Origin of the sequence: Paenibacillus pasadenensis (assembly GCF_002864175.1) — a bacterium.
Taxonomy (GTDB): domain Bacteria; phylum Bacillota; class Bacilli; order Paenibacillales; family Paenibacillaceae; genus Paenibacillus_O; species Paenibacillus_O pasadenensis.
In genome coordinates this window covers 2,547,531-2,661,121 of sequence record NZ_NFEZ01000004.1, presented here as the reverse complement: position 1 = coordinate 2,661,121, position 113,591 = coordinate 2,547,531, and the positions used below count along the sequence as shown (strand labels likewise).

Sequence of the window (113,591 nt, the reverse complement as noted above, 5' to 3'; positions counted from 1 at the left end):
TCTTCCGAAGCGACAGGCTTTACGGTTCCATTCGAATTGGCGTCGCATGACAGCAACACCTGAAGCAGCGCAAGCGCAGCCAGTCCCAGCTTTCCTTTGCTCCGACTCGCGACCTTCACCTGCTGCAGCCCCTTTCAAGGAAGAATGGACAGAGATCTGCCTTTATTATCCGAGCCCTTTCGGCCCGCAACAACATCCATCTCTTGTTTTCGTTACCCGTTCTTTACCTGAAAGCGATTCCTCGCCGGAACGGGAAAAAGCGCCCGATCGCTCAGGCGCTTGCAGAATAGGCTCCGAATCAAGGAAGCATGCTGCTTCCCATCAAATACTTGTCGACCTCGCGAGCCGCCTCGCGCCCCTCGTTGATCGCCCAGACGACAAGGCTCTGGCCGCGGCGCATATCCCCGGCGGCGAACACCTTGTCGACGCTCGTCCGGTATTCGCCGTAGCGGGCTTTGACGTTCGTGCGGCGGTCCTGCTCGACCTCGAACGCCTGCACAAGCGTGTTCTCCGGCCCTTCGAAGCCGACCGCGATGAACACGAGATCCGCCGGCCAGACCTTTTCCGTGCCGGGAATCTCTTTGTAGATCTTGCGGCCGGTCTCGTCGACGATCCGTTCGATCTGGACGGTGTGGAGCTCCTTGAGCTGGCCGTTCTCGTCGCCGACGAACTTCTTGGTCAGGACGGAGAACGCGCGCGGGTCTTCGCCGTACAGCGCCTTCGCTTCTTCGTGGGCATAGTCCAGCGTGTACACGTTCGGGAACTGCGGCCACGGATTCGTGATCGAATCGCGCTGCAGCGGGGCCTTGGCATGCGTGCCGAACTGCGTGACCGACTTGCAGCCGTGGCGCAGAGCCGTCGCGACGCAGTCCGTGCCGGTATCGCCGCCGCCGATGACGATGACGTCCTTGTCCTTGGCGGAGATGTAGTTGCCGTCCTCCAGGCCGGAGTCGAGGTAGCTCTTGATCGTGCCGTTCAGGTAGTCCATCGCCATATGCACGCCGTTCAGATCGGAGCCTTCGATGTCGACGCCGCGGGCTTTCGTCGCGCCGCCGCACAGGACGATCGCGTCGAAGCCTGCCAGCAGCTCCTCGGCCGCGATATCCTTGCCGATCTCCGTATTCGTCACGAAGTCGACGCCCTCGGCTTCGAGCAGGTCGACTCGCCGCTGCACGATCCCCTTGTCGAGCTTCATCGTCGGGATGCCGTACGTCAGCAAGCCGCCGATGCGGTCCGCGCGCTCGTACACCGTCACCGTGTGGCCGGCCTTGTTGAGCTGCGCGGCGCAAGCCATGCCGGCAGGTCCGGAGCCGACGACGGCGACCTTTTTGCCCGTGCGGAGCTGAGGCGGCTGCGGTACGACCCAGCCCTCGTCGAAGCCGCGGTCGATGATTGCCTGCTCGATCGTCTTGATCGTGACGGCATCGCCGATGAGGCCGACCGTGCACGAGCCCTCGCATGGCGCCGGACAGACGCGTCCGGTGAATTCCGGGAAATTGTTCGTCTTGTGCAGGCGCTCCAGCGCCTCGCGCCACAAGCCGCGATAGATGAGGTTGTTCCACTCGGGAATCAGGTTGTTGACCGGGCAGCCCGACGCCCCTCCGGCCAGCTCCATGCCCGTATGGCAATACGGGGTGCCGCAGTCCATGCAGCGGGAGCCTTGCGTCCGAAGCTGATCGTCCGGCAAATGCTTGTGGAACTCGTCCCAATCCTTGATTCTTTCCAGCGGACTGCGGTCTGCCGGCAGCTCGCGTTTATATTCCATGAACCCAGTTGGTGTCGACATCTTTCCCCATTCCTCCATCCTTTAGGTCCCGCTCCGTCTCTCTGTCACCGTTCTTCGGATGCAAGACCCGATGCGTCGCTACATAATATTGCATTCCAGCGCATACTTTGTACAACATCGTAGCATTGTTTCACAACTTAGCATAATGGAGTATGCGTACAATCATTTGCACTTTGTCGCATAACAGCGGCATAGAGATTACGAATTGCGCGCAGGCGCTGTTCGAATATACGTTTGGAAGGCGTAGGTCTCGCCTGCCGGTCCTTTTTCGAGACCGGCCGCGGAATCCGCGAGCTCCCACTCGCCGTCCGGCAGCTCAGGGAAGTAAGCGTCGCCGCCTCCGTAGGAGCGGTCGATCTCCGTCAGCAGCAGACGGTCCGCGCGGCCGAGCAGCAGACGGTAGATCTGCTCGCCGCCGATGACCATCAGCTCCTGCTCGCCGGCGACGGCTTGCAGCGCCTCCTCCGGCGTCCGGAACAGCTCCACGCCATCCGGTGCCTCGCCGCCGCCGCGGGTCAGCAGCAGATTGCGCCTGCCCTTCAGCGGACGGCTGCCGAACGACTCGAACGTCTTGCGTCCCATCAGCACCGGCTTGCCCATCGTCTGCTCCTTGAAAAAGCGCATGTCCTCCGGCAGCTTCCACGGCAGGTCGTTGCCGCGCCCGATCAGCCGATCGCGGTCCATGCACGCGATCATCGTGATCCTCATACCGACACCTCGGCCTTGATCGTCGGATGATGCTCGTAGCCGACGATCTCGAAGTCCTCGTAGCGGTAGTCGAAGATGCTCGCCGGCTTGCGCTTCAGCACGAGCTGCGGCAGCGGATGCGGCTCGCGCGTCAGCTGCAGCTTGACCTGCTCGAGATGATTCGCATAAATATGCACGTCGCCTCCGGAATAAATGAGCTCTCCGGGCTCCAGATCGCATTGCTGCGCGATCATATGCGTCAGCATCGCATACTGGGCGATGTTGAACGGCAAGCCGAGGAACGTGTCCGAGGAGCGCATCGTGAACATGCAGTTCAGCTTGCCTCCGCTGACCTGGAACTGGAACACGAAATGGCAAGGCGGCAGCTTCATGCCGTCGACTTCGCCGACGTTCCAGGCGCTCACCATATGGCGGCGCGAGTCCGGATTCGTGCGAATCGACTCGACGACCGCAGCGATCTGGTCATGGACGCGGCCGTCCTTGCCTTCCCATGCGCGCCACTGCGAGCCGTACACCGGGCCGAGATCTCCGTTCTCGTCCGCCCATTCGTTCCAGATGCGGACGCCGTTCTCCTGCAGGTACTTCACGTTCGTCTCGCCGCTCAGAAACCAGAGCAGCTCGTGGATGATCGATTTGACATGTACCCGCTTCGTCGTGACGAGCGGAAAGCCCTTGGACAAGTCGAACCGCAGCTGCCGACCGAATACGGCGATCGTGCCGGTTCCCGTTCGATCGGAACGCTCCGTCCCGTTGTCCAGGATATCCTGCAGCAGCTCCAAATAATTTTTCATCGGTTACCCCCTAGCTCAGGACCGGCCGAACGGCCTGATGCCCCTCTATCTCGCGAACCTTTCTGTTAGTTTACCATCTTAAAGGCTCGTTTGTCTCTTATTTGTCTCTTCGTGCGGAACAAAATCAGCGGGACTCGGAATGCCGGAACCGGAATCCGAATCCGGCATTCGAATCCACAGCCGCTTCGCGGAGCGGGGACTCGTTCCGATCTCCCTGAAGCCCAGATTCCTTTGAATGTACTCTTCCGAAGCGGAAGGAATCCGGCCTTCAAGGGAACCGCTGACGCTTCTCCACGAGCCCCCGTCCGTCTTCGCTTTTTGGTTTCACTTCGCCTACGGCTCGCTTGAATGATTTACGCAAGCAAATCCGTTGCTCGCACATTGAGGACCGAAAGCTGCATCCGCATCGCGTAGCGCAGAACGGAAACTGCTATCGCTTTGCCGAATGGAAACTGAAACCGGCATCCGCTTCGCGGAGCGGGGGCTCGTTCCGATCTCCCTGAAGCCCAGATTCCTTTGAATGTACTCTTCCGAAGCGGAAGGAATCCGACCTTCAAGGGAACCGCTGACGCTTCTCCACGAGCCCCCGTCCGTCTTCGCTCTTTGGTTTCGCTCTTTAAGTTCGCTCGGTGCCTTCGCTCATCACCACTAGGCCCGTCACCAATAAAATCAGTTAGATGCTAATGCCGAACCCACCCTCGCTCCGCTTCGTAGTGACTCGTTCCGATCTCGATGCCCCCAGGATTTCTTTTATCGCATTTTCCAGAACCTTCGAAAGCTTCAATAACGAGCTGGAAAAACTGCAACCCGAATAAATCGGGTTAGAGTTTCTCGCAAGCCCGTATTTCAGACTCTAACCCGATTAAATCGGGTTACAACTGCTCGAACACCCGTCTTTCAAGCTCCAACCCGAATAAATCGGCTTACAGTTACTCACATGCCCGTCTTTTAGGCTGTAACCCGAACAAATCGGGTTACAGCCGCTTGCAAGCCCGTCTTTTAGACTCTAACCGATACGCCTGCCTGCCGGAGTTACTTGAATTGACCTCACAGCTCCGACCGCTTCGGCCTACGCTTGACCGAGTTACTCGGTTTTTCCGTGCAACTCCTTCTGGTTCCGCCCCTGCTTGCTCCAGTTACACGGTTTTTCCGCGCAACTCCGCCGGTTCGGCTCCCGCTTGGGTCAAGTCCATAATTGTGTGTAAAAACACTTCTCGGTAGAAAATGGAATCGGGTTTAAAGGCTGTCCGTCGCTTCCGTCATGGTGGTGCTGGTTTCCTGCTCCTCCGAGCCGGCGCCCTGAGTGGCTTTCTGCTTCTTCCACGCCTTGAAGTCCGTCATGTCCATGTACGGCTTCTTCGTCATCCAGTACTCGTTCTCTTCCATGAGCATGGCTCCGATGAGGCGAAGGACGGAAGCGCGATTGGGAAAGATGCGGATGACCGTCTCGCGCCTGCGGATCTCCCCGTTCAGGCGCTCCATGCCGTTGGAGGTGCGCAGCCGCACGCGGTAGGCCTCCGGGAAGGCCAGCACCGCGACGGCGTCCTCGAACCCGTCCTCCAGTATTTTCATCGCTTTGGGTGCTGTCTCGGCATACGCCTCAAGCGTCTGTTCGAGATAGGAACGAGCCGTCTTCATGTCGGGCGCATCGAAGATCGATCGGACGCGACTCTTGATTTCGCTTTGGAGCGCTTTGGGCGCTGCGTTCAGCACGTTCTTGATGAAGTGCGTCTGGCACCGCTGCCACGAGACCCCTTGAAACTCCTTCTCGATGGCCTTGACCAGCCCGCCATGGTAGTCGCTCGTGACGAGCTCTACGCCGTGCAGGCCGCGCTCTTTCAGCCAGCGGAAGTAGGCGCCCCAGCTCTCCTCCGACTCGGTGTCGTCGACGCGCAGGCCCAGAATCTCACGCCGGCCTTGCTCGTTCACGCCGTAGCCCACCAGAACGCCTCGAGAACAGATGCGGCCTTCTTCACGGACCTTCACGTAGATCGCATCGATGGTGATGAAGGGGAAGGCGTGGTCGGCCAGAGAGCGGTTGTTCCAGTCGTGGACAGCCGGGTCCAGCTGCTTGCACAGGTGGCTGACTGTTGACTTGGAGAACTGGGTTCCGCACAGCTCCTCGGTGATTTTGGTCACCTTGCGCGTCGACACGCCGTTGATGACCATTTCCATGAGCGAGAGCACCAGCGCTTGCTCGCTGCGCTGATACCGGGCGAAAAGCTCGGTGGAAAAGGAGCCGTCCCGAAACCGGGGGACGCGCAAGGTGACGCTGCCCGCGCGGGTAATGACGTCGCGCTCGTAGCTGCCGTTGCGATAGCCCTTGCGCTCGCTGGTGCGCTCGTATGTCTGCGCCGCCAGCTGATCCGTCGCCTGGGCTGTCAGCACCTGATTCAGCACCGTCTCCAGCAAGCGGGCCACTCCCGCGTCCCGATCGGTTCCGATAAACAGCTGGTGCAAAATGTCCTGATCTACGGTAATCTGGTATGGAGTCATGTGTAGGCACTCTCCTTGGAATGTTGGTCTCGACAACTTCCATTCTAACCGAGAGTCCTACCATGGCTTTCCTTTTTATGGTCAGGAGCATTTTACACAATTATATGGACTTAACTTCCCGCTTGCCCGAGTTACTCGGTTTTTCCGCGCAACTCCGACCGCTTCGGCTCCTGCTTGACCGAGTTACTCGGTTTTTCCGCGCAACTCCGGCCGGTTCGGCACCTGCTTGCTCGAGTTACTCGGTTTTTCCGTGCAACTCCTTCTGGTTCCGCCCCTGCTTGCTCGAGTTACTCGGTTTTTCCGCGCAACTCCGACCGGTTGATCCTCCATTCGTCGAGACGAGGGAGTCAAACGTTCTTTGGAACGAGCGAACGATTTCGATATGCGCCTAAGTCGTTTCAGCCTGGGTCTTTTCCAGCAAGTTGAGAGCTGCTTTCTGACTCTTTCCGCAGCGCCCGTTCATGCTGCCGAGTGCCGAGCGAGCTGCCGTCTCCCGAGTATGCGGGAGAGGCGAAGCTGATGGACAAGGCGAAGCGGAGCGAGACGATGCCTTTCGAAGAAGCGGCAGCGGTCCTCTTGGAAGACGGATGGCCTCCGAATAGGAGGTCGGGCAATCCGGGCATCCGGCTTCCAGTGGAATCGGAGAAAGGCTCGGCTCGCGCAGCGGTTCGCCTGTCCCTGGCCCGCTTTCCAGCTCCCGGTTGAGAAAGGCTCGGCTCGCGCAGCGGTTCGCCTGTCCCTAGCCCGCTTTCCGGCTCCCGGTTGAGAAAGGCTCGGCTCGCACAGCGATGCGCCTGTCCCTAGCCCGCTTTCCGACTCCCGGTCGAGAAAGGCTCGGCTCGCACAGCGATGCGCCTATCCCTGGCCCGCTTTCCGGCTCCCGGTCGAGAAAGGCTCGGATCGCGCAGCGGTTCGCCTGTCCAAAAGCCCCCCTTCTCTGGACGGAGAACGAATGGCACGGCTCGCTGAGCCGCTAGACGGCCCATAAAAAAAGCCGGCCCCAGAAAGGGCCGGCCTGAAAAGCGCGATCTTACTTGACAAACGTATGGATCGGATGGCCGAGCGCGACTTCCGCCGCGTCCAGCGTGATCTCGCCAAGCGTCGGATGCGCGTGGATTGTCAGCGCGATGTCCTCGAGCGTAGCGCCCATCTCGATCGCGAGGCCGAGCTCGGAAATCATGTTGGACGCTTCGATGCCCGCGATGTGGGCGCCGAGCACGAGGCCGCTGTCCTTGTCGGCGACAAGCTTCACGAAGCCTTCCGCAGCGTTGAGGGAAAGGGCGCGGCCGTTGGCGGCAAACGGGAATTTGCCGACTTTGACGTTGTAGCCTTTTTCCTTCGCTTCCTTCTCGGTCAGGCCGACGCTGGCGCACTCCGGATCGGAGAAGCAGACGGCCGGCATGCACTTGTAGTCCACCTTGCTCGGCTGTCCGGCGATGACTTCAGCTGCGACGCGGCCTTCGTACATCGCCTTGTGGGCGAGCGCAGGTCCCGGCACGATGTCGCCGATCGCGAAGATGTGCGGGATGCTCGTGCGTCCTTCGTCGTTCACTTCGACGAGTCCGCGGTCCGTCATCTTGATGTTGATCAGGTCGAGGCCAAGCTCTCCGTCCGTATTCGGACGGCGTCCGACCGTGACGAGCAGGTAATCTGCCGTCACCGACTGCTCCTTGCCGTCGACCGTGTACGTCACCGTGACGTCCTTGTCGGTCTGCTCGGCGCTCTTCGCTTGAGCGTTCGTGATGATTTCAGCGCCTTTGGCCTTGAGCTTCTTCGCTACGAGCTGGGACATATCCTTGTCGAAGCCGGCCAGGATGGAGTCGAGGCCTTCGATGATCGTCACCTTCGTGCCGAACTTGCTGTACATCTGGCTCAGCTCGACGCCGATGTAGCCGCCGCCGATGACGGCCAGGCTCTTCGGAATCTCAGGCAGGGAAAGCGCGCCCGTGGAGGAGACGATGCGTCCGCCGAACGGGAATGCCTTCAGCTCGATCGGGCGGGAGCCCGTCGCGATGATGCAGTTCTTGAAGCGGTAGCGCGGAGCTTCCTGATCGTTGAAGACACGCGCTTCGTTTTCGTTGATGAACATCACTTCGCCGGCGAAGTATTGCACCTTGTTGGCTTTGAGCAGGCTGGCTACGCCGCCCGTCAGCTTTTTCACGACTCCGCCCTTGAAGTCCTGGATCTTGCTCCAGTCGACCTTGACGTCGCCTGCCGTGATGCCGATCGCTTCGGCATGGCTGACGGTGTCATATTGATGGGAAGCGGAGATAAGGGCTTTGGAAGGAATGCAGCCGACGTTCAGGCACACGCCGCCGACATGTTCCTTCTCCACGCAAAGCACGCTTTGGCCAAGCTGGGCTGCGCGAATCGCAGCCACATATCCGCCGGGACCGGCGCCGATGACCAGAGTATCGATATCGAGAGATGCGTCTCCTACTACCATGAGCTTATACCTCCATGATTAGCAGCTGCGGGTCGGCCAGAAGCTGCTTGATGTAGTTCAGGAAATTCTGAGCCGTCGCGCCGTCGATGAGACGGTGGTCGAAGCTCAGCGACAGGGCCATGACGGAAGCGGCGACGATCTCGCCGTTCTTGACGACCGGCTTGTCGGCGATGCGACCGACGCCGAGGATCGCCACTTCAGGGAAGTTGATGATCGGCGTGAAGAACATGCCGCCGGCGGAGCCGATGTTGGTGATGGAGATCGTGCTGCCCTTGAGCTCGGCGCCCGACAGCTTGCCTTCGCGTCCGCGAGCGGCGAGATCGCTGATGGAGCTGGCGATGTTCCAGACGTTCTTGCGGTCCGCATGCTCGATGACCGGCACGATGAGGCCGTTGTCGGTATCGGTGGCGATGCCGATGTTGTAGTACTTGCGAAGCACGATTTCCTGCGCTTCCTCGTCGAGCATCGAGTTCATGATCGGGAACTCGCGCACGGCGGCGACGAGCGCCTTGACGATGAACGGCAGGTACGTCAGCTTGACGCCCTTCTTCTCGGCGACCGGCTTCGCTTTCTTGCGCAGCTCGACGAGCGCGGTCACGTCCACTTCGTCCATCAGCGTCACGTGAGGAGCGGTGTAAGCCGATTTCGACATCGCGTTGGAAATGATCTTGCGGATGCCCTTGAACGGCAGGCGCTCTTCCGGACGGTCTCCGCCCTGGCTGGCGACCGGAGCGGACTTGGCTTCGCCCGCGCCTTTCGCTGCGACGGCGGCATTGTCTGAAGCGGATGCCGCCGGAGCGGACGCGCCGCCTGCGGCTGCCTTCTCGATGTCTTCGCGGGTGATGCGGCCGTTCTTGCCGCTGCCTTGCACGGACGCGATGTCCACGCCCTTCTCGCGGGAGAACTTGCGCACGCTAGGCGTCGCGAGAACCTGGCCTTTGGAGGCCGGAGCGGTAGCAGGAGCGGATGCCGCAGCTGGAGCCGCGTCTTTCGCCGTCACTTCGGCGTCGGCCTTGACTGCGCCCGGAGCGACGTTCAACGCCTCGTCCTTGGCGACTTCCTTGGAGCTGTCCTCGCTCGGAGCGGCGCCTTCAGGCAGATCGCCTTCGGCGTCGATGACCGCCACGACGTCGCCGACATGGCACACCTGGCCGTCCTTGGCGCGGATTTCAAGAACGGTGCCGTTGACCGGGCAAGGAACCTCGACGACAGCCTTGTCGTTCTGTACTTCCATGATGATGTCGTCGTCGGTCACCTTGTCGCCGACGTTGATGTGGATCTTGATGATTTCGCCTTCGTGAAGGCCTTCGCCCAGCTCTGGGAACCGGTATTCAAACTTAGCCACGAGGTGAACCTCCTTTTGCATCTGTAGCTGAACCGACCGGGAGCGGACAAGCTGCGGCCCGGAGGAGCGCGCAGCCCGCCGCGGCGGCTGCAAGGGTGTGAGACGTTGACGCAAGTTCCATCGGGAACGGAATTAGAATTCGAGAACTTTCTTGACGTTGGCGACGACGCGCGCCGGAGACGGCAGCCACTGATCCTCGATCTGGGCGAACGGATAGACCGTATCCGGTCCCGCGACGCGAAGCACCGGCGCCTCCAGGTGAAGGATCGCTTTTTCGTTGATCTGGGCGATGATCTCGGCCGCCGCGCCGGATGTCTTCTGGGCTTCCTGCACGACGATCGCGCGGTTCGTCTTCTTGATGGACTCGACGATCGTGTCGATGTCCAGCGGCATGAGCGTGCGGATGTCGATGACCTCGACGCTGACGCCCTCTTTCTCCAGCTCTTCGGCGGCCTTGACGGACGTATGGACCATCATGCCGTAGGTCACGATCGTGACGTCGGAGCCTTCGCGGACGACGTTGGCCTTGCCGAGCTCGACCGTGTACTCTTCTTCCGGCACTTCGGCGCGGAAGGCGCGGTACAGGTTGAGGTGCTCCATGAAGAAGACCGGATCGTTGTCGCGGATCGCCGCGATCATGAGGCCTTTGGCGTCATACGGATTGGAAGGAATGACGACCTTGATGCCCGGCGTCTGCAGCGCCAGTCCCTCGAGCGAGTCGGTATGCAGCTCGGCTGCCTTGACGCCGCCGCCGAACGGGGTGCGGAAGACGATCGGCGAGTTGTAGCGGCCGCCGGAGCGATAGCGCATGCGCGCCGCCTGGATGAACATCTGGTCCATCGCCTCGTAGATGAAGCCGACGAACTGGATCTCGGCGATCGGACGGAAGCCCTGGATGCCGAGGCCGACCGCCATGCCGGCGATCGCGGATTCCGCCAGCGGCGTATCGAAGACGCGCTCCTCGCCGAATTCCTTCTGCAGCCCTTCGGTGACGCGGAATACGCCGCCGGTATGTCCGACGTCCTCTCCGAAGAGCATTACGTTCTCATCCCGCTTCAGCTCGGTGCGAAGAGCGTCGCGGATTGCTTCCAACATGTTCATTTGAGCCATGATTAACAGGTTCCTCCTTAGGGGGAGCGGCGAGCGCCGCCCCGGACTCATCGGTCGCTTGGGTTCGGATCAGAAATCGGCTTTTTGCTCTTCCAGGTGGGCGGGCGTATGCTCGAACATCGTGTCGATCAAGCCGCCGACCGTCATCTTCTCGGTCGCTTCCGCTTTCTTGATGGCTTCGTTGACGGCGGCTTTCGCCTCGTCCTTCACGCGGGCCGTATCCTCTTCCGTCCAAAGACCTTTCTTCTCCAGGAACTTGCCGAAGCGGATGATCGGATCCTTGAGCGACCATTCGCCTTCCTCGTCCTTCGTGCGGTACTTGGTCGTGTCGTCCGCCATGGAGTGGGGACGGAACCGGTAGGTGAGCAGCTCGAGCAGCGTCGCGCCTTCGCCGTTGCGGCCGCGCTCAGCCGCTTCGGAGACGGCTTTGTACACCGCGAGCACGTCCATGCCGTCGACCTGCACGCCCTTGATGCCGGCGGCGAGCGCCTTGTGGGCGATCGACTGGGCGGCCGTCTGCTTCTCGTACGGGGTCGTGATGGCATAGCGGTTGTTCTGGACCGTGTAAATGACCGGCAGCTTGTAGACGCCGGCGAAGTTCAGGCCCTCGTAGAAATCGCCCTCGGAGGAGCCGCCGTCGCCCGTGTACGTGATGGCGACGCGCTTCTCGCCGCGCTTCTTGAACGCCATCGCGACGCCGGTCGCGTGCAGGATCTGCGCGCCGATGATGATCTGCGGCATCAGGACGTGCACGTCCTCCGGAATCTGGCCGCCGTGCTGGTGGCCGCGGGAGTACAGGAACGCCTGGTACATCGGCAGGCCGTGCCAGACGAGCTGCGGCATGTCGCGGTAGCCCGGGCAGATGAAGTCGTCCTTGTTCAGCGCGAACTCGCTGCCGATCATCGACGCTTCCTGGCCGGATACCGGCGCGTAGAAGCCGAGACGGCCTTGGCGGCCGAGGTTGACGGCGCGCTCGTCCCAGGTGCGGGTGAACACCATGCGGTACATCAGTTCCTTCAGCTGGTCGTCGCTGAGGTCCGGCATGAGGTCGGGATTGACGACTTCGCCTTCGGGGGAAAGAATCGTAAGCGGCGTTACGTCCTCGCTATGCACTTCGTAAGAATGCTTGTTCAGCAGCTTGCTCATCAGAGAGGTTCACCTCGATTTGTTATTTGAAACTTGCCTGCTTCTGTTATAGAATTATTATAAACCTGTTGCGTTGAAACGGTCAAAGCAAAAAAGGAAAAAACGTTGTTTTTTCATTACTTTCACGGGTTTTTATCGGTTTGTGTATGTGCAACAGCTTATCGGAACATATATAACAAGATAGTACAAGAGCGGTTACATTGGAGGGATCCCGTCCGTATCGACCTGCGCGGAACGGACATCTCCTTATTGTTTACCCCGACCTACGCCGTCCCATGCAGCCAAGGAGGAAGAGAGCGATGTCAGACGACATTTATTTGAAAAGAACGATCCTCAAGGAAACGGTTCCGAGCCGCCACCTCGAGGAAGGCTCGCGCGAGCTGCGCGTCTACCTCCCGCCCGGCTACAACGAGGTGCTCAGCTATCCGGTCGTCTACGGGCAGGACGGCGAGGACCTGTTCAACTTCGGTCGCGCGGCCACGCTGGCCAACCGGCTCATTATCGACGGCGAGCTGGAGCCGTTCATCCTCGTCGGCGTCGACGTCGACAAGAAGAAACGGACGAGCGAATACGCTCCGGACGGAGCCCGGCACGAGGCGTACGCTCGCTTTTTCGCCGAGGAGATGCTTCCCTACATCGAAGATAAATACCCCGTTCGGAGAGAACGCCGCGAGCGGCTGCTGATCGGCGACTCGCTCGGCGGCACCGTATCGCTCCATCTCGCGCTGCGCTACCCGGAGCTGTGGAACCGCGTCCTTTCCTTGTCGGGCGCTTTTTATCCCGCTTCCCAAGCGATCGCGGCGAGGCAGGGCGATCTGTCCTGGCTGCAGCTCTATCTGTATGTCGGCCTCCAGGAGACCGACTACGAGACGGACACGGGCGTCTACGACTTCGTCAAGCTGAACCGCGAGATGGACGCCCTGCTCGCCGACCGCGGCGCCGACATCCATTATGTCGAGAAGGACGGCAAGCATCAATGGGGATCGTGGCAGCGCGAGATCCCGGACGGCCTGAAGCATTTCCTGGACTAAAGCCCCAGCCTCGGAGCTGAAACGAAAAGCGGGACGAAAGCCGAATGGTTCGGCTATCGTCCCGCTTTTTTTGCCGCAGCTTGATCTAGGCTGAAAACTCGCGCTCGATCCTGTCGAGCAGCGCCTCGCAGCCCGCGGCGACGAGCCTCCTTGTCTGCTCGAAGTCTCCCGTATAATACGGATCGGGCACGCCGTCGAGCTCCTCGTCCGGCAGCAGCTCCATGAAGCGGAGCAGCTTGCCCTGCGGCACGATGCCCCCGGCTCGGATCAGCTCCCGCACGTCGCGCTCGTTGGCGCGGTCCATGACGACGATATAGTCGGCCCGCTCGAGATCGTCGCGGTCGACGAGCCGCGCCCGCATCCCTTCATAAGAGATGCCCGCGCGGTCGAGCTCGCGGCGCGTCCCTTCATGCGGAACGGCTCCGAGATGCCAGTCGCCCGTTCCGGCGCTGTCCACCACGACCGCCTGCTCCAGTCCGCGCCGCGCGGCCAGATGGCGCAGCACCGCCTCCGCCATCGGCGAGCGGCAGATGTTGCCCAAGCAGACGAACACGACGTTCACCTTGCTCGCCATCAGAACATCCCTCCTTCCCTGCGGTCGGCCGACGCCGTCCGCAGCGACCGGCGGGGCAGCCGCCATTTGAAGATGACGGACAGCATCCGCATGACGATGATGAGCCCGAACAGCACGAGCAGCATCGCTGTCCCTTTGAACCATCCCAGCCCGATCGCCGCTCCGCCGAGAATCGCCCAGACGGCATAGATCTCGTCCCGCAGCACGAGCGGCTTGCGCCCGGCCAGCAGGTCGCGGATGATGCCGCCGCCGATGCCGGTCAGCGTCGCGGCCACAAGCACGGCGCTGAGCGGATGCTTCATCTCCGTGGCGTAGAGCGCCCCCTGGATGGCGAAGGCCGACAGCCCGATCGCGTCGAACAGCGCCTCCGCCTTGCGCCAGTGCTGGATCCAGCTGACCGGCAGCAGGAAGATGATCGTCATCGAGGCGAGCGCGATCTTGATGAGCAGCCCCTGCGTCCAGAGCGTCGTCACCGGGATGCCGATGAGCAGATTGCGGATGACGCCGCCTCCGAACGCCGTGACCAGCCCCAGCACGAACACGCCGAGGATGTCGTACTCCTCCTCCATGGCGACGATCGCGCCGCTGACCGCGAAGGCGATCGTGCCGATGATGCTGAATACCGCGAAAATCTCTGTGTACAAGTCGATTACGCCCCCGTATCTATGATGCCGCAACTATCCTACCTATAATAGCCGGGGGAGGGCTATCCCGCAACCGGATTGCGGCTGCACGTTCCCCGCGCTATAATGGGCCGCAGTACATACAGGAAGGAATGAGCCTATGCCGCAGCAGCTGCAGCGGGTCGCCATCGTAACGGGCGGCAGCCTCGGACCGTGGACGGCCGGCCTGCTTCGACCCGGCGACTATATCATCGGCGCCGACGCGGGAGCGCTGTTCCTCATCCGCTCGGGCATCCGGCCGGATTTGTCGCTCGGGGATTTCGACTCCGTGCAGGAGGACGAGCTGGCCGAAATCGAGGCGGGGAGCGCCGAGCTGGCCTCGTTCGATCCGATCGACAAAAACTATACCGACACCGAGCTCGCCCTGAGGCGCGCGCTCGACCTCGATCCGGCGTCCATCCTGATCGTCGGCGCGCTCGGCAGCCGCTTCGACCATTCGCTCGCCAACGTGCATCTGCTTCGGCTCGCGGCGGAGCGCGGCGTCGAGACGACGATCGAGGACGAGACGAACCGCATCCGCCTGATGCGCGGAGGACAGTCGCTGCATCTGCAACGCAGCCGCTTCCCCCATGTCTCGCTGCTGCCGCTCGGCGAGACGGCCTCCGGCATCACTTTGGAAGGATTCCGCTATCCGCTGCGCGAAGCCGAGCTGCGCATCGGGCAGTCGCTCGGCATCAGCAACGCGCTGGACGGCCAGACGGGCAGAGTGTCGCTGCGCCAAGGCTGGCTGCTCGTCATGGAGACATCCGGCTGAACCGATCGCCAGCGCATCCGATCACTCGTCGCCGCCCGGCGTCTCGATCTGCAGCCCGGGCACATGCTTGCGCGACATCCGATGCCTCGCCTTGCGGTTCTCCTTGCTGTCGAACACGATGTCCATATCGTAATCCGCGCCCGGATAGAGGCTGTCCCTGCCAATATAGAGGGACAGCCTTTTGCGGTTGAACGTCCTTTTTTCCTGCTTCACCTGCACGACCACCTCCCCTCTCGCATCCGCTTCCCGGTACACGATCCCCGTCCGCTTGAGCGGATGGATCCACACGCAATCCCCGACCGTGAATTCCTTGGGCTTCGGAGCAGGCTTGGAGCCGCGCAGCGGCTCCGGCTCGCGCGCATTGCCGCCCGCCTTCGGCGCATGGAGGTCCGATCCGGCAGCAGGCGTCCCCTGCACGGCGTCCGGCTGCCCGCCTCGCTCTGGCCGGCGCTCCTCGCGAGACGCCGACGGCTTGCGGCCGTTGTCCGCCTGGGATTGTGGACGCTCCCCTCCGGACGCCGCCGCATCCGGCCGAGCTCCGCCGCGCTTCAGCTCCTCCGCCCTCGCGAGCAGGCTTTCCGGCAAGCCGTACCGCCTCGCGATCGACAGCGCATAGCTGTCTCCCGCCTCGCCCGGCTCGAGCCGGTACAGCGGCCGCAGCGTCTCGGCGTCGAACGCCATCCGCGCGTTCATGCAGCGCGGCGTCCGCGAAGCGTAGGCCTTGATTTCGTTGAAATGAGTCGTTACGGCGACCTTCGTCCCTCTCGCTCCCAGCTCCTCAAGCACCGCGACCGACAGCGCGATGCCTTCCTCCGGATCGGTGCCGGCGGCGAGCTCGTCGAGCAGGACGAGCGTGGAGCTTCCTGCCGCCGCGAGGATCTCGGCCAGGATGGCCAGATGCGACGAGAACGTGCTGAGCGACTGCTCGATGCTTTGCCCGTCTCCGACGTCGGCGAGAATGTCGTCGAACCGCCCGAACTCGCTGCCTTCCTCCGCCGGCAGGAGCAGCCCCGCCTGCGCCATGAGCGCGAACAGGCCGATCGTCTTCAGCGCGAGCGTCTTGCCGCCGGTATTCGGTCCGGTGATGCAAAGCTGGTCCCAGCCGCCGCCGAGCTCCGCGTCGATCGGCACCGCCTGCGCTCCGAGCTTCGGATGGCGTCCGCCGCGCAGCCGGACGATCGGCTCGGACCGCAGCCGCGGCCGAGTGCCGTCATAGGAGCGGGACAGCTTGCCGCGCGCAAGAATGAAGTCGAACAGCGCCATCGCCTCCAGATTGACCGTCAGCGGCTCGGCATGGCTTTCGGCCATCGACGACAGCACGGAGAGGATGCGCGTGCGCTCCCGCTCCTCCTCCTGCTTCCACATCGCCAGCTCCGCCTGCAGGTCGGCGACGTCTGACGGCTCGATGAACAGCGTCTGTCCGCTCGCCGATTCGTCCCACACCGTTCCCGGCACGAGCCGGCGCTGATCCCTGCGGACCGAAAGCACGAAACGGTCGCCCCTGCGGCTGACGATCGCGTCCTGCAGGCTGCTCTTGTACTTGACGAGAGCCGCGTCGAGCTTGCGGCGGATGCGGTCCTCGGCTACTTGGGCGCTGCGGCGGATCCGCGACAGCTCGGGCGAAGCATGGTCGAGCAGCCAGCCGCCGCGGATGCAGCGGTCGATCTCCTCCTTGAGGACGGGACAGTCGCGCATCGAGTCGGCATAACCCGACAGCCGCGGAGCGAGCTCGCGCTTGGCGGCCATGTACCGCTTCATCTGCGCGATGGAGCCGAGCCAGGACGACAGGCCGGACAGCTCCTTTTCGTCATAGATCCGTCCCTTGCCGAGCAGCGCCAGGAACGAGCCGATGCCCTCCATCGCAGACAGCGGCACGCTGGAGCCGGCGCGCAGCAGCGCGTCGGCCTCCGCCGTCTCCTCCTGCCACGCTTCCGCCTGACGGAGCGAAGCCGTCGGGACATGCCGCTCCGCCAGCCGGCGGCCAGGCTCGGATACGGCGAGGTCAAGCAATTGTTGCTGAATGAAGCTATAGTCAAGGCGCATCATCGATGCGTGGTTCATAGGAATTGGCCTCCTCGAAGCAAAAATAGGGACATTCGATGGGTAAAACGGACTTCCGAAGGTTGGACAAGCCGATTCCGTCCGCCTCATCCTCTCGCCGGAACGCAAAAAAGACAGGAACGGAACGCAGAAGCGCTCCATTCCTGTCTCGCAGCGGATGGCCGTCCGCGCGCCGCCCGCTGAAAGAAGCAGGCGGCGGAATCGGACGGAATATCCGTCTATGGTCAGGGAGGATCCTTCGGTTCAGAGCTCGATCATGGACCGCTTCGAAAAAGCCTGCGGAAAGACGGCGCTTGCGCCGGCAGGCAAATCGAAGGCAGTCCTATGAAATTACGAGATCTGAACACCCTGGGTCATCAATAGCTCCCCTTTTCGGAAAAGTGGACAAAAGTCGATCGGAATCGGCCTTCCCTTATCCTACCCAGGTTCTCGGGCAAAAGTCAACCTTTGCTCCCCAGGCACTATTTTGGTACTAAAACGTTCTGCGCGGCTCGGTTGGAGGTATAATGAAGGCGAGGAAACCTTATCCCGAGGAGGAATGCCCAGGATGAAGGAACGCCTGCTGCGCCCGTATCTGGCCGCCAAGGCGCCGCTGTACGGCGCGGCGCTGCTGGCCATCGCGCTCGGCAACATCGTCCAGTCGCTGTACCCTCGCGTGCTCGGCGAATTCACCGACCGGCTGCAGCAGGAGGCGCTGACGCCGGTGCTGATCAGCCGCTCCGCGCTGATGCTCGCCGGCATCGCCCTGCTCTACAGCTCGCTCGCCGGCTCCGGCCAATACCTCATCATGAGGCTTGGACGAAACTTCGAGCGGCTGACGCGCAAGAGGCTGTTCAAGCAGTTCACGCGCCTCAGCGAGGCGTATTATGCCAAGCACGGCGTCGGCAGCATGCTCAGCTACGTGCTGAACGACGTCAAGTCGGTGCGGGAGGCGATCTCCGCCGGCTTCAACCAGACGGCCAACGCCGTCATCCTGCTCGGCAGCGCCGTCGTCATGATGGCGCTGTCGGGCTTGCCGCTCGGGCTCGTCGCGGTCTGCGTCTCTCCGCTGCTGCTCATCCCCCCGATCGTCGTCTACTTCGGCCCGCGCATCCGCGAGCGCTCGCGGCACGCCCAAGAGGAGCTCGCCGCCATGACCGAATCCGCGGAGGAGCAGATCGGCGGCATGCGCGTCACGCAGAAGTTCGCCGTGGAGCCGATGATGGAAGCCCGCTTCGGCGCCCGCGTCGACGGCGTCTACGGCAGCCAGCTGAAGCTCGTGCGGCTGAGCTCGCTGTTCCAGGCGCTGCTGCCGTTCCTCGGCTCCGCGTCGCTCGTCGTGACGCTCGCCGCTGGCGGCTACCATGCGCTCTCCGGCGGCATCACCGTCGGCATGTACGTCTCGCTGACGCTGTACGTGCGGCTCATGATCAATCCGCTCCAGCAGATCGGCAACGTCATCAACACGATGCAGCGCTCGCGCGCCAGCCTCGAGCGCATCCAGGAGCTGCTCGCGAGCCGGCCGGACATCGAGGATTCGCCGCAGGCCGTCGAGCTGCCGCAGCGGGCGGACATCGCCGTCCGCGGCCTGACGTACCGCTATCCCGGCTCCTCGCGGCCGGCGCTCGACCGCGTCGACCTCGACATCCGGCACGGCCGCACGACGGCTCTCATCGGGCGTACCGGCAGCGGCAAGACGACGCTCGCCAAGCTGCTGCTGCGCATGATGGAGCCTCCCGCAGGCGCGATCCGGATCGGCGAGGCCGACATCCGGGACGTGACGCTGCGCTCGCTGCGCGGCTCGATCGCCTACGTGCCGCAGGACGGGTTCCTGTTCAGCACGACGCTCGGGGACAATATCGCCTTTTCCAAGCGGGACGCCACCGAGTCCGAAATCGAGAGCGCTTCCCGCCAGGCGATGATCTACGAGCAGGCGCGGCAGTTCAAGGAAGGCTTCGGCACGCGGCTCGGCGAGCGCGGCGTGACGCTGTCGGGCGGGCAGCGCCAGCGCGCCAGCCTGGCGAGAGGACTCGTCAAGGAAGCGCCGCTGCTCATCCTCGACGACAGCGTGAGCGCCGTCGACGCGGAGACGGAATCGGCCATCGTGTCGAGCATCCGCCGCGTGCGCGCAGGCCGGACGACGCTCGTCATCGCCCATCGCATCAGCGCGATCCAGCATGCCGACGAGATCGTCGTGCTGGACGAAGGTCGCGTCGTCCAGCGCGGCACGCATGAGCAGCTGCTGCGCGAAGACGGCTGGTATGCCGAGCTGGCGTCGCTGCAGAAAGGAGGAATGGACCATGGCGGACAAGGCGCCTGAGCCGGACGCGGAGGAGCGCAGGCAGGAGCGCAGGCAGGACCGGCAGGATTCCCCGCCTGCCTCCGGCTCCGCGCCGGATGGAGCCGAGCGGACCGCCTGGCGCGGCCTGCTCTCCTATGCGAAGCCGTACCGCAAGACGTTCGCCGGCGTCGTCGCCTGCACCGTCATCGCGATCTCCGCGGATCTGCTGCAGCCGTTCCTCGTGAAAATCGCGATCGACGACCATCTGATGGGCGGCAGCGGCGAGCTCGGCCCCGTCCTGCTGCTGGCCGGGCTGTACCTGGCGCTGTCGCTGCTCGCCCTCGCCTTCAGCTACTGGCAGAGCCTGCTCGTCCAGCGGGCCGGGCAAGGCATCGTCTCCAAGCTGCGCAAGGATCTGTTCCGCCATCTGTCGCGCCTTTCGCCGTCCTTTTACGACCGCATGTCCAGCGGCAGCCTCGTCACGCATATGTCGGGCGATACGGAGACGGTAAGCCAGTTTTTCACGCAGGTATGCCTCAGCCTGTTCCGCGACGGGCTGACGCTCGTCTTCATCCTGTTCCTCATGTTCCAGCTCGATCCAGTGCTGGCCGGCTACAGCCTGCTGCTGCTGCCGCTGATCGCGCTGATCGCGGCCGGATTCCGCGGCTACATGCGCCGGACGTACCAGCAGTCGCGCACCCGGCTGTCGCGGCTCATCGCCTTCACGGCGGAGAATCTGAGCGGCATGAACCTCGTGCAGGCGTTCCGCCAGGAGCGCGAGCAGCAGCGGCAGTTCGAGGAGCGCAACGGCTCGTATTACGAGGCCAACCTGCGGGAGATCCGCACGAACGTGCTGTTCAACCGCTCGTTCGACCTGCTCGGCAACCTGTCGGTCGCTTTCGTCACCTGGCTCGGCGGTCGGGCCGTCTACGGGGAAGGGCTTGAGTTCGGCGTCCTGTACGCGTTCATCACGTACATCCGCCAGTTTTTCCAGCCGATCAACTCGATCACCCAGCAGTGGAACACGCTGCAGGCCGCCTCCGTCTCGATGGACCGCATCTGGAAGCTGTTCCAGACCCGCTCGGCGCTGCCGGAAGACGCATCCGCGGACGCCGCCGAGCTCGAGCGGATCGGTCCCGGAGCGGTGCGCTTCCAGGACGTCGAGTTCGGCTACGATCCGCAGCAGCCCGTGCTGCGGGGCGTCAGCCTCGACGTCGCCCCCGGCGAGACGATCGGCATCGTCGGCACGACCGGAGCCGGCAAGAGCTCGCTCATCAGCCTGCTCTGCCGCTTCTATGACGTGCAGCGAGGCTCCGTTTCGATCGACGGCGTCGACGTGCGCCATATCCCGCTCGCGCGCCTGCAGCGCATCGTCGGGCTCGTGCAGCAGGAGCCGTATCTGTTCTCCGGATCGATTCTCGACAACGTGCGCTTGTTCGATCCGTCGATTTCCGAGGAGGAGGCGCGCGAGGCATGCCGCTTCGTCGGCGCCGACCGCCTCATCCGACGGCTGCCGGACGGCTACGGGACGATGCTGAGCGAAAAAGGCAGCGGCCTGTCGGCCGGAGAGCGCCAGCTGATCAGCTTCGCCCGCATCGTCGTCTTCCGCCCGTCGATCCTCATTCTCGACGAAGCGACGGCGAACCTCGACTCCAGCACCGAGCAGATGGTGCAGCGGGCGCTCGCCGCCGTCTCCGCAGGACGGACGACGCTCGTCATCGCGCATCGGCTGTCGACGATCATGAACGCCGACCGCATCCTCGTCATGCGCAGCGGCAGCATCGTCGAGTCCGGCTCGCATGGCGAGCTGCTCGGCAAAGGCGGCTACTACGCGCGCCTGTACCGCCATTCGCAAGGCCAGCCGGACTCCGGCCGGCAGCCGGCCGGCTGATTCTCCTCGGGACCGCCGCGCCTACAGGCGGCAAGCGAGGGTCCGAACCGGCTGCCGGGCCTAAGCCCGCCCTATCGGCGGAAGGCCGCATTATCCGGACCGGCCGCCTGCAAGCTGCGTCCATGCAAAGAGCCCATCCGCCGGCTGCGGATGGGCTCTTTGCCTATTCAACTCCAGCGCGGAACGGCCGCGGGCGCATGGGGCGCCGCCTACTCCGGCTTCGCCGATCCTCCGAGCCGTCTCGTCAAGCCGGTCTCGGCGAACGCCATTCCTGCCGGCAAGCCGTAGTCGCGCATCAGGTCGATGTCATGCGAGAGATGGGTCAGCAGCAGCTCGCCGGGACGCAGCTCCCGCTGCAGCTCGATCGCCTCCTTCACGTCGTAGACGGAGCGCGTCTCGTACGGATGAGGCTCCTCGTAGAAATTCGTGCCGAGGATGACGAGCCGGCAGCCGCGAAGCGGAGCCTTCATGCCGTCGTCGAGGCCGATCGCATCGGAGCAGTACGCCCAGCTTGTTGCCGTCTCCTCCTGGTCGAAGCGGTAGGCGTAGGAATAGCCGTTGTAGCCGTGATGGACGCGCCAGCAGCGGATCGTCCAGCTGCCGAGGCGCAGCGGCTCGTCGCAAGGCATGAAGTCGATCCAGCGCTCCAGCCACGGAAAGCGGTCGAGGATCGTCAGGATGACCTCTGCCGGTGCGTAGGCCGTGCCTTTTCGGCCCTCGTAGCGGCAGGCGTCCGCCCACTCGACGAGCCCGCCGATGTGATCGAAATGCGCGTGCGTGATCAGAATGCGGCGCACCGAGCGAAGTCCGGCGGCCTCCATCTGCCGTCCCCAATCGGGACCGCAGTCGATCAGCGTCGCTCCTCCGTCCGCATCGAGTCCGTCCAGCAGCAGCGACGAGCGCAGCCGGCGGTTGAAGCCCGTCTCGCGGGCCTCCTTGCAGACCGTGCAGCTGCAATAAACGCGCGGCACGCCCATCGAGTCGCTCGTGCCGAGAAAACGGAGCTCGAGCGGGCCCGGAGCCCCGGCTTCGGTCGCGCCCATCGCTACAGCGGGAGCAGGGCGACGCGCTCTTGCCGCTTCAGCCCCGCCACCATGTCGTACCACTCCGCCGGCTTGGCCTCGATCGCCGAATAGTAGGTCTCGAGGAACTGCGCCGCCAGCGCGCCGGAGATGCCGTCCAGCTCCTCGTCCTTCGGAAGGAAGCCGAGGTCGAGGCCGCTCACCGCCCCGCCCTGCAGATCCCAGGAAGGATGCACGTAGTCGAGCTCCAGCCGCTTGTAGCCGATATGGGACAGCACCTCGCGGCGCACGATCGGATTCATCGGATCGGCTCCGCCAAAGCCATGCTCCGTGCGGTACGGATCGTAGATCTCCGCGAACATGCCGATCGGCTCCGTGCCGGATTCGGCCGCCAGGCGGGCGAGCTCCTTTTCCCGGCTGCGCAGCAGGAACCGTCCGACGCCGAGGCCGGGACGGCCGATGATCGTGAAATCGGTCATCGCGACGCGCAGCTGAGGATAATAGCGGTATTCGGTCGCGCCTACGGCCTCCCCGTCATGCAGGGCGACGCAGACGTGGATGCCCGGATCCTGAAGCGGCTCCGCCCACAGCTCGTAGGCGAGCACCTCCTCCGGCGGGAACACGTCCTGCAGCAGGCGGTGCAGCTTGGGGAAGTTCTCGTCCTCGATCGACGTGATGCGGTAGTAGTCCATGTCATCGCTCTCCTTGTTCGTCAAGTTCGTCTTCATCTGCGGGAATAGAACGGATTGCGCCATTCCATCATCGCGGCATAGCCGCATGATTCCTCGTCGTCCAAATAATTCGCGGCGACGCCGGCCGGCGTCCGCCCGCAGCGCAGCAGGAAGCTCATCACCGGATCCTGCAGCTCTCCGCGCAGGACGGCGTCGACATAGGCTTCGGCGCTCATCTCCGCCGCATGGCGGTGATAGCCCGGCAGGCGGCCGCCGCCGAGCAGCCGCTCCAGGCCGAGATGGACGACCGTCTCGCACATCGTCTGCATGAGCCATCGGCCGATGCCGCTCTTGCGGTACTCCGGCACGACGCAGATGTCGACGACATACAGCGTCTCGCCATCCGGCTCATGGGTCGAGAGGCTGCCGTCCCCGGTCGCCTCCGCCCAGCTGCGATGCTCGCCGCTCGCGGCATGAAGCCTCATCCCGGTCATCGAGCCGACGATGACGCCGCCGACCTCGGCGCACAGCGCCCCTTCCGGGAAACGGCGGACATGCTCGGCGAGCTGCGGGCGCGTCCAGAGCAGCTCCTGCGGATAAGGCGGCGGAAAGCTCAGCCGCTGCGCCTCGATCAGCCCTTCGGCATCCTCGAGCCGATAGCGGCGGATGGCCGTCTCGACCGGCTTGCCCTCGTGAAGGACGTAAAGCGTCTTGTTCATGTCGCGTCAGCCGCTCCTTTCAGGTCAGAACCAGTCCGGATAAAGATCGGTGCGACGGTCGCGCCACGTCGTCACCGAGCCGGCCCGGCGCACGTCCTCCAGCAGCTGCAGGTCGAGATCGGCGACGATCAGCATGTCCTGATTGTCGTCGCCCTCGCACAGGATGCCCCGCGGCGGGAACGGAATGTCGTTGGGCGTAAGGACGGCGGCCTGTCCGTAGTTGGCGCGCATGAAGTCGACGCGGCGCAGCGAGCCGGTCGTGCCGGTCGTGACGATGTACACCTGGTTCTCCACCGCCCGCGCATGCGCGCAGTAGCGGACGCGGTAGAAGCCGTGGCGGTCGTCGGTGCAGGACGGGCAGTAGATGACGTCGGCGCCCTTGGCCCGCGCCATGCGCACGATTTCCGGAAACTCGATGTCGTAGCAGGTCAGCATCGCGATCGTGCCGAAAGGCGTCTCGAACACCTCCAGCCCGTCGCCCGGAGCCATGTTCCATTCCTCGACCTCGGTCGGCGTCAGATGGAGCTTGGCCTGCGTGCGGATGCCGCCGTCCGGGTAGAACAGATAAGCGGTGTTGCGCAGCTTGCCGTCGTCCGAGCGGACGACATGCGTGCCGCCGACGATGTGCATGCCGTACTCGGCCGCCAGTCCCTGGAACAGCTGCTCGTAGCGCTCGGTGAACTCCGGCAGGCGGCCGATGCCGAGCGGCCTTCCCTGCTCGTCTCCGATCGACAGCAGCTGGGTCGTCAGAAACTCCGGAAACAGCAGCATCTGCACGCCATATTCCGAAGCATTGCGCACGTAATGCGTCGCCTGGGCGGCGAATTCCTCGAAGCTGCCGATATCCTCCAAGCGGTATTGAACCGCCGAAACTCTCACTTTCACCGCAAATCGCCTCCTTGAAACGCCTTCATGAGAAGATTCTCACGAAGTTCTCATATTGACGGGGGAATCGCGCCAGAACAGGAATCCTGCTCTTACTGGCAGAAATTAGGCTGCTCCCCGTATGGTATAGTAGCCTCAGTCGAAAAACACCCTAGTACACCGTACACCATGATGGAGGGACACCACAAGATATGCGCAAGAGCAACTGGAAAAAAACGATCGCCCGCCTCAGCCTCTGTGCTGCTATCGGCGTGGCTGGCATCCATATCGGATCGCTTCAAACGGCTTCGGCCGCTACGCCTGAGTCGGAGAAGCTTCTCGATTACGGCAAGCAGTACCTTGGCGTTCCTTACCGGCTCGGAGCCCCGAGCGGCGTCACCTACGCGTTCGACTGCTCCTCGTTCACTCAATACGTCTTCGAGAAAAACGGGATCACGCTCCCCCGCACGTCGTCGCAGCAAGCGCAAAAGGGCGATAAGGTCGCCCGCGGCTACCTGAGCAAAGGCGATCTCGTATTCTTCACGAACAGCAACGGCAAAGGCATCGGCCATGTGGCCATCTACGCCGGCTCGAACAAGATCCTGCATACATACGGCAAGACGGGCGTCACCGTCTCCAGTCTCGGCACCTCGTACTGGAACAAGCATTATGTGACCGCCAAACGCGTGCTGTAATTCGCATCGAAGACTTCGCATCGAAGCCTCCGGGCGCCCAGCTTTTGCAAGCTGGCGCCCGGAGGCTTTTTGCGTGCGCCGACAGGCGCTTTGGGCATTAGGCGCTCAGGCGCCAGGCGTTTGGGCGTTTTGGGCATCAGGCGTTTCTGGGCACCAGGCGTTCAGGCGCCGGCGCAAAAAAACACGTCTGGCCGCTCAGCGGCCGGACGTGTTTTTGAGCGTCTGCGGAAATTGCAGCGTAATCGTCGTGCCCTTGCCGGGCTTGCTGAACACGTCGATCTGGCCTTCATGCAGGTCGACGATGCGCTTGGCGATCGACAGGCCGAGTCCGACGCCGCCGGTCGTGCGGCGGCGCGCGCCGTCGACGCGGTAGAAGCGCTCGAACAGATGCGGAATCTCGTTCTCCTCGATGCCGATGCCCTTGTCGGTCACATGAATGCGCACCGACTGCTTGACCGAGCTGACCGTGACGTCGATCGGCTCCTTGCTGTACTTGATCGCGTTGTCGAGCAGGATGACGAGCAGCTGGCGGATCTTGTCCTTGTCCCCGGACATCCGCAGCCCTCCGGCGGACGTATGGACGCGGATCTGGCGCTGGAACGTCAGCTGCAGCATCGAAGCCAGCTCGTCCACCATCTGCACGACGTCGAACGTCTGCAGGCTGAGCCAGTCCTCCTGCTCCGCCTCGGCGAGCATGAGCATCGACTTCGTCAGGTTCTGCAGCCGCTCCGACTCCTTGGCGATCGCCTCGATCGCCTCGTCGCGGATCTTCACGTCGTCGCGGCCCCAGCGCTTGAGCATGCCGGCGTAGCTGCTGATGACGGTCAGCGGCGTCTTGAGCTCATGCGAGGCGTCGGCGACGAACTGCTTTTGACGGGCGAACGTGCGGTCGAGCCGCTCGATCATCTGGTTGAAGGCGCGGATAAGCTGCAGCAGCTCCGCCGACTCCTCCTTGTCGCCGATCTCGATCTTGCGCAGCTTGCCGCTGCGGTCGATCTCGCGCATCGTCTGCACCATGTGCTGGATCGGCGCCGTCAGGCGCGAGGTGAACCAGAATGTGCCGAAGATCGCGAACAGGATCGCCCCGATGCTCGTCACCGACAGCGCGGCGACGAGCACCTTCATGTAGCTGTCCTGCAGGTTCAGCTTGCGCTCGATCTCAAGCATGCCGATGATCTCCGAATCCTCGTACAGCGGCACCTTCATGTACAGGACGCGCGTGCTGCCGACGAACATCTCCCCCTGCACATGGTACGGCTCGAACTTGACCGGCAGCGCGAGCAGGTCGGTGTCGGAGCCCTGCAGGTTGACCGTCTTGCCGTCGGGCGTGATGATGCGGATCAGCTCGTTAACGTTGTAGAACTCCCGCAGCAGGCCTTCGTCGGACAGATGGTCCTTGTCCATGATCTTGTTGTTCTCGAGGATCAGGTTGACCTTGTTCGTCATGACCTGCTGCTCGCTGCGGGTCGTGATCTTGGTCATGAACAGATAGACGAAGATGTTGAACAGGATCAGGATGAAGATGAGCCAAAAGATGGTGAAAAGCGTGAATCGCTTGCGGAGGGTCATGCCTCCGGCTCCTTCATCATGTAGCCGACGCCGCGCACCGTATGGATCAGCTTGTGGCGGAAGCCCTTGTCGAGCTTCTGGCGCAAGTAGCGGATATAGACGTCGACGAGATTCGTCTCGCCCATGAAGTCGTAGCCCCACACCTCGGAGAGGATCTCCTCGCGGGATTTCTCCTCGTTTTTATGCTGGGCGAGGTAGACGAGCAGCTCGAACTCCCGCGGCGTCAGATCGATCGCGAGCTCCTTGCGGAACACCTTGCGGGTGCGGAGCTCGACCGTCAGATCGCCGATCTTGAGCAGGTCGGAGCCTTCGGATTCCTTGGGATTCTGCTGGAAAATGCGGAGCAGGTTGCGCACGCGCGCGAGCAGCTCCTCCATGGCGAAGGGCTTGGTCACGTAGTCGTTCGCTCCGTGCTCAAAGCCGCTTACCTTGTCGGGAACCGTATCGCGGGCCGTGATGAGAATGACGGGAATGGGATTGCCGGCCTGCCGCAGCCTGCGCAGCACCTCGATGCCGTTGAGCTCTGGCAGCATGACGTCGAGCAGGACGAGGTCCCACTCGCCGGAGGTCGCCTGCATGAAGCCGCTGCGGCCGTCCGCGGCATGTCCGACCTCATAGCCTTCATGCTCCAGCTCGAGCTGGAGGATGCGGGCGATGCTCTCTTCGTCTTCGATTACCAGGACGCGTTCATTCATTCTTGGATGTCACCTGCTTTCCGGTTGGATAGCTAGCTTTGAGCCTGCTTGAGCGACCACGATTCGACGTCCCACGTCTTGGTCACCCAGCTCTCGTAGAAATCCGGTTCATGCGAGACGAGCACGACCGTGCCGCGATACCCTTCGAGGGCGCGCTTCAGCTCGGCCTTGGCGACGACGTCAAGATGGTTCGTCGGCTCGTCGAACAGAATCCAGTTGCTCTCGCGCAGCATCAGCTTGCACAGCCGGACCTTGGCCTGCTCGCCGCCGCTCAGCTGGTTGAGGGCGCGGGTAATATGCTCGTTCTTGAGGCCGCAGCGGGCGAGCGCCGCGCGCACCTCATGCTGGTTCATGCCCGAGAACTCGTTCCAGACGTCGTCGAGCGGCGTCATCGTCGGAGCTTTGGCCTCCTGCTCGAAGTAGGCCGGCAGCAGGTAGTCGCCCCGATACACCTCGCCGCCGAGCGGCTCGATGCGGCCGAGAATCGTCTTGAGCAGCGTCGACTTGCCGACGCCGTTGCAGCCGACGATAGCGATCTTGTCGCCGCGCTCGATCAGCATGTCCATCTCCGGCAGCAGCTGCTTCGTGTAGCCGATGCGCAGCCCCTTGGCCTCGAAGATCGTCTTGCCGCTCGTGCGCCCTTCGTTGAACTTGAACGTCGGCTTGGCGGCCTCCTCCGGCTTGTCGATGCGCTCGATCCGGTCGAGCTGCTTCTCCCGGCTCTTGGCCCGGCCCGAGGTGGACGCGCGGGCTTTGTTGCGCTGGATGAAGTCCTCCTGCTTCTTGATGAAGTCCTGCTGCTTTTCGTATGCGCCCAGATGCTGGGCTTTATTCAGCTCGGCCATCTCGAGGAACTTCTCGTAGTTGCCCGTATAGCGGGTCAGCCGCGCGAACTCCAGATGATAGATGACGCTGACGACCGAGTTCATGAAGCCCGTATCGTGAGAAATCAGGAGGAAGGCGTTGGGATAGTTGCGCAGATAGCCCGCCAGCCAGGTGATATGCTCCTCGTCCAAATAGTTCGTCGGCTCGTCGAGCAGTAGGACCGTCGGCTTCTCGAGCAGCAGCTTGGCGAGCAGCACCTTGGTGCGCTGGCCGCCGCTCAGCGCCGTGACGTCGCGGTCGAGGCCGATCGCGTTCAGTCCGAGGCCGTTGGCCATTTCCTCGACCTTGACGTCGAGCATGTAGTAGTCGCCGATCTCCAGCTCCTCCTGGATCTCGCCCATGCGCTCCAGCAGCGCGTCCAGGTCGGCGTCCGGCTCGCCCATGGCGGCCGTCACCTCGGACAGCTCCTGCTCCAGCACGAGCAGCGGCGCGAAGGCGTCGCGCAGCACGTCGCGGATCGTCTTGCCGGCTTCGAGCTTCGTATGCTGATCGAGGTAGCCGTAGCGGATTTTCGGCGTCCACTCCACGCGGCCCTCGTCTTTGAGCTGCTTGCCGGTCAGGATGTTCATCAGCGTCGACTTGCCCGCGCCGTTGGCGCCGACCAGGCCGACCCGCTCGCCTGCGAGCAGGCGGAAGGAGACCTCCTTGAACAGGATGCGGTCTCCGAATGTATGCGATAAATTTTCTACGGTGAGTAAGCTCATGAGTGGTTGATTTCTCCATTCCTTTGAAATGCGAAGGAAACCGGATCAGCGGCCCCTAATAGGTGATTGTACCATAAACCGCCCCTTCTTGGCTCCCCCTCCCGAGCTAAAAGTGCAGCTTCGCGGCGAGACGCTCCAGAAGCGGCGACAACGCTCCGCGCACCGCCGCTGCCGCCGCTCCGCGCCGCGGCAGCGGGAAGCCCTGCCAGAGCAGCTCGTACCACGATTCCGGCTCCAGGAACGGCATCTGGGCGTCCGGCCGGGCCGGCAGCAGGTCGAGCCACTCGCGCCTTCCCGCGAAGCGGACGTCCTTGTTGGCGACCCAGCGCATGCGGTCCGGTCCGAGCCGGGCGGTCAGCTCCTCCAGCCGCTGCAGGCGCTCGCGGCTCCAGCGGGACGGATCGGGATCGGCGACGACGATGACGGCCGCCGAGGCGGCGACGGTTCGCAGCGCTTCGTCCCCGGTCCACCCGGAAGACCAGTCGAGCAGCTGCAGCGCCCCGGCGCGGCTTCTCAGCATGAGGTCGAGCCTCGCCGCCGCCTCGTCCCGCTCCAGCCCTGGTGCGGCAGCCAGCCGCGGCAGCCATTCGACGCCGTCCTGCAGCCAGCGGCCGAAACGCGGATCGAGCGCGGCGGGCAGCGGCTCCGGCGCTCCGAGCAGCGTCCGCCAATGAGGACGGACGCCGTCGAGCTCGGCCGCCTGCACCGGCCAGCCGCGCTCGGCGGCGAGCCGCGCCAGCATGAGGCAGACGAACGTCGCTCCGCTGCCCGGAGACAGCGACAGCACGGAGAGCCTGCCCGGCGCCGCGACGCGCGGCAGCCCCGCCGGGAAGGCGGCTGTCGGCGCGGCGAACGACGGCAGGCCGCCGGCCGCCGGCGCCTCTCCCTCCGCCTCCAGCCAGCTGCGGATCGCCGCCTCCGCCTCGCGCATGCTGGCGTAGCGGCGGCCGCGCTCCTCCTCCAGCAGCCGCGTCAGCCAGTACGGCAGCTCCCTCGCCCGCCCCTCGTGTCCGCGCCGTCCAGGGAGCGCGCCGCGCATGAGGCGCACGAGCAGGCAGCCGAGCCCGTACATGTCGGTGCGGGCATCGCTCTGCTCGCCGGCGAGCTGCTCCGGCGCCGCATAGCCGGGCGTGCCGAGCTGCGTCGTGTCGGACGCCGCTTCGGGCGAGAAGCGGCGGGAGATGCCGAAGTCGATTAGCATGAGCTTCCCGGAGCGCGCGGCCATCACGTTGGCCGGCTTGAGGTCGCGATGGATGATCGGCGGACGCTGCTCGTGCAGGTAGGCGAGCGCGGAGCACAGCTGCAGCGCCGCGGCGGCCGCCTCTAGCGCCGTATAGCCGTCCGGCCTGGCCCGCGCCTCCTCCTCCAGCGTGCAGCCTTCGATATAATCCATGACGAGCATTTCCGGCTGTCCTCCCTCCGCAGGGAAATAATCGTACAGCCGCGGCAGATGCGGATGCTCCAGCTTCATCTGCAGCCTCGCCTCGTCGGCGCTCGGACGCTCGCTCCAGCTTCCGGCCGGCTTCAGCTTGAGCGCCCGCAGCGCGCCCCCGAGGCGCAGATCCTCGGCCGCATACACTTCCCCCATGCCTCCTTTGCCGAGCAGGCTGAGGATGCGGTAGCGGCCTCCCTGCACGTCGCCGGGCTGCAGCCAGCCGTCTTCCTCCCGCTGGCCGAGCGCCTCCGTCTCCGCCGCCAGCCCCGTCCGTCTTCCGTCTTTCTTCCGCAGCATGCCGTTTCCCCTTTCCCGAATGAAAAAAAGCATCCCGCCGCAGGCAGACTTCTCCCCATAGAGAGTCTGCCGGCATGCGGGATGCTTTCCCGTTTGAATGATGCCGTTCTTATTATTTATCGTTTCGTCATGCAGAGGGTCATTTCCTCCCGGTTGTGGAAAAGCTGGCGCGCGCCGACGATCTCGAACGCCTCGCCGAAGCGCTGCATCACCTCGCGGATCGTCTGCAGCGGCTTGCGGTGCATAAGCTTGATCGTGACGATCGCCGTGCCTCCGCTTTGCAGCGCCGGCGCGAGATCGAGCACGAGTCGGCACATCTGCATCGGGCTCCAGCTCATGTCGCAGACGAGCAGATCGAAGCTGCCCGGGGCGAACTTGACCTCGGAGGCGTTTTTGCGCAGCACGGTCAGCGTCCGGTACGCCTGCAGCGAGGGATGGAGCTCGGCGGGGTCGACCGCCGTCACCTTGAGCCCGCGCTCGAGCAGCAGCGACGTCCAGCCGCCCGGCGCCGCGCCGATGTCGAGCGCCCGCGAGTATCGCGAGTAGTCGAGCCCGAATTCGCGCTCGGCCTCGAGCAGCTTGAACTTGGCCCGCGAAATCTGGCCGTCCTCGCGCTGGAAGCGGACGGCTCCGCCCGGCCAGTCGCTCAGCATCTCCTGCGGCGTGCCGATGCCCGCATACAGCGTATCGCGCGCCGCGTAGACGGCGACGAGCGCATCCGGCTGCTTGTGCGCCGGCTCCGCTCCCGCTTCGGCCAGCACGGCGTCGAGCACGGCTCGCGCGTCGGCGGCGGAATAAGGGAACGGGCTGCCCTCCGCCTTGCGGATATGGACGCCGACCCGCTGGCCGGCGAGCTGGCCGCGCGCGAGCCGCAGCCAGTCGCTCAGCCAGTCGAGGTCGTCGGCGTCGAGCGACATCGCGCGCGACGCGTCGACCGGCTGCAGATGGCGCAGGAAGATCGGCTTGCGGGCCTGGATCGACTCCAGCACCTCATCGCGCCCTTGCGGCAGCTGCATCAGAAACGTCTCGCCCGGCGACAGCTGCGAGAGCGACATGCCCTCGAACTGCCGGCGGAGCTCCTCCATCGCATAGGAGGCGTATTGCTTGTTGGCGGTACCTATCCAAACGGTCAATTCTCTACACCATCCGCTCTTACTTTTATCCATGGCCTGCCGTAATCCCAATCCACCTCGATCGGCGCCTCGTACGCCTGCGAGAGCACGTCGCTCCGCAGCACCTGCTCCTTGGGGCCTGCATGAAGCAGGCTGCCCTCGTGCAGCAGCGCCACATGGGTAAACAGCGGCAGGATCTCTTCCATATGGTGAGTCACATACAGCACGGTCATCCGCTCGTCCGTCAGCCGGGCGATCGACGCCAGCAGCTTCTCCCGCTCATGCAGATCGAGACCGGAGCACGGCTCGTCGAGAATGAGCAGCTCCGGCGAGCTCATGAGGGCGCGGGCGAGCAGCACCTTCTTGCGCTCGCCCTGGGACAGCGTGCCGAGCGGCTGCTCGGCGGCATGGGCGAGCCCCGCCCGCTCGAGCTGGGCGAGCGCCTTGCTTTTGACAGCGGGGTCGATCTCCTGATAAAAGCGCAGGAAAGCGTATTCGCCCGTCGCCACGACTTCCCAGACGGGATCGGCGAGCGCCAGCTTCTCGAGCAGCGACTGGCTGATATAACCAATCCGCTTGCGGACCTCGCGCACGTCGCATTCCCCATAGCGGAAGCCGAGCACGTCGAGCGTGCCGCTCGTCGGGAACAGATAGCCGGTCATCATCTCGAGCAGCGTCGTCTTGCCCGAGCCGTTGCGGCCGAGCAGCACCCACTGCTCGCCGCGGCCGATCCGCAGGCTGACCTCGTTCAAAATCGTCCGCTGGTCCCGCTGCAGATGCAGCCGGTCCAGCTCTATGACAGCCGTCATGGGCATCCCTCCTCACGGTCGATCGTCTTGCCGCAGCGGTTCATCGCCGGCCCTCCGCTTCCGCGCCGAGCAGCCTCTCCAGCTGGCCCTCGTAGCCGCCGCCGTCGTCCTGGCTCGTCTCCAGCACGGCAGGCACGCCGGGAAAATGGCGCAGCAGCCAGCCGAGCCCGGCCAGTCCGAGCTCGCCCTCGCCGATCCGGGCGTGCCGGTCCTTGCGCGAGCCGGACGGGTAAACCGAGCCGTTGAGATGAAGCGCCCGCACCTGCCCCCGCGCCGCGGCTCCGGCCGCGGAGACCGACCATGTCGGCTGCTCGCCGCCGTCCCAGACGCCGCTCGCGAACAGATGGCAGCTGTCGATGCAGATGCCGAGCTTGTCCGGCTCGCGGCATAGCGCCAGCACCTGCGCCAGCTCCTCCATCGTCATGCCCATGAAGCCGTGGTTGCCCGCCTGGTTCTCGATCAGCAGCCGGCAGCGGCCGTCCCAGCGCTCGGTGATGAAGTCGAGCGTGCGGATCATCAGCTTGTACCCTTCCAGCGGGTCGCCGTCCTTGTAGACGCCGAAATGCACGACGACGCCCGAGGATCCGCAGCTTTCGGCGATGTCGAGATCGTTCAGCAGCGAGAGCGCCGTCCGCTCGCGGGTGCTGGCATCCGCCGAAGCCAAATTGCACGGATACGGCGAATGGGCGATCGAATCGATGCCCCGCTCGACGCAAAACTCGCGGCAGCGGCCCGCATCGCCGCGATCGAACGCCTTGACGCCGAGCGAGCGCGGATTTTTGGGGAAATACTGGAACGAGCCGCAGCCGATCGCCGCGGCCCGTTCGGCCGCCGCACGGTAGCCGCCGCGCGTGCTCACATGGCAGCCGAGCCTGCCGAAGCGGCTCATCGTCAATGCTCCTTTTGGCAGCTCGGACAGAAGAACACCTTGCGCGACGACTGCTCCTCCTGCACGATCTTGGTGCCGCAGCGCAGGCAAGGCTCGCCCGGCCGGTCGTACACCTTGCACTGGCTGTTGTAGCCGCCCGTCGTCTCGTCGCCGGCGCGGAACGGATGCTCCATGTAGCCGCCGAGCGTCTTGGCCTCGGTCAGCACGGCCTGCGTCGACGCGTAGAGCCTCGACAGCGTCGCCGGCTCCAGCGAGCCGATGCGCGCGCCCGGCCGCACTTCCGCCTGCCAGGCGATCTCGTCGGCGTAGCAGTTGCCGATGCCGGCCAGCACGCTCTGGTCGACGAGCGCCGACTTGAGCGCGCTTCGCTTTTTGGCGAGCAGCCGCTGCGCGAACCGCTCCTCCGTCAGCTTCGGATCGAGCGGCTCCGGACCGAGCTCGGCGAGCCTCGCCTCCGCCTCGCGCGCGCTCAGCAGATGCAGATAGCCGAGCCGCAGCCCGATGAAGTACAGATTGCCGCGCTCGAAGCCGAGCCGCACCTGCACCGTCCGGTCCGGCTTTTCCTCCTCCGAGCCGTAGAACATCCAGCCGCCCAGCATCAGATGCGCGAGCAGGCGCTCGCCGCTGTCCAGATGCAGCAGCAGATGCTTGCCCCGGCGCTCGACGAACCAGACCGCGCGTCCTTGCACGCGGCGGATGAACTCATCGGCGGGAACATTCAGCGATTTTTCGCGGCCGACCTCGGCGGAGACGATCTTCTGCCCCGCCAAGGCGTCCGACAGCAGCACGCGGTATCGATCCATCTCGGGATATTCCGGCATGGTTGGCTTCGCATCCTTCCTCATGGTGTAGGGACTTCGCGTCCCGTTCTTATGTCCCGTTCCCGCGCGTTATATACGCGGACAGCTCGGCGAGCCCCTCGCAGGAGGCGAACGGCTGGACGCCCGCCGCCTCGGCGTAGCGCGCATAGCTCTCGGCATCCGTAAGCCCCGTCAGGACGAGGATCGTCCGGCAGCCCGAGCTTTCGCCCGAAGCGATGTCGGTCGCAACATTGTCGCCGACGACCCACACTTCGTCCGCGGGCCGTCCGAGCCGCTCCAGCGCGTAGTCCATCAGCACCGGAGACGGCTTGCCGATCAGCACCGGCTCCACGCCGGACGCGGCGCGCAGCATCGCGCCGATCGAGCCCGCCCCGGGAAACAGGCCGCCCTTGGAGGGCAGCAGCAGGTCGGGATTGGTCATGATATAGCCTGCCCCGCCGAGCAGCTCGCGCACGGCGGCAGCCGCCTTGCCGTATGTAAAGTCGCGGTCGATGCCCTGCACGACCACGTCCGCGCCCTCGTCCGCGAGCGTCAGTCCGGCCGCCAGCAGCGCCTCGGACAAGCCGCTCTCGCCGATTAGGAACACGCGGCCGCCCGGATACAGCTCCGCCGCATGCGCGGCCGCCGCCTGGGCGGAGGTGCACACCTCGTCCGCCTCGGCGGGAATGCCCATCCGGCGCAGCCGCTCGGCTACGTCCTCGGGGCTGGCCGAGGAATTGTTCGTCACGTACAAATAAGGAATGCTCGCGGCGCGGAGCGATCCGATCAGCTCCGGCGCCCCTTCGATCGCCTCGTCTCCGCGGTAGATCGTGCCGTCCAGATCCAGCAACAAGCCGGATATCGGCCGGTCCGGCCGGCGCAGTCCGGGAAGCTCCAGCTTCGCCGTCTCGTTCGTCATGCTTCCGCCCCCCTGTCTGATGCCGCCCCCGCCTTGCGGAGCAGGCGGTCCCGGCGCTTGCGCAGCTCCTCGAGCTCCGCTCGGCGCCGGGAATCGCGCCTCTGGAGCGGATGCGCGGAGGCGAGGCCGAGCGCCTCCTCCGCCAGCAGCAGCGCAGCCAGGCTGTCCTTGGCCTTGTGCTCGTAGTACATGGCCAGCTCGACATGCGGGCGCCAGTCGGGGACGGCTCTCGCCGCGCCCCCGGCCGCGGCTCGTTGCCACAATACCACAGCGCGTTCCCAATTGCCAGCCTTCTTGTCCCTCATCGCGAGCCCGTGCAGGACGTCCGGGGAGGCGCCGAGGCGGGCGAGCCGCCCGTACAGCCGCTCCGCCTCCTCGGCCTCGCCCATCCGCTCCAGCCAAAGGCCGGTCCGCAGCAGCTCCTCGCCGGCGTCCGGCATCGGAAAAGCCGCTCCGGCCTCGCCGGCGAGCAGCCGGCCGAAGCGGATGCCGAGGCAGGCCAGCGTCACCATGTCCTGCTCGTTGTGGCGGAACACGCCTTCGAGCACGGAGGGGTCTTCTTCCGCCAAATAGCGGAAGTACAGCGTCGGAGCCATCGAGCCCGGCACGTCGTCCTCGCGGAAGATGCCGAGCCGCTCCTCCTCCACATGGCTCAGCCGGCAGGAGGCGAGGGTGTTTTTCCAGATGCTGCGCGACGGATGGAGGAAGTCGAGATGCAGCAGCTCCGGCAGCGAGCGGCCGAGGCCGTTCAAAATGAGGCGCGTCTGCACGAGCGGCCAGTCGAACGAGCGGCCGTTGTACGTGGCGAGCCAGCGGAAGCGCGGCAGCAGCGCCTCCAGCTCGGCGAGCATCGCCCGCTCCTCCGCCGGATGGCGGATCAGGAATTGCCGCACGACATAACGGTCCGCCTCGAAGTAGCCGAGCCCCGTCATGAACGGCACGTTGCCGGTCCCGCCGCCGAGCCCGGTCGTCTCGAGGTCGAGGAACAGCACGTCGCCCGGCAGCGGCGCCGCCCCCGCCTCCGGATGAAAAGCGGCCAGCCGGGCGCAGGCATCGGTCCACTCCTGCAGCCGGTGATGGCCGCTGCGATGCGTCAGCGGCAGCCGCAGCCGGCGCTCGAGGCATTCGCCGAATTCATTGACATGCAGCCGCACGCCGAGCTCCGCCCAGCCCGGGCCCGCATCGCCTTCTTCGCAGCGGTGGGCAGCGGCCAGGCACTCCGCCGCCGCTTCCTGCTCCGACCGGTCGGGCGATGCTTCCTGCTCCTCCGCCGGCTTGACGCCGCGCAGCCGGTTCATCCGATCCCGCAGCGAGCTCATGGGCGCACCGCCTGTCCGATGAGCTGCAGCGCCTGCCGCTTGCCAAGCAGCCCGACCTCCTCGATCGGCCCGACGCAGGCCGGACAGCCGCTCAGGCAGCCGCATGAGGCGATCAATCCGCTGGCGCGGGCCAGCAGCTCGTCATGCACCGCGTACAGCCGCTCCGCGAGGCCGATGCCGCCCGGATAGCGGTCGTAGAAATAAATCGTCGGCAGCTGCGTATGCACCGCCTTGACCTGCGGCACGACGCGGATGTCGAGCGGATCGCACATCAGATAGAGCGGGGCGATATGCACGAGCACGTTCGCCAGGCCGAGCAGCGCGAACTGCATGTCGTTCGCGTTCATCCCTTCGGCCGCCTCCGGGCTGAAGCTGAACCAGTAGGCGCTCGTGTGCAGCTCCTCCTCGGGCAGATGGATCGGACCGGAGCCGATGTTCTCGTGCGTCCGCAGCCGGATCTTCTTGAAGATCGTCGGCTTGGCGTTGACCGTCACCTCTCCGTACTGCAGCCGCAGCCGGCCGCTCGTCCGCTCCTTGTCCGCATGGAGCACCTTGAGCTCCACCGCGAGGCTCGCATCCGTATAGTAGTCGACGTCGACGCGGCGCACATAGGCTTTCTTTTCCGGAAAGTCGAGCTTCTCCACCTGGTACTGCACGCCCTCGTGGATGTAGATCGCCTCCTCGTGCACGAGCGTCGGCGCGCTGAAGCGGTCGACCTCGCCGAGCACGCGGCTGCCCTCGCTGAGGTCGATGATGACGACGTTCTCCTGCGCGGCGGAGCGCAGCGAGATGCCGTGCGCGGGAAAGCTCTGCTCCATCCAATACCAGCGGTCCTTGACGTGATGCAGCACCTTTTCCTCCGTGAGGAACTCGAGCATGTCCTCGAGCCGCTCGCCGCCGAACGTGTCGCCCGCGCGGAACGGGAGCTCGTAGGCGGCGCATTTGACATGGTCGATGAGGATGAGCAGGTTGTCGGGATGGATGAGCGCGCGCTCCGGCGGAGCGCTGAAGAAGAAGTCCGGATGCTGGACCATGTACTGGTCGAGCGGATTGCTGCTGGCGACGAGGAACGTCACCGAGCTCGTCTGCCTGCGCCCGGCGCGCCCCGACTGCTGCCAGGTGCTCGCCACCGTGCCGGGATAGCCGTTCATGACGCAAGCCTGCAGCTGGCCGATGTCGATGCCGAGCTCCAGCGCGTTCGTGCTGACGACGCCGCGGATCTCACCCGTGCGCAGCCCCTTTTCGATCTCGCGCCGCAGCTTGGGCAGATAGCCGCCGCGGTAGCCGCGGATCGTCCGGTCGTCCAGCTTGCCGCGCACCGCGTCCTGCAAATACGTCAGCAGCAGCTCGACCCGCACGCGGCTGCGCGCGAACACGATCGTCTGCACGCCCTGCTGGAGCAGGCGCGCCGCCAGCTTGCGCGTCTCGAGCACGCTGCTGCGACGGATGCCGAGCTGCTGGTTGACGACCGGCGGGTTGTAGAAGATGAAATGCTTCTCTCCCATCGGCGCGCCGTTGTCGTCGACGAGCGCGACCGGACAGCCGAGCAGCCGCTCGGCATGCTCCTGCGGATTGTCGATCGTCGCCGAGGCGCAGATGAACTGCGGCTCCGAGCCGTAGAAGCGGCAGATGCGGAGCAGCCGGCGGATGACGTTGGCGACATGGCTGCCGAACACGCCGCGGTAGGCGTGCAGCTCGTCGATGACGATGTAGCGGATGTTCTCGAACAGCTTGACCCACTTCGTATGATGCGGCAGGATCGCCGAATGCAGCATGTCGGGATTCGTCACGACGATATGGCCGGCATTGCGGATCGCCTGGCGCACCTGCGGCGGCGTGTCCCCGTCATACGTATGCGTCTTGAGCTCGACCTCCATCCGGTCGGCGAGCTGCTGCAGCTCCGCCACCTGATCCTGCGCCAGCGCTTTTGTCGGGAACAAGTAGAGCGCCCGTCCCGCATCGTCCTCGAGCAGCGACTGCAGCACCGGCAGGTTGTAGCACATCGTCTTGCCGGAGGCCGTCGGCGTCACGGCGACGACATGCCTGCCCGCGCGCACATGCCGGTAAGCGTCATGCTGATGGGTGAACAGCGCTTCGATGCCCTTGCACCGCAGCGCCTCGGCGAGCTTCGGATGCAGCTCGTCCGGGAACGGACGCGTCCGCGCCTCGCGCGCCGGAATCGTCTGCCAATGGGTCACATGCTCCATGATTTCGGGGTCATCCCGAAGCTCCAGCAGCCAGTCGTCCAGGCTGTCCGCTCTTCCCGTCCATCGGTTCATGGTCTTCCCTCCGCTCTTTGCTTCAAGTCTTTCTATTGTACAGAATGCATGTTCGGCCCGCAATCCTTTCCTCGGCATCGAATTAATCCCATCCAATTTTAACGAGGTTAATGATTAACGGGGTTCGAACGGAGGAAAGGCAAAAAAATCGGCTCCCCGAAGGAAGCCGACATCAATCGCTTCAAGCTGCGCCGCAAGGCCGGAAGGCTCGCTCAGCAGGTCCCGTCCGTCTCCGGCTCCCCGGGCCTCGGCACTTCGATCGCAAGCAGATCCGCTCCCGCATAGCTTTCCGGGAACAGCGTCCGCGCCTCGGCGACGAGGCCGTCCATGTCCTCGTCGCGGTAGCGGCTGCTGAAATGCGTCATGTACAGCCGCTTCGCCCCGGCCTGCCGCGCCGCCTCCGCCGCCTGCAGCGTCGTCGAATGCCCGTAGGCGGCGGCTTTCTCGGCCATGTCGCCCTGGAACGTCGCCTCGTGCACGAGCAGGTCGGCGTTCGCCGCGAGCCGCGCGATGTTATCGCAGGGCACCGTGTCGCCGAGGATCGTGATGACCCGGCCTTTGCGGTCGGGAGCCGTCACGTCCGAGCTGCGCACGGTCCGCCCGTCCGGCAGGCGAACGTCGCGGCCGTTTTTGAGCTGGCCGAGCAGCGGGCCGAACGGGACGCCGAGCGCGCGCGCCTTCTCGGCGTCCAGCGCTCCCGGGCGGTCTTTTTCCGTAAGGCGGTAGCCCCAGCAAGGAACCCGATGCTGCAGCGGATACGCCTCTACCGTGTAATCGTCCTCTTCATAAACGACGCCTTCGACCAGCTCGGTTACGATCAGCTCGTACTCCAGATGCGAGTAGGTCGCGCTGAAGACGGCCTCGAGATAGGCTTTGAGCCCCGTCGGCCCGAACAGGCGCAGCGGCCCGGCCCCGGGATGGTAGGAGCGGCTGCTCAGCAGGCCGGGCAAGCCGTTTACATGATCGCCGTGCAGATGCGTGATGAACACGGCTTCGATCCGGCTGATCTTGATCGGCGTGTTCATGAGCTGATGCTGCGTCGCCTCCCCGCAATCAAACAGCCATGCCGAGCAGCGAGGCGGAGGCAGCGTCAGCGCCATGGCGGTGACGTTGCGCTGCCGCGACGGCCTTCCCGCCCCCGTGCCTAGAAACGTCAGCTCCATCGCTCCCCCCTCCTTTCCTTCCCTCCGGATGCGTCCGCAAGCGGCTCGCCTTGGTTTCGGCTCAAGCTTTGTCTACGTTGAAGTACTGCGCTTCCGGATGCGCGAACACCATGGCGGAAACCGAAGCCTCCGGCTCCATCATGAAGCCCTCGGTCAGCTCGACGCCGATGTCCTCCGGATGCATCAGCTCGAACAGCGGCCCCTGATCCTCGAGATTCGGACAAGCCGGATAGCCGAACGACACGCGGATGCCCTGGTAGCGCGCTCCATGCCGCTGCTTCATCGTCATCTCCGGCGAATCGGGGTAGCCCCAGACGTCGCGCATCATATGATGGACGCGTTCGGCGAGTCCCTCGGCCACCTCGAGCGCCACCGCTTGCAGCGCATGGGAGCGCAGGTAGTCGCCCTTGTCCTTCCACTCGCCCGCCAAATCCCGCACACCCGCTCCCGCCGTCACGACGAGGAAGCCGACGTAGTCCATCTCGCCGCTCTCGACGCTGCGCAAATAGTCGGCGAGGCAAAGATGAGGCTCCACCTGCTGGCGCGGGAAGCTGAAGCGCTTCAGCACCGTCGCTTGGTCCTGAGGATCATAAACGACGATATCGTTTCCGTCCGATTGCGCCGGGAAGAACCGGTACATGCCATGCGCCTGGATGATGCCGTCCCGCGCCGCTTCGGCGAGAATGCCGTCGACGGTCTCCTTGAGCGCGACGACCTTTTCGTCCCGCTGCGCGAGCAGCTCCTCGACCTTGCCGCGCACGCCGAGATGGTGGCCGAGCAGCATCTGCATGTTCACATACGGCACGATTTGCGGAATCGGCACGCTGCGGAGGATATGGCGCTCCAGATCCGGAGGCACGAATACCGGCGCGTCCTGCGAAATTTTGCTGCGGACCGCGCGCGTCAGTTGCGGCAGTTGCGGCTTTTCCTCGACGGCGACCGCTCCGGACGCCTTCTGCTCCGCATGCTCGGCTTCGAGCGCCGCGCGGTGCTCCTTGTTCATCAGCTTGTTGGCGATGTCGAGGCCGTCCATCGCATCCTTGGCATACAGGACGAGGCCGTCGTACTCCGGTCCGATCCGGGTTTTCGTGAACTTGCGGGTCAGCGCCGCGCCGCCGACAAGGATCGGCACGTCGATCTCCGCGTTCCGGAGATCCTGCGCGGTGACGACCATCTGCTGAGCCGACTTGACGAGCAGGCCGGAGAGGCCGATCGCATCGGCCTTTTCCCGGCGCTGCGCTTCGATCAGCTGCTCCGGCGGCACCTTGATGCCCAGGTTTACGATATGATACCCGTTATTGGCAAGAATAATCTCGACGAGGTTCTTGCCGATGTCGTGCACGTCGCCCTTGACGGTCGCCAGGATGATCTTGCCCTTGACCGACGACTCGTTCTTCTCCATGAACGGCTCCAGATGGGCGACCGACGCCTTCATCACCTCCGCGCTCTGCAGCACCTCGGCTACGATCAGCTCGTTGTTGTTGAACAGCCGGCCGACCTCGTCCATGCCCTTCATGAGCGGACCGTTGATGATCTCGAGCGGAGCCTGCGCGAGCAGCGCTTCGTCGAGGTCGGCGAACAGCCCTTCCTTCGTCCCCTCCACCACATAGGACGCGAGGCGCTCGTCGAGCGGCAGGCTCGATTTCTTCTCCTTCCGCTCGACCTTCTTCTCGCGGAAGGCGGCGACGAAGGCGGCGAGCGTCTCGTCGTTCGTCCGGTAGATGAGATCCTCCGCCAGCTTGCGCTCATGCTCGGGGATCGAAGCGTAGCGCTCAAGCTTCTCCGTGTTGACGATCGCGTAGTCGAGGCCCGCCTTGGTGCATTCGTATAGGTAGACGGAGTTCAGCACCTCGCGGCCGGCCTCCGGCAAGCCGAAGCTGATGTTGCTGATGCCGAGGATCGTATGGCAGCGCGGCATCGCCTGCTTGATGAGCCGGATGCCCTCGACGGTCTCCTCGGCGGAGCCGATGTACTGCTCGTCGCCGGTGCCGACGGGGAACATGAGCGGATCGAAAATGATGTCCTCCGGCTGCAGCCCGTACTTGCCGACGAGCAGGTCGTAGGAGCGCTGCGCGACCGCCAGCTTGTCCTCCCGCTTGATCGCCTGGCCGCGCTCGTCAATCGTGCCGACGACGACGGCGCCGCCGTACTTGTGCAGGATCGGCACGACCGCCTCGAACTTCTCTTCCCCGTCCTCCAGGTTGATCGAGTTGATGATCGCCTTGCCCTGCGAGTACTTGAGCGACAGCTCGATGACGGCAGGATCGGTCGTGTCGATGACGAGCGGCGCCTTGACGAGCTTGACGACGATTTCCAGGAAGCGCCGCATGTCCTCGCTTTCGTCGCGATCCGGGTCCTGCAGGCAGACGTCGATGACATGCGCGCCTTTCTTGACCTGGGCGCGGGCGATTTCCGCCGCCTCCTCGTACTTGCCCTCGACGATCAGCCGCTTGAACTTGCGGGAGCCGAGCACGTTCGTGCGCTCGCCGACCATGTAGGGCCGGTTGTCCGGCTCGATGTAGACCGTCTCGATGCCGGACACGGCCGGGGCGTGCGAGCCTTTGCGCTGCCGGGGGGCGTAGCCGGCCATCGTCTCCGCCAGCGCGCGGATATGGGCCGGCGTCGTGCCGCAGCAGCCGCCGGCGATGTTGAGCCAGCCGCGCTCGGCGAAGGCGCCCATCTTAAGCGCGAGCGACTGCGGCGATTCATGGTACTGGCCGTTCTCGTCCGGCAGGCCGGCGTTCGGATAGCAGCTGATCGCCGCATGGGCGATGTCGCTCAGCGTACGGATATGGTCGCGCATGAACTCCGGTCCCGTCGCGCAGTTGAGGCCGATCGAGATCGGCTCCAGATGCTCCAGCGAGATGTAGAACGACTCGATGTTCTGACCGGCCAGCGTCGTGCCCATCGGCTCGATCGTGCCCGAGATCATGAGCGGCAGCTTCACGCCCGCCAGCTCGTACGCTTCGCGGATGGCGATGCTGCCGGCCTTGACGTTGAGCGTATCCTGGCTCGTCTCCAGCAGCATCGCGTCGACGCCGCCTTCGATCAGCGCGAGCGCCTGCTCGCGGTAGCTCTCGACGAGGCCGTCGAAGGTGACGCCGCCGGTCACCGACAGCGTTTTCGTCGTCGGCCCGATCGCGCCGACGACGAAGCGGGGATGCTCCGGCGTGCTGAAGCGATCCGCCGCCTGGCGGGCGATCCGGGCGGCGGCCAGATTGATCTCGCGCGCCTTTTCGGGAATGTCGTACTCGGCCAGCACGATGCTGGCTCCGCCGAACGTGTTCGTCTCGATCAGATCCGCGCCCGCCTCGAGGTACTGCTCATGGATGGATCGGATGACGTCCGGACGCGTCAGCACGAGCATCTCGTTGCAGCCGTCGAGCTCCTCGCCGCCAAAATCCTCGGGACGGAGGTCCGCCTGCTGGATCATCGTGCCCATCGCTCCGTCCATGATCAGGATGCGCTTTTCCAGCATTTCATGCAAAGTCGGCTTCGACAATTCTCTACACCCTTCCCCCCAAAAATCATTACCGTTTAGTGTAGCAGAAGAAGAGCCGAGTGAAAAGAACTCTCATCGACAAGCTGTGCAAGTTGATTTATAATAGAGGGTATAAGCTTATCCAATACATGCCCATAGGAAAAGAGGGAATTAGCCATGGCTGAAATTCGCATCCGCAATACGGACGAGCGCATCTCCGGCGAGGAGCAGGTCAAAGCATTTTTGGATTCGCAGGAAGTGCTGTACGAGCATTGGAATCCGGACAAGCTGGACGAATCGCTGCGCGAGAAGTTCGTCCTGACCGATGAGGAGAAAGCCCGCATCCTCGAGACGTACGATGCCGAGATCCGCGATCTGGCAAGCCGCCGCGGCTATCAGATCTGGGACATCATCACGCTGTCCGAGGCGACGCCGAACATCGAGGAGCTGCTCGCCAAGTTCGAGAACGTCCATACGCATACCGAGGACGAGATCCGCGCCATTACGGCCGGACGCGGCATCTTCATCATCAAGGGCACGGACGATGTCGGCTACTTCGACGTCGAGCTCGAGGCGGGCGATGTCATCTCCGTACCGGAGAACAAGCCCCATTTCTTCACGCTGATGGACAACCGCAAGATCGTCGCCGTGCGCCTGTTCATCGAGAAGGACGGCTGGATCGCGCATGACTACTCCGATCCGGAGTTTCAAAAGGCCTGATTCCATTCCTGCGGCACAACGATGAAAAAGCGCCTGCTCCCTTGCGGAGCAGGCGCTTTTGCTGTGCGATGGAATCGGGCGGCTCGGAGGGCCGCCCGCCGCGGCCGCATGAGTCCCGCCGGCCCATGCGGCCCATTGGACTCGTGCGGTCGAACGGCATTGCGGACCCGCAGGTCCGCATGGCACTTCCCTCAGCCGAGCAGCTGAAGCAGCTGGTCGAGCCGCGAGATCTCATGCTGCGGCACGATTTCGTCCGAGCGCGTCTTGCCGTCGCGATTGACCCAGATGCTCGTCATACCGATCGTATTGGCGCCGAGGATATCCGTCGTCAGCTTGTCGCCGACCATGACCGCATCCTCGGGCTGCACGCCGATGAGCTCCAGCGCATGGCGGAACAGGCTGGCGTCCGGCTTGCCGATGCCATAGTTGCCGCTGATGACGATCTCGTCGAAATAAGGAGTCAGCTCCGGCACGCCGAGCAGCTTCTCCTCCTGCAGATCCGGCGTGCCATTCGTCAGCAGCAGCAGCTTGTACTTGCCTTTGAGCGCGTCCAGCACCTCGAACGTCTCCTCATACACGATCGGGCGCTTGCGCCGCTCCTCGGGGAACTTCTCCGCCAGCTCGGCTCCGAGCTCCGGATCGTCCACGCCGAGCGCGGCCAGACCGCGCGTCCACGATTCCCGACGGTAGCTCGGCGCGAGCTGCTCCAGCTTGCGGAACGACTCATGCTCGCCGCCGCTGAAGCGCGCCCAGAGCCCCTCGAACGGGTTGATGCCGATGCTTTTGGTAAACTCAAACGTCTCAAAGGAGCTGTACAGCTCCCGCGCCGCCTCGCGAACCGCCCGCTCCAGGCTGGCGGGATCGACTCCCCGCTTCGCCTCGGCGAGCTCGCATGTGGCGCGGAAGGCCTCCTCCACGCTGCGCTCGTCCCAGAGCAGCGTATCGTCCAAATCGAATAGAACCGCTTGTTTCGCCATGTTCCCGTCTCCCCCCGGCACTCGTCCGAATTGTCTAGGCTAGCTTTTTTGGAAAGGAATGCCGTGCGCCGCAGCCAGCTTCTCCAGCCGTTCGCCCATCTGCTCGACCGGATAGCGGTTCATCAAGCGCGAGAACACCCAGTTGCCGCCTTTGGCCGGCTGGATGACGACATATCCCTTTTGCACCATGATGCTTTTGATCTCATCCTTGCCAAGACGCTTGTCCCCCATCATGCGGCGAGTCTGCACATGATCCGCTCCGACCTGCAGGTACGGGCGCCGCACGAAGAACATCAGCGCGAGGAACGCGTATGCGGCGACGACAAACCAGTTCATCGTCTGGCTCGTGCCGTCTCCCTGATCCTGCATCGGCATCAGCAGCGTATAGGCGCCGACGAACAGCAGCAGCAGGATCGGCGAGATGAAGTTGCGGCCCTTGAAGCGCGTCGTCGCGCTCGAGCTGGCGGCAGAGCTTTTCGCCGCGATCGGATCGATGCCTCTTTTTTTCAAATTCTTGTTGAGCTGCGCCGAATTCCGGCGCACCTTGCGTTCCCAGGAGCGTGACAAATCGGATGACCTCCATCTAGAATTCTTTTCTACTCGTTGAAGAGGGCCGCGCGCGGCCCGCTCGTCATTCGGCCGGGATCAGGCCGCGTTCGAACTTGCGGATGAAGCGCGTCGGATAATCGTCCGGCAGGCGGCTCGCCTCGTCCAGCTCCGACCAGGCGTCCGGCGGCAGCGTCCAGCCCGCGGCGCCCATGTTGTCGCGGAACTGCTCCAGCGTGCTGGCGCCGAAGATCGGCGAGACGACGCCGGGCGCCTGGATAAGCCAGCGCAGCGCCGTCTGGGCCGGGGTCCGCCCCGCCGCCTCGGCGATCTCCTGAAGCTTGTCCAGGATGGCGAAGTTGCGGTCGGTCGCCCGCAGCTCCCATGCGCTCTCTCCCGACGGACGAGACAGCCGGCCTTCCGCCGGCTTATCCTTGCCGTAGCGGCCGGTCAGGAAGCCCCCTGCAAGCGGCGCCCACGGAATGATGCCGACATTCTCCTCCAGGCTGAGCGACACCAGCTCGCGCTCGATGTCCCGGCAGGCGAGGCTGTATTGAGGCTGCACGCTTACGAAGCGCGACCATCCCCTCGCATCGCTGATGGAGAGCGCCTTCATCATCTGCCAGGCGAGATAGTTGGAGCAGCCGATGTAGCGCACCTTGCCGGCGGCCACGAGATCGTCGAGCGCGCGCAGCGTCTCGTCGAGCGGAGTGAGGCGGTCCCACACATGCACCTGATAAAGATCGATATAGTCCGTGCCGAGCCGCTTCAAGCTTGCCTCTACGTTCTGCACGATATGCTTGCGGGACAAGCCGACGCCGTTGACATGGGGCTCGGTGCGCATCCGCACCTTCGTCGCGAGCACGATCTCGTCCCGATACGGCTTGATCGCGCGTCCGACGATCTCCTCCGAGCGGCCCTGCACATATACGTTCGCGGTATCGAGGAAGTTCCCGCCCTGCTCGCGGAATTCCTCGATCATGCGCGCGCTGTCGGATTCCGACGCGGTATGGCCGAACGTCATCGTCCCGAGGCACAGCTCCGAGACGACGAGGCCGCTGCGGCCAAGAAGACGGTATTCCATGCTATTCCTCCTTCTCCCTTTCCGGTCCGTCCGTCCATTCGATGCTGTCCAGCTGCTGCCTGAAATTGCGCTTGAAATTGTCCAGGTATTCCTTGCGCAGGCGGGTGCGCTCTATGACTTCATCGGGCGTGAGTCCGATCGTCTTATCCTTGCGGGACAGCTCGTTGATCCGGTTGATCAGCGCATTGATATCCACTTCCGATTCCTCCCCCCTCGACCGAAAAATGCTTTTCCTTCTCACTTTGAACGATGAGGGAAGACATGTCAAGAAAGCAGCCCGGCCCTCAGGCGGAGGCCGGAGGGCTGAATGGGGAGTCTCTCATTATGGGGGGAGGCCGCAGCATAGGCTGAAGGTCAGCGGGTAGCCGGAATGATGAGCGTGTCGCCTGGCTCGATCGACGGGGAAGCGAGGCCGTTGCGCTTCTGTAGGCGGTAGACGCCCTCCCGGGTATCGGCGGCGATGGCATGAGCGGAGGCGATCGACCAGAGCGTATCGCCGGCGGTCACGACTACGGTTCCTTCGTCCGGTCCTGCCGGAGCGATCTCGGCTCCCTCGGCTCCGCCGACGCCCCAGAGGCTGACGAGAAGCAGGACAAGCAGCAGCGCCGAGACCGTCCACGGCAGCAGGCGGCGGACCGTCCATGAGGAAGCCGGCCGGAACGAAGCCCGCTCGCGGCTCGCGGCGGCACGCCGCGGCCCGGCGCCGGCACGGGCAGAGGATGCGCGGCGGAGCTGGCTCGCGGCGCGGTCCATTTCGGAGGTCATGGGCGAGAGCCCGCCGTCGCACGGCGAAGATGCGGCTTGTTTTGGACTGCTGTATCCCGATAATGTCAACATGAGATCCACTCCCCAAACATTTGTTCTGGCTTCAGATTAGCACGAACGCTTGTTTCCGTCAACGGCATTTTGGAACATTTGTTCCCTTTCCTGCGATCGATCGGGCGAACAGCTGTTTCTCGAACTTATGTTTGTACGAACTCGGGTTCTGTGGTATACTTTTGAAAACGCGTATGGTCTACTATACCTATTCTTGGAGTGAGTGCGATGTCTAAAGTGTCCAACCGCCAGCAGGCGATTCTCGACTTCATCAAAAACGAAGTCCGCGACAAGGGATACCCGCCTTCGGTCCGCGAGATCGGCGAAGCGGTAGGGCTGGCATCCAGCTCGACCGTCCACGGCCATCTCGACCGCCTGGAGAAGAAAGGCCTGATCCGCCGCGACCCGACCAAGCCGCGCGCGATCGAGATCCTTGACGGCGATTCCCCGACGGAGCTGCCCTTCCCGACCGCGGTCAGCAAGATTCCGGTCGTCGGCAAGGTCACGGCCGGCATGCCGATCACCGCTACGGAGAACATCGAGGAGTACTTCCCCCTCCCGGCCCATTTCGTCGGCGACCATGACGTGTTCATGCTCAGCGTCATCGGCGACAGCATGATCGAGGCCGGCATACATAGCGGCGATTACGTCATCGTCCGCCAGCAGTCCTCCGCGACCAACGGCGACATCGTCGTCGCGATGACGGAGGATGACGAGGCCACCGTCAAGACCTTCTACAAAGAGAAGGACCACATCCGCCTGCAGCCCGAAAATGCCTCGATGGAGCCGATCCGGCTCAAAAATGTCAGCATCCTCGGCAAGGTGATCGGATTGTTCCGCGACATCCACTGAGCTTGTCCGCCCTTTTCCGGCCGCTCGTCCCGAGAGGCCTGACGGCGCCGAGTTTCCTTCATTACCCAGCCGCTTCCGCCCTTATTCAACGAAGCGCGCACTCCGACAGAGTGCGCGCTTTTTTGTCAAAGGTTCTCGTTTTTCGCGATGCCGAGGCGGCGTTCAACGAAGCTTCTCCTGGAAAAATTCATTCACATAGACGAGGCGGCTTCCCGGCAGCTTGAAGCTCATATAAAAGCCCGCGCTCTCGATATGGATGCCGGCAAGATAGCGGCTTCGGGCATAAGGCAGCACGAGGCGCTTCAGCCTCCCCTCGTCGCTGCGGCTGACCGCCAGCGCGACCAGCCGCGCATAGGCCGGATTCGACGACAGCCTCCGATAAAGCGGCAGGATCGCACGGCTGATGAGCCGCAGCGCTTCCGGCTGAAAGGTGAACTGCGCCATGCCGGGCACGATCGTCGTCGCGTTGGTATAATGCCCGAACGGCTCCGCGACCCGCACATCCGCGAAAAAGCCGATGCCGTTCGTGCTGAACGATTGGATGTCCCGGCGCGGCACGAACCGGCCGAGCAGCTTCAGCAGCGTGTCGAGATCCGCCTCGCGCACCGCTTCGCACCAGCGTTCGGCGAACTTCCTGCTGCGCAGGAACTCCCGGTACAGCGGCAGCATGACGCCGGCCGTTCGGGATAGCGCCGATGGCGGCAGCGGTCCGGGCGGGACCCGCCTGCGGGACGAGCTCATGCATGTCACTCCCTTCCGTTGCCGATTCTCTCGGACTCAGCATATGCGGACGTCGAGAGCGATAGACCGGAAGGACGGCAGCAAAAAAAACGGCTCCGCAGCCGAACCGGCGATCCTGCCCGATCGCCCGGTCCAAGCTGCCGGAGCCGTTCCTCCCGTCTAACTGCCCGTCGCCGCTATGGCTCGCTCGCCCAGCGCCGCTGCCCCGGCAAAGGACATTCGCGCGCTCGCAGCCAGGCGACAACGGGCATGATGCAGCCGCAGGCCCGGCAAGTGACTCCATCCTCCAGCTTCGCGCACGATCGGCAGGCCTCGAGGCGGCGCTCATAGGTCGCCGCCTCGACCCGCTTGTCCGGGGCGAATGCCGACGTCGCAAGCAGCCTCTGCATCTGCGCCTCGGTCACCCGGTAGCCTTCCCGGCAGCCCTTGCAGTCGGTATCGGCCATGCTGCGTCAGGCTTGGGCCGGCGCGCTCAGCTTCAGCGTCACGACCGACATCGGCGGCAGCGTCACGACCAGCTCCTCGCCCTGCCGCTTGAAGCCGTCGAACGCCTCCGGACGCAAGCGCTCCGGATGCTCGAACGTGTTGTGCGCGTCGATGCTGTCTCCGGCGAGCACGAGGCCCGACCAGCTGCCGCCATCCTGCAGGCCGCGCAGAGACAGCGTCGTCTCTGCCGAAGCATGAGGATCGAGATGGCAGAGGCTGATGTGGACGTTCCCTTCCTGGTCGCGGGTCGCCGTTCCGCTGACCGCCGGAATCTCTTCCTCGCCGAAGCGATAGCTGCCGCTCGTCAGCTGCAGATCCAGCCGCTCGGCATCCTGATGAACCTTGTACATGTCGAACACATGATAAGTCGGCGTCAGCAGCGCCTTGTCTCCCTCCGTCAGTACGACCGCCTGCAGCACGTTGACCGTCTGCGCGATGTTCGCCATCCGCACGCGGCGATTATGCTCGTGGAAAATATGGAACGTCAGCGATGCGACCAGCGCGTCGCGGATCGTGTTCTGCTGATACAGGAAGCCCGGGTTCGTGCCCGGCTCGACGTTGTACCAGGTTCCCCATTCGTCGACGATGAGCGCCACTCGGGCATCCGGATCATATTGATCCATGATCGCGCTGTGGCGCGTGATCAGCTCGTCCATGCGGAGCGACTTCCGGAGCGTGGAGAACCACTCCGCCTCGTCGAAGCCGGTCGCGTCGCCCTTGTCCTGCCAGCTGTCGCGCGGCAGCGTGTAGTAATGAAGCGTCAGCGCGTCCATGAATCGTCCCGCCTCGCGCATGAGCACCTCGGTCCAGCGATAGTCGTCGGAATTCGCGCCGCAAGCGATGCGCTCGATCCGGTTGCCGCCGTAGTTGCGGACATAGGTCTGGTAGCGGCGGTACAGATCGGCATAATACTCCGGCCGCATGTTGCCTCCGCAGCCCCAGTTCTCGTTGCCGACGCCGAAGTACGCCACCTTCCACGGCTCCTCGCGGCCGTTTTCCGCGCGCAGCTCCGCCATCGGGGAGACGCCCTCGAAGGTCAGGTACTCCACCCATTCGGCCATCTCCTGCACCGTGCCGCTGCCGACGTTGCCGTTGATGTAAGGCTCGCAGCCGATCTGCCGGCACAGCTCCATGAATTCATGCGTCCCGAAATGGTTGTTCTCGACAACGCCGCCCCAATGCGTGTTGATCATGCGCTTGCGCTTCTCGCGCGAGCCGATGCCGTCCTTCCAATGGTACTCGTCCGCGAAGCAGCCTCCCGGCCAGCGCAGCACCGGAACCCGGATCTGTTTAAGCGCTTCCACGACATCGTTGCGGATGCCGTTCGTATTCGGAATGGGCGAGTCCTCGCCGACCCAGAGGCCCTCGTAGATGCAGCGGCCCAGATGCTCCGAAAAATGCCCGTATACATTTCGGTCGATCTTGCCTTTTTGGATGTCCAGATTCAAAATGCCTTTTGCGGTCATGGTTGACGCTCCTTTAATTAATGTTATTATTAATCTAGTAATAGCTACGCGAATAGTATACGGAACGTCTTTCCATCCGTCAACGTGTTTTGCACAGCGGCAAGGCCTTGCTTGTATTTCATCCGCCGCTTCCTTACGATGAAGACAAAATGACTTGAAAAGGATTCGATTCCATGGAACAAGATCTCTCGCTTGACCTGACCGAGGCTTCCTTGCCTGTCTACGAGGCGCTGGCCAGTCCGGTCCGGCTGCGCATCCTGCGGCTGCTTCAGGACAAGCCGATGAACGTCAAGGAGCTGGCGGCCGCCTGCAGCCTGTCCAGCGCCATCATGACGATGCATGTGCGCAAGCTTGCCGAAGCGGGACTGCTCCGTTACGAGCTCGTTCCAGGCAAAAGCGGCGTGCAGAAAATATGCCAGCCTGCCGCCCGCTCCTTGCAGGTCCGGTTTGCCGACGACCTGCCTCCCGTCCGCCGCAAGAGCCACCGGATCGAGCTGCCGGTCGGACATTACTCGGACTTCCGCATCGAGCCGACATGCGGCCTCGCCACGACGGAAAGCGTCATCGGCAGCTTCGACGATCCGCGCTACTTCTGGGAGCCGGGCCGCATCTCCGCCGCGATCCTCTGGTTCGGCGGCAAGGGCTTTGTCGAATACAAAGCGCCGAACTATCTGCTGTCCAGCCAAAGGCCGCTTGAGCTCACGCTGACGCTCGAGGTCGCTTCGGAGGCGCCCTCGACGAACAACCACTTCCCTTCGGACATCACCTTCACGCTGAACGGCGTCAAGCTGTGCACCTGGACAAGCCCCGGCGATTACGGCGATCGGCCCGGCAAATTCACGCCCGAATGGTGGTCGCCGTTCACGAATCAATACGGCTTGCTCAAGCAGCTGCGCGTCACCGGCGACGGGACGTTCATGGACGGACTCAAGCTGTCCGAGGTGCGGCTGCAGGATATCGAGCTGCGCCGCCGCGAATGGACGCTGCGTCTGTCCGTCGAAGAGGATGCCGTCCATCGCGGAGGCATGACGCTGTTCGGCAAAGGCTTCGGCAATTATGACGAAAACATGGCGCTGGAGGTCGTCTATGAGGACGGCGAGCCTTCCGCTCCTTGAGCAAAGCCAAAAAAGAGCGTTGTCCGCAAAAGGGACAACGCTCTTTTTTATCATGCTGATTCGCTTGCTTCAAGCATCGCGGCTGGCTGACGCAAGCGCGCAGCCGAGTCCGCCTACGCCAGCTCCTTGGTCATGAACAGGCTGTTCGGGTCCAGTACATAGCTCGCGAACGGACCGCATTCGACGAATCCGAACGAAGCATAAAGCCTCTGGGCCGGGAAGAAAGACTCCATCGAGCCGGTCTCCAGGCTGAGCCGCTCGTAGCCGCGGCGGCGCGCTTCGCCGATGATATGCTCCACGAGCGCCCGCGCCACGCCCTTGCGCAGATGACGGGATGCCGTCCGCATCGACTTCAGCTCTCCGTGACGGGCATCGAGCTGCTTGAGCGCTCCGCAGCCGAGCAGCTCGCCGTCCTCCCACACGCTCCAAAAGGTGACCTCCGGCTTTTTCAAGCCGCTCAGATCGAGCGCATGGACGCTCTCCGGCGGAGAGCTGTCCGCCATGTCGCGCAGATGCTCGGCGATCAGCGCCTGGATCTCGGGGCCGTTCAAATCGTCGATGATGATCTTCATCTTGCTAAGCCCTCATCAATACAGCGTCAGGTACTGATCGCGCTCCCACTCATGCACTTGCGTCTTGTACATGTCCCATTCGATCTCTTTGAGCTCGTAGAAGTGGGCCAGCGCATGGTCGCCGAGCGCCTCGGTGACGATCTCGCTGCGGAGCAGCTCCGTGAGCGCCTCGCGCAGGTCTTCCGGCAGGCTCGGGATGCCTTCATCCAGGCGCTCCTCGTCGGTCATGACGTAGATGTTGCGATCGGTCGGAGCCGGCAGCGGATACTTGTTCTTGATGCCGTCCAGGCCGGCCTTCAGCATGACCGCCAGCGCCAGGTACGGGTTGGCCGCCGGATCCGGATTGCGCACCTCGACGCGCGTGCTGAGGCCGCGGGACGCCGGGATGCGGATCATCGGGCTGCGGTTGCTCGCCGACCAAGCGACGTAGCACGGAGCTTCGTAGCCCGGCACGAGCCGCTTGTAGCTGTTGACCGTCGGGTTGGTGATGGCGGCCATCGCGCGCGCATGGCGCAGCACTCCGGCCATGTACTGGCGCGCCGTCGCGCTCAGGCCGAGCGCGTCGCTCTCGTCATAAAACGCGTTCTCGCTGCCGCGGAACAGCGACTGGTGGCAGTGCATGCCGGAGCCGTTCACGCCGAACAGCGGCTTGGGCATGAACGTCGCATGCAGGCCGTGCTGGCGGGCGACCGTCTTGACGACAAGCTTGAACGTCTGGATCTGGTCCGCCGCCTTGATCGCGTCGGCGTACTTGAAGTCGATCTCATGCTGTCCCGGAGCCACCTCGTGGTGGGAAGCCTCGATCTCGAAGCCCATCTCCTCGAGCGTCAGCACGATCTCGCGGCGGCAGTTCTCGCCGAGATCCATCGGCGCCAGGTCGAAGTAGCCGCCCTGGTCGTTGAGCTCGGTTGTCGGCTCGCCTTTTTCGTTCGTCTTGAACAGGAAGAATTCCGGCTCCGGACCGACGTTCATCGCCGTGAAGCCCATCTCCTCGGCTTCCTTGAGCGCGCGCTTGAGGATGCCGCGCGGGTCGCCCGCGAACGGCGTGCCGTCCGGCATGTAGATGTCGCAGATGAGGCGCGCGACGCGATCCTGCGTCACCCAGGGGAAAACGACCCAGGTGCTCAGATCCGGATACAGGTACATGTCGGATTCCTCGATGCGGACATAACCTTCGATGGAAGATCCGTCAAACATCATTTTGTTGTCGAGCGCTTTTTCAAGCTGGCTGACCGGAATCTCCACGTTTTTGATCGTGCCGAGCAGATCGGTGAATTGCAGGCGGATGAAGCGGACGTTCTGCTCCTGGGCGATGCGGGTGATGTCATCTTTCGTATAGCTCACGAATATCGGCTCCTCGCAGTAGAGTAGGTGGTCGGGAATAGGACTCGGTTATCGTTTGTTGTTGAAAAAGCGGCTGAGCTGGCCCTGGATGAGGGAAGCCTTGCCGGGGCGCTTCTCCTGCAGCTGCTGCTTGAGCAGCAGGCGGAGCTGCGAGTCGCTGAGCTCGCGGCGGCGAACCTCGGAAATTTCGGTCATGACGGTCGCTTCCTCGGATTCCTTGGATACCGGATTCATGACCTGCTTGATGCCGGCGATATTCACGCCCTTCTCGATCAGCGACTTGATCTCGAGCAGGCGCTCGACGTCGTTGAAGGAGAACAGACGCTGGTTGCCGGAAGTCCGCGCCGGCACGATCAGCTCATGCTGCTCGTAGTAGCGGATCTGACGCGCGGTCAAGTCGGTCAGCTTCATTACGATCCCGATCGGGAACAGCGCCATATTGCGGCGTATATCGTCAGCCATGTTCACATCAACCTTCCAGTTTCGATAAGGGATGAGCTTATTGTACCTGCAGGACATGAAGGTGTCAACCGATGTGAGGTTCTTGTGTGAGTTTACATTACAATTATATCCTGCTTGGCCAGACGCTCCAGCGATTGCAGCAGGCCAAGCTTGACATGGGCATAGGTCAGGCCGCCCTGCATGTAGGCGATGTAAGGCTCGCGGATCGGCGCGTCGGCCGACAGCTCGAGGCTGCCGCCCTGGATGAACGAGCCCGCCGCCATGATGACGGGATGCTCGTAGCCCGGCATGTCCCATGCCTCGGGCACGACATGCGAGTCGACGGCCGCAGCCGCCTGAATGCCCTGCACGAACGCCGTCAGCGCTTCCGGACGGCCGAAGCGGATCGCCTGGATGAGGTCGGTGCGGGGCTCGTCCCAGCGCGGCGACGTCTCGAAGCCGAGCCGCTCGAACAGGCCGGCCGCCAGCACGCTCCCTCGGAGCGCCTGGCCGACCAGATGCGGCGCGAGGAACAGCCCTTGGTACATGGCGCGCAGCGTGCCGAGCATCGCGCCGACCTCCCCGCCGATGCCCGGCGCGGTGAGGCGGTACGACGCCGCCTGCACGGCCGCGGCCGTGCCCGCGACGTAGCCGCCGGTCGCCGCGAGTCCGCCGCCCGGATTTTTGATGAGCGAGCCGGCGATCAGGTCGGCTCCGACCTGCGTCGGCTCCAGCCGCTCGGTGAACTCGCCGTAGCAGTTGTCGACGAAGACGAGCACATCCGGCTTGATCGCCTTTACCCGCCGGATCATCTCGCCGATCCGCTCGACGGTGAACGACGCCCGCCAGTCGTAGCCGCGCGAGCGCTGGATGCCGACCACCTTCGTGCTCGGTCCGATCAGGCGCTCCGCCAGCTCCCAGTCGACGTCGCCCTCCGGCGTCAGCGCCGCTTCCCGATAGCCGATGCCGAAGTCCTGCAGCGATCCGGTGCCGTCGCCCGGCTTGCCGATCACTTTATGCAGCGTGTCGTACGGCCGTCCGGTCAGGTACAGCAGCTCGTCGCCGGGCCGCAGCAGGCCGAACAGCGCGCAGCTGATCGTATGGGTGCCCGAGGCGAAATGCGGCCGCACGAGCGCCGCCTCCGCGCCGAACACCTCCGCATAGACGAGATCGAGCACCTCGCGTCCGCGGTCGTTGTAGCCGTAGCCTGTCGAGCCGTTGAAGTGGAAGTCGCTCACGCGGAATTTTTGAAAGGCCCGGATCACCTTCCACTGGTTCTCCTCCGCCATGCGGTCCAGCTCCTTGAACCGCGCCTCCATCCTATCCTCGGCCTCGCGGGCGAGCTTCATCAGGTTGTCCATCATCGTTGTAAGTTCCGCTCCTTCATTTCGGTTGTACTCCGCAGGAAAAGAGCCCCGCCGGCCGCAGCCGGCGAAGCCCGATTCCTCCTTGCGGCCGGCCCCTCCGGGCGCGCCTCTCGCGCCGCCCGGCTCAGCCGTCCGGCTTTCCTTTGCCGTCCCATCGCATATCCTCCGGACGGAGGCTCATCAGCTCCTGCCTGCCCGGACTCGAGGAGGCGTATTGGTTCAGCAGCCTCACCGCCTGATGGCGGATCGCCTTCTCGATGAGATTGCGCACGTAGCGCGCATTGCTGAACGAATACAGCGTCGCCGTCTTTTCCTGCATCAGATGCGTCCTGAGCTTGAACACCGTCTGCGGCATGAGGGCGTAATCGCGGTCCTTGGCCATCAGCTCGGCGATCTGGATGAGCTGGTCGACGGTATAGTCCGGGAAGTCGATCTGGATCGGGAAGCGCGAGGGCAGCCCCGGGTTCGTCATCAGGAAATGCTCGATCTCCAGCGGATAGCCGGCAAGGATGAGCACGAACTGGCTGCGATGGTCCTCCATCGCCTTGACGAGCGTATCGATCGCTTCCTTGCCGAAGTCCTTTTCTCCGCCTCTCGCCAGGCTGTACGCCTCGTCGACGAACAGCACGCCGCCGAGCGCCTTTTTGACGAGATCTCGCGTCTTTTGCGCCGTATGGCCGATATACTCGCCCACGAGATCGGCTCGCTCCACCTCGATCAGATGTCCCTTGGACAGCAGCCCCATCTTCTGAAACAGCTTCGCCACGATGCGGGCGATCGTCGTCTTGCCGGTGCCGGGGTTGCCCTTGAAGATCATATGGTACACCTGAGCGCCTCCGGAGAGGCCGGCTTCGGTCCGCATCTGACTGATCAGCAGCAGAGCATAGATCTCGTAGATGAGGGACTTCACGCCCTCCATGCCGACCATAGGCTCCAATTCCTTCTGGATCTCGAGATAAGGGTCCGCCGAGGGCGGCACCGCGGCCGGACGCGGCAGAGCCGCAGCCGGTTCGTGAGGCGCATCGACGCCGGCCAGCGCCGGAGCCGATGCCCCGAGACCGTACGTCTCATGATGGCGCAGCACGACATTGATCTGGCGGGAGGGCCGGGAGCCCTTGGCTCCCGAAGCGGCGTGTCCGTTCATCTGCGGCATCACTGTCCCTTCTGGTACGTTTCGCTCTCCTAAGCGTATTCGGGACAAAGAAGCGGTATGAACGGATTTAAGGCGCTTTGAGGCCGATCAGCAGCAGCAGCTTGTCCAGCTTCCACTTGCCGTACGCCAGCACCTCCCGCGTCTGGTTGCGCGAGGCGCTGAGCACCTTGGACTTGACCGAGCTGACGACGGGATCGTCGAAGCCGAGGAAGCGGGCCATGTCCAGCGCCCGCGGCGCGTGGTACTCATGCGTGACGATCAGGTAGGAGGAAAGGCCGTTCTTCTCCCCTGCCTCGCGGCTGAACACGAGATTCTCGTACGTGCTCGTCGCGCGGTTCTCCAGGAGGATATCCTCCTTCGGCACGCCTTTGTCGACGAGATAGAGCCGCATCCCCTGCGCCTCCGTCAGCTTCGAGCCGTTGCGGTCGAGGCCGCCCGAGACGATCAGCTTGTCCACCCGCCCCGCCTCGTACAGCCGGAGCGCCTGATCCAGCCTCTCCTGCAGGCCGGGGCTGGGGCGGTCGTTCCAGAGCGCCGCGCCGAGCACGATCGCGGCCTGCCGCTGCGGCACGGGATTCGGAGGATCGTAATGGGTGATCTGCCAGAGCAGCCAGCCGCTTGCCAGGACGCCGACAGACAGCGCGATCAGCATAACGCGCAAAAGACGGCCTGCGAGGCCGCCTCCTCTTGCTTTGCGGGTCGGCCGCCGCTTCGCGCGGACCGCCGCCTTTTGCTTGCTTCCGGCCTTCGGCTTGCCGGCGGCCGCGCCCTTTCGCGCCGGTCCGCTAGAGCTGTCCTTGAGCCCGCTTCCCTTGCGGGGAGCGGGCGGACCCGGGGGACGGCTCATGATTCGCTGACCTCTCCGAGCCGCTCCGCGAGCGTCTTGCGGTGGCGGAGGCTGAGCGTGAAGTAGCGGAAGCGGCCGTTCTTGATCGAGGCGAGCAGGCGTCCGGCCGTCTTGCGGGCCATCGCCGCCTCCTTGCGCGTGATGTCCCCGCCGAGAACCGCGTCCTCCAGCTCATCCTCGTCCATCAGGTACACTTCGCCCGACGGCAGCACGACGATGTCCAGGTACAGGTCGTCGAACCACGGAACCTGCTGGTCGGTCAAGCCTTGCGTTTTGCAGATGTCAATGTACCATTGCACGACCTTGCCCTTGTCGTCGAACATCGTCGTGACGACGAAATGCTCGCCCCGCGGGAAATGCTGCATCCAGAGATAGCCCCGGTCGGCCAGGCAGAGCCGGCGCCCGTTGTATTCCTTCCACAGCGGCTCCCGCAGCTCGTGGATCCGGTAGAACGTGACGAGACCTCGGAAGTCGTCGCCGTCAAGCGTCAGGCAAGTGTAGCTTCTGCGCAGGATACGCCGCCAGTTGGCCCGATCGGAAAATTTTCGTTTCATATGGAACGTACCCTTTCCCCTAAGATGCGGTGCGGCTGCCTTCTCCTGTCTGGAGGGTGGCTGGTGGATCCTTCCGCCCCATCCTTCCTTTAGTTGACAGCTTACCACATCTTCCCGCGCTTCTCCACCCATGCTCCAAATAAGACCGGGCTCCGCCCGTCCCTGCCGCGCCGCCGCGAGGACGTCCTCTATGGAAAAAGCCCGTCTCCGGCTGGCGGAGACGGGCGGCTCGCACGCGCGCTTGCTACTGCACGACCGAGTTGAAGGACATGATCCAAACGGAGCCGGCGACGATCGTAATGACGATGATCCCGCCGAGCACGAGCGCCATGAGGTTGTACCTCGGCTTATCCGCTTCGCGAATGTGCATGAAGAAGATCAGCTGCACGAGCAGCTGCGCGACCGCGGTAATGAGGATCACGAGCAGCGTGGCGGTGCGCTCCAGCAGCCCGTTGAACACGACGACCATCGGAATGATCGTCAGCACGATCGACAGGAGAAAGCCGATCGAGTACGACTTCATCGAGCCGTGGCTGTGCTCCTCGTGGTGGCCGTGGCCATGGTTGGACGAATGCTGGCTCATCTTACATCACCCCCATCAGATAGACGACCGAGAGGAGGAAGATCCAGATGACGTCGAGGAAGTGCCAGTACAGGCTGAAGTTCGTGATCTTGCGCTTCGTGACGGTCGTGATGCCGCGCTTGCGCAGCTGCAGGATCAGGCCGATGCACCAGAAGATGCCCATCGTCACGTGGATGCCGTGCGTGCCGACCAGCGTGAAGAACGCCGACAGGAACGCGCTCGTGCCGATGTTCGCGCCTTCGTGGACCATCGTCATGAACTCCTCGATCTCGAGGAAGAGGAACGCCCCGCCGAGCAGCAGCGTCATGACGAGCCAGAAGATCGTGCCTTTGAGCTTGTTCGCCTGCATCTGCAGCACCGCGATCCCGCTCGTGAAGCTGGAGGTGAGCAGGATGAACGTCGAGGCGACGAAGATCGGAATCTCGAAAAGCTCCTTGCCGGTCGGACCGCCGTTCGTGTGGCCTACGAGGACGACGTAGACCGCGAACAGCGTTCCGAACAGCAGGACGTCGGAGACGAGGAACAGCCAGAATCCGGCTGTCTTGAGCGACTCCTGTTCTTGCGTATGGTGCTCGTGCACTTCAGGCGATACGATGTGCTGCGCCATTATCTCGTCGCCCCCCTTAGCTTCTGTTCCGTTCTCTTGACTTCGTCCACCGGGATGTAATAGTCCACGTCATAGGTGAACGAGCGGGCATACAGGCTGCCGAACACGCCCAGGAAGCCGATGATGACCATCCAGATCCAGTCGAACGTGAAGCCGAATCCGACGAGGAACCAGAAGCCGGACATGATGAACGGGATGCCCGAGTTTTTCGGCATGTGGATCGGCTCGAGTTCCTGCTTCGGCCGCTCGATGCCTTTAGCCCGGTCTTCCTTCTCATGCCACCAGTCGTCGACCTTGCGCACCTGCGGCACGACCGCGAAGTTGTAGGCCGGAGGCGGCGAAGGAATCGACCACTCCAGCGTGCGGCCGTTCCAGATGTCGCCGGTCTTGTCGCGCTGGCCGTTGCGCACGCTCCAGGCGATCTGCCACACCTGGAAGATGAAGCCGAGGCCCATCAGGAACGCGCCGATCGTGCTCGTGAAGTTGAGCGCAGCCCAGCCGCGGTCCCACTCGTACGTGTAGACGCGGCGCGTCATGCCGTCGAGGCCGAGGAAGTACTGCGGGAAGAAGCACAGGTAGAAACCGATGTTCCACGTCCAGAAGCCCCACCGTCCGCGCTTCTCGTCGAGCTTGAAGCCGAACAGCTTCGGCCACCAGTAGTAGATGCCGGCGAGATAGCCGAACACGACGCCGCCGATGAGCACCTGGTGGAAGTGGGCGATCAGGAAGTAGCTGTTGTGGTACTGGAAGTCGGCCGGAGCGACGGCCAGCATGACGCCGGTCGCGCCGCCGACGAGGAAGCAGGGAATGAAGCCCATCGTCCACAGCATCGGCAGCTCGAAGCTGATCCGCCCTCGATACATCGTGAAAAGCCAGTTGAACACCTTGACCCCGGTCGGAATCGCGATCGCCATCGTCGAGATGGCGAAGAAGGAGTTGACGTCCGCGCTCGAGCCCATCGTGTAGAAGTGATGGACCCAGGTGAAGAAGCTGAGCACGCTGATGACCATCATCGCGAACACCATCGACTTGTAGCCGAAGATCGTCTTGCGCGAGAACGTCGCGACGATCTCGGAGAAGATGCCGAACGCCGGCAGGACGACGATGTACACCTCGGGATGTCCCCACATCCAGATGAGGTTGACGTACATCATGGACATGCCGCCGCCGTCCAGCGTGAAGAAGTGCGCCCCGAAGTAGCGGTCGAGGAACAGCAGCGCCAGCGTCACCGTCAGGATCGGGAAGGCGAACAGGATCGTGATGCAGGAAGACAGCACGGACCAGGAGAAGAGCGGCATCTTCATGAGCTTCATGCCCGGCGCGCGCATCTTCAGGATCGTGACGATGAAGTTGATGCCGGTCATCAAGGAGCCGATGCCGGAGATCTGGATGCCCCAGATGTAGAAGTCCTGGCCTCTGCCCGGACTGCCTGAGAGCTCGGAGAGCGGCGGATAGCTGAGCCAGCCGGCGTCCGGCGAGCCCCCGATGACGAAGCTGATGTTGAACAGCATCGCGCCGAACAGGAACAGCCAGAAGCTGAGCGCGTTCAGGAACGGGAACGCGACGTCGCGCGCGCCGAGCTGCAGCGGCACGACCATGTTGAACAGCGCGAACATCATCGGCATCGCCATGAACAGGATCATGATCGTGCCGTGCGTCGTGAAGATCGCGTTGTAGTGGTCCGCCTGGAGGAACTCGACCTCCGGCAAAGCCAGCTGCGTGCGCATGAGCAGGGCGTCCACCCCGCCGCGGAACAGCATGAGCAGCGACGCGATCAGATACATGATGCCGATCTTCTTATGGTCGACCGTCGTCAGCCATTCCGTCCAGAGCCACTTCCATTTCTTGAAGTAGGTCAGGACAAAGACGATCGCGACGCTGACGAGCGCGATCGATACGTCCGCGCCGTAAATGAGCGGATCGCCCGTGACGAAGAAATCGCCGGCGAACTCTTTGATGGAATCCCACATATGGATCTATTTCCTCCCCTTGCCGCCTATTGGCTCGAGTCCGGCTGATCGCCGGACGCCGCGGAATCAGCCGCCTGGCTGCCGCCGGCGGAGCTGTCCTGCTTGTCTTTCTTCACCGGGAACGCGCCCCGGATGTCGAGGCCGTTCGCCGGATGGTGATGGCCGCCGTTCTGGATGACGATCGAGTTGAACAGCGTCGGCTCGAGGTCCCCGAACGTCTGGATCGGCGCGGTGCCCTTCACGGCCAGCTGCTGATAAGCCTTATGGTCCAGCTTCGCCGGCTCCTGCTTGGACTTCTCGATCCAGGCGTCGAAATCGTCCTGCGTCATCGACGTGACCTTGAAGTTCATCTTGGCGAACTCGCTGCCGGAGAAGTTGGCGCCGGAACCGTAATACTCGCCCGTGCCGTCGGACTGCAGCCACATCCGCATCGCCATTCCCGGCATCGTATACATCATGCCGCCCAGCTGCGGAACCCAGAACGAGTTCATCGCTGAGTTGGAGGTGAGGACGAACTGGATCGGCGTCTTTTCCGGGATGTTCAGGTAGTTGACCGTCGCGATCCCCTGGTCGGGATACTGGAACAGCCATTTCCAGTCCATCGACGTGACCTGGATCGTGACCGGCTCGACATGCGCCGTCTCGGCCGGCGGCTTGATCAGCTTGTACGTGTCGCGCACCGTGAAGTAGCCGAGCAGCGCGACGATGATGATCGGAATCGTCCACCAGATCGCCTCGAGCTTCGTGCTGTGCGACCAGTTCGGCTCGTAAGGCGCCTTGTTGTCCGGCTTGTCCCGGTACCTCCAGACGATATAGGCGAAAATCGCCAGCACCGGCACGACGACGACGGCGCACAGAAGGACGGAGATCCAGATGAGGTCCTTCTGGATTTCCGCGACCGGTCCTTTCGGATCGAGGACGATCGCATTTTCGCACCCGGCCAGGAATACGGCCATTCCGGCTCCGGCCAGGACCGTCCCCAGCCTGCGGAGCCGCTTGCGTGCAGCTTTCATTGTTTCATCTCCTTTAGGCCATCTCCAAGCATATTACCCACAATTCGGGAATGTCCCCTGCCGTCCGCAAAGATACGGTTCCCTCTCTCGCAACCAGCATATCAAAAAGGACGCGTATCCGCGTCCCCGTTAACGAATCCGTCTTATTTTTGTGCGAATTCCGTAATACGTTGTTCAACGAATTGTCTTATCTTGCCCATCCTCCGCGATTTCTTCCGAGAGTGGAAACATGCTTGCCGCGATCATGACGACGGGCGAGGCGACCAGGCAGCCCATCCCGAGCATGAGCGGCAGGTTGCGGTCGTTGAACGGAGTGAGGAAAAAGAGGCAAAGCACGGCTCCTGTCGCGGCCAGCGCCCACGCATAGCCTTGAAGCATGGCCGCCATCGTCATTCGCTTGTCCATGAGGAACTCCCCCTTCTGCTATGGTTCAGCATATGAGGAAATTCACAAAAGGTTCACCCGTTCGGGGGAGATTCGTCACAGACGCGAGGAACGGATCAGCTTTCCTGGATGTCGATGGACTCCATTTTGACGACCGTCGTCGGCTTGCTGGTCTCGCCGCTGTTCGGGTCGACCTCGACCGGCGTCGCCGCGATCTTGTCCACGACGTCCTGGCCGCTCTCGACCTCGCCGAAAATCGCGTAGTTCGGCTGGGCGTCGAGGCCGCGCACGCTGTCGCCGGTGCCGATGAAGAACTGGCTGCCGCCCGTGTTCGGACCGGCGTTGGCCATGGCGACGACGTACTTGTCGTACGAGTGGCCGTTGTTCAGCTCATCGGGAATCGCGTAGCCGGGACCGCCGGCGCCTGTGCCTGTCGGATCTCCGGTCTGGACCATGAATTCCTGGATGATGCGGTGGAACACGACGCCCTCGTAGAAGCCCTCTTTGGCGAGGAAGACGAAGTTGTTGACGGTCTGCGGAGCGTCCTTGGCGAACAAGCGGATCGTGAACTCGCCCTCCGTCGTCTTGACGACGGCTTTGTACGTCTTGTCCGGATCGATGGCCATGGCGGGAGCCTTGTCCCATTGCTTGGCCGGCTCGGCCGACGGCTCCGGCGAGCTGGCCGGGCTGGCGGTGGCTGGCGGCTCCGTGTTCGAGGAGCCTCCGGCTCCTCCGGTCGCGTTGCCGTCGGACTTGGCGCCGCAGCCGCCCAGCACGAGGGCGGCGGCGAGCAGAAGAGCGGATGTGGAAGCGAGCATGCGGTTCATGGATTGGATCATCCTTTGCTGGTGGGATGGGCTGCTGGCTGGCGAATCAAGGCGAGACGAAGCCGGCGCCTTGGGCGGCCTCGTCTCCGCTGGCAGGACCTTCGGTCGGCGGCGTTCCGCCGTCCGTGGCTGCCTGCTCGGTCGGAGTCGGCATTGGGGTCGGCGTCGAGCCCGGTGTCGGCGTCGGAGTCGGAACGGCCGGCTCGCTCGGCTCCGTGCCCGGTTCTTCGCTCGGGGAGGGCTCGGCAATCGGCGGCTCGCTCGGCGTCGGGCTCGGAGACAGCTCGACGCCCGGGATCTCGACGAAGATTTTGGCCGACGGCACGCCTTCTTGTCCGCTGGCATCGTCGTACGCGGTCACGTAATATTCATAGCTCATGCCAGGCGCGACGGACAAGTCCGCCACTCCAGGCGAGGCCGCGTCGAGGATGCGGGCATAGTCGGCTTCGCCTTCTGCCTTGCGGTAGATGCGGTAGCTGATCGACTCGCCCTCGACCGGCGACCAGCGCAGCGCGACGAGCATGGCGTTCTCGTCGTAGCTGCCTTGCAGGTCGAGCACCTGATCGGGCTGCTCGCCCGGAGGCGGCGTCTGCGGCGTTGGCGCAGGAGCCTTGTCGAAGGAGCCGCGCGGAACGTCCTTCATCGCCTTCCGCATCACTTTGGAGAACAGCGCCGCAGCCGCGGAGCTGCTTTTCTTGAGCAGATGGTCCTTGTCGGTCTTGTCGTAGCCCATCCATACCGCGGCCGTCCATTCCGGCGTATAGCCGACGAACCAGGCGTCGCGGTTGTAGCTGGACTTCAGTCCCGGGATGCCGTGCTGGGTCGTGCCCGTCTTGCCGGCGAGCGGGCGGTCGATCGCCGCTCCGGCTCCCGTGCCTCCAGACTGGACGACTCCCTGCATGATCTGCGTCATGTAGGCGGCCGTCTGTTCCTTCATGAGCTGCTTCGGCTTCGGACCGGCATACTCATAGACCGTCGCTCCGTCCGAGCTCTCGATACGTACGATCGTATGCGCGTCGACCGAGCGCCCGTCGTTGGCAAAGGCGCTGTAGGCGGTCGCCATCTGCAGCGGCGAGACGCCCGTCGTCAGGCCGCCGAGCGCGATGCTGAGGTTGCGGTCCTTGGACTTGTCGAGCGGCATGCCGAGCTTCTCGGAGAACGCGACGCCCTTGCTGACGCCGATCTCGTTGAGCAGCCAGACGGCCGAGGCGTTGCGCGACTCCTTGAGCGACTGCGCCATCGTGATCGGACCGATGTACTTGACGCGGTTGGAATCGGTCGGACAGTAGTCGCCGTAGCATTTCTTGTCGTCGCGCAGGATCGAGTCCGGCGTGTAGTCGCCCGTGTCGAGGGCGGGTCCGTACACGGTGATCGGCTTGAACGCGGAGCCCGGCTGGCGCGGCACGGTGACGCGGTTCCAGCCTTTGCGGACGTAGTCGCGGCCGCCAATCATCGCCTTGATCGAGCCGTCGCTATGGTCCATGATGACCATCGCGGCCTGCTGCTTCTGGTCGTCGGGCGACTTTTCGAAGTTGCTGTCGTCGTCGAACGCGTCCTCCACCGTCTGCTGCGCCGTGGCGTTGAGCGCCGTGTAGATCTTGAAGCCGCCGAGGCGGATCTCGTCCTCGGTGCGGCCCGTCACCTGTACCGCTTCCTTGACGGCGTAGTCGACGTAGGTCATGAATTTGTTGCGCGAGCTGCCGGTGCTGTAATTGTCCAGCGGCTTGTAGACGACAGCCTTGGCCTGCTCCATCTCGGCCTCAGTGATGTAGCCTTGATTGTTCATGAGCGTCAGCACGACCGCGCGGCGGCCGGCGGAGCGCTCGGCGTCGTCCTTCGGATTATAATAGCTCGGCGCCTTGGGGATCGCGGCAAGCGTAGCCATCTGCCACAGCTTGAGGTCCTCGAGGCTGCTGTTGAAGTAATACTTGGCGGCGAGCTTGACTCCGTACACCCCGTTGCCGAAGTAGATCCGGTTGAGGTACATCGTCAAAATCTCGTCCTTGCTCAGCTGGTTCTCCAGCGCGACGGCGATCGAAGCCTCGGTCGCCTTGCGGAAAAACGTCTTGTCCTGGTTGAGGAACAGGTTGCGCGCCAGCTGCTGCGTGATCGTGCTGGCGCCTTCGACCGCGCTGCGCGCGATGATGTCCTTGACGATGGCGCGGCCGATGCCGATGACGTCGATGCCGGAATGCTCCTCGAACCGCTTGTCCTCGGTGGCGATGAACGCGTTCCGCAGCAGCTCCGGCAGCTCGCTGAACTGCGCGTCCTGCGAGTTGACGGAGGCGAGGCTCGCGATTTTGCCGTTGCTTGAATCATAGATTGCCGACGCGTCTCCGCGCAGCAGCACGTCGCGGTTGGCCGCGAGGATGCGCTCGCCGTTCAGGATGACGAGCAGATAGCCGACGATGGCGCAGACGACGCCGAGCGCGCCGGCGAAAAACAATCCGTAAAACCATTTGCGCTTGCGGCTGGCGCGCGAGCGCCCCCGTCCCTTCGCCGATTTGGCCCCGGACGGGCGGCCTTCCCCTTTTTTTCTCTGTTCTGGCATATGGCTCATGACTCCTTCCGGTCGGTCCTAGCTTCTCCCGTTATAGGTATACCCCGCAAACAGAAGAACAACCCTGCCGGAAGAGCGGGTTGTTCTTCGGACCGATATTCAACTAACGAGGAAAAGACGGGAAAGGTTTCATCGGGGGTGCTCAGGCTCCTGCGCCCGGCGTCTCCTGCTGCATCAGCGATACGTTGCGCTGCGGCGTGAACGTCGAGATGGCATGCTTGTACACCATCTGCTGGCGTCCGTCCGAGTCGATGACGATCGTGAAGTTGTCGAAGGCGCGGATGACGCCCCGGATCTGGAAGCCGTTCGTCAAGTAAACCGTCACCGGAATGCTGTCCTTGCGCAGCTGGTTCAGGAACGTATCTTGAATATTGATGGATTTGTTCATTGAGAGTTACCCCCGTCACAAGAAGATTGGTTAGTGGTATATTCAAGACCGCAGCCTAGCTTTCCTGCTAGTATAGCATGGATGCGCTCCAAATTGTTGTGAAAATTTTCCCCCGCGTCGATCCATTCGATGTCCTTCATATGGCGGAACCAGCTCAGCTGCCGCTTGGCGAAGCGCCTCGTATCGCGCTTCAGCAGCTCCGCCGCCTCCTCCCTCGAGCGCTCTCCGCGCAGCCACGGGACGAGCTCCTTGTAGCCGAGCCCCTGCATCGCCACCGCATCGTCCGGCACGCCGGAGGCGAGCAGCCGGGCGACCTCCTCCGCGAGCCCCTCCTCCATCATCAGATCGATCCGCCGCTCGATGCGGCGGTACAGCTCGGCCCGATCCATCGTCAGTCCCAGCAGACATAGTTCGTAAGGCGATTCCTTTTTCTGTCCGGCGAGCTGGCCGCTCATCGTCTCGCCCGTCAGATGCAGAATTTCCAGCGCGCGGATGACGCGGCGCGTATCGTTCGGATGCAGCCGGGCCGCGCTCTCGGGATCGGCGGCCGCGAGCCGCGCATGCAGCGCCTCCGCGCCCTGCGCCTCCCCGAATGCCTGCAGCTCGGCGCGATAGCTCTCGTCGGACGCCGCCTGCGAGAACCGGTAGCCGTAGCAGACCGACTCGATGTACAGACCGGTGCCGCCGACGATGAACGGCAGCCGGCCGCGCCCGGCGATCTCGGGAATGAGCCGCGAGCAGGCTTCCTGAAAGTCCGCGGCCGAATACGACTCGCGCGGATCGCGGATGTCGATCAGATGATGCGGGACGCCTTCCATCTCCTCCGGCCTGATCTTCGCGGTGCCGATGTCCATGCCCCGGTACACCTGCATGGAATCGCCGGAGATGATTTCCGCTCCGTACGCCTTGGCGAGCTCGAGGCTCAGCTTCGTCTTGCCGACCGCCGTCGGTCCGAGCAGGACGAGCAGCGGCGGCTTATGCGGGGTCATGCTTGCCAATCGTTATCACTCCATATCCGACAGCCGACGTCTTTTTGCCCGGACAGCGGACGAAGCCGAGCCGGCCGAATTCGGGACTGTGGTTCGTTTCCTTGAGCACGACGGCGCGCCTCGCCACCCGCATCGCCTCGCGGACGGCGTCGGGATGAAGCGGCTCCGGGTTGGCGAGGCCGCGCAGCGGGCCGATCGAGCTCGACTCATGCACCGGATCGCGGAACATCGGGTCGAAATAGACGATGTCGAAGCTGTCGTCCGGGAGCGAGCGGAGATGCTCCGCATAATCGGCGCGGACCGCGCGGATGCGGCGCAGCGCGGCCGTCACGTCGGGCAGCTCCGTCTCGTACGTCCGCAGTCCGTCGCGGACGACCGCATGCAGCACGGGCTCGCTCTCGAGCGCCGTCACCTCGCCCTCCGGACCGGCCGCGTAGGCGAACACGATCGCATCGCCGGCCAGACCGGCCGTGCAATCGAGCACGCGGTCGCCCGGGCGGACGCCTGCCAGCTCGACGAGCGGATCCGGCTCGCCCTTGCGCAGCCTTTTGACCCGCACATAGGCCATGCTCGGATGAAAATAGAAGGGCGGCTCCTCGGGGCCGCCGTAATAGCGCAGCTGCGTGCTCGTCACGACGAGCAGCTCGCGGTCGCCCGCCTGGGCGGCAAGCTGGCCGAGCGTGCGGCGGCGGCGCGGCTCCAGCCGCGCGCCCAGCTCCTCCGCCAGTCGCGCCGCCGTCGCCAGCATGTCCGCCGACGGCTGATCCGTCGTCGTTACGATCATGACATCACCCGCTTGAACATTTTTTCCAGCTGATAGACCGAGATATGGACGAGGATCGGCCGGCCGTGCGGGCACGTATACGGCTGCGCGCATGCCGCGAGCCTCGCCAGCAGCGTCTCGCCTTCCTCGCGGCTGAGCCGGTCGTTCGCTTTAATGGAAGCTTTGCACGAGCACAGGATCGCCGCTTCCTCGCGCAGCTTGGCGATGTCGACGGCGCGCTTCTCGCGCAGCGCCCAATCGGCCATCTCCTCGACCAGCTCCTGCTCCCGTCCCTTCGGGAACCAGTGGGGATGAGAGCGGACGAGGAAGCTTTGCGGCCCGAACGGCTCGAGCTCGACGCCCGCCTCCGCCAGCAGCGGCAGCCGCTCGACCAGCTGCAGCGCGTCCGCGCTCGTATATTCCAGCGTGAACGGCAGCAGCAGCGGCTGGCTTTCGCCGCTCACCTCGCCGAACTTGCGGTAGTAATATTCGTAGTTGATGCGCTCATGGGCGGCATGCTGGTCGATCAGATACATGCCTTCCTCGTTTTGCGCGATCAGGTACGTGCCGTGCAGCTGGCCGACCCAGCTCAGCTCCGGGAATCCGGCAGCGTCGGCCGCTGGAGCGCCGCCGGCCGCAGGAACGGCCGGATCGGGCGCGAGCTCCGGCGGCGGACTCGCGCTCGCGCCAGCGGCGGCGGCGACGGGGAGCGACGGAGCGCTGTCCGCTGCGGCGGCCGCGGAATTGGACGCGGCCGCATCCGGCGGCGAAGGCGTACCGGCCGGATCGGCCGGCGAAGCCGCGTAGCCGGCGGCGGCGGACTCGCGCCAGCCGGCCGCGCCGAAGGCGCCGGCAGCGGGCGCGTACAGCCGCTGCGCCGCATCCGGCGGCACGGCCGGCGGATGCGCGGCGGGCGGCCGCCACGGTCCGGCGGCGACGCTGCCCGCGCGGGCTGTCGAGCCGACGGACGCGGAGCCGCGCGCGCCGTCCGTGCGCGGCGGCGGTGCCCGCGGCGGCCGTCGCGGGCGCCGTCCGGCGGCATGGCCGCCGGAGGGGCGGGGGTCGAGCCAGCATCCCGCAACCGGCTCCGGCGAGGGGAAGCGCAGCTGCTCCTGCCGGTACACCGGACCGGAGCGCTCGCCCCGGCCGGACTCGGGACCTGGAATATGGCGCCTTCCGCCGAGCGCGGCGCGCGCCGTTTCCTCCACGAACGCCTTGAGCTCGGCTTCCTTGCTGAACCGCACCTCCATCTTGGACGGATGCACGTTGACGTCGACGAGCCCCGGATGCATGCCGATCTCCAGCACCGCGACCGGGAAGCGGTTGATCGGCAGCAGCGTGTGGTAGGCGGCGAGCAGCGACGACTGCACGGCGAAGCTGCGGATGTACCGGCCGTTGACGACGGTCGTCAGCGCGCTGCGGCTCGCCCGGGTCAGCTCCGGCTTGGAGATGTACCCGTTCAGCTCGTAGTCGGCATGCTCGCCGCGCAGCGGCAGCATCGCCTTGGCCGTGCCGGTGCCGTAGACGGCGGCGATCACCTGCAGCCGGTCGCCCGTGCCGGACGTGCGGAGCAGGCTGCCGCCGTTATGCGTCAGCGAGAAGGCGATGCCCGGATGGGCGAGCGCGATGCGGTAAATATAGTCCGAGATATGGCCGAGCTCGGTCTGGATGCTTTTCATATATTTGAGGCGGGCGGGCGTGTTGAAGAAAAGGTCGCGGACGGTCATGTCCGTCCCCTGCGAGCAGCCGGCATGCTCGTCGGCGGTCAGCTGGCCGCCTTCCATGCGGATGCGGCGGCCGAGTCTGCTGTCGCCGCTCGCGGAGACGCATTCGACGCGCGCGACGGCGGCGATGCTCGGCAGCGCCTCGCCACGGAAGCCGAGGCTCGCGATCCGGAACAGGTCGCGGTCGCTCAGCAGCTTGCTCGTCGCATGCCGCTGGAACGCCGTCTCCATGTCCTCCGGCTCGATGCCGCCGCCGTTGTCCTGCACGCGGATGAGGCTCAGCCCGCCCTCCTCGATCGTGATGTCGATCGAGGTCGCGCCGGCGTCGACCGCGTTCTCCACCAGCTCCTTGACGACGGAGGCCGGCCGTTCGACGACCTCGCCCGCGGCGATCTGGTTCGCCAGATGCTCGTCCAGCACATGGATCTTGCCCATCGTTCCCCACCTCCCTGGGTTGAAAATCAGCTGCCGACCGAGTCGGTCCGGCTCAGCCGAGCCGGACCTTCTCCTCGTTCAGCCACTGCATCGCCTGCATCGGCGTCAGGTTGAACAGATCGAGCTTGCGCAGCCGCTCCGCCAGCTCGTCCGCCGCGTCGGCGCCGCGGCCTGCGCGGCGCTTGCCTCCGCCGGCAGCCAGCGTCTCCGGCTCGCCGAAGATCGACAGCTGGACCGCCGTTTGCGGCGCGGCCGGCCGGTCCGATGCGATCGGCTCTGCCGCGCCCGTCGGCCGCTCGTCCGGGCGCGCCTGCGGCTCGATCGCCTCCTCGTACGCGGCGGCGGCTTCGCGAGCGGCCAGCCCCTCGCCGCGGCCATGCTCGCCGGCGCGTGCGGACGCCGCGGCAGGCGCTTCGTGTCCGGCGAGCAGCTCGTAGGCGCGGCCGATGATGCTCTCCGGCAGGCCGGCAAGCCGCGCGCAGTAGATGCCGTAGCTCGTGCTGGCCGCGCCGGGCACGAGCCTGCGCAGGAACGTCACGTCGCCGCCGCTTTCCTTGACCGCCATGCTGGCGTTGCGCAGGCAGCGGAGCGACTGCTCCAGATGCGACAGCTCGTGGAAATGCGTCGAGACGAGCGCCTTGCAGCCGGTCCGGTCATGCAGGAACTCGATGACCGCCTGCGCGATGCTCATCCCCTCCGCCGTCGACGTGCCGCGGCCGAGCTCGTCGATGATGACGAGGCTGCGGCGGGTCGCCTTGTCGGTCATCTGCTGGATGTCGCGCATCTCGACCATGAACGTGCTCTGTCCGCCGGCCAGATCGTCCGCCGCCCCGATGCGGGTGAAGATGCGGTCGACCAGCGGCAGCCGCGCCGAGCGCGCCGGCACGAAGCAGCCGATCTGCGCCATGATGCAGATGAGCGCCGTCTGGCGCATGTAGGTGCTCTTGCCGGCCATGTTCGGGCCGGTGATGAGCAGCACGCGCGCGCCGTCCTCGCTCAGCTCGGCGCCGTTGGCCATGAACGGCGCGCCGTCCAGCACCGCCTCGACGACGGGATGGCGGCCGCCTTCGATCGACAGGTCGTACTCCTCTCCCATCTGCGGCCGCACGTAGCGGCGCTCGGCGCTGACCGCGGCGAGCGACTGCAGCACGTCGGCGCGGGCGATGACGTCCGCCAGCCGCTGCAGCCGGTGCAGCTGGTCGGCAATATGGTCGCGCAGCTGCAGGAACAGGCTGTATTCGAGGTCGGTCATCTTCTCCTCGGCCTCGAGGATGAGCCGCTCCTTCTCCTTCAGCTCCGGCGTGACGAAGCGCTCGGCGTTGGCGAGCGTCTGCTTGCGCTCGTAGCGGCCTTCGGGCAAAGAGCCGAGATTGGCCTTGGACACCTCGAGGTAGTAGCCGAACACCTTGTTGTAGCCGATCTTGAGCGAGCGGATGCCCGTCGCCTCGCGCTCGCGCCGCTCCAGGTCGGCGAGCCAGCGCTTGCCTCCGCTGCTCGCCTCGCGCAGCTGGTCGAGGTAGTCGTCGTAGCCGGCGCGGATGAGCCCGCCCTCGCGCGTCGACACCGGCGGCTCGTCCACGAGCACCGTGTCGATCATCTCGCGCAGGTCGCCGCAGTCGTCGACGCCGTCCGCGAGCCGGCGCAGCGTCTCCGAGCCGGAGCCGGCCAGCAGCGCCAGCAGGCTGGGCACGCGCTCCAGCGACGCCTTCAGCGCGGCCAGATCGCGTCCGCCCGCCGTGCCGTAGGCGACGCGGCCGACGAGGCGCTCCAGATCATAGATGCCGTCCAGCTCGGCGCGGATGTCCTCGCGCTGGATGAGGTCGGCATGCAGCGCCGCGACCGCGTCCAGCCGCTCCTCGACCGCCGCGGCGGACAGCAGCGGCTTGTCGATCCAGCGGCGCAGCAGGCGTCCGCCCATCGACGTCTTGGTGCGGTCGAGCAGCCAGAGCAGCGAGCCCTTGCGGCTGCGGCCCTGCACCGTCTCGGTCAGCTCAAGGTTGCGCCGGGTGAACGGATCGAGGATGAGATACTGGCTCGGCTCGTAGCCCTGCACCCGGCGCAGATGCCCGAGCGAGCGCTTCTGCGTCTCGGCCAGATAGCCGGCGAGCAGCGAGACGGCCCGCAGCCGCGCCGGCGGCAGGCCGTCCAGCGCGCCGTCCGGCAGCAGCTGCCGCAGCTTGTCCTCGTCCATCGGCAGCCGCTCGGTGTAGAGCGCCGGCCGTCCGGCCGCGGGCGGCTGCGCCCGCAGCCGCTCCAGCACGGAGGCGTCGCCGACGATCTCCGCCGGTCCGTAGACGTTGATTTCGTCCTGCAGCAGCTCGGACGCCTCGTCGAACGACGTCGCGTACAGCTCGCCGGTCGACAGGTCGCAGGCCGCAAGCGCGAGCTGCCCCGCCTCCGCCGCGACGGAGACGATGTAGTTGTTGGCCTTGTCGGAGAGCGACTTGCTCTCCATCACCGTGCCGGGAGTGACGACCCGCACGATCTCGCGCCGGACGACGCCCTTGGCGACGGACGGGTCCTCGACCTGCTCGCAGATCGCCACCTTGTAGCCTTTCTCGATCAGCCTCGCTATGTATCCTTCCGCCGAGTGGTACGGCACGCCGCACATCGGGATGCGGTCCTCGCCGCCTCCCGCGCGGCCGGTGAGCGTAATTTCCAGCTCCTTGGCGGCCAGTACGGCGTCGTCGAAGAACAGTTCGTAGAAGTCGCCGAGGCGGAAAAACAGAAACGCATCCTTGGCTTCTTCCTTTATGGATAAATATTGCTGCATCATCGGGGTCAAAGCGGCCACGTGCGTACCTCCTGGGCAGGCTTCGACGCGTCTCGCCTGCATTCTATGAAAACCGACCTTCATTATACCAGCAGAACGGAATCCTTACAAAAGAAGAAACACGCCAGAGCCGGACCGCATCGAGGCTCGGCCGTGCTTCTGCAGCCGGCGGCGCAAGCATCGCGGGCTCTTGCGACGGACGGAGGATTTACCCGGTTTATGTTTAACCTGACGATCCATTCACCTCGTTAACTAATCGAAAGAACGGATCAGCCCCGCCAGCTCGCGGATGCCTTCGCGCAGGAGGGCCGGCGGCGCATAGGCGAACGAAAGGCGCAGATGCTGGCGGTCGCCGCGGGCGTAGATCTCGCCGGGATGGACCAGCAGGCCGGCGCGCAGCGCCGCATCGAACAGCTTCGGCATCGGAAGCGGGCGGCGCAGCGCCAGCCAGATGTAGAAGCCTCCCTGAGGCACGCTCCAGTCCGCCAGATCGGCTGCATGCTCGCGGAGCGCCGCCAGCGCCAGATCGCGCCGCGCCTTGAGCTCGGCTCTCAGGAACGCCAGATGCCGCTCCTGCTCCCCGCTGAGCAGCCACTCGGCCACAGCATGCTGCGAGAGCGAGCTCGAGCCGTAGTCGGACTGCATCTTGACGTCGGCCAGCCGTTCGATGACCGGCTCCGGTCCGGCGATCCAGCCGATGCGCAGGCCCGGACCGAGCGACTTCGAGACGCTGTCCAGATAGAGGACGAGTCCTTGCCGATCCCTCGCCTTGAGCGCGGCCGGCGGAGGCTCGTCAAGCCACAGGTCGCCGTACACATCGTCCTCGATGATCGGCAGGCCGGCCCTGACGCATGCCTGCAGCAGCCCCTCCCTGCGCCGCTCCGGCATGACGATGCCGGTCGGATTGTGAAAGGAGGGCTGGACGTACAGCATCGACGCCCGATGGCGGGCGGCCAGGCGGCGCGCCTCGTCGTCCCGCATGCCCTGTCCGTCCATCGGCACTCCGACCAGCCGGACGCCGGACGTGCGGAACACTTGGACCGAGCCGAGATAGCTCGTCTGCTCCGCCAGCAGCGTCGCGCCCTGGCGCAGCAGCCCGAGCGCGATCAGCTGCAGCCCCTGCAGCGCGCCGGAGACGATCAGCACCGACGACGGCGAGGCACGGATGCCTCTTGCCTCGAGCCTAGCGCTGACCGCCTCGCGCAGGCGCAGGCTGCCGCGCGGCTCCGGATAGGCGAGCGGCAGCCCCTCCGGCCGCTCGGCCAGCAGCCGCTGCATGGCGGCCGAGGGCAGCAGCTCGGGCGCGAGCTCGCCCGTGCCGAGCCGCAGCAGCGCAGGATCCGGCTCCGCGTCGTTGATCTGCCGGATCAGCTCCAGATTGGGCGCATGCAGGCCGTCCCGCACGTAGCGCCCCCAGTCGGGCGGCGGCGAATCGGCGGCTGCCTTCCAGACATCCGCGGCTACCGTCGTGCCGCGTCCGACCTCCGCCCGCAGCCAGCCGTCCGCGGCCAGCTCGCCGAGCGCGTAGACGATCGTGCTGCGGTTGACGCCGTAAAGCTCCGCCAGCTGCCGCTGAGGCGGCACTCGCGTGCCGGGCGGCCATTCGCCCGTCACGATCTTCGTCCGCAGCTCCTCCTGGATCTGCCGGTAAAGCGGCTCTGCCTCCTTGCGATTCCTTTCTCCGCGCTTCGGCACCGCTGCCACCCCCATCGCTTGATAGCCCTCAGTATAGCAGATTGGTCGGGTTCAATAGCAACCAATTGGTTGGAGACGCCGCCGCGCCGCGCGTCTACACTTGAACGAGACCGATCTTATCGCACACGAGGAGGCTTGTCCGAATGTCGAATGCCGCTTGGCATGCGTTCATCCTTGCTTTTGGGCTCATCCTTCCGCTCGGGCCGCAGAACCTGTTCCTGTTCAGTCAAGGCGCGGCCCAGCCGCGGCTGCTGCGGGCTTGGCCGGCCGTCGCGACGGCCGCCGCCTGCGACACGCTGCTGATCGCCGCGGCCGTTTTCGGCGTCTCCCTCGCGGCGCTGAGCCATCCGCTGCTCGCGGCCGCGCTCTATGCGGCGGGAGTCGTCTTTCTGATCGTCATGGGCTTCTCCATCTGGAACAGCCGTCCGGCTCCCGCCGAGCCGCAAGCAGGCGTCGCGGCGCTTCCGGCGCGCAGGCAGGCCGCTTATGCCGCTTCGGTGTCGCTGCTCAATCCGCATGCGCTGCTGGACACGGCCGGCGTCATCGGGACCGGCTCGCTCGCCTACGAAGGCGCCGACAAGACGATCTTCGCCGTCGTCTGCATCGCCGTCTCCTGGTTCTGGTTCGCCGCGCTGGCCGCAGCCGGACGGTGGGTCGGACGAAGAAAAGGAAGCGTTCGGATCATGGCGGCTCTCGCACGCCTGTCCGCGCTGACGCTATGGGCGATGGCCGCCGTCATGGCCGCCGGACTGCTGGGCCAGCTGAGCCGCCTCGGCTGGTGACGGCAATCGCGCAGAAAGCGATAAAAAATAGGTATAGGCGAACGTTCCTTTGAGTTCTCGCCCAGGAGCGGGTACGTTTGAGGCAGTCATGAACGATCTGCATCCGCAGACGCAAAGGAGATGAGGAATGGACCGCGAAGAAAAAAGAGGAATGGAGCCCGAGCGGCTCGCGCAGGTGTTGAGCCGGATGCTGGGCAAGGAGGTCATCCGCGCCGATTGCCGGCTCGAAAAGCTGCATGGCGGGACTTTAGGCGATGTTCAGCTTGCCGCAGGCATCGCGGAAACAGCCGATGGGAACAAGGAGCCGTATCGGCTCGTTTGGAAGACGCAGAAGAGGTTCGAGCGTCACGGCGATCCGCTTTCATGGCGTAGGGAATATGATCTCTACGCGGCGCCCGATCTAGACAAGCTCTTGCCGAAATCGTTCCGTCGCCCGGCATGTTATCGCGCCGAGCTGAACGACGAGGAGATCCAGCTGTGGCTGGAATATATCGATGGCCGCTCCGGCATGGAGCTGACCACGGACATGCAGGAGCAGATCGCCCGGGAATGGGGGCGGATCCAGGGCAGGCTATACGCGGAGCAGCCTGCGGCATTGCGGAATCTGCCCCATTTGAGCCAGGTCGAATACACGAAAAACGGCTATTTGCGCTATCGGTCCTGGCAGGAGCTGCATGCTCGCATCCGCTCGGATGGATGCGGGCTTCCGAAGCATCTGCGCCAGATGCTGATCGATTTCGACGAGCAGGCGGACGCCGTTTTCAGCCGCATCGAGCAGCTGCCGGTCGTGCTCTGCCATCGGGATTTTTGGGTGGCGAACCTATTCCATACGGATGACGGCATCGTCCTGATCGACTGGGATACCGCCGGATGGGGGTACATGGGCGAGGATATCGCCAGCCTGATCGCGGATGAAGCGGATGTGCCCCGCATGATCGAGATCTACCGGACCTGCGTTCCGGCCTATCTCAGCGGATTCAACGAATGCTCTGGGGCAGCTCCTATTGCCGATCCTTTCATCTACGAAAGAATGCTCATGATGTACGGATACAGGCTTGCCGAATGGCATGAATTCGCCGGGTCGCCGGAGGAAAAGCGGCTGCAGCTGGATACGCTGCAACAAATCTATGACATGAAGCCAGCCTAGTACCCGATTTATTTCGCGGGCAAGGCGTTGGAAAAGATGCTCCTGAGCGAGCTTGCACGCACGCCCTATATCGCCGAAGAGGCCGTCTCCGCCCCAGCGGAGACGGCCTCTTACGCCATTCCTGACGAAGCCTGCGGCCGGATCAGCCGCGTTCGAACAGGTTCGTCTGCGCGCCGGCAGCGCCGCTGGCCGCCTCCGCGCGGGCGGAGGCTCCGCTGGCCGGATGCCGTCCGTCCGCTCGCGCTTGGTCAACCTGCCGTCCGCCCGCCCGCTCCTCGCTTCCCTTCGACGGACGGACGGCAGGCCCATCCTCCGCTCTCGGAATGCCCCAGCGCAGCCGGAGGTCCGCCTTCTCGTCCCAGCTTTTGCCGGCCTCGACCGCCTCGAGAAAAGGCTCCAGCAGCGAGGCGTGCTTTTCATAGGAAGGCGCCGTCCGCAGGCTCGCCCGCAATCGCGGCAAGCAGTCCGCCATCCGCTCCCGATCCCCCGCATAATACGCCTGCGCGTACTCCGGCTCCGCCGCCGGCAGCTCTGCCAGCCAAGCCGCATCCTCTGCCGCCAGCAGGCAGACGGCGAGCGCATAACGCGCCGCGGCCGGCGAGACGAGCCAGCTCGGCAGCGTGCGGTACTCAAAGCCGCCATGCGGCTGCCGCCGGCTGTCGCCGAGCGTGCCGTAACGCGGCCGCCGCCCTCTGCCGGCGGGATCCTCCGCCAGCGCGAGCGGCAGCGCCGCATAGCTGTCGAGCGCGCGCAGCAGCCTCGTCGTCAGCTCGAGGCCGCTGAGATGCACATGCCCGCCGAGCGCGATGCCCGGCACCGGCATGCCGCCCGCCGCGAGCCGCATGCCCGGCTCGGCCGCGCCGCGGCGGGAAGCCAGCGCCAGCAGGCGCCGAATCCGCCGGAGCAGCTCCTCCGGGTCCTCGGCCGGCTCCGGCCGCAGCTCGCCGACCGGCTGGCGCAGGCTTTGCCCGGCGACAAGCACGTCGCTGCCGACCGGACTGTGCAGCCCGCCGAGCCGGGATGCGGAGACGACCCGTCCGTCGGCGCGCAGCAGCAGGAACTCCGGATCCGCGCCGAGGCGCAGCGGACGGTCCGCTTGCCCGCCGGCACGCTGCGCCTCGGCCCGGACGACGGCTGCGAGCCGCGCCGCCGCATCCGCCCAGCGCTCCGCCGCCGGCGGCGGCAGCCGCTCCGCCTCGGGCGGCAGCCCGCCCGGGCCGACGGCCCGAAAGATGCGGCTGCCCGCGAGGCGCAGCCCTTCGAGCCGCATACGTCCGTCGTCGGCGACGCGCACGAGCAGCTCGGCGGCATCCAGGCCGAGCTCGTAGGCCGCGCGCCAAACCAGCCTGCCCGCGCGGCGCAGCTCCGGATCCTGCGCGCCGGTCGCCGCGACGCCAGATGCCGCGTCGTCCGGCGCCAGCGCGGCCGGCAGGCTCGCCCGTCCGATGCCCGGACGGACGCGAGCCGTCCACAGCGTCTCCAGATGGAAGACGCCGATCCAATACAGCCGGCCCGAGCTGCCGAACGCTTCGTCGGCGCGCCCGCTCGTCCCGTCCTGCCGCTGCTCGGCGTCCTCGCGCCCGGCGCGGATGCCGGCATGGCCAAGCCTCCGGGCCATCCGCTCCGGACCCATCGCCGCCGCATCGGCGGCTCCGGCGTTCAGCACCCACGGGCTCCCGCCATCCGGCGCCGTCCATCCGCCCCAGCGCGCGCCTCCCCAGAGCAGCACCGCGTCGTAGCGGGACAGCTCCGTCCCCGGCCGCCAGCGCTCCGCAGGCGGCAGCGGCGATGCTTCCCTGCTCGTACCGCCTTCCGCTGTACCGCCCGTGCCGCCATACGCTGCCCTGCTCGTACCGCCTTCCGCCGCCCTCCCCATATCGCCATACGCTTCCCTGCCGGTACCTCCATACGCTCCCATGCCCGTGCCGCCGACCGCTCCTCCGTCCGCTCCGTCCTCCCCCTCGTCTCCGCAGCATAGCCACAGCCTGCCCGCCATGCCGCATCCCTCCCGTCGTCCCGCCGGCGGACGGGAGGCTCGCGTCTCGCCTCATGCGGCGATCCAAGCCCCGCCGATCCGGGCGGCCGCAGATGAAAAAAAGAGGGCTTTCGCCCTCGAATCGTTCCGACTGCCTGCATACCCTGCAGTAAGCCCTGCAGCAAGCCCTTCGTTTACAGCTCGTCGTCGAGCAGATCGGGGTCCAGATCCTCGAAGCTGCCGTCACCGTCGTCGTAGCCGTATTTGTCCTTGCCGTCGAAGTCGTCGCAGCCGCCCGGGACGACGGCTACGCACACCTTCGTCTCGGCGATCATCTCGACGCTGAACTCGCGCTCCACGCGCACGACGACCGAAGAGCCGCTCGAGGAGATGTTCGCCTCGATGCAGTTCGGCTCCTGCGTCGACTCCGCCGATACTTCCTCCGTCGAAGCCCGGTGCTTCGGGTCGACATAGGACAGCGGAATGTTCTCGACGTAGGAGACCGTCTCCTTCGCGACATCCGTCTGCGAGTTTTTGTTGTACGAATACCAGATGTTGATGTCGTACGATCCGACCACCTCGATGCCGTCTCCCGACCGAACCGCCTCGTATTGGTGGTTGATTACCCAAGCGCCCAGGATGCTGGTGGGGCGGTGAGGGGGAGTGACGGTATGGGACACCGTCGAGAACTTGCGACCTTTCCCGCAGACAGCTTTCGTGATGATCTCTCTAGTCTGAAGCTGTTTATCTGCAATCGTCATTTCGTTTAACCTCCTCCATGCCATCATTCCTTACAAGTGTATGCAGGTCATTCGTCTAGGGTGACTGCTTTCTTCATTCGGACGCCGCAACGAATTATACCTGTTCCATTGTATGGGGCAGGCCGGAGGAACATGACACAGGGGCGGCCGTCGGCCGAAAAAAAGTCTGTCCCGAGCCGCGGACGCGGTCAGCGGCCTGAAGCGGCGGCCTCGTCGCCGCCTTCCTCGCGCCGCTTCTTCAGGCGGCTCGCCGTGTCGAGGAAGCGGTCCAGCTCCACCGTGAACTGGAGCAGCGCCGAGCGGATCTCGAACTCCTCGCGCGTGCGCGGCAGCTCCATCGAGCGGAAGCTCTGGCGCAGGGCGGCCAGCGCCTCGCGCGGCCCGCTTTCATAATAGTCGGAGCGGATCGCCGCCTCCATCGTCTCCAGCAGCTCGGCGATGCGCTCGGCCTGCGGCACCGCTTCCCGGTCGTACGCATGAGCGAGCAGCTCCATCATCGAGCCGATGCTCTCGAGCTGCCGGCGCCTCATGCCGAAATAATCGTTCCAATAAAACCGCGGCGCCCACGGCCGGTTGTGCTGCTCGCGCAGCGACCGCTCGAGCCCTTCCCGCACAAGCCCGTCCGCCTGCAGCAGCTCCGCTCCGTCCCATAGCATGTCGGGCTTGCGCATGACCGCCGCCATGCCGGCGAACAGGCTGGCGAAGCGGTCCTCGACGAGCGTCCGCAGCTCCGCCAGCCGGCTGCGTTCGCCCGGCATATAGGCGTTGTTGATCAAGGAGGCGCAGCCGAGCCCGACGAGCAGCAGCAGCACCTCGTTGACAAGCAGCTCCATCGTCACCTCGCCGGCCGCATACACATGGAACACCAGCACGCTCCCCGGCACGATGCCGCTCTGCAGCTTCAGCCGCGACAGCACCGGGAAGACGAGCAGCACATAGATCGCCGCCGTCCAGATCGCATATCCGATCGCCTCGAACAGCACGGAGGAAGCCGCGAGCGCGAGCAGCGAGGCGCTGACCCGCTCGAACAGGCTGCGCAATCCGCTGCGCCTCGTCACCTCGACGCCGAGTATCGCCAGAACGCCGGCGAACAGCGGCTGCTCCAGGTCCAGCAGCTGCGCCGTCGCGATCGCCGCCGCCACCGCCGCCGCCGTTTTCGCCACTCTCCAGCCGATCCACTTCATGCCGTCACCATCCCGCTTTCCCGCCGCTCTAGCCAAAAAGCTCCGCCGGCAGCCGGCGGGCGGCTGCGGCGGAGCCGCATGGCTCGCCTTTGTTCCATCGTAGATCGTCGCCTGCCGAACGTCAACCGGGTCGAGGCGGTCCGCCCGCCTCGCGCCGCAGCATTCCGGTCAGCCGCTAGTCGCGTCCGCCGGAGACGATCCGCTTTTCCAGCAGCGCCACGGCCTGGTACATGAGCGTCGCGGCGACCGCGATGACGACGAGCGTGGAGAGGACAAGCGTGAAGTTGAACACCTGGAAGCCGTAGATGATCAGATAGCCGAGTCCTTCCTTGGCCACCAGGAACTCGCCGACGATGACGCCGACCCAGGCGAGCCCGACGTTCACCTTGAGCGTCGAGATGATGACCGGGAACGAGCCCGGCAGGATGACGAGGCGGAACAGCTGCCAGCGGGAGCCGCCGAGCAGCCGCACGACCTTCACGAGTCCCGGCTCCATGTCGCGGAACCGGTTGCAGATGCCGATCGTCGTCACGATGACCGTCATCGTCAGCGTTACCGCCAGGATCGAGACGAAGCCCTGTCCGAGCGCCACGATGAAGATCGGCCCCAGCGCCACCTTCGGCAGGCTGTTGAACACGACCAGATACGGATCGCATACCCGCGCCAGAAAAGGAAACCACCAAAGCAGCGCCGCGAGCGCCGTGCCGAGCAGCGTCCCGAGCAGGAAGCCCGAGGCGGTCTCCGCCACCGTCACGCCGACATGCGGCCACAAGGTGCCATCCGCCGACGAGCTGGCGAGCAGCCCGGCGATTTTGGACGGGTAGCTGAACAGCAGCGGATCGATCCAGCGCAGCCTGCCGGCCGCCTCCCAGAGCCCGAGCAGCGCAGCCAGCACGAACAGCTGCACGCCGAGCACGGCGGCGCCGATGCGGCGGCTGCGCTTCATATAAAGGCGATGCAGCTCCGCCAGCCGGCTCTCCGGCATCGACGACAGCGACAGCCGCCTGCGGCCGCCCCTGCCGCTCTTCCGGCCGGAGCCGGGGGAGCCGCCGCTGCCGCTCCAAACATCGAGCTCGTTCATCCCGCCTCTCCCCCTTCCGCTTCTCCGGCGCTCATCTCCAGCCACAGCTCGTCGAACACGGCCTGGAACGCCGGATGCTTGCGCGCCTCCGTCGGCGCCAGCCTCCGCAGCTCCGGCGGCACGGCGATCTCGGCCCGGATGCGGCCGGGATGCGGCGCGAGCACGATGACGCGGTCGCTCATCGCCGCCGCCTCGGCCAGATCATGGGTGACGAGCACCGCCGTCTTGCCGAGCCGCCGCAGCGTCGCCTGCACGAGGTCCTCGAGCTGCATCTTGATCTGCATGTCGAGCGCCGAGAACGGCTCGTCGAGCAGCAGCACCTCCGGATCCGGCGCGAGCGTGCGCGCCAGCGCGACGCGCTGGCGCATGCCGCCCGACAGCTCGCCGGGGTAGCGGCCGCCCGTTCCATCCAGGCCGACCTCCGCCAGCAGCCGTCCGGCCGCCTCGATCCGCGCCGCGGCAGGCGCCCCTCCGATCTCGAGGCCGAGCGCGGCGTTGTCGAGAATCGTGCGCCACGGCAGCAGGCAGTCCTGCTGCAGCATGTAGCCGACCTTGGCGGAAGGCTTCTCGACCTCCCGGCCGCCTACCCGCACCTCTCCGGACGCCGGCCGCAGCAGCCCTGCGAGCAGGCTGAGCACGGTCGTCTTGCCGCAGCCGCTCGGCCCGACGAGGCTGACGAACTCGCCGCGCCCGACGGCCAGGCTGAGCTCCTCCACCGCCAGCGACGCGCCTTGCCGGCCGACATACACATGCGACACCGAGCGCAGCTCCAGCATAACGCTTCTCTCCGCCATCCGCTTCCTCCTCTCCCGCCGCCCTCTCGGCGCTCTACTTGCCGGCCTTCTCCGCGAAGGAGTTGTCGACCAGCTTGCCATGCTCCGCGCGCTCCTTGAGCTCGCCTGCCGACGTCATGACGTCGAGCAGATTGTTCCATTCCTGCTCGTCGATGATCGGGTTCTCGGCATAGGAGCCTTGCTGCTTGTAGCGGTCGATCGAGGAGACGAGGATCGCTTTGTCGGTATTCGGGAAATACGTGCCGACAGCATCCGCGATGTCCTCGGCGCTATGCTCCTTCACCCAGGTCTGCGCCTTCTGCAGCGCGTCCGTGAACTTCTGCACCGTGTCGGCGTTCTTCTCGATATAGCTCTGTTTGCTCATGAATGCCGTATATGGCAGCTTGCCGCTCTCCACCCCGAACGAGGCGACGACCTTGCCTTTGCCTTCCTGCTCGATCATCGACGCCTGCGGCTCGAACAGCTGCACGTAGTCGCCGGTGCCGGAGGCGTATGCGGCCGTGATGTTGGCGAAATCGATGTTCTGGATCAAATCGAGATCCGCGTGCGGATCGATCCCATGCTTTTTGAGCGCGAACTCGCCGGCCATTTGCGGCATGCCGCCTTTGCGCTGACCGAGGAATTTCGCTCCCTTGAGGTCGTTCCAGTCAAGCGGCTTGCCCGAGCGGGACACGAGGAAGGTGCCGTCCGTCTGCGTCACTTGGGCGAAGCTCAGGACCGGATCGTCCGCGCCTTGCTGGTAGACGTAGATCGACGTCTCCGGACCGACGAGCGCCACGTCGACGCCGCCGGACAGCAGCGCCGTCATCGTCTTGTCGCCGCCGGCCGTCGTCTGCAGCTCGACGTCCAGCCCCTCTTCCTTGAAAAAGCCTTCGGCCAGCGCCACGTACTGCGGAGCGTAGAAGACCGAGCGGGTCACCTCGCCGATGCGCACCTTGACCGCCTCTTCCTTCCCGGCGCCGCATCCGGGCAGCGCCGCCATCGCCAGCGCAGCCGCCAGCATCAGCCCCGCGATCGCCTTTCGATTCATGTCAGATAGCCTCCCTTAGGTTCGAACGTTCTGTGCTGTAGCCTATGCGCGGCTGGCGGGAGGGGTGCATAGGCCGCACGCCGCCTGGGGGCGGCATGAAACGCAAGCAGCCGGGGCAGATTTGCCCCGGCATGGACCGGAAGCTCGCGCGTCGAGGAGCGGGCATCGTCACCGGCTGCGCTTGCCCGGCGGAGCTGGCAACGTAACCGGAGGCGCTTGTACGGCGGAGCTGGCTCCGAAACCGGAGGCGCTTGTACGGCGGAGCCGGCTCCGAAACCGGCACCCGCTTCGCGGAGCGGGAACTCGTTCCGATCTCCCTGGAGCCCAGATTCCTTTGATTCCATTTTTCCGAAACGGAAGGAATCCGGCCTCCAAGGGAACCGCTGCCGCTTCTCCACGAGCCCCCGTCCGCTTCGCTCTCCGGTTCCCCATCGGCTGCCGCTTCGCTTGCCAGCCGCAATCCGATTGCACGCCGTTTGGCTCTCCTCACCCCCGAGCCCTTCGTTATCGGGCCTCCGGCCAGCCCGCAACTCGATTCTTCGACTTGCTCGCGCCGAGTTGCTCGGTTTTTCCGCATAATTCCCCCGTTCAGCCGCCGATCGCGCCGAGTTACTCGGTTTTTCCGCGCAACTCCGCCCGTTTCCCTTGCTGCACAAGTTAAGTCCATATAATTGTGTAAAATGCTCCTGACCATAAAAAGAAAAGCCATGGTAGGACTCTCGGTTAGAATGGAAGTTGTCGAGACCAACATTCCAAGGAGAGTGCCTACACATGACTCAATACCAGATTACCGTAGATCAGGACATTTTGCACCAGCTGTTTATCGGAACCGATCGGGACGCGGGAGTGGCCCGCTTGTTGGAGACGGTGCTGAATCAGGTGCTGACAGCCCAGGCGACAGATCAGCTGGCGGCGCAGACGTACGAGCGCACCAGCGAGCGCAAGGGCTATCGCAACGGCAGCTACGAGCGCGACGTCATTACCCGCGCTGGCAGCGTCACCTTGCGCGTCCCCCGGTTTCGGGACGGCTCCTTTTCTACCGAGCTTTTCGCCCGGTATCAGCGCAGCGAGCAAGCGCTGGTTCTCTCGCTCATGGAAATGGTCATCAACGGCGTGTCGACGCGCAAGGTGACTAAAATCACCGAGGAGCTGTGCGGAACCGAGTTCTCCAAGTCAACGGTCAGCCACCTGTGCAAGCAGCTGGACCCGGCTGTCCACGACTGGAACAACCGCTCTCTGGCCGACCACGCCTTCCCCTTCATCACCATCGATGCGATCTACGTGAAGGTGCGTGAAGAAGGCCGTATCTGTTCTCGAGGCGTTCTGGTGGGCTACGGCGTGAACGAGCAAGGCCGGCGTGAGATTCTGGGCCTGCGCGTCGACGACACCGAGTCGGAGGAGAGCTGGGGCGCCTACTTCCGCTGGCTGAAAGAGCGCGGCCTGCACGGCGTAGAGCTCGTCACGAGCGACTACCATGGCGGGCTGGTCAAGGCCATCGAGAAGGAGTTTCAAGGGGTCTCGTGGCAGCGGTGCCAGACGCACTTCATCAAGAACGTGCTGAACGCAGCGCCCAAAGCGCTCCAAAGCGAAATCAAGAGTCGCGTCCGATCGATCTTCGATGCGCCCGACATGAAGACGGCTCGTTCCTATCTCGAACAGACGCTTGAGGCGTATGCCGAGACAGCACCCAAAGCGATGAAAATACTGGAGGACGGGTTCGAGGACGCCGTCGCGGTGCTGGCCTTCCCGGAGGCCTACCGCGTGCGGCTGCGCACCTCCAACGGCATGGAGCGCCTGAACGGGGAGATCCGCAGGCGCGAGACGGTCATCCGCATCTTTCCCAATCGCGCTTCCGTCATCCGTCTCATCGGAGCCATGCTCATGGAAGAGAACGAGTACTGGATGACGAAGAAGCCGTACATGGACATGACGGACTTCAAGGCGTGGAAGAAGCAGAAAGCCACTCAGGGCGCCGGCTCGGAGGAGCAGGAAACCAGCACCACCATGACGGAAGCGACGGACAGCCTTTAAACCCGATTCCATTTTCTACCGAGAAGTGTTTTTACACACAATTATGGACTTGACCGCTGCACACCCGAGTTACTCGGTTTTTCCGCGCAACTTCGCCGTTTCTCCCGCTGCGCGTCCGAGTTACTCGGTTTTTCCGCGCAACTCCGCCCGTTTCCCTTGCTGCACGTCCGAGTTACTCGGTTTTTCCGCGCAACTCCGCCGTTTCTCAGTTAAGTCCATATAATTGTGTAAAATGCTCCTGACCATAAAAAGAAAAGCCATGGTAGGACTCTCGGTTAGAATGGAAGTTGTCGAGACCAACATTCCAAGGAGAGTGCCTACACATGACTCAATACCAGATTACCGTAGATCAGGACATTTTGCACCAGCTGTTTATCGGAACCGATCGGGACGCGGGAGTGGCCCGCTTGTTGGAGACGGTGCTGAATCAGGTGCTGACAGCCCAGGCGACAGATCAGCTGGCGGCGCAGACGTACGAGCGCACCAGCGAGCGCAAGGGCTATCGCAACGGCAGCTACGAGCGCGACGTCATTACCCGCGCTGGCAGCGTCACCTTGCGCGTCCCCCGGTTTCGGGACGGCTCCTTTTCTACCGAGCTTTTCGCCCGGTATCAGCGCAGCGAGCAAGCGCTGGTTCTCTCGCTCATGGAAATGGTCATCAACGGCGTGTCGACGCGCAAGGTGACTAAAATCACCGAGGAGCTGTGCGGAACCGAGTTCTCCAAGTCAACGGTCAGCCACCTGTGCAAGCAGCTGGACCCGGCTGTCCACGACTGGAACAACCGCTCTCTGGCCGACCACGCCTTCCCCTTCATCACCATCGATGCGATCTACGTGAAGGTGCGTGAAGAAGGCCGTATCTGTTCTCGAGGCGTTCTGGTGGGCTACGGCGTGAACGAGCAAGGCCGGCGTGAGATTCTGGGCCTGCGCGTCGACGACACCGAGTCGGAGGAGAGCTGGGGCGCCTACTTCCGCTGGCTGAAAGAGCGCGGCCTGCACGGCGTAGAGCTCGTCACGAGCGACTACCATGGCGGGCTGGTCAAGGCCATCGAGAAGGAGTTTCAAGGGGTCTCGTGGCAGCGGTGCCAGACGCACTTCATCAAGAACGTGCTGAACGCAGCGCCCAAAGCGCTCCAAAGCGAAATCAAGAGTCGCGTCCGATCGATCTTCGATGCGCCCGACATGAAGACGGCTCGTTCCTATCTCGAACAGACGCTTGAGGCGTATGCCGAGACAGCACCCAAAGCGATGAAAATACTGGAGGACGGGTTCGAGGACGCCGTCGCGGTGCTGGCCTTCCCGGAGGCCTACCGCGTGCGGCTGCGCACCTCCAACGGCATGGAACGCCTGAACGGGGAGATCCGCAGGCGCGAGACGGTCATCCGCATCTTTCCCAATCGCGCTTCCGTCATCCGTCTCATCGGAGCCATGCTCATGGAAGAGAACGAGTACTGGATGACGAAGAAGCCGTACATGGACATGACGGACTTCAAGGCGTGGAAGAAGCAGAAAGCCACTCAGGGCGCCGGCTCGGAGGAGCAGGAAACCAGCACCACCATGACGGAAGCGACGGACAGCCTTTAAACCCGATTCCATTTTCTACCGAGAAGTGTTTTTACACACAATTATGGACTTGACCCGTTTCTCCCGCTGCACGTCCGAGTTGCTCGGTTTTTCCGCGCTGCGGCCAGGACAGCAGCGCCGCAACGTCAAAAAAGCCGTCAAGCCTCCCGTCCGGATCGGTCGGGAGGCTTGACGGCTGCGGCGCTTCGGCGCCTACAGCTTATAGATATCGGTGTACTTCGTCCGCAGGTACTGGACCAGATGGGACGAGTCAAGCGGCTTGCCCGTCGCGCCGAGGATGATCTCCTTGGGCGTGCGCAAGCGGCCGTGGCGGTGCACATGCTCGGTCAGCCAGCCGCGGATCGGCGCCAGCTCGCCCTTGGCGACCAGCTCCTCCATGTTCGGCAGGGCGGTCTTCATCGCATCCGCCAGCTGCGCCGAGTAGATGTTGCCGAGCGAGTAGGACGGGAAGTAGCCGAACAGGCCGGCGCTCCAATGCACGTCCTGCATGACGCCGTCGGCGTCGCTCGGCGGCGTGATGCCGAGGTACTCGCGGTACTTGTCGTTCCAGATCGCCGGCAGATCGGCTGCCTTGGCGCCTTCGTTGAAGATCAGCTTCTCGATCTCGTAGCGGATGATGATGTGCAGGTTGTACGTCAGCTCGTCGGCCTCGATGCGGATGAGCGACGGCTGCACCGCGTTCTGCGAGCGGTAGAACGCCTCGGCGTCGACGCCGGCGAGCTGCTCGGGGAACCGGCTCTGCAGATCGGGGAAGTACCGCTGCCAGAACGGGCGGCTGCGGCCGACGATGTTTTCCCAGAAGCGCGACTGCGACTCATGGATGCCCATCGACGTGCCGTGGCACAGCGACGTGCCTGCGAGCTCCGGCGATATGTTCTGCTCGTAAAGGGCATGTCCCGCCTCGTGGATCGTGCCGAACAGCGCGCTCGTCACGTCCTCCGGCAAATAGCGCGTCGTGACGCGCACGTCGCCGAGATTGAACGTCGTCTGGAACGGATGGGCGCTCTCGTCGATGCGGCCGCCTTCGAAATCGTAGCCGAGCTGCCCGAGCATGTAGCGGCTGAACTCCTTTTGCCGCTCCTTGTCGAACAGGCCCTCGAGGAAGGCGCGGTCCGGACGGTTCGGCGAGGCGGCGATCGCGGCCGCGAGCGGCACGAGCTGGCCGCGCAGCGAGGTGAAGATCTCGTCGAGCTCCTGGACGGTCATGTCCGGCTCGTAATCGTCCAGCAGCGTGTCGTAGCGGGTCGCCTTCGGCCCCCACAGGTCGATGAACTGGTTCGTGTAGCCGATGACCCGCTCCAGGTAGCCCTGGAACGCCGGGAAATCGTTGTCCTTGCGCGCCTGCTCCCAGGCGGATTCCGACTGCGACGCCAGCACGACATACTCCTCGTACAGCTTGGGCGGAATCTTCACGCTGCGATCGTACGAGCGGCGCGTCTCGGAGACGAGCTTGCGGTCGATCTCGCCGAGCGCCGCCTGCGCTTCCTTCTCCTCCAGCTGCTCGAGCAGCTCGCCCATGCGCGGCGAGGTGGCCAGCTGGAACGCTTCCGCGCCGAGCATGCCGAGCACCTCGGCGCGGCCGGCATGGCCCTTGCGCGGAGCGCCTGTCCGGAGATCCCAGCCGATGACGGCCGCAGCCTCCTGATAGCGGACGATCTTGCGGTCCAGCTCGCGGAATTCGGTCAATGCCTTTTCATAAGCGGTCGCGGCTTCTGCCATGTGCTTCATCTTCCTTTCCTCTTCGAAGGTCGTCGGTCTACTTGAATCATAACGGGCACAGCCCGTATAATCAACGGTAACCGCGCGGGAGCCCGGTCCGGCAGGACTCCCCGCAAAAGGAGGAGATTCGGATGCGCATCACATTCCGTCCGGAAGCGGCGGACAAGCTGCAGCCGTATGTCGGCGACGGGCAGGCCATGCTCAAGCTGGTGTACGATACGGAAGGCTGCGGCTGCGTCGTAAACGGCGTGTCCGCCCTGTATGTCGTGCAGGAGCCGCTATCCGGAGACGTCCAGGGCGAGGGAGATCCTTATCCGTTCCTGTACGAGGAGCGCTACGAGGTGTTTTTCGAACCGGAGCTGAAGCTCGGCTACAGCCGGGAGCGCGACGCGTTCATCCTCTCCAGCGACAGCCAGATCTACAACTACGACTTGCGCTTCTTCCCCCGCGCGCCGCAGTTCCAACCCTCGGAGAAAGGTCGGTAACGTCCATGAACAACATCGAGCAGATCCTGTCCTTCAACAAGCAGTTCGTCGAAGAGAAAAAGTATGAGGAGTACCTCACCGACCGCTTCCCCGACAAGAAGATGGTCATCCTCACCTGCATGGATACGCGGCTGACGGAGCTGCTGCCGCGGGCGATGAACCTGCGCAACGGCGACGCCAAGGTGCTCAAGAACGCCGGCGCGATCGTCACGCAGCCGTTCGGCAACATCATGCGCAGCATCCTGGTGGCGATCTACGAGCTGCAGGCCGAGGAAGTCGTCATCATCGGACACTACAATTGCGGCATGACCGGCATCGATCCCGAGGCGATCATCGGCAAGATGGTCAGCCGCGGCGTCTCCCAGACGACGATCCGCACGCTCAAGCATTCCGGCGTCGACTTCCACCGCTGGCTGACCGGCTTCGACAACGTGCGCTCGAGCGTCGAGAAGAGCGTCGGCATCGTGCGCAACCACCCGCTGCTCCCGTCCGGCATCCCCGTCAGCGGCCTCATCATCGACCCGCAGACCGGCAAGCTCGACCTCGTCACGGACGGCCATGAGTTTCTGAAGCAGCCGCCCGCATCCGAGAACTGATACTGATTCCTCCCAAGACAACGAAAGCGGAAGCGGGACGAAAGCCGAGCTGGCTCGGCGATCGTTCCGCTTCCGCTTTTTTGTTCTCCATGGCCCCCCGGGTCCGCGCTACTCCGGCGATACGCCGGGCCGCCTGCGCTCGATCGACTCGCGCCGCGCCAAAATCACTTCGCTGCGGTCGCGCAGGCGATGCCGGTGGACGATCGCCGCCGCCGGCTCGCCGCCGGCGCACCAGTCCGCCTCGAGCCGAGCGCACTCCTCCCGCGCCGCCTCGAGCAAGGAGTCGTCCGCGATCGGAAGCGTCCAGCTGAGATAGGGCAGCGGCTCCCCCGCTTCCAGACGTCCGGCCGCGTCGTCCAGCCGCGCGAGCAAGGCCGGACCGTCCAGTCCCGCCTGTCCCAGATCCTCGCGCCGCAGCCGCTCCCAGGCGGAGCGCAGCATTTTGCGTGCGCCCTCCCGGTTGCCGCGGCGCAGATGGTACTGGCCGACCGCGATCTGGATCAGTCCGTGCCACAGCCCGGAGTCGCTCCCGGGATGCTCCTTCCAATAATCCTCCAGCAGCTCATGGCATTCAAAGTAGTCCCGCGTGCCGTGAAATTCCGCCAAAAACCGGATGTAGGCATCCGGATAGAACGACATCGTCCGCATCACTCGTCCAGCCCTTTCCTATCCTTAAAAACCGCGTTTGCGGGCAAGCTATAAATTAAATGAAACCTGCTTCCCATGATAGACGTATAGGCACCCGAACGCAATGTTCGCCACATATTCCACATGGAGGGGACAAATCACCAGATGAAAAAAGGATTTATTTTGATGATCGCCTTCACGGTCATGCTCGCCTTCACCGGCATCGTCTCCAGCACGGCAGACGCGAAGCGCGGCGGCATCAAATCCCCGCGCCAGGGCTACACCCAAGCGCCGAAAAAATCGACCGACAACGTCCAGCGCAGCGATGCGAACAAAAATACCGGAGCCGCCGCCGGGACCGGCGCCGCAGCGAAGCCGGGCTTCTTCTCCGGCGGCGGGCTGATGAAGGGCCTCATGATCGGCGGCCTCGCCGGCATGCTGTTCGGCGGCATGTTCGGCGGCATGGGCTTCATGGGCGAGATCCTCGGCCTGATGGTCAATTTGCTTGCGCTCTTCGCCCTCGTCATGGTCGTCGTCGCGCTCTTCACCTACGTCCGCAGGAAGCGCAAGCCGGAGCCGGACACGCGGAGACCGTACTGATCCGATGCGGCTTTCGATGGATGAGATCATCAATGCCGTCTGCCTGAGCGAGTCGGCCCGCCGCGGCATCCAGCCCGGCGCGATCGAGGTCCAGCTCAGCTGGGAAGAAGAATACGGCTTCACGGCGGAGGTATGGATCGCCGACCGCTCCCATTACCTCGTCGAGGCCAACCTCAAGGAAGCGATCGAGCAATACGTATTCAAGGAATACGGCCGCAGGATCTACCGCTCCCAGATTACGCTGGACGCGGACGAAGAGTTCTGGGCGGACATCGCCGAATAAGCAGCAAAGACGCAAAGGGACGAAGCTGAGCAGCGCTCAGCCTCGTCCCTTTTTCGTTGTCCGGCGCTCGGGAAGAGGCCGGGCTGCGCCGCAGGCTCATCGTGTGCGGAAAGCAAGCGTCGCGTTGATGCCGCCGAAGCCGTACGAATTGGACAGCGCCGCTCCGAGCCGCGCCTCGCGTCCAGCGCCGGTCACGAGATCGAAGTCCGCCGCCTCGTCGTCCGGCTCCTCGAGATTGGCGGTCGGCGGCAGCCAGCCGCGCGACAGCGCCAGCGTCGTGATCGCCGCCTCGATCGCGCCGGACGCGCCGAGCGGATGGCCGTACAGCCCTTTCGTCCCGCTCACGGCGACAGGGCGGCTGCCGAACACGCTGCGGATGACCCGCGACTCCGTGCCGTCGTTGAGCGGCGTCGAGGAGCCGTGCGCATTGATGTAGCCGACCTCTTCCTGCAGCATGTCCGCATCCGCCAGCGCGAGCCGCATCGCCCGCTGCGCCTGCGTGCCGCAAGGCAGCGGCGCGCTCATATGATGCGCGTCGTTGCTGACGCCGAAGCCGCTCAGCTCGGCGAGCACCCGCGCGCCGCGCGCCCTGGCGTGGCCCTCCTCCTCGATGACGAGCACCGCCGCGCCTTCGCCCATGACGAAGCCGTCGCGCCGGCGGTCGAACGGCCGGCTCGCCGCGGCCGGCTCCTCGTTGCGCGTCGACATCGCCCGCAGCAGGTCGAATGCGCCGAACGACAGCGGCGAGAGCGGCGCTTCCGAGCCGCCGGCCAGCATCGTGTCGGCCTCGCCGCGGCGGATCGCCTGCAGCGCCCGCCCGATGGCGACCGCGCCGGAGGCGCAGCTCATCGCATTCGTCTCGTTCGGCCCCGTGAAGCCGAATTCCATCGCCATATTGCAGGAGGCCGCTCCGCCGAATACCGAGAAGCCGAGCGTCGGCGAGACGCTGCGATAGCCGCCGTTCATGAACTGCCCGCATTGCTCCTCCGCGTAGGCGATGCCGCCGAGCGCGCTGCCCATGAAGACGCCGGCGCGATCGGAATCGACCGCAGCCGGATCGAGTCCGGCATGCTGGAGCGCCATCCGTCCCGATGCGATCGCCAGCTGCGAGTAGCGGTCGGTGCGATGCGCCCGTTTCCGATCCATGTAGTCGCCCGCGTCGAAGCCGCGGATCTGCGCGGCGATCCGGCTGCGCAGCCCTTCCGGCGCGAACCGGTCGATCGCTCCAATCGCGCTTTCTCCTTTTCGCAGCCCTTCCCAAAGTCCTTCCGCGCCGATGCCGATCGGCGTCACGCAGCCGATGCCGGTAATGACCGCCCTCCGCTCGCCCATTCTAGTCGCCTCCCTTTCCCTTTTCGGCCGCCGCCTTCAGCCCGAGCAGCGTGCGCTCCGCGATCGCATGCACGAAGCCCGGACCGATGATGCCGCTCGCCGCCAGCCGGCCGACCGGCGGCCGCTTCCATTCATGCACGATGACCGCCCGGCTGCCGCCTGCATGCGGCTCGACGATCCATTCCACGTCCATGCCGGACGTGACGCCTTCGATATGGCGGTAGACGATCCGGCCCCGCTCCGGCTCCAGCCGCATCTCGCTCACCCACCAGACCGGCCAGCGCAGCGCGCCGAACGGACGGTACGCCTTCATCTCCACGATCCCGTCCCCGGCCTCGCCGGAGCGGAACGTCACCGAACGATAATGCTTCAGATGCCCCGGCCACCGCTCCACGTCGCTGGCGAGGCGGAACACCCGCTCCGGCGACGCCTGCATCGCCGTTTCATTGTAGGTACGCATCGCATGCCGCCTTCTTCCTATAAAATATCTGTCAAATCTCCATCCGCTGTTTCAGCGAAAACGCGGCAAGCCGGGTCCGGCGCCTCTCGGGCAATCCCCGATGCGCGCAGCGAGCAGCGGAGCCGATCCGCTCCAGCGGATGCCGGCCAGCGCCGCGCGGAACAGCCTCGGCCGGGAAGCGCCGTATTCGACCAGCCGCTGCAGCGCCGCTCCCGGCCCGAATTCTCGCTGCAGCCGCCTCTCGTACGCCTGCAGCGCCTGCGCTCCGTCGGATCGCCGGGCAGCCGCGAGCGCCGCGGCGGCGAGCTCCGCTCCGCGCAGCGCGCGGAACAGGCCCTGGCCGGTGAGCGGGTCGTAATAGCCCGCCGCGTCGCCGACGAGCAGCACGCGCCCGGAGCGGACCGCCCGCACCGGCGCGTCGAACGGACCGCAGGCGAGCGTCTCTCCGCTCGCTTGCGCTGAGGCCGTCCTGGCGGCCAGCGACGGCGAAGCGCGCAGGGCGCTCAGCAGCGCCTCCTGCCCGTTCCTCAGCGCGGCGGCGGAGGCGGCCGCCGTCCTCGCAGGCAGCACGAGCGTGGCGTTGGCTTCTCCGCCGGACAGCGGCGCGATGCCGATCAGGACGCCCGGCTGCGCATGCAGCTCGACGAGCGGCCGCAGCTCCGCCAAGCCGCCGATGCGCCCGGTCAAGGCGACCTTGCGCAGCGGTCCGGGCGGCGCCGACAAGCCCGCCGAGCGCGCGACGGCGGAGCGGATGCCGTCCGCGCCGACGACGTAGCGGGCGGCCAGCGTGACGGGCCGGCCCTCGCGGATCGCCGCCGCCCGGCAGCCGCTTCCGTCCTGGCGCACCTCCTTTACCCGGCACTCCGGCAGCAGGCTCGCTCCGGCCCGCATCGCCTGCTCCAGCAGCCAGCCGTCCAGCCGCTCCCGGCGGCAGCTCCAGCCTCCCGCGCCATCCGGATAACGAGCCTCCAGCCGCGCCGTCCCGCTATGGATCGTCCATCCGTCCAGCGGATGAAGCTCGTCCAGCAGCTCGCTCCATGCCGGAGCGCCCGCCGCGCCTCCGTCCCGCGCGAGCCGCTGCAGCGCTGCCGCCGCTCCGGGATTGAGCGACTCGCCGCATGGCTTGCGCCGCGGATGCCGCCCGGCGTCGGCGATCGCCACGCTCAGGCCGAGGCGCGCGAGCCGCCACGCGAGCGCGCTGCCGGCCGGCCCTCCGCCGCAGACGAGCACGTCAAGCATCGCTCAGCAGCGCGAGCCGCCATGGAAAATGGCGGCGCACGGCGGCGCCGTTCAGCCCGGCGCGCCCGAGCAGCTCGAGCGCTTCGTCCGCCGTGTACGAGCGCCGCACCGACAGCGGGCCGTCATGGCGCGTCACCGGGCTGCGCCAGACGGCCAGCGCCAGCAGACGCGCCGCGCCGTACGCGAGCGGATGGCGCTCCAGGTCGGTGACGACCCAGCCGTGGCGCGCCACCCGCTGCAGCTCGCTCAGCATCGCGACCGCATCGGCATCGCTCAGATGATGCAGCGCCAAATTGCTGAAGGCGACGTCGAAGCTGCCGTCGGCATACGGCAGCCGCCGCCCGTCCGCGACGTCGATCGTGATGTCGGCGTTAGCGGCGGTGCGCCGCCGGGCGAGCTCCGCGATCGCCGGGCTGATCTCGACGCCGGTCACGCGGAGCCGCCAGCCTCGAGCCGCCGCCCAGCGGTGCACGGCGAGCGGCTGGTCGGCGAGTCCGGTCGCCACGTCGAGCACGCGCAGCGGCCGCGCCGCCGGGCCGGCCTTGCCCGCCCTGTCCAGCAGCCGCTCCAAATGTCGCAGCAGCGGCGGATTCCCGCCGAGATAGCGGTTCACCGCCCATACTTCCCGCAGGCTGCGCTCCAGCTCCTGCGGCTCCACCGCGCCTTCCTCGTCCAGCCATTCCTTGGCATCATGGCGCTTCATCGGTCCATCCTCCTCCTTCCGCGCGAGACGGGCTTAGTCTGCTCCGCCCGTGCCAAATTCATCCATCGGCGGCATGGATTCATCGGCGGCCGGAGCGGGTAATTTTCCGAAGCGCATTCCCACTCATTCCCACACAACTCGACCGCCGCCGCCGCGTCCAATGAAGGGCAGGCGACAAACGCGCCGGGAGCTTTAGCGACGCTCCTCTACATAACGCCATCATCCTATTCGAACGGGAGGAATCCACCAGATGAAATTCGCTCCGCTCGCCGCCGCGGCCGCCGTCGCGATCGGCTTGCAGGCTTTGGCGGCGCCGTCCGCCGGCGCCGCCAAATCGCTGTCCGCCATCACCCAATACCGCGTCTACCAGAACGACCGGCCCTTGCAGGAGTTCGCCAAGCAGGCGGACGCCGAAGCCTACGCCGCCCGCTATGCGTACAGCCGCGTGGAGCGCATCGCGGACCGCGCGTGGCTGTGGGACAACCTGCCCCGCTACAAGGTTTATCTGAACGGCCTGAGCCGTCCCGAATGGGAGTATGCCGGCTACGCCGCCGCGCGGGCCAAGGCGGACTCGCTGCCGTCAGCCCAGATCCGCGACCTGCAGCAGCCCGGCTGGGTGTACAGCAAGTCGCCGCGCTACCGGGTCTATCAAGGCGGCAGCACGAAGCCTGAATGGGCTTTCTCCACGCTGAAGGCAGCCAAGGCGGAGGCCGCCCGCTGGGCGAAATCCCATATCGTCGACATCGAGGCGGCGGCGTGGATCTGGGACAGCTATACCGCCGAGCAGGCCAAGCAGGCTCGCGCCGCCAAGCCCGTCTACGCGGTCGAAAACAGCGCAGGCGTTCGGCAAAGCGCCTACTCGTTCCTCAAGGACGCCGCGCTCGCCGCCGCCGAGCTGCCCGGCAGCCGGGTCGTCCACGCGGCGACCGGAGCCGTGCTGTTTTCGCGGGAAGCCTCCTACGAGGTGCGGCAAGGCGGCAAGCCGGTCGCCCGCTACTTCGCGCTGCAAAGCGCGCTGGCCAAAGCCAAGACGCTCGCCGGCTCGCAGATCATGCAGGGCGGGCTCATCTGGTGGACGAACGAGCCCTATCTGACGGTGATGCAGGGAGACAAGCCGCTGCGCAGCTTCCATACGCGCCAAAGCGCCCTCTCCTACGCGCTCGGCTACGCCCGCAGCCGCATCGTCACCGCCGACAGCCGCGTGCTCTGGAGCCAGCCGCAGTCGCTGCAGGTGCTCGGCTGGAGCGGCACCTCCGACGAAGCCAGCATCGTCGCGCAGCTCGCCGGCACGCAAGGCGTCGACATCTCGTCGCCGTCGTGGTACGAGCTTGCGGACGCCTCCGGCACGCTCAAGGACGACTCGCTGCCCGAGCTCGCCGCGGCGCTCAAGCAGCGCGGGCTCAGCGTGCAGCCGCTCGTCCACAACGGCTTCGATCCGAAGCGGACGAGCGCGTTCCTGGCCGACGGGAAAGCCCGCGCCGCGTTCGTATCGAAGCTGACCGCCAGCCTGAAGAAGCTCGGCGCAGACGGCCTCAACCTCGACTTCGAGAGCGTCGCGGGCAAGGACCGCGCGCTCTACAGCCTGTTCGTCGGCGAGCTCGGAGCCGCCCTGCGCAAGGCCGGCATGACGCTCACGGTCGATCTGCCGCGCGGCGACACCGCCTGGGACCATCTGACCGCATACGACCATCAAGCGATCGCGGAGGCGGCCGACCGGATCGTCATCATGGCGTACGACGAGCATTGGCAGGGCAGCGACGAGGCCGGACCGGTGAGCAGCCTCGGCTGGGCCGAGGGCGGCATCCAGCAGTTCCTCTCCTATGGCGTGCCGCGCTCCAAGCTGCTGCTCGGCGTTCCGTTCTACGTCCGGCTCTGGGAGCTGGACAGCTCAGGCGAGCCGCTCGGCAGCCGCGCCGTCGCGATGAAGGACGTGCCGCAGCTGATCAGCTCCAAGCCCGTCTACGCCTCGCTGGACGAAGCGGCCGGCCTCACGAAATACACCTACGCCGAGAACGGCAGCACCTATGTGTTCTGGGCCGAGACGGAGCAAAGCGTATCGAAGCGCATCGCGCTCGCGAGGAAGTACGATCTCGCGGGCATCGCCGCCTGGCGGCTCGGCTACGAGCCGGCGTCGCTCTGGACGGCCGTATTGAAGCAGAAGCAATCCTAACTTATTTTTTTTCGGAACGTGCAGCGCTGAACGCCGCAAAAAAAAGCTTGCCGATTCGCCTGAGGGCGAACGGCAAGCTTTTTTGGATTTCCTTGGATGGAGGCTGCGTATGCCGGCGGTCAGAACGCGACGCCGATGCCTCCGCGGCCCGCGTACGTGCCCATGACCGGTCCCATGCAGGACAGATGGACCGCCCGGAACGGATGCTTCGCCAGGATGCGCTCCTTGACGTCGAGCGCCAGCTGCTCGCTGCCGCTATGGACGATGGCGATCTCCGAGTTCTCGTAGTCATGCTCCTTCTCGTCGAGCTTGGCGAGCAGGCTGCCGACGGCCTTGCGGAAGCCGCGCGTCTTCTCGACGACTTCCACCTTGCCCTCGCCGCTGATGCGCAGCAGCAGCTTGATGTTCAGCACGGAGGCGACGCCCCCGGACAGCCGGCTTAGCCGTCCGCCCTTGATGACGTTTTCAAGCGACTCCAGCGTAAAGTAGGCGCTCGTCTGCTCAATGATCCGCTCCGTCCGCTCCTTGAGCTCGGGCAGTCCGCAGCCGCCCTCGGCATAAGCGGCCGCCATCGCCACGATGCGGGACAGCCCGCCGGAGAAGCTGCGCGTATCGATCACCTCGATGCCGCGTTCGAAGCCTTCATCGAGCAGCATGTCCTTCGCGATGAGCGCGGACTGATAGGTGCTGCTTATATTGGACGACATGCAGAGGACGAGCAGGTCGCTGGCCGGATCGGCGTTGCGGAACGCTTCCAGAAAGACGGCCGGGCTCGGGCTGGCCGTCGTCGGCAGCTCGCTGAACGACTCCATCTTGTCGTAAAACGCTTCGGCGCTTGTCCCTTCCGCCATCGGACCGTCCGGAAACGTCACGGTCAGCGGAACGATTTCGATGCCATAGCGGGCTTGCAGGGGAACGGGCAAATCAGAACCGCTGTCTGTTATGATCTTGATCGGCATAGGTGGGCTCCTTTCGTTCAGGAGACATTATACCGGATCGGCTCCCTTCCCAGTAGTCACAAATATAACTTGTCAAACCCGCTTCTTTATGCTATGAGAAGCGATTCAGCCGTCCAGCTCCGCGCCTCTCACCTTGGCGAACACCATCGTATCGCGCCGGCTGCCGTCAGGCGACAGGTCGTTTCCGCGCAGCACGCCCTCGAGCGTGAAGCCGCAGCGGCGGGCGACCGCGGCGCTGCGCTCGTTGCGGGCGTCGCACCGGATCTCGATCCGATGCGCGCCGAGCCGGCCGGCGGCGAAGGCGGTGATCGCATGGACGGCCTCCGTCACATACCCTTTGCCTTCCTCGCCCGTGCGCACCCAATAGCCGAGCTCGAAGCATCTCGCCTTCCAGTCGATCCGGTGCAGGCCGCTGCAGCCGATCAGCCGCCCGCTCGCGCGGTCCAGCAGCAGCAGCCGCATGTCCTCGCGCTGCCGATAGGCGATGTCCGCCCGCCGCGCGTCCAGCTCCGACTCCTCGGATGTCGGGGCCTGCTGCGCCCACGGCATCCAGACCTTGAGCCGCTCCAGGCTTTCCTTCACCGCTTCGTTGATGGCCGCCCCGTCGCCGCTGCGCGGCGCGCGGATGAGCAGCCGGCCGCTTTCGAACGGCTCGTCGATGTCGAGCAGCATCGGCTCCATCGTACCGCCTCCTCTTTCCAAGTGGGAATATGCTCCATCTTACTTGAAGGGCGGCTTCCTGGCTAGAGGCGGCCAGACGCGAAAAAACCGCCGCCCCGCTCACCAGGAGCGGATGACGGCGGCGCTTTCTTCCGAAGGGTAGTAGCGCTTGTCCGGACTGGCCTCGCCGATGGCGAACACCGAGTAGCCGAGAAACGACTCGCGCCCGCGGAACGCGTCCCGGTACGCCTCGAACAGCCGGGCCTGCAGCTTGGCGTCCGGCGCATCGGACGGCGCGGAATTCCACGGCTCGCTCGCCGCGCCCTCCCGTGCGGGAAAGCCGAGCTCGCCGAAGAAGTACGGCTTGCCCCATCGCTGCGCCAGCTCCTCCAGCTCGGCGGGCACGTCCTGGCCGCGCCCGTGGCGCTCCGCATGCCTCAAAGCCGCCTTGAGCTCGGCCGTCGATGGCGACAGCTTGTCGGTCAGCTCGAAGTATGCCGCCACCGAGATGAAGTCGACCTCCGCCCACAGCGGGTTGTCCCGCTTGGCGCGGAATGCCGCGAGGCTGGCCTCGTCCCAATCCGCCGTGTACCACCAGTTCGTCTTGTAGGTGACGAGCCCGCCGTACTGCGCCTTCAGCTCCTTCAGCAGCCGGATCCAGTCGCCGCTGCGGCTTTCCAGATGGACGAGATTGGACGCCGCCACGACCGCCTCGACCTGCAACGGAGCGGCCAGCTCGCGCACGAGCGGCTGCAGCACGTCCTCCTGCCAGTGGCGGAAAAAGGCTTCGGGCTCCGACGGATTCCATGCCGTCTCGGCGACGCTGCCGTCCGCGATCCACGGATACGGCTCCAGCAGCACGCGGATGCCTCGCGCATGCAGCATCGGGATGATCCGGCGCGCCTTGTCCAGGCTTGCCTCGTCCAGCTCGAAGCGGCTCGCCCGCGAATCGGCGACGTTCACCGCGACCGGCACGTTGACGGCGTTCAGCTCGAGCCGCCTCGCATCGTCCAGCGCCGTCTCGATGACGTAGTCCGTCGACAGGTTGCCGGAGCGGATGCCGCCCTCGAGCAGCGGCCTCATACCGTCATCGTTGCCGGCGGCAAGCCACCAGGCCGCCGCGCCGATGAGCAGCGTCCCCGCCGCGCCGAGCGCGAGGACGCCGCGGCTGAAGCTCCTGCGCGCCATCCTCATCCCTCCTCGATCAGCTTCGGTTTTTGCGGTATTTGCGCCAGATCAGGATGATGCCGAGCAGCAGCAGCAGCAGGATCGTGCCGAACAGGATCGCGAACAGCCTCGCTTCTCCCGAGCTCAGGCTGACCCGCTCCGCTACGCCCGGACTGCCTTCATCGGCGAAATAATGGTTCAGCGCCTTCTCCCAGCGGTCGACCAGCGTCGCGTTGCCGACGAGTTCGCTGCCGTAGGAACGCATCGACAAATAGTTCTCCGCCTGCTGCAGGCTCTCCTCCTCGGGCGCCGTCACGGCGAGCAGCGAGCCGCCGCCCTCCGCGGCGGGGAGCAGCTGGATCGAGGCGAGCCGCGCCGCGAAGTCTGGCAGCAGCCGGCGCTTCTCGTTGCCGACGAAGCGGGCGAGGCCGCTGTCGTACGGGAACCATATCCGCTGGGCCGCCGAGCGGATGAGCTCGCTTTGCTGCGGCGTGCCGACGGCAATCAGCTGCAGCCCCTTGAGGCTGTCCGACTGCCACGGAGCATCGGCACGCGCCTGCAGCGAGCCGCTGTTGTCGGTCAGGTAGGATCCGAGCCGGGCGGCGATGCGGGCCTCGCGGCTCAGGTCGGTCCAGCCGCCGCCCGGGAGGACAAAGGCGGCGGCATTCCAGCGGCCGTTCTTGATGAACGGCCACGGATAATGCTCCAGCAGCAGCGCGCGCTCGTCCTCGGCCGGCAGGCTGACCGTCGACTCCGGCGCGATGTACGCCCACGGCGTCTGCTCGCCGGGACGGATGCAGTCGTAGCCGGTCATCTGCAGGTCGAACGCCACGCTCATCGCCAGATAGCCCGACTGGGCCGCGCCGCTCGGAATCGGCACCTCCCAGACGTCGCCGTCGGCCGACTCGGCGTCCAGCTTCTTGCTGCCGGCCGGGATGCCGTTGACGTAAAGCGTTGCGAGCGACTGGTCGAAATTCAGGTTTTTCGCGTATTTGAGCTCGAAGCGGGCTTTCGCTCCCGGCAGCACGAGCTTGTTGGACGGCAGCTTCACGTCGAAGTCGGCCTGCTGGCGGAACGGTCCTTGCGCCTGAAGCCCTTGCGGATAGCCGAGCTCCTCGAACGTCCAGCGATCGCGGGAGGCATCGGCGGCCGGCCGGTTCACATTCGTTCCGCGCGGCAGCAGCACGGCGCTGCCGTCCAGCTGGGCGACGAGATCGGGATTTTGCAGCAGCCGGGCGGCCGTGTCGAGACCGCTCTCGTCCGCCCCGGATACGATGCCCATGAGCAGCCGTCCCGGCTGCAGCGGCGATTCCGCGCGGAACAGCAGCGTGCCCTCGGCCAGCCGGCCGAGCGCGTCGGCCGGAGCCGCCGCCTTGAGCGCCTCCGGCATCGAGGAGGCAGGGCCGACATAGAGCAGATGGTCGCTCCGATGCTTGCCGGCGGCAACCTCGGCATAGACGCCCATATGCAGTCCCGGCAGCCCTTCCTCGACGGTCAGGCCGAGCGCGGCCGCCGTCTGCAGGCCGGCGGCGACGGCGGCGGGCGACGCTCCGTCCGGCAGCACGATCGACGTGCCTTCGCCGCGGCGCTCGCCCGCGTCCGGCACGAACGGATACGGGAACTGGCGCAGCTCGCCCGTCGCCGCCTGCTCCTCGTAGTCCGCCTGCAGGTAAGAGCCTTCGCCGACAAGCAGCCAATTCTCGTCGGAGCGGTCGTCGGCGCAGATCTCGAACCGGTCGTCCGCATGGCCAAGCGACAGCCGGATCTCGTTGACGCCCGCGGCCAGATCGGCTCCGGAGATGGCAAGATCGAGGCTGCGGCCGCCCTCGCCGATCTCGGCCAGGCGCAACGATCGCGACGGCTTGCCGTTCACCTCGACCGTCAGCGCGGAATCCGCGGCCAGACGGCTCGAGCGCAGCTCGAGATGGAGCATGCCCGAGCGCAGCTCCCAATGCTTGCCGAGGGTGAAATACGTCGATTGAGCGGAGTAATAGCCTTGGAGCTTTACATCCTTGCCGTATGGAAGACGGATCCGGCTCGAGCCGTCCGGCGCCTGCATGACGGCCGGCGACAGGCTCCTCCCGGGCGCCGGAGAGCTCTCCGGCGCCGCCGATGCGGCTGGCGCGACCGATACGGACGGGTCCGCCGGCTGCGCCGACGCGGACGGCGCGGGAGACGGCGCTGCCGCGTCTACGGCGGCCGCGAGCGGCGAGGTCAGGATCGAAAGCAGGACAGCTGCGGCCACGATCGTTTTTTTCATGGACATTCTCCTTAGAACCGTTCCGTCTTGTACCATCGGGCTTCCCGCCGCAGGATGGCATCGCGGATGAATTGGTAGACTCCCTGCAGGGCGACGACGAGCCACAGCTGGCAATACGTGAAGTACATGATCGCGACGAGCGCGATGTTGCGCGGGCGGCTCTGCCCCTTTTCCATGCTGAGGGCAAGCGCCATCTCCAGCACGAACACGAGGAACGCCATCAGCCAGAGCAGCAGCGTGTTGCCGACGATGTTGTACTCGATCAGGCCGAGGATGCCGAGCACGAAGATCGCGTCGGACAGCAGCGCCGAGCTGAGGAACAGGAAATAGACCGAGCAGAAATAGATCAGGTCGAAGCGGATCCGCTTCGACTCCGGAGAGAACAGCAGCGGAATGTTCTTGAGCAGGACGTAGATGTTGCCCTTCACCCAGCGGCTGCGCTGCTTCATCCAGACCGGCACCGTCTCCGGCTCCTGCTCCCAGGTGACGGAGAGCGGCATGTACTGGATCCGGTAGCCGAGGCGGTAGATGCGGAAGCTGATTTCCGTATCCTCGGCGATCGCCTTCGTATCCCAGCCGCCCATCTGCTCGATGATGCTGCGGCGGACGACGAAGTTGGTGCCGGGTATCGTGCACAGGCCGAACAGCTCCCAGCGTCCCGCCTGCACCATCCACTGGAAGCCGAGCGTCTCGATGTTGATGAAGCGGGTCAGCCAGTTTTTGCCGCCGTTGCGCGTGCGGAACTTGCCGATGACCGCTCCGAGCCGGTCGTTCCGCCAAAGCGTGTGGATGAGGATGCGAAGCGCCGAGCGCTCCGGCGTATTGTCGGCGTCGTAGACGGCCAGCACCTCGCCGGTGCTGACGGCGTAGCCGTTGTTGAGCGCGCCGGACTTTCCTTTGCCGCCCGTCTCCGGACCGGTCGTCAGGATGCGCAGATTCACGTCGGGACGGCTGCGCTGCAGCTCCGCGAGGATCGCTCCTGTGCCGTCGCTGGAATTGTCGTTGATGACGATGATCTCCAGCTTGTCCTTCGGGTAGTCGAGCTCCATGAGCGCGCCGACCGACTGGCCGATCACCTTTTCCTCGTTATGGGCCGGGATGAGCACCGAAACGGTCGGATAGTCGTCCAGCGGCTCGTCCACGCGCATCTGCAGCGTTTTCAGGTAGTAGCGGTATCCGCCTGCCGTGAGCACGATATTGATGAGAAGCATGATCCAGATGCAGACCATGCAATACAGAAAGAGGTAATCGATCCAGCCCAGCTGCTCCATGGCTCACCTCAGATGCTTTCTGCGATTGATCTGGCGGCCGACGACAAACGCCGCCGTAAACGCCCCCACGACGAGGACCGAGACGACGAACAGCACGGATAGGACGTTCTGGACGCCGCGGTTCACCGTCGTCAGCCCCCCATCCGCCGGCGGCGCGGCTGTCGGCTCGGGGACTTCGGGAGCGGTCCAGGACGCGGGACTGCCGTTCAGCAGCGTCTGCCCGTCCCGGCGGACGAGCGACTGCTCCTCCCAGACGATCCGGCTGTCCACGGAGGCGGGATCGGCGAATGCGGTCCCCCGCCCCAGCTCCGCCTCCACGGCGGCCTGGAACGCGGCCAGCGGCAGTCCGGCCTCGAACGCGAAGACGCGGGCGGAGCTCTCCGGAAGCGGCGCTTCGCCCTCGGCGCCGGCCGCCGGCGCCAGAGCCGCGTAGCGGCCCATCCACGCCTGCGCGGCGTCGAGATCGCGCGAGAAGCCTTGCCAGCCGGCTCCCTCGACGAACAGGTCGGCGGAAGCGGCGAGCCCGCTCCATTCCGGATCGAACAGCAGATCCGGCGGACCGGCGAGTCCGGCCGGATAGACGCCGCGGCTCACATAGGCGTACATCGAGCGCGCGCTGAGCACCGCGGCATCGTCGGTATCGGTCGCGCCGGTCACTTCGTGGCCCGACAAATACGAGTCCCACTCGTCCGGCGGCGTCCAGCCGGCGAGCGGACCGAGCAGCGCGACGCCGCCGAGCTCCTGCATCCGGCGCAGCGTCTCGTAATAGCCGTCCAAGGAAGGCGAATCGCCGCCCGTGAACAGCGGACGCAGCTCCATCCAGTACGGAATGCCGCGCTCGTGCAGCCAGGCGGCCTTGCGCTCCAGCTCCTCGCGATCGAGAAACGGGCTGATGCCGCTCAGAAGCGCGTACGTCGGCGCCGACACGCCGGAGGCGTCGAGCCAGCCGGCGAGCTGACGCGCCGCCGCGGCCAAGCCGTCCGTCGTATCCAGCAGCACCGTATCGCCTCCGGCGGCGCCGGACGGCAGCGGCAGCCCGCTTCGGAACGGCTCCTCCGCGCCCCCGGCAACAACGACCAGATCCGCCTCCTGCAGCTGCTCCGGCCGCGCGTCTCCGCCGCGGACGAAGCCTACGGCGGCATAGGGCCCGCGCAGCATCCGGTACAGCTCGATCAGCCGCTCGCGCCCGTCCCGGCTGTTCCACTCGCGCCCGTAGACGACGAGCGCCTTGCCGCCCTCCGGCTGCGCCGCCTGGCGCAGCGCCGGAGAAGAATCCGCGCGGAAAGCCGGCGTAGCGGCGGATGCGGGAGACGGCGCGGCGGCCGGCAGCAGCAGGAGAACGAACAGGAAGCAGCAGACGAGCCTCCGGCCGGCCGCATGCCTCGCCGCGCCGCCGGCATGCCGCGCGCTACACATCGTACTCCATGTCCTTTTCGGCCGCGCGGCGCAGGGAAAGCGGATCCGAAGGCTCGGAAGGATCGTAGGCGGCGAGGCCGACGCGAAGCTCGAGCCGCACCGTGACCGCCTTGGCCGCTTTTTGCAGATCGTACGAATAGATGCTTTCCTTGATGCGCGATTTGACGACCTGCGCCCCTTCCCGGTCGCCGAGCAGCAGCAGCGCGAACGTGCGCCCGTCCTCGAGGATGTAGCTGGAGTCCTCGGTGCGCGTGCTCTCGCCGAGCCGCTTGCCGATCCAGGCGACGACGTCCTTCATCGCCTCGCCCCCGACGATGCCGCGGATGTCGTCATAGTAGTCGAGCCGCACGAGCATGACGCTGAGCGGAAGCTCGTAGCGGCGGGAGAGGCTCATGAACTGGCCGAGCACGGCGTAGAAGACGCGCGCGTTCTCGAGCCCGGTGATCTCGTCGATCGTGACGAAGTCCGAGTAGCGCTCCCGCATGCGCAGGTTTTCCTGCTGGATGGAGCGGATCAGGCCGCCGATGACCGCCGTGAGGACGGCGACGAGCGGCAGCAGCACGAGCCAGTAATACACCTGCGACTCGATGCCCTTGCCTTGCATGACGCTGCCGTACATCACATAGCTGCCGTAAAAGAAAATGCAGACGGCCGAGGCGGTGAGCGCGATCATGAGGCCGCTCAGGTAGGACAGCACCGCGACGGCGAACAGCGCGCTCAGCAGCAGCGTGTTTTGCAGGTAGCTGTCCTTTGGAAGCAGGACGAACCAGTTGACGATCCCGTAGCTCAGGACGGCAAGGACGATGACCCAGATATCGAGCTTTTTGACTTCCATTTCGTTTTCCCAGCCTTCCCGCGCAGGCGCAGCCTTTGCATGATCTTGTGCGCGACCCAGCCGGCCATCAGGCCGAACATGAGGTCGAAGCAGACGTTGTAGAGGAACAGATGCTTGGCCAGGTCGGCATCGCCCGCGCCGAGGAACGACACCCCGAGCTGCGACAGGCCGATCAGGCCCGGCAGCGCGAGCGCCTCGAGACGGAACTGGTCCGCTCTGCGGCGGCCCCTCCAGGCCGCGACGTAGAGATAGGCAAGCCCGCCGTAGAAGACGGCGTAGAACAGGACGATGAAGCGGAACGTGCCCGGGAACAGCTGCTGCTTGAGGCTGCTCCACCCGGAGAAGAACGACGACTTCGCTCCCGGCTCCCGGCCGGCGCTTTTTTCGTAGTTGCCCATCGCCGTCGGGCGGATCTGGTAAGCGTGGCTCGCGGCCTCGTTCAGCTTGTCGATCGCCCGGTCCGCATGCAGCGCATAATAGCGAAGCAGCGCCAAGTAGCCGAACTTGGAGTAGAACTCCTCCTGCATGAGCTCGGATTCCACCGGCTCCAGCTGGTACTTGTCGTAATACGTCGTGCCCGCCAGCACCGCGAACTTCGGATCGAGCCCGATCTCCTGCAGATCGCGCTCCGGATGCTCCGTGTTCTGGAGGATGCCGCGCGTCACGGCGTGGTACTGGTTGATATGCTTGATGTCGTCGGACATCAGGCCGTAGGTGAGGACGCTGACCGCCGCGACCGCCGCCGCGCCGCCGATCGCCAGCCGCCGCAGCCGCCTGCTTTGGTACAGAAACGCCGCGCGCAGCCCGAGCAGCGCCAGCAGGATGCCGGCCGGAGCGTTCTGCTGCTTGGCGGCGGCGAACAGCCCGGCGGCGGCGACCCAGGCGGCGAGCCAGCCCGCCGAGCGGCGGTCGAGCTCGGGCAGCCGCATGAGCAGCGCCATCGTCAGCAGCAGCAGCACGTAGGAAGCCGGCTCCCCGTAAAAGGAGCTGAAATAGGCCGTATAGCCCGTGTCGGCGAGAACGAACACGGCGATCAGCGCCGCCGCGGCTGCCCCCGCCGCGGTCAAGCGCTCGGCCGCCTGCCTCACGATCAAGTAGATCGCCGCCAGGAACAGCGCCGCATACAGCGCGGCGATCGCCCGCATATCGAAGCGGTTGTCGCCGGTCAGCAGCAGGTCCGCTCCGATCGCCCCGCGGATGAACAGCGACAGCGAGGAGATGAAGGCGGTGTTGGAGTCGTACGGATATTCGCGGACGCCGTAGATGCGGTTGTAATAGTCGAAATGCCGGTCCTCGTACGTCTCGTTCAGATCGTACAGGCCCGGGTTGTGGATCTCCCGAAAGAAGTCGCCATTGTCCGCCATGCCGAGATACGGCTTGACGAACAGCGCCGTCAGGATGACGATGGCGGCCGCAAGCGCGGCGGCGGCGGCGATTCGAGCCGGATGCTTGGTGCGCCGTGCCTCGTCGAGCATGTCCGGCTTCCCTCCTCTTCTCGAAACCGACGGCGGATTGCGTCGATTCGTCACATCATCTATACCCAATATTTAACGATAACTCCCAAGCGTAATAAAGATATTTTTCGCAAGCTCCTCTAATCTTACGCAAAATAGCCTTTGGCACAAGGCCAAAGGCGGTTCTTCCAGCAGATTCCTGACTCGCGCGGACCGCTCGGCGATGCGGCTTGCGGTACTACTTGGAAGCGGCTGTCCATATCCTTCTTTAGGAAGGAAAGGAGAGTGCCGACGATGAGCGTTCCCGTATATTTGCTGTCCGGATTTCTCGGAAGCGGCAAGACGACGCTGCTGCTGAGGCTGCTGGAGGAATGCGCGCGCCGGGAGCTGAACGCCGCCCTGCTCATGAACGAGCTGGGCCAGATCGACGTCGACGGCAGCCTCGTCTCCGAAAAGCTGCGCCTGCCCGTGCGCAAGCTGCTGGACGGCTGCCTGTGCTGCACGAAGCGCAGCGAGCTGGAGTCGAGCCTCGTCTCGCTTGCCCGTACGGTGCCGGATGTCCTGTTCGTCGAGCTGACCGGGGTAGCCGATCCGGCGGAGCTGCGGGAGCTGCTGCAGGACGGCGGGACGGCGCATGCGGCCGGTCTGGAGCTGGCTGCGGTCGTCACGGTCGTCGACGCCGGCACGTTCGCCGAGTACAACAGCCGCTTCAGCGCCGATCGCGAGCTCGTGCGCACGCTGCGCAGCCAGGTGGCAAGCGCGGATCTCGTGCTGCTCAACAAAGCCGATACGGCGCCGGAGGCACAGCGTCTCAAGGCACGGCGGGCCGTCAAAAAGCAAAATGCGGCAGCCGCCGTCCTGGAGACGGAGCGCTGCCGCATCGATGCCGCTTCCTTGCTGCATGGGATTCACCCGCGCCGAAGCGCTGCCGGAGCGGCGGCGTCACGGGGAGATGCCGCCCCGGCCGGAGCCGTCCCCGGCGCTTCGGCCGGGACGGGCCCTTCCATGGCCGGAACGGCGGCGGCCGCATCCCGCACGCTGAAGACGCTGCCGACGGCGCAGCCGCTCGCGGACCGCTACAGCGGCGGCTCCCTGCGCTCGCTGACGCTGCCCGCTCCGGCCGGCACCCAGCCGGAGCGGGCCGAGGTCGAGCGGTTCCTGCGCGAGCTCGGCGACGGCCTCGTGCGGGCCAAAGGCTATCTGCGCCTCGGCGGCGAGACGCTGCTGCTCCAGCATGCCGGAGGGCGCGCGGAGTGGGAGCCTGCCTCTTATCCCGGCCAGCCGTACCTCGTGCTCATCGGCTCGGCCCTTGACGAGGGACCGCTTCGCGAGCGCTGGGCGTCCCTGTACGGCAGCCGGCCATGAGCCGAAGCCGTCGTTCCCGGCTGCAGCGCCGTCCGCTTCCCGGCTGCGCTTGCCTAGCGGCAGCGGCAGCCCGAATCGTCAGCGCGTCTCGCGGTGAAGCGTCACCCGTTTCAGCCGCGGGCTGTATTTTTTCAGCTCCAGCCGTTCGGGATTCGTCCGCTTGTTCTTGGTCGTCGTATAGTTGCGGTCTCCCGTCTCCGTGCACGCCAGCGTGATCGTCACTCTCATCCATCGTCACCTCCTTGGTCGAATATCCGGGGCCGCTCAGGCCGGAATGCTCCCTCCGGGAAGCAGATCCGCGAACAGCGACCAGTCGGACGCGAGCTCCGCCTCCGTCAGCAGGCAGCGGTCGAGCGAAGCGGTGACCGTCTCCGGGTCCAGGCCGATGCCGATGAAGACGATCCGGTTCACCCGATCGCCGTAGACGGGATGCCAGCCCGCCGCGAGCTCGGCGTCTTCCCGCTTCAGCTGCTCCTGCTCCTCTCGAGGCAGCGCCGCCGCCCAATATCCCGCCGGTCCGAAGCTGATCGACGGCCCGGCCTGGCTCAAGCTTTGAGCCGTCTGCATCCGCGAAGCCAGCCAGACGTAGCCTTTGGCGCGGACGACCTGCTCCGGCCAGTCCCCCAGCCAGCGCCGCAGCCGCTCCGGATGGAATGGGATACGGCGGTCGTAGACGAAGCTCGAGATGCCGTATTCGTCCGTCTCCGGCGTATGCGCCGGCTTCGCCAGCTCCTTCATCCAGCCGGCAGAAGCCGCTGCCTCGCCATAATCGAACAAGCCCGTATTCAGGATGGCGGAAGGCTCTACCCGGCCATGCTCGGCGCGGATGAAGCGGGCGCGCGGCTGCAGCCGGCGCAGCACGCCCTCGAGGCGTTGCAGCTCCTCCTCCGGCACGAGATCGCATTTGTTCAGCACGAGCACGTCGCAGAACTCCACTTGATCGAGCAGCAGGTCGGAGACGTCGCGGGTGTCGTCCTCGCCGACCGCCTGGCTGCGCTCGAGCAGCGACTCGCCGGAGCTGTAGTCGATCCAGAACCGGTTGGCGTCGACGACCGTCACCATCGTATCGAGCCGGCAGTAGCGGGTCAGGTCGATGCCGAGCTCCTCGTCCACATAGGAGAACGTCTGCGCGACGGGCACCGGCTCGCCGACGCCGGTCGATTCGATCAGGATGTAGTCGAAGCGGCCTTCCTTGGCCAGCCGCTCCACCTCGACGAGCAGGTCCTCGCGGAGCGTGCAGCAGATACAGCCGTTCGACATCTCGACGAGCTTCTCGTCGAGGCGCGACAGGCCGCCGCCTTCCTTGACGAGCCCGGCGTCGATGTTCACCTCGCTCAGATCGTTGACGATGACGGCGACCTTGAGGCCATCGCGGTTGTGGAGCACATGGTTGAGCAGCGTCGTCTTGCCGGAGCCGAGATAACCGCTCAGGACGGTGACGGGAAGCAGGGATTGAGTCATGGGAATCCTCCTATAATGTAATTTTTACGATCTTTGGGCAAGGAACAAGCCGGCCTCAGCCAGCTCGGTTCATGGATCAATCCGCATATCCTATCGTTATATTTACGATTTGATGACGGGAAAACAGCTCGATCCGGCGCTGCGGGGCATGCTGCCCCGGATCAGCCGTTCAGAGCGCCGACCAGCGCCTTCAGGTTGCTCTTCATGATGCTGATGTAGTCCTCGCCTGCGTCCGCCTGCTCCTTGGTCAGTCCTTCGAGCGGGTTGAGCACGTCGGTGCCGGCTTTTGTCTCGGCTGCGATCGTATCGGCCAGCTTGGAGTCGACAAGCGTCTCGAAGAAGATCGTCTTCACCTGATGCTCGCGCACGAATTCGATGACCTGGGCCATCTGCTCCGGCGACGGCTCCTGCTCCGGCGACAAGCCGCTGATCGGCACCTGCTTCAGCCCGTAGCGCTCCGCCAAGTAAGCGAAAGCGGCATGCGAGGTGACGAAGTCCTTGCGCTTCGAGCCTTTCAGCTCGGAAACGAATTGCTGGTTCAGCTCCTCCAGCTTCGCGATGTACGCATCGGCGTTTTTCGCATAGTCCTCTTTATGCTCCGGATCGGCCTGCTCCAGTCCTTTTTGGATGGCGCGCACTTCCTGCTGGGCCAGCACCGGATCGAGCCAGACATGGGGATCCTTGGCATGCTCGTCCGCATGCTCGTCGGCGTGCTCATCCGCGTGCTCGTCGGCATGTTCCTCCTCGCCGTGATGATGGCCGTCGTCGATTCCTTCCAGCTCGGCCAGGCCGTGGCTCGCCTCGACGACGACGCGGTTCGGATTGGCCGCGCTGCCGATCGCCTGCTCGGCCCAGCTTTCGACGATGCCGTTGTAGACAAAGACGTCGGCGTCGCTGATCGCGGCCATGTCCTTGGCGCTCGGCTCCCAGTCATGCGGCTCCACGCCGGTCGGCACGAGCGGCACGACGTCGACATGAGCGCCGCCGACCTGGCGGGCGAACTCCGCCATCGGGTAGATCGTGGCGGCCACCTTCAGCTTGGCGCCAGCTTCCGGCGCGGCTCCGCCGTTTCCGGCCGCCTCGTTCGCCGCTCCGCCCGAGCCGCTGCTGCCGCAGCCGCTCAGCGCCAGCGCCAGTCCGCCGGACAGCAGCAGGCCGGAGATCCATTTCCTTTGACTTGCCATGTTGACCTTCACTCCTTCTCTCTAAGCCTCAAGATGTATGGGAATCCTCGCCCAGCCTCGGAATCGGACCGTAGGAGTGCATCTCCGTGTCCGTGGCGGCAGCATGCTTGGACTTCGCCCGGACGAGCCGGACGACCTTCTGCGATGCGACGCCGATAGCCAGGAAGGCGAGGAGCACCAGCGCGATCGTGCCGCCGGGCGGCGTGCTCAGCTCGTACGAAGCGGTCAGCCCGCTCATGACGCCGGCCAGGCCGATCGCCACGGCGAGCAGCAGCGCGGCGCTGAAGCGCGACGTCAGCCGGATCGCCAGCGCCGCCGGCAGGATGATGAGCGACGAGACGAGCAGCACGCCGACAATCGGCATCGCGGCCGCGACGATCATGCCGGTGATGACGCTGAACAGCATCGAGATCAGCCCCGTCGGCAAGCCGCTTACTTTGGCCGTCTCCTCGTCGAACGTCATCTGATACAGCGGACGGCGCAGGAAAAAGAAGAACAGCGCCGCGGCCGCGGTGACGATCAGCATGAGCAGCAGCTGGGAGCGGTCGACGGCGACGACCGACCCGAACAGGTACGAGGTGAAGCTTTTGCTCATCGTCTTGTTCAAACTCATGAGCACGACTGCCGTCGAGAGGCCGCCGACCATGATGATCGCGATCGACATCTCGCTGTACGTCTTGTAGAAGCGGCGCACGTACTCCACCGCTACCGCTCCGATCGTCGCGGTCAGGAACCCGGAAAGCGTCGGGCTGAGGCCGAGGAAAGCGCCCGCCGCGACGCCTGCCAGCGAGACGTGGGAGAGCATGTCGGCCATGAGCGCCTGACGGCGCAGCATCAGATACACGCCGAGCACGGAGGCGACGACGGCGATCAGCGCGCCGGCGAAAAATGCCCGCTGCATAAAGTCGTAGTGCAGCATTTCCATCCTCCCTCCCCCTTTCGCTCGAGCTCGATGATCCGATCCAGGTAGGGGCGGCATTCCTCCAGGCCGTGGGTGACCATGACGATCGACATGCCGTGCGCGTCGACCATATGGCGCATCAGCTCGTAAAAGCCTTTGCGGCTCGCCTCGTCCATGCCCGTCGTCGGCTCGTCCATGACGAGCAGATCCGGCCGCTGGGCGAGCGCGCGCGCGATGCAGATGCGCTGCTTCTGACCGCCGGAGAGCTCGCCGATGCGCCGCTCCCGCAGCTGCCACATGCCGACCTGGCGCAGCGACTTCTCGGCCAGCTCGCGGTCTTCCTTGGTCACCCGCCTCAGCCAGGAGCCGCTGCTTAGGCAGCCGGACAGGACGAACTCCTGCACGTTGCTCGGAAAGCCGCCATTGAACGCGGCGATCTGCTGCGGCACGTAGCTGACCTTGAGCGGCCGGCCGTCCTCGCGCTTGCCGGCGAGGAACGTCTTGCCCTTCCACGGCTTGAGCAGCCCGAGCATCAGCTTCAGCAGCGTCGTCTTCGAGGCTCCGTTCGGCCCCGTGACGGCCGCGAACTCCCGGCTCCTCACCTCGATCGTCGCATTATGGAGGCTGGGCGCATCGTTGTAGCCGAACTCCACTTCTTTCAACGAAGCTAAGATCATCGCTTTCGTCTTCCTTTCTATCTTTCGGGCGTCTCCGTCTATCATCGTAATATTTACATCTCGAGACAAAAGAAATCGCTGCCTGTCCGCACGAACGAGGTCAGCGAAGAAAGTTGTAATGATTACACTTTAAGTATAGTACCAGCCGCGAAGCGGGCTGTCAACGCCTAGCGGCCTACTTCGCTCTGGCAGCCCTCG

General features: G+C 64.9%; 101 protein-coding genes (2 of these 101 cut by a window edge). 18 read left to right on the top strand and 83 right to left on the bottom strand.

Translation table 11 applies throughout. The features are described 5' to 3' along the window. From B8V81_RS21025 to pdhA, 9 genes are all read right to left on the bottom strand, one after another. Nucleotides 1-119, bottom strand: partial view of an extracellular solute-binding protein gene (locus B8V81_RS21025; RefSeq protein ID WP_240478939.1) — the start only. Its footprint begins 1,363 nt before the window's first position; only the first 119 of its 1,482 coding nucleotides appear in the window; it begins with the start codon at nt 117-119; its stop codon lies off the left edge, out of view. A 179-nt stretch (nt 120-298) separates the two neighbouring features. Continuing rightward, entirely contained in the window at nt 299-1,786 is a 1,488-nt protein-coding gene (locus tag B8V81_RS21020) for a glutamate synthase subunit beta (RefSeq protein WP_028597676.1), read from the bottom strand. 198 nt (nt 1,787-1,984) lie between these two features. Continuing rightward, the gene (locus B8V81_RS21015; protein WP_240478938.1) at nt 1,985-2,482 is read right to left on the bottom strand and encodes a dihydrofolate reductase; all 498 of its coding nucleotides are present in this window, start codon (nt 2,480-2,482) and stop codon (nt 1,985-1,987) included. An 8-nt stretch (nt 2,483-2,490) separates the two neighbouring features. Then, nucleotides 2,491-3,285 carry a thymidylate synthase gene (gene thyA, locus B8V81_RS21010; protein ID WP_028597674.1) on the bottom strand — a complete coding sequence of 265 codons (795 nt, stop codon included), beginning with the start codon at nt 3,283-3,285 and terminating at the stop codon, nt 2,491-2,493. Nucleotides 3,286-4,521: 1,236 nt separating this feature from the next. Continuing rightward, nucleotides 4,522-5,781 carry an IS256 family transposase gene (locus B8V81_RS21005; protein WP_101809124.1) on the bottom strand — a complete coding sequence of 420 codons (1,260 nt, stop codon included), beginning with the start codon at nt 5,779-5,781 and terminating at the stop codon, nt 4,522-4,524. Between the two features lie 1,030 nt (nt 5,782-6,811). Then, complete coding sequence (gene lpdA, locus B8V81_RS21000; RefSeq protein ID WP_101809123.1) at nt 6,812-8,227, bottom strand: dihydrolipoyl dehydrogenase; 1,416 nt, start codon at nt 8,225-8,227, stop codon at nt 6,812-6,814. A 4-nt stretch (nt 8,228-8,231) separates the two neighbouring features. Then, on the bottom strand, nt 8,232-9,572 hold the full coding sequence (locus B8V81_RS20995) for a dihydrolipoamide acetyltransferase family protein (RefSeq protein WP_101809122.1): 1,341 nt from the start codon (nt 9,570-9,572) through the stop codon (nt 8,232-8,234). A 132-nt stretch (nt 9,573-9,704) separates the two neighbouring features. Next, nucleotides 9,705-10,682, bottom strand: coding sequence for an alpha-ketoacid dehydrogenase subunit beta (locus B8V81_RS20990; RefSeq protein ID WP_101809121.1), 978 nt, complete (start codon nt 10,680-10,682; stop codon nt 9,705-9,707). A 69-nt stretch (nt 10,683-10,751) separates the two neighbouring features. Next, on the bottom strand, nt 10,752-11,828 hold the full coding sequence (pdhA, locus tag B8V81_RS20985; RefSeq protein ID WP_180968502.1) for a pyruvate dehydrogenase (acetyl-transferring) E1 component subunit alpha: 1,077 nt from the start codon (nt 11,826-11,828) through the stop codon (nt 10,752-10,754). 299 nt (nt 11,829-12,127) lie between these two features. Between pdhA and B8V81_RS20980 the strand changes: the two genes are divergently transcribed. After that, nucleotides 12,128-12,859, top strand: a complete 732-nt coding sequence (locus tag B8V81_RS20980) for an alpha/beta hydrolase (RefSeq protein WP_101809120.1) — start codon at nt 12,128-12,130, stop codon at nt 12,857-12,859. A gap of 85 nt (nt 12,860-12,944) precedes the next feature. Here the strand turns inward: B8V81_RS20980 and B8V81_RS20975 are convergent, their stop codons facing one another. Continuing rightward, nucleotides 12,945-13,433 carry a low molecular weight protein-tyrosine-phosphatase gene (locus B8V81_RS20975; RefSeq protein ID WP_101809119.1) on the bottom strand — a complete coding sequence of 163 codons (489 nt, stop codon included), beginning with the start codon at nt 13,431-13,433 and terminating at the stop codon, nt 12,945-12,947. Further along, nucleotides 13,433-14,083 carry a trimeric intracellular cation channel family protein gene (locus tag B8V81_RS20970; protein WP_028597667.1) on the bottom strand — a complete coding sequence of 217 codons (651 nt, stop codon included), beginning with the start codon at nt 14,081-14,083 and terminating at the stop codon, nt 13,433-13,435. The genes B8V81_RS20975 and B8V81_RS20970 overlap by 1 nt, the downstream gene beginning before the upstream one ends. 133 nt (nt 14,084-14,216) lie before the next feature. On the opposite strand from B8V81_RS20970, the gene B8V81_RS20965 reads away from it, so the two are divergent. Next, nucleotides 14,217-14,870 (top strand): thiamine diphosphokinase, encoded by a 654-nt coding sequence (locus tag B8V81_RS20965; RefSeq protein ID WP_101809118.1) that lies wholly within the window; start codon nt 14,217-14,219, stop codon nt 14,868-14,870. Between the two features lie 21 nt (nt 14,871-14,891). Here the strand turns inward: B8V81_RS20965 and B8V81_RS20960 are convergent, their stop codons facing one another. Continuing rightward, on the bottom strand, nt 14,892-16,931 hold the full coding sequence (locus B8V81_RS20960; protein WP_101809117.1) for an endonuclease MutS2: 2,040 nt from the start codon (nt 16,929-16,931) through the stop codon (nt 14,892-14,894). A gap of 547 nt (nt 16,932-17,478) precedes the next feature. Between B8V81_RS20960 and B8V81_RS20955 the strand changes: the two genes are divergently transcribed. Beyond that, nucleotides 17,479-19,230 (top strand): ABC transporter ATP-binding protein, encoded by a 1,752-nt coding sequence (locus B8V81_RS20955; protein WP_028597665.1) that lies wholly within the window; start codon nt 17,479-17,481, stop codon nt 19,228-19,230. Then, on the top strand, nt 19,211-21,082 hold the full coding sequence (locus B8V81_RS20950; protein ID WP_084136663.1) for an ABC transporter ATP-binding protein: 1,872 nt from the start codon (nt 19,211-19,213) through the stop codon (nt 21,080-21,082). Before B8V81_RS20955 ends, B8V81_RS20950 begins: the two co-directional genes overlap by 20 nt. A gap of 209 nt (nt 21,083-21,291) precedes the next feature. Here B8V81_RS20950 and B8V81_RS20945 read toward each other — a convergent pair whose 3' ends face one another. From B8V81_RS20945 to B8V81_RS20930, 4 genes are read right to left on the bottom strand one after another with little or no spacing between them, the layout of a single operon-like run. After that, nucleotides 21,292-22,125 carry an MBL fold metallo-hydrolase gene (locus B8V81_RS20945; protein WP_028597664.1) on the bottom strand — a complete coding sequence of 278 codons (834 nt, stop codon included), beginning with the start codon at nt 22,123-22,125 and terminating at the stop codon, nt 21,292-21,294. A 2-nt stretch (nt 22,126-22,127) separates the two neighbouring features. Further along, the gene (locus B8V81_RS20940) at nt 22,128-22,796 is read right to left on the bottom strand and encodes a GNAT family acetyltransferase (protein WP_028597663.1); all 669 of its coding nucleotides are present in this window, start codon (nt 22,794-22,796) and stop codon (nt 22,128-22,130) included. Nucleotides 22,797-22,828: 32 nt separating this feature from the next. After that, nucleotides 22,829-23,494, bottom strand: a complete 666-nt coding sequence (locus B8V81_RS20935) for a GNAT family N-acetyltransferase (RefSeq protein ID WP_028597662.1) — start codon at nt 23,492-23,494, stop codon at nt 22,829-22,831. A gap of 24 nt (nt 23,495-23,518) precedes the next feature. Further along, nucleotides 23,519-24,379, bottom strand: a complete 861-nt coding sequence (locus B8V81_RS20930) for a carbon-nitrogen hydrolase family protein (RefSeq protein WP_028597661.1) — start codon at nt 24,377-24,379, stop codon at nt 23,519-23,521. Nucleotides 24,380-24,570: 191 nt separating this feature from the next. On the opposite strand from B8V81_RS20930, the gene B8V81_RS20925 reads away from it, so the two are divergent. After that, complete coding sequence (locus tag B8V81_RS20925) at nt 24,571-25,053, top strand: C40 family peptidase (protein WP_028597660.1); 483 nt, start codon at nt 24,571-24,573, stop codon at nt 25,051-25,053. A gap of 195 nt (nt 25,054-25,248) precedes the next feature. Here B8V81_RS20925 and B8V81_RS20920 read toward each other — a convergent pair whose 3' ends face one another. From B8V81_RS20920 to metH, 13 genes are all read right to left on the bottom strand, one after another. Then, nucleotides 25,249-26,622 (bottom strand): HAMP domain-containing sensor histidine kinase, encoded by a 1,374-nt coding sequence (locus B8V81_RS20920; protein WP_028597659.1) that lies wholly within the window; start codon nt 26,620-26,622, stop codon nt 25,249-25,251. Then, on the bottom strand, nt 26,619-27,317 hold the full coding sequence (locus tag B8V81_RS20915; RefSeq protein ID WP_028597658.1) for a response regulator transcription factor: 699 nt from the start codon (nt 27,315-27,317) through the stop codon (nt 26,619-26,621). The genes B8V81_RS20920 and B8V81_RS20915 overlap by 4 nt, the downstream gene beginning before the upstream one ends. Before the next feature lie 32 nt (nt 27,318-27,349). Then, complete coding sequence (locus B8V81_RS20910; RefSeq protein ID WP_028597657.1) at nt 27,350-28,906, bottom strand: ABC-F family ATP-binding cassette domain-containing protein; 1,557 nt, start codon at nt 28,904-28,906, stop codon at nt 27,350-27,352. Between the two features lie 106 nt (nt 28,907-29,012). Continuing rightward, nucleotides 29,013-30,638: a serine/threonine-protein kinase gene (locus tag B8V81_RS20905; RefSeq protein ID WP_180968501.1), complete on the bottom strand. Its 1,626-nt coding sequence runs from the start codon at nt 30,636-30,638 to the stop codon at nt 29,013-29,015. Between the two features lie 116 nt (nt 30,639-30,754). After that, nucleotides 30,755-31,771, bottom strand: coding sequence for an SAM-dependent methyltransferase (locus B8V81_RS20900; RefSeq protein WP_028597656.1), 1,017 nt, complete (start codon nt 31,769-31,771; stop codon nt 30,755-30,757). Next, the gene (locus B8V81_RS20895; protein ID WP_101809470.1) at nt 31,768-32,559 is read right to left on the bottom strand and encodes an ABC transporter ATP-binding protein; all 792 of its coding nucleotides are present in this window, start codon (nt 32,557-32,559) and stop codon (nt 31,768-31,770) included. The genes B8V81_RS20900 and B8V81_RS20895 overlap by 4 nt, the downstream gene beginning before the upstream one ends. Nucleotides 32,560-32,599: 40 nt before the next feature. Then, nucleotides 32,600-33,448: a deoxyribonuclease IV gene (locus B8V81_RS20890; protein WP_101809115.1), complete on the bottom strand. Its 849-nt coding sequence runs from the start codon at nt 33,446-33,448 to the stop codon at nt 32,600-32,602. Between the two features lie 2 nt (nt 33,449-33,450). After that, entirely contained in the window at nt 33,451-34,269 is an 819-nt protein-coding gene (locus tag B8V81_RS20885; RefSeq protein WP_101809114.1) for an Fpg/Nei family DNA glycosylase, read from the bottom strand. Nucleotides 34,270-34,318: 49 nt separating this feature from the next. Further along, nucleotides 34,319-35,167, bottom strand: coding sequence for an HAD-IIA family hydrolase (locus tag B8V81_RS20880; RefSeq protein WP_101809113.1), 849 nt, complete (start codon nt 35,165-35,167; stop codon nt 34,319-34,321). Further along, the gene (locus tag B8V81_RS20875) at nt 35,164-36,486 is read right to left on the bottom strand and encodes a ribonuclease H-like domain-containing protein (protein ID WP_101809112.1); all 1,323 of its coding nucleotides are present in this window, start codon (nt 36,484-36,486) and stop codon (nt 35,164-35,166) included. The genes B8V81_RS20880 and B8V81_RS20875 overlap by 4 nt, the downstream gene beginning before the upstream one ends. Beyond that, nucleotides 36,483-38,765 (bottom strand): DEAD/DEAH box helicase, encoded by a 2,283-nt coding sequence (locus B8V81_RS20870; protein WP_028597650.1) that lies wholly within the window; start codon nt 38,763-38,765, stop codon nt 36,483-36,485. The genes B8V81_RS20875 and B8V81_RS20870 overlap by 4 nt, the downstream gene beginning before the upstream one ends. Nucleotides 38,766-38,977: 212 nt before the next feature. Continuing rightward, on the bottom strand, nt 38,978-39,928 hold the full coding sequence (gene rnz / locus B8V81_RS20865; protein ID WP_028597649.1) for a ribonuclease Z: 951 nt from the start codon (nt 39,926-39,928) through the stop codon (nt 38,978-38,980). 61 nt (nt 39,929-39,989) lie between these two features. Continuing rightward, nucleotides 39,990-43,430, bottom strand: a complete 3,441-nt coding sequence (gene metH, locus B8V81_RS20860; protein ID WP_101809111.1) for a methionine synthase — start codon at nt 43,428-43,430, stop codon at nt 39,990-39,992. A 156-nt stretch (nt 43,431-43,586) separates the two neighbouring features. On the opposite strand from metH, the gene B8V81_RS20855 reads away from it, so the two are divergent. After that, the gene (locus B8V81_RS20855) at nt 43,587-44,129 is read left to right on the top strand and encodes a 1,2-dihydroxy-3-keto-5-methylthiopentene dioxygenase (RefSeq protein ID WP_028597647.1); all 543 of its coding nucleotides are present in this window, start codon (nt 43,587-43,589) and stop codon (nt 44,127-44,129) included. A gap of 191 nt (nt 44,130-44,320) precedes the next feature. Here B8V81_RS20855 and B8V81_RS20850 read toward each other — a convergent pair whose 3' ends face one another. From B8V81_RS20850 to B8V81_RS20830, 5 genes are all read right to left on the bottom strand, one after another. Further along, nucleotides 44,321-45,106 (bottom strand): HAD family hydrolase, encoded by a 786-nt coding sequence (locus tag B8V81_RS20850; RefSeq protein WP_101809110.1) that lies wholly within the window; start codon nt 45,104-45,106, stop codon nt 44,321-44,323. A gap of 39 nt (nt 45,107-45,145) precedes the next feature. Beyond that, nucleotides 45,146-45,673 carry a hypothetical protein gene (locus B8V81_RS20845; protein ID WP_101809109.1) on the bottom strand — a complete coding sequence of 176 codons (528 nt, stop codon included), beginning with the start codon at nt 45,671-45,673 and terminating at the stop codon, nt 45,146-45,148. A 64-nt stretch (nt 45,674-45,737) separates the two neighbouring features. Beyond that, the gene (locus B8V81_RS20840) at nt 45,738-46,736 is read right to left on the bottom strand and encodes an aldo/keto reductase (protein WP_101809108.1); all 999 of its coding nucleotides are present in this window, start codon (nt 46,734-46,736) and stop codon (nt 45,738-45,740) included. 1 nt (nt 46,737) lies between these two features. Continuing rightward, on the bottom strand, nt 46,738-46,932 hold the full coding sequence (locus B8V81_RS20835; RefSeq protein ID WP_101809107.1) for a DUF896 domain-containing protein: 195 nt from the start codon (nt 46,930-46,932) through the stop codon (nt 46,738-46,740). 158 nt (nt 46,933-47,090) lie between these two features. Then, entirely contained in the window at nt 47,091-47,501 is a 411-nt protein-coding gene (locus B8V81_RS20830; protein WP_180968500.1) for a LysM peptidoglycan-binding domain-containing protein, read from the bottom strand. Between the two features lie 279 nt (nt 47,502-47,780). On the opposite strand from B8V81_RS20830, the gene lexA reads away from it, so the two are divergent. Beyond that, on the top strand, nt 47,781-48,404 hold the full coding sequence (lexA, locus tag B8V81_RS20825) for a transcriptional repressor LexA (protein WP_028597642.1): 624 nt from the start codon (nt 47,781-47,783) through the stop codon (nt 48,402-48,404). A 162-nt stretch (nt 48,405-48,566) separates the two neighbouring features. Here lexA and B8V81_RS20820 read toward each other — a convergent pair whose 3' ends face one another. From B8V81_RS20820 to B8V81_RS20810, 3 genes are all read right to left on the bottom strand, one after another. Next, nucleotides 48,567-49,145: a hypothetical protein gene (locus B8V81_RS20820; RefSeq protein WP_052332980.1), complete on the bottom strand. Its 579-nt coding sequence runs from the start codon at nt 49,143-49,145 to the stop codon at nt 48,567-48,569. 176 nt (nt 49,146-49,321) lie between these two features. Further along, nucleotides 49,322-49,534, bottom strand: a complete 213-nt coding sequence (locus B8V81_RS25550; protein ID WP_240478946.1) for a DUF6171 family protein — start codon at nt 49,532-49,534, stop codon at nt 49,322-49,324. Between the two features lie 63 nt (nt 49,535-49,597). Continuing rightward, on the bottom strand, nt 49,598-51,097 hold the full coding sequence (locus B8V81_RS20810; RefSeq protein WP_028597640.1) for an alpha-N-arabinofuranosidase: 1,500 nt from the start codon (nt 51,095-51,097) through the stop codon (nt 49,598-49,600). Between the two features lie 173 nt (nt 51,098-51,270). On the opposite strand from B8V81_RS20810, the gene B8V81_RS20805 reads away from it, so the two are divergent. Continuing rightward, complete coding sequence (locus tag B8V81_RS20805; protein ID WP_028597639.1) at nt 51,271-52,212, top strand: ArsR/SmtB family transcription factor; 942 nt, start codon at nt 51,271-51,273, stop codon at nt 52,210-52,212. 113 nt (nt 52,213-52,325) lie between these two features. On the opposite strand, the gene B8V81_RS20800 is transcribed toward B8V81_RS20805, so the two are convergent. The 20 genes from B8V81_RS20800 to B8V81_RS20705 all read right to left on the bottom strand — a co-directional run bounded on the left by B8V81_RS20800 (nt 52,326) and on the right by B8V81_RS20705 (nt 75,201). After that, on the bottom strand, nt 52,326-52,784 hold the full coding sequence (locus B8V81_RS20800) for a GNAT family N-acetyltransferase (protein WP_028597638.1): 459 nt from the start codon (nt 52,782-52,784) through the stop codon (nt 52,326-52,328). Between the two features lie 15 nt (nt 52,785-52,799). Further along, a complete protein-coding gene (glnA, locus tag B8V81_RS20795) occupies nt 52,800-54,128 on the bottom strand; it encodes a type I glutamate--ammonia ligase (protein ID WP_028598351.1) in 1,329 nt (442 codons plus the stop codon). Between the two features lie 48 nt (nt 54,129-54,176). Then, entirely contained in the window at nt 54,177-54,590 is a 414-nt protein-coding gene (locus B8V81_RS20790; RefSeq protein ID WP_028598352.1) for a MerR family transcriptional regulator, read from the bottom strand. 92 nt (nt 54,591-54,682) lie between these two features. Beyond that, the gene (locus tag B8V81_RS20785) at nt 54,683-55,933 is read right to left on the bottom strand and encodes a methionine gamma-lyase family protein (protein WP_028598353.1); all 1,251 of its coding nucleotides are present in this window, start codon (nt 55,931-55,933) and stop codon (nt 54,683-54,685) included. A gap of 127 nt (nt 55,934-56,060) precedes the next feature. Continuing rightward, nucleotides 56,061-57,080, bottom strand: coding sequence for an AAA family ATPase (locus B8V81_RS20780; protein WP_028598354.1), 1,020 nt, complete (start codon nt 57,078-57,080; stop codon nt 56,061-56,063). A gap of 76 nt (nt 57,081-57,156) precedes the next feature. Next, nucleotides 57,157-57,936, bottom strand: a complete 780-nt coding sequence (locus B8V81_RS20775) for a YdcF family protein (protein WP_228551448.1) — start codon at nt 57,934-57,936, stop codon at nt 57,157-57,159. Further along, nucleotides 57,933-58,490: a ribonuclease FAU-1 family protein gene (locus B8V81_RS20770; RefSeq protein WP_028598355.1), complete on the bottom strand. Its 558-nt coding sequence runs from the start codon at nt 58,488-58,490 to the stop codon at nt 57,933-57,935. The genes B8V81_RS20775 and B8V81_RS20770 overlap by 4 nt, the downstream gene beginning before the upstream one ends. Before the next feature lie 244 nt (nt 58,491-58,734). After that, entirely contained in the window at nt 58,735-59,073 is a 339-nt protein-coding gene (gene cyoD / locus B8V81_RS20765; RefSeq protein ID WP_028598356.1) for a cytochrome o ubiquinol oxidase subunit IV, read from the bottom strand. A 1-nt stretch (nt 59,074) separates the two neighbouring features. Continuing rightward, nucleotides 59,075-59,680, bottom strand: a complete 606-nt coding sequence (locus tag B8V81_RS20760; protein WP_028598357.1) for a cytochrome c oxidase subunit 3 — start codon at nt 59,678-59,680, stop codon at nt 59,075-59,077. Further along, the gene (locus B8V81_RS20755) at nt 59,680-61,650 is read right to left on the bottom strand and encodes a cbb3-type cytochrome c oxidase subunit I (protein WP_028598358.1); all 1,971 of its coding nucleotides are present in this window, start codon (nt 61,648-61,650) and stop codon (nt 59,680-59,682) included. Before B8V81_RS20755 ends, B8V81_RS20760 begins: the two co-directional genes overlap by 1 nt. A gap of 26 nt (nt 61,651-61,676) precedes the next feature. Beyond that, on the bottom strand, nt 61,677-62,663 hold the full coding sequence (gene qoxA, locus B8V81_RS20750) for a cytochrome aa3 quinol oxidase subunit II (protein ID WP_043111151.1): 987 nt from the start codon (nt 62,661-62,663) through the stop codon (nt 61,677-61,679). A 174-nt stretch (nt 62,664-62,837) separates the two neighbouring features. After that, a complete protein-coding gene (locus B8V81_RS20745) occupies nt 62,838-63,068 on the bottom strand; it encodes a hypothetical protein (RefSeq protein WP_043111152.1) in 231 nt (76 codons plus the stop codon). A gap of 95 nt (nt 63,069-63,163) precedes the next feature. Further along, nucleotides 63,164-63,874, bottom strand: coding sequence for a peptidylprolyl isomerase (locus tag B8V81_RS20740; RefSeq protein ID WP_028598360.1), 711 nt, complete (start codon nt 63,872-63,874; stop codon nt 63,164-63,166). A 46-nt stretch (nt 63,875-63,920) separates the two neighbouring features. Then, entirely contained in the window at nt 63,921-66,425 is a 2,505-nt protein-coding gene (locus B8V81_RS20735; RefSeq protein WP_180968499.1) for a transglycosylase domain-containing protein, read from the bottom strand. A 151-nt stretch (nt 66,426-66,576) separates the two neighbouring features. Beyond that, entirely contained in the window at nt 66,577-66,822 is a 246-nt protein-coding gene (hfq, locus tag B8V81_RS20730; RefSeq protein ID WP_028598361.1) for an RNA chaperone Hfq, read from the bottom strand. After that, entirely contained in the window at nt 66,819-67,811 is a 993-nt protein-coding gene (gene miaA, locus B8V81_RS20725) for a tRNA (adenosine(37)-N6)-dimethylallyltransferase MiaA (protein ID WP_028598362.1), read from the bottom strand. The genes hfq and miaA overlap by 4 nt, the downstream gene beginning before the upstream one ends. Further along, the gene (locus tag B8V81_RS20720; RefSeq protein ID WP_028598363.1) at nt 67,798-68,595 is read right to left on the bottom strand and encodes a class I SAM-dependent methyltransferase; all 798 of its coding nucleotides are present in this window, start codon (nt 68,593-68,595) and stop codon (nt 67,798-67,800) included. Before B8V81_RS20720 ends, miaA begins: the two co-directional genes overlap by 14 nt. After that, complete coding sequence (mutL, locus tag B8V81_RS20715) at nt 68,592-70,733, bottom strand: DNA mismatch repair endonuclease MutL (RefSeq protein ID WP_101809104.1); 2,142 nt, start codon at nt 70,731-70,733, stop codon at nt 68,592-68,594. The genes B8V81_RS20720 and mutL overlap by 4 nt, the downstream gene beginning before the upstream one ends. A 52-nt stretch (nt 70,734-70,785) precedes the next feature. After that, nucleotides 70,786-73,527: a DNA mismatch repair protein MutS gene (mutS, locus tag B8V81_RS20710; RefSeq protein ID WP_101809103.1), complete on the bottom strand. Its 2,742-nt coding sequence runs from the start codon at nt 73,525-73,527 to the stop codon at nt 70,786-70,788. A gap of 231 nt (nt 73,528-73,758) precedes the next feature. After that, complete coding sequence (locus tag B8V81_RS20705; protein ID WP_323744200.1) at nt 73,759-75,201, bottom strand: aminotransferase-like domain-containing protein; 1,443 nt, start codon at nt 75,199-75,201, stop codon at nt 73,759-73,761. Nucleotides 75,202-75,344: 143 nt separating this feature from the next. Between B8V81_RS20705 and B8V81_RS20700 the strand changes: the two genes are divergently transcribed. Continuing rightward, complete coding sequence (locus B8V81_RS20700; protein WP_028598367.1) at nt 75,345-75,983, top strand: LysE/ArgO family amino acid transporter; 639 nt, start codon at nt 75,345-75,347, stop codon at nt 75,981-75,983. Nucleotides 75,984-76,110: 127 nt separating this feature from the next. After that, complete coding sequence (locus B8V81_RS20695) at nt 76,111-77,130, top strand: aminoglycoside phosphotransferase family protein (RefSeq protein ID WP_101809102.1); 1,020 nt, start codon at nt 76,111-76,113, stop codon at nt 77,128-77,130. A 142-nt stretch (nt 77,131-77,272) separates the two neighbouring features. On the opposite strand, the gene B8V81_RS20690 is transcribed toward B8V81_RS20695, so the two are convergent. From B8V81_RS20690 to B8V81_RS20665, 6 genes are all read right to left on the bottom strand, one after another. After that, entirely contained in the window at nt 77,273-79,126 is a 1,854-nt protein-coding gene (locus B8V81_RS20690; RefSeq protein ID WP_101809101.1) for a putative amidoligase domain-containing protein, read from the bottom strand. Between the two features lie 173 nt (nt 79,127-79,299). Next, on the bottom strand, nt 79,300-79,866 hold the full coding sequence (locus B8V81_RS20685; protein ID WP_028598369.1) for an outer spore coat protein CotE: 567 nt from the start codon (nt 79,864-79,866) through the stop codon (nt 79,300-79,302). A gap of 188 nt (nt 79,867-80,054) precedes the next feature. Further along, nucleotides 80,055-81,050, bottom strand: a complete 996-nt coding sequence (locus B8V81_RS20680) for an aromatic acid exporter family protein (RefSeq protein ID WP_101809100.1) — start codon at nt 81,048-81,050, stop codon at nt 80,055-80,057. A 175-nt stretch (nt 81,051-81,225) separates the two neighbouring features. Beyond that, on the bottom strand, nt 81,226-82,035 hold the full coding sequence (locus tag B8V81_RS20675; protein ID WP_101809468.1) for an ABC transporter permease: 810 nt from the start codon (nt 82,033-82,035) through the stop codon (nt 81,226-81,228). 92 nt (nt 82,036-82,127) lie between these two features. Continuing rightward, nucleotides 82,128-82,925 carry an ABC transporter ATP-binding protein gene (locus B8V81_RS20670; protein WP_028598372.1) on the bottom strand — a complete coding sequence of 266 codons (798 nt, stop codon included), beginning with the start codon at nt 82,923-82,925 and terminating at the stop codon, nt 82,128-82,130. 34 nt (nt 82,926-82,959) lie between these two features. Beyond that, nucleotides 82,960-83,955, bottom strand: coding sequence for an ABC transporter substrate-binding protein (locus B8V81_RS20665; protein WP_028598373.1), 996 nt, complete (start codon nt 83,953-83,955; stop codon nt 82,960-82,962). A 771-nt stretch (nt 83,956-84,726) separates the two neighbouring features. Between B8V81_RS20665 and B8V81_RS20660 the strand changes: the two genes are divergently transcribed. Continuing rightward, on the top strand, nt 84,727-85,986 hold the full coding sequence (locus tag B8V81_RS20660; protein WP_101808325.1) for an IS256 family transposase: 1,260 nt from the start codon (nt 84,727-84,729) through the stop codon (nt 85,984-85,986). Between the two features lie 323 nt (nt 85,987-86,309). Continuing rightward, complete coding sequence (locus B8V81_RS20655) at nt 86,310-87,569, top strand: IS256 family transposase (protein ID WP_101808325.1); 1,260 nt, start codon at nt 86,310-86,312, stop codon at nt 87,567-87,569. A gap of 192 nt (nt 87,570-87,761) precedes the next feature. Here the strand turns inward: B8V81_RS20655 and B8V81_RS20650 are convergent, their stop codons facing one another. Further along, a complete protein-coding gene (locus B8V81_RS20650; RefSeq protein ID WP_228551444.1) occupies nt 87,762-89,297 on the bottom strand; it encodes a carboxypeptidase M32 in 1,536 nt (511 codons plus the stop codon). Nucleotides 89,298-89,419: 122 nt separating this feature from the next. Here B8V81_RS20650 and B8V81_RS20645 point away from each other — a divergent pair, with 122 nt between their 5' ends. Beyond that, entirely contained in the window at nt 89,420-89,773 is a 354-nt protein-coding gene (locus tag B8V81_RS20645; protein ID WP_101809098.1) for an iron-sulfur cluster biosynthesis family protein, read from the top strand. A 5-nt stretch (nt 89,774-89,778) separates the two neighbouring features. Continuing rightward, nucleotides 89,779-90,369, top strand: coding sequence for a beta-class carbonic anhydrase (locus B8V81_RS20640; RefSeq protein WP_028599646.1), 591 nt, complete (start codon nt 89,779-89,781; stop codon nt 90,367-90,369). Nucleotides 90,370-90,477: 108 nt separating this feature from the next. On the opposite strand, the gene B8V81_RS20635 is transcribed toward B8V81_RS20640, so the two are convergent. After that, nucleotides 90,478-91,017, bottom strand: a complete 540-nt coding sequence (locus tag B8V81_RS20635; protein WP_101809097.1) for a DUF309 domain-containing protein — start codon at nt 91,015-91,017, stop codon at nt 90,478-90,480. A gap of 144 nt (nt 91,018-91,161) precedes the next feature. Between B8V81_RS20635 and B8V81_RS20630 the strand changes: the two genes are divergently transcribed. Together B8V81_RS20630 and B8V81_RS20625 are read left to right on the top strand one after the other, a co-directional pair. Continuing rightward, nucleotides 91,162-91,596: a hypothetical protein gene (locus tag B8V81_RS20630; protein WP_028599648.1), complete on the top strand. Its 435-nt coding sequence runs from the start codon at nt 91,162-91,164 to the stop codon at nt 91,594-91,596. 4 nt (nt 91,597-91,600) lie between these two features. Then, nucleotides 91,601-91,879, top strand: a complete 279-nt coding sequence (locus B8V81_RS20625; RefSeq protein WP_028599649.1) for a DUF2653 family protein — start codon at nt 91,601-91,603, stop codon at nt 91,877-91,879. A gap of 96 nt (nt 91,880-91,975) precedes the next feature. On the opposite strand, the gene B8V81_RS20620 is transcribed toward B8V81_RS20625, so the two are convergent. From B8V81_RS20620 to B8V81_RS20605, 4 genes are read right to left on the bottom strand one after another with little or no spacing between them, the layout of a single operon-like run. After that, nucleotides 91,976-93,211 carry a beta-ketoacyl-[acyl-carrier-protein] synthase family protein gene (locus tag B8V81_RS20620; RefSeq protein ID WP_028599650.1) on the bottom strand — a complete coding sequence of 412 codons (1,236 nt, stop codon included), beginning with the start codon at nt 93,209-93,211 and terminating at the stop codon, nt 91,976-91,978. Nucleotide 93,212: 1 nt separating this feature from the next. Next, entirely contained in the window at nt 93,213-93,671 is a 459-nt protein-coding gene (locus tag B8V81_RS20615; protein ID WP_101809096.1) for a type II toxin-antitoxin system RatA family toxin, read from the bottom strand. A 51-nt stretch (nt 93,672-93,722) separates the two neighbouring features. Further along, the gene (locus B8V81_RS20610; protein WP_101809095.1) at nt 93,723-94,910 is read right to left on the bottom strand and encodes an NAD(P)/FAD-dependent oxidoreductase; all 1,188 of its coding nucleotides are present in this window, start codon (nt 94,908-94,910) and stop codon (nt 93,723-93,725) included. Continuing rightward, nucleotides 94,903-95,613: a methyltransferase domain-containing protein gene (locus B8V81_RS20605; protein ID WP_028599653.1), complete on the bottom strand. Its 711-nt coding sequence runs from the start codon at nt 95,611-95,613 to the stop codon at nt 94,903-94,905. Before B8V81_RS20605 ends, B8V81_RS20610 begins: the two co-directional genes overlap by 8 nt. Before the next feature lie 250 nt (nt 95,614-95,863). Between B8V81_RS20605 and B8V81_RS20600 the strand changes: the two genes are divergently transcribed. Then, nucleotides 95,864-97,783, top strand: a complete 1,920-nt coding sequence (locus B8V81_RS20600) for a glycosyl hydrolase family 18 protein (protein ID WP_101809094.1) — start codon at nt 95,864-95,866, stop codon at nt 97,781-97,783. Nucleotides 97,784-97,902: 119 nt separating this feature from the next. Here the strand turns inward: B8V81_RS20600 and B8V81_RS20595 are convergent, their stop codons facing one another. The 8 genes from B8V81_RS20595 to wsfD all read right to left on the bottom strand — a co-directional run bounded on the left by B8V81_RS20595 (nt 97,903) and on the right by wsfD (nt 107,826). After that, nucleotides 97,903-98,742 carry a DegV family protein gene (locus B8V81_RS20595; protein WP_028599655.1) on the bottom strand — a complete coding sequence of 280 codons (840 nt, stop codon included), beginning with the start codon at nt 98,740-98,742 and terminating at the stop codon, nt 97,903-97,905. A gap of 105 nt (nt 98,743-98,847) precedes the next feature. Then, nucleotides 98,848-99,423: a GNAT family N-acetyltransferase gene (locus B8V81_RS20590; RefSeq protein WP_101809093.1), complete on the bottom strand. Its 576-nt coding sequence runs from the start codon at nt 99,421-99,423 to the stop codon at nt 98,848-98,850. A gap of 99 nt (nt 99,424-99,522) precedes the next feature. Then, on the bottom strand, nt 99,523-100,590 hold the full coding sequence (locus B8V81_RS20585) for a glycoside hydrolase family 113 (protein ID WP_101809092.1): 1,068 nt from the start codon (nt 100,588-100,590) through the stop codon (nt 99,523-99,525). 16 nt (nt 100,591-100,606) lie between these two features. Further along, complete coding sequence (locus B8V81_RS20580) at nt 100,607-102,829, bottom strand: cellulose biosynthesis cyclic di-GMP-binding regulatory protein BcsB (RefSeq protein ID WP_028599658.1); 2,223 nt, start codon at nt 102,827-102,829, stop codon at nt 100,607-100,609. An 11-nt stretch (nt 102,830-102,840) separates the two neighbouring features. Beyond that, nucleotides 102,841-104,100 carry a glycosyltransferase family 2 protein gene (locus tag B8V81_RS20575; protein ID WP_028599659.1) on the bottom strand — a complete coding sequence of 420 codons (1,260 nt, stop codon included), beginning with the start codon at nt 104,098-104,100 and terminating at the stop codon, nt 102,841-102,843. A gap of 3 nt (nt 104,101-104,103) precedes the next feature. Then, entirely contained in the window at nt 104,104-105,516 is a 1,413-nt protein-coding gene (locus tag B8V81_RS20570; RefSeq protein ID WP_028599660.1) for a hypothetical protein, read from the bottom strand. Beyond that, nucleotides 105,509-106,351 (bottom strand): GGDEF domain-containing protein, encoded by an 843-nt coding sequence (locus tag B8V81_RS20565; RefSeq protein ID WP_028599661.1) that lies wholly within the window; start codon nt 106,349-106,351, stop codon nt 105,509-105,511. The genes B8V81_RS20570 and B8V81_RS20565 overlap by 8 nt, the downstream gene beginning before the upstream one ends. Next, the gene (wsfD, locus tag B8V81_RS20560; RefSeq protein WP_028599662.1) at nt 106,303-107,826 is read right to left on the bottom strand and encodes a glycan biosynthesis hexose transferase WsfD; all 1,524 of its coding nucleotides are present in this window, start codon (nt 107,824-107,826) and stop codon (nt 106,303-106,305) included. Before wsfD ends, B8V81_RS20565 begins: the two co-directional genes overlap by 49 nt. A gap of 273 nt (nt 107,827-108,099) precedes the next feature. Between wsfD and B8V81_RS20555 the strand changes: the two genes are divergently transcribed. Next, nucleotides 108,100-109,170: a CobW family GTP-binding protein gene (locus B8V81_RS20555; RefSeq protein ID WP_028599663.1), complete on the top strand. Its 1,071-nt coding sequence runs from the start codon at nt 108,100-108,102 to the stop codon at nt 109,168-109,170. Nucleotides 109,171-109,248: 78 nt separating this feature from the next. On the opposite strand, the gene rpmG is transcribed toward B8V81_RS20555, so the two are convergent. From rpmG to B8V81_RS20525, 6 genes are all read right to left on the bottom strand, one after another. After that, nucleotides 109,249-109,398, bottom strand: a complete 150-nt coding sequence (rpmG, locus tag B8V81_RS20550) for a 50S ribosomal protein L33 (protein ID WP_028599664.1) — start codon at nt 109,396-109,398, stop codon at nt 109,249-109,251. A gap of 36 nt (nt 109,399-109,434) precedes the next feature. Next, nucleotides 109,435-110,631, bottom strand: coding sequence for a GTP-binding protein (locus B8V81_RS20545; RefSeq protein WP_028599665.1), 1,197 nt, complete (start codon nt 110,629-110,631; stop codon nt 109,435-109,437). 161 nt (nt 110,632-110,792) lie between these two features. Beyond that, the gene (locus B8V81_RS20540) at nt 110,793-111,815 is read right to left on the bottom strand and encodes a metal ABC transporter substrate-binding protein (RefSeq protein WP_028599666.1); all 1,023 of its coding nucleotides are present in this window, start codon (nt 111,813-111,815) and stop codon (nt 110,793-110,795) included. 28 nt (nt 111,816-111,843) lie between these two features. Further along, the gene (locus B8V81_RS20535; protein WP_028599667.1) at nt 111,844-112,740 is read right to left on the bottom strand and encodes a metal ABC transporter permease; all 897 of its coding nucleotides are present in this window, start codon (nt 112,738-112,740) and stop codon (nt 111,844-111,846) included. Beyond that, nucleotides 112,686-113,393, bottom strand: coding sequence for a metal ABC transporter ATP-binding protein (locus B8V81_RS20530; protein WP_028599668.1), 708 nt, complete (start codon nt 113,391-113,393; stop codon nt 112,686-112,688). Before B8V81_RS20530 ends, B8V81_RS20535 begins: the two co-directional genes overlap by 55 nt. A gap of 167 nt (nt 113,394-113,560) precedes the next feature. Further along, nucleotides 113,561-113,591: the 3' portion of a Fur family transcriptional regulator gene (locus B8V81_RS20525; RefSeq protein ID WP_028599669.1), read on the bottom strand. It continues 416 nt past the right edge of the window; 31 of the gene's 447 nt are visible here — the last part of the coding sequence; the start codon falls outside the window, past its right edge — the gene reads right to left on this strand; the stop codon is at nt 113,561-113,563.

Excerpts from the sequence above, each read along its gene's own strand:
- B8V81_RS21020 (WP_028597676.1), bottom strand. The coding sequence starts at position 1,786 with ATGTCGACACCAACTGGGTTCATGGAATATAAACGCGAGCTGCCGGCA.
- B8V81_RS21015 (WP_240478938.1), bottom strand. The coding sequence starts at position 2,482 with ATGATCGCGTGCATGGACCGCGATCGGCTGATCGGGCGCGGCAACGAC.
- thyA (WP_028597674.1), bottom strand. The coding sequence starts at position 3,285 with ATGAAAAATTATTTGGAGCTGCTGCAGGATATCCTGGACAACGGGACG.
- B8V81_RS21005 (WP_101809124.1), bottom strand. The coding sequence starts at position 5,781 with ATGACTCCATACCAGATTACCGTAGATCAGGACATTTTGCACCAGCTG.
- lpdA (WP_101809123.1), bottom strand. The coding sequence starts at position 8,227 with ATGGTAGTAGGAGACGCATCTCTCGATATCGATACTCTGGTCATCGGC.
- B8V81_RS20990 (WP_101809121.1), bottom strand. The coding sequence starts at position 10,682 with ATGGCTCAAATGAACATGTTGGAAGCAATCCGCGACGCTCTTCGCACC.
- pdhA (WP_180968502.1), bottom strand. The coding sequence starts at position 11,828 with ATGAGCAAGCTGCTGAACAAGCATTCTTACGAAGTGCATAGCGAGGAC.
- B8V81_RS20980 (WP_101809120.1), top strand. The coding sequence starts at position 12,128 with ATGTCAGACGACATTTATTTGAAAAGAACGATCCTCAAGGAAACGGTT.
- B8V81_RS20975 (WP_101809119.1), bottom strand. The coding sequence starts at position 13,433 with ATGGCGAGCAAGGTGAACGTCGTGTTCGTCTGCTTGGGCAACATCTGC.
- B8V81_RS20965 (WP_101809118.1), top strand. The coding sequence starts at position 14,217 with ATGCCGCAGCAGCTGCAGCGGGTCGCCATCGTAACGGGCGGCAGCCTC.
- B8V81_RS20960 (WP_101809117.1), bottom strand. The coding sequence starts at position 16,931 with ATGAACCACGCATCGATGATGCGCCTTGACTATAGCTTCATTCAGCAA.
- B8V81_RS20955 (WP_028597665.1), top strand. The coding sequence starts at position 17,479 with ATGAAGGAACGCCTGCTGCGCCCGTATCTGGCCGCCAAGGCGCCGCTG.
- B8V81_RS20950 (WP_084136663.1), top strand. The coding sequence starts at position 19,211 with ATGGCGGACAAGGCGCCTGAGCCGGACGCGGAGGAGCGCAGGCAGGAG.
- B8V81_RS20945 (WP_028597664.1), bottom strand. The coding sequence starts at position 22,125 with ATGGGCGCGACCGAAGCCGGGGCTCCGGGCCCGCTCGAGCTCCGTTTT.
- B8V81_RS20940 (WP_028597663.1), bottom strand. The coding sequence starts at position 22,796 with ATGGACTACTACCGCATCACGTCGATCGAGGACGAGAACTTCCCCAAG.
- B8V81_RS20935 (WP_028597662.1), bottom strand. The coding sequence starts at position 23,494 with ATGAACAAGACGCTTTACGTCCTTCACGAGGGCAAGCCGGTCGAGACG.
- B8V81_RS20925 (WP_028597660.1), top strand. The coding sequence starts at position 24,571 with ATGCGCAAGAGCAACTGGAAAAAAACGATCGCCCGCCTCAGCCTCTGT.
- B8V81_RS20920 (WP_028597659.1), bottom strand. The coding sequence starts at position 26,622 with ATGACCCTCCGCAAGCGATTCACGCTTTTCACCATCTTTTGGCTCATC.
- B8V81_RS20915 (WP_028597658.1), bottom strand. The coding sequence starts at position 27,317 with ATGAATGAACGCGTCCTGGTAATCGAAGACGAAGAGAGCATCGCCCGC.
- B8V81_RS20910 (WP_028597657.1), bottom strand. The coding sequence starts at position 28,906 with ATGAGCTTACTCACCGTAGAAAATTTATCGCATACATTCGGAGACCGC.
- B8V81_RS20905 (WP_180968501.1), bottom strand. The coding sequence starts at position 30,638 with ATGCTGCGGAAGAAAGACGGAAGACGGACGGGGCTGGCGGCGGAGACG.
- B8V81_RS20895 (WP_101809470.1), bottom strand. The coding sequence starts at position 32,559 with ATGACGGCTGTCATAGAGCTGGACCGGCTGCATCTGCAGCGGGACCAG.
- B8V81_RS20890 (WP_101809115.1), bottom strand. The coding sequence starts at position 33,448 with ATGAGCCGCTTCGGCAGGCTCGGCTGCCATGTGAGCACGCGCGGCGGC.
- B8V81_RS20885 (WP_101809114.1), bottom strand. The coding sequence starts at position 34,269 with ATGCCGGAATATCCCGAGATGGATCGATACCGCGTGCTGCTGTCGGAC.
- B8V81_RS20880 (WP_101809113.1), bottom strand. The coding sequence starts at position 35,167 with ATGACGAACGAGACGGCGAAGCTGGAGCTTCCCGGACTGCGCCGGCCG.
- B8V81_RS20875 (WP_101809112.1), bottom strand. The coding sequence starts at position 36,486 with ATGAGCTCGCTGCGGGATCGGATGAACCGGCTGCGCGGCGTCAAGCCG.
- B8V81_RS20870 (WP_028597650.1), bottom strand. The coding sequence starts at position 38,765 with ATGAACCGATGGACGGGAAGAGCGGACAGCCTGGACGACTGGCTGCTG.
- rnz (WP_028597649.1), bottom strand. The coding sequence starts at position 39,928 with ATGGAGCTGACGTTTCTAGGCACGGGGGCGGGAAGGCCGTCGCGGCAG.
- B8V81_RS20855 (WP_028597647.1), top strand. The coding sequence starts at position 43,587 with ATGGCTGAAATTCGCATCCGCAATACGGACGAGCGCATCTCCGGCGAG.
- B8V81_RS20850 (WP_101809110.1), bottom strand. The coding sequence starts at position 45,106 with ATGGCGAAACAAGCGGTTCTATTCGATTTGGACGATACGCTGCTCTGG.
- B8V81_RS20840 (WP_101809108.1), bottom strand. The coding sequence starts at position 46,736 with ATGGAATACCGTCTTCTTGGCCGCAGCGGCCTCGTCGTCTCGGAGCTG.
- B8V81_RS20830 (WP_180968500.1), bottom strand. The coding sequence starts at position 47,501 with ATGACCTCCGAAATGGACCGCGCCGCGAGCCAGCTCCGCCGCGCATCC.
- lexA (WP_028597642.1), top strand. The coding sequence starts at position 47,781 with ATGTCTAAAGTGTCCAACCGCCAGCAGGCGATTCTCGACTTCATCAAA.
- B8V81_RS20820 (WP_052332980.1), bottom strand. The coding sequence starts at position 49,145 with ATGAGCTCGTCCCGCAGGCGGGTCCCGCCCGGACCGCTGCCGCCATCG.
- B8V81_RS25550 (WP_240478946.1), bottom strand. The coding sequence starts at position 49,534 with ATGCAGAGGCTGCTTGCGACGTCGGCATTCGCCCCGGACAAGCGGGTC.
- B8V81_RS20810 (WP_028597640.1), bottom strand. The coding sequence starts at position 51,097 with ATGACCGCAAAAGGCATTTTGAATCTGGACATCCAAAAAGGCAAGATC.
- B8V81_RS20805 (WP_028597639.1), top strand. The coding sequence starts at position 51,271 with ATGGAACAAGATCTCTCGCTTGACCTGACCGAGGCTTCCTTGCCTGTC.
- B8V81_RS20800 (WP_028597638.1), bottom strand. The coding sequence starts at position 52,784 with ATGAAGATCATCATCGACGATTTGAACGGCCCCGAGATCCAGGCGCTG.
- B8V81_RS20790 (WP_028598352.1), bottom strand. The coding sequence starts at position 54,590 with ATGGCTGACGATATACGCCGCAATATGGCGCTGTTCCCGATCGGGATC.
- B8V81_RS20785 (WP_028598353.1), bottom strand. The coding sequence starts at position 55,933 with ATGATGGACAACCTGATGAAGCTCGCCCGCGAGGCCGAGGATAGGATG.
- B8V81_RS20780 (WP_028598354.1), bottom strand. The coding sequence starts at position 57,080 with ATGAACGGACACGCCGCTTCGGGAGCCAAGGGCTCCCGGCCCTCCCGC.
- B8V81_RS20775 (WP_228551448.1), bottom strand. The coding sequence starts at position 57,936 with ATGAGCCGTCCCCCGGGTCCGCCCGCTCCCCGCAAGGGAAGCGGGCTC.
- B8V81_RS20770 (WP_028598355.1), bottom strand. The coding sequence starts at position 58,490 with ATGAAACGAAAATTTTCCGATCGGGCCAACTGGCGGCGTATCCTGCGC.
- cyoD (WP_028598356.1), bottom strand. The coding sequence starts at position 59,073 with ATGAGCCAGCATTCGTCCAACCATGGCCACGGCCACCACGAGGAGCAC.
- B8V81_RS20760 (WP_028598357.1), bottom strand. The coding sequence starts at position 59,680 with ATGGCGCAGCACATCGTATCGCCTGAAGTGCACGAGCACCATACGCAA.
- B8V81_RS20755 (WP_028598358.1), bottom strand. The coding sequence starts at position 61,650 with ATGTGGGATTCCATCAAAGAGTTCGCCGGCGATTTCTTCGTCACGGGC.
- qoxA (WP_043111151.1), bottom strand. The coding sequence starts at position 62,663 with ATGAAAGCTGCACGCAAGCGGCTCCGCAGGCTGGGGACGGTCCTGGCC.
- B8V81_RS20745 (WP_043111152.1), bottom strand. The coding sequence starts at position 63,068 with ATGGACAAGCGAATGACGATGGCGGCCATGCTTCAAGGCTATGCGTGG.
- B8V81_RS20740 (WP_028598360.1), bottom strand. The coding sequence starts at position 63,874 with ATGAACCGCATGCTCGCTTCCACATCCGCTCTTCTGCTCGCCGCCGCC.
- B8V81_RS20735 (WP_180968499.1), bottom strand. The coding sequence starts at position 66,425 with ATGCCAGAACAGAGAAAAAAAGGGGAAGGCCGCCCGTCCGGGGCCAAA.
- hfq (WP_028598361.1), bottom strand. The coding sequence starts at position 66,822 with ATGAACAAATCCATCAATATTCAAGATACGTTCCTGAACCAGCTGCGC.
- miaA (WP_028598362.1), bottom strand. The coding sequence starts at position 67,811 with ATGACCCCGCATAAGCCGCCGCTGCTCGTCCTGCTCGGACCGACGGCG.
- B8V81_RS20720 (WP_028598363.1), bottom strand. The coding sequence starts at position 68,595 with ATGATCGTAACGACGACGGATCAGCCGTCGGCGGACATGCTGGCGACG.
- mutL (WP_101809104.1), bottom strand. The coding sequence starts at position 70,733 with ATGGGCAAGATCCATGTGCTGGACGAGCATCTGGCGAACCAGATCGCC.
- B8V81_RS20700 (WP_028598367.1), top strand. The coding sequence starts at position 75,345 with ATGTCGAATGCCGCTTGGCATGCGTTCATCCTTGCTTTTGGGCTCATC.
- B8V81_RS20695 (WP_101809102.1), top strand. The coding sequence starts at position 76,111 with ATGGACCGCGAAGAAAAAAGAGGAATGGAGCCCGAGCGGCTCGCGCAG.
- B8V81_RS20690 (WP_101809101.1), bottom strand. The coding sequence starts at position 79,126 with ATGGCGGGCAGGCTGTGGCTATGCTGCGGAGACGAGGGGGAGGACGGA.
- B8V81_RS20685 (WP_028598369.1), bottom strand. The coding sequence starts at position 79,866 with ATGACGATTGCAGATAAACAGCTTCAGACTAGAGAGATCATCACGAAA.
- B8V81_RS20680 (WP_101809100.1), bottom strand. The coding sequence starts at position 81,050 with ATGAAGTGGATCGGCTGGAGAGTGGCGAAAACGGCGGCGGCGGTGGCG.
- B8V81_RS20675 (WP_101809468.1), bottom strand. The coding sequence starts at position 82,035 with ATGCCGGAGAGCCGGCTGGCGGAGCTGCATCGCCTTTATATGAAGCGC.
- B8V81_RS20670 (WP_028598372.1), bottom strand. The coding sequence starts at position 82,925 with ATGGCGGAGAGAAGCGTTATGCTGGAGCTGCGCTCGGTGTCGCATGTG.
- B8V81_RS20665 (WP_028598373.1), bottom strand. The coding sequence starts at position 83,955 with ATGAATCGAAAGGCGATCGCGGGGCTGATGCTGGCGGCTGCGCTGGCG.
- B8V81_RS20660 (WP_101808325.1), top strand. The coding sequence starts at position 84,727 with ATGACTCAATACCAGATTACCGTAGATCAGGACATTTTGCACCAGCTG.
- B8V81_RS20655 (WP_101808325.1), top strand. The coding sequence starts at position 86,310 with ATGACTCAATACCAGATTACCGTAGATCAGGACATTTTGCACCAGCTG.
- B8V81_RS20650 (WP_228551444.1), bottom strand. The coding sequence starts at position 89,297 with ATGAAGCACATGGCAGAAGCCGCGACCGCTTATGAAAAGGCATTGACC.
- B8V81_RS20645 (WP_101809098.1), top strand. The coding sequence starts at position 89,420 with ATGCGCATCACATTCCGTCCGGAAGCGGCGGACAAGCTGCAGCCGTAT.
- B8V81_RS20640 (WP_028599646.1), top strand. The coding sequence starts at position 89,779 with ATGAACAACATCGAGCAGATCCTGTCCTTCAACAAGCAGTTCGTCGAA.
- B8V81_RS20635 (WP_101809097.1), bottom strand. The coding sequence starts at position 91,017 with ATGCGGACGATGTCGTTCTATCCGGATGCCTACATCCGGTTTTTGGCG.
- B8V81_RS20630 (WP_028599648.1), top strand. The coding sequence starts at position 91,162 with ATGAAAAAAGGATTTATTTTGATGATCGCCTTCACGGTCATGCTCGCC.
- B8V81_RS20625 (WP_028599649.1), top strand. The coding sequence starts at position 91,601 with ATGCGGCTTTCGATGGATGAGATCATCAATGCCGTCTGCCTGAGCGAG.
- B8V81_RS20620 (WP_028599650.1), bottom strand. The coding sequence starts at position 93,211 with ATGGGCGAGCGGAGGGCGGTCATTACCGGCATCGGCTGCGTGACGCCG.
- B8V81_RS20615 (WP_101809096.1), bottom strand. The coding sequence starts at position 93,671 with ATGCGTACCTACAATGAAACGGCGATGCAGGCGTCGCCGGAGCGGGTG.
- B8V81_RS20610 (WP_101809095.1), bottom strand. The coding sequence starts at position 94,910 with ATGCTTGACGTGCTCGTCTGCGGCGGAGGGCCGGCCGGCAGCGCGCTC.
- B8V81_RS20605 (WP_028599653.1), bottom strand. The coding sequence starts at position 95,613 with ATGAAGCGCCATGATGCCAAGGAATGGCTGGACGAGGAAGGCGCGGTG.
- B8V81_RS20600 (WP_101809094.1), top strand. The coding sequence starts at position 95,864 with ATGAAATTCGCTCCGCTCGCCGCCGCGGCCGCCGTCGCGATCGGCTTG.
- B8V81_RS20595 (WP_028599655.1), bottom strand. The coding sequence starts at position 98,742 with ATGCCGATCAAGATCATAACAGACAGCGGTTCTGATTTGCCCGTTCCC.
- B8V81_RS20590 (WP_101809093.1), bottom strand. The coding sequence starts at position 99,423 with ATGGAGCCGATGCTGCTCGACATCGACGAGCCGTTCGAAAGCGGCCGG.
- B8V81_RS20585 (WP_101809092.1), bottom strand. The coding sequence starts at position 100,590 with ATGGCGCGCAGGAGCTTCAGCCGCGGCGTCCTCGCGCTCGGCGCGGCG.
- B8V81_RS20580 (WP_028599658.1), bottom strand. The coding sequence starts at position 102,829 with ATGAAAAAAACGATCGTGGCCGCAGCTGTCCTGCTTTCGATCCTGACC.
- B8V81_RS20575 (WP_028599659.1), bottom strand. The coding sequence starts at position 104,100 with ATGGAGCAGCTGGGCTGGATCGATTACCTCTTTCTGTATTGCATGGTC.
- B8V81_RS20570 (WP_028599660.1), bottom strand. The coding sequence starts at position 105,516 with ATGTGTAGCGCGCGGCATGCCGGCGGCGCGGCGAGGCATGCGGCCGGC.
- B8V81_RS20565 (WP_028599661.1), bottom strand. The coding sequence starts at position 106,351 with ATGGAAGTCAAAAAGCTCGATATCTGGGTCATCGTCCTTGCCGTCCTG.
- wsfD (WP_028599662.1), bottom strand. The coding sequence starts at position 107,826 with ATGCTCGACGAGGCACGGCGCACCAAGCATCCGGCTCGAATCGCCGCC.
- B8V81_RS20555 (WP_028599663.1), top strand. The coding sequence starts at position 108,100 with ATGAGCGTTCCCGTATATTTGCTGTCCGGATTTCTCGGAAGCGGCAAG.
- rpmG (WP_028599664.1), bottom strand. The coding sequence starts at position 109,398 with ATGAGAGTGACGATCACGCTGGCGTGCACGGAGACGGGAGACCGCAAC.
- B8V81_RS20545 (WP_028599665.1), bottom strand. The coding sequence starts at position 110,631 with ATGACTCAATCCCTGCTTCCCGTCACCGTCCTGAGCGGTTATCTCGGC.
- B8V81_RS20540 (WP_028599666.1), bottom strand. The coding sequence starts at position 111,815 with ATGGCAAGTCAAAGGAAATGGATCTCCGGCCTGCTGCTGTCCGGCGGA.
- B8V81_RS20535 (WP_028599667.1), bottom strand. The coding sequence starts at position 112,740 with ATGGAAATGCTGCACTACGACTTTATGCAGCGGGCATTTTTCGCCGGC.
- B8V81_RS20530 (WP_028599668.1), bottom strand. The coding sequence starts at position 113,393 with ATGATCTTAGCTTCGTTGAAAGAAGTGGAGTTCGGCTACAACGATGCG.